The sequence below is a fragment of the Paenibacillus sp. PL91 genome, from assembly GCF_012935325.2.
Classification (GTDB): domain Bacteria; phylum Bacillota; class Bacilli; order Paenibacillales; family Paenibacillaceae; genus Pristimantibacillus.
In genome coordinates this window covers 57,672-148,740 of sequence record NZ_JABBYG020000015.1, presented here as the reverse complement: position 1 = coordinate 148,740, position 91,069 = coordinate 57,672, and the positions used below count along the sequence as shown (strand labels likewise).

The following is a 91,069-nucleotide window of genomic DNA, read 5'->3' as shown; positions in this document are numbered from 1 at the left end:
CCGCCAGCGTTCGTCCTGAGCCAGGATCAAACTCTCCAAATTGGTGTTTGAAATGCTCATTACTTTTTATCGCTTTTCTCACGATTCGTTAGAATCGTAAGGGCAGTTATTACTCGTTGTTCAGTTTTCAAAGAGCAATCTTTTCTTTCGTGTCGACCGCTTATTTCGTATCGGCGACTTTTATAATATATCACATTCGCCCATCTCTTTGCAAGTACTTTTTTTCGTTATTCGACATTTTTTTAAAAATGTCGTTTTCGCGTTTACGTAGCCTGCAAAAGCGGCGAGTACTAATATATCATCTGAGCTTTATTCAAGTCAAGCCTATTCACCAGATTATTTTACAAATAAAAAAAGCGCGTTTTTGCCCCAATACATACAGGCAAAGCTAGCGCTTTTCCACATATAACTCTCATTATTAGTTTGTTGTGTTATTGATCATATAACGCAGCTCAAGAGCACCTATATCTCCAAGCTCATTCATGACGGCAACCTCGCGTACATACTCACGCTTCACCAGCTTTTGAATAACTAGCGATAAATCGACATGCAATACATTAATGGAAGAATGCGATTGCAGCTCGGCTATGCTCCAAGGCTCCTCGCGGCTTCTGAGTATATCAAACAATAACGCACAGCTTGTTTTCATTTTGCTCATCACGGAGAACTCGCAGCCCAGCATAACTAGCTGAACTCTTTGCTCTAAGGTTTCCGGACTTACTGTAAGCTCCTCATAAAGCTTGTATATCCCCGGATGAACCCGTTTAAGCTGCTTCCATACCGTGAGCTCTGGGTGACGTCCTTCTTCTATTAGAACAATATGAGCCCAGTGATGCAGCGCGATAAGCACATGGCTGTATGCATCCAGCAAATTGCCATCGAGCAGGTCCTGCTTCGCTTGCAAATAAGTTCTTAAGAAGCCGGCAAACTCCGTAAACTGCTTTTGCTCCCGCATGGAATCAGGGAATTGAAGCAGACGTTCACGTACACCGCTTAAATAGCCGTCGCGATCCAACAAGATCTCCCCCCGAACTAGCCACTCAATAATATTGCGATTTTCTCCGCCAGCCAACCATGCATTCAAGCCTTTGGCATCAATGGTACGAATCAGTACGCGCTTGCCGTTGAGCTGGACATGCTCTGTTTCATTTCGAGCCTGAGCTTCCTCTACAACGACGAGCACTAACGAATCTAAGCCGTCGATTAATGGATTATAAGGATATGGGTTTTCAATAACAGCTAAACCGACCAGGTTAGGTTCATCTCGATAGCTGTCTGCGAAGTGTGCTTTTATATGTTCCACTGGTTCCTCCATATAGCTAATCACATTTTATTAAGCTATAATAATAATCTACAGTGCTATTCTTTTTCGACATGTTGGAGGCACATTCCTGCTTACTAACTCAGAAACAGTCTCAAATTCATAAGTCATTCGTCATAGGAAGGGTTTGAATGCATGAAGAAGTTCTTTTTTAAGTCCGCCAAAATCAATGAATTCCGTCTTTGGGGGCTCATTTTCACCTTAGTAGGGATGGGCGTAATGATACTCGGAACCGCCGGCATCGTATTTTGGGGACAAGCCGGTAAAATTATCGCTGCTATCTTCATGGTCATTGGCATGATCTCTCTGCTTATCAGCGTTGCCGTCTATTTCTGGGCCGGCATGATGTCGACAAGCGCCACGATGCTGCAATGTCCTGAATGCGGACGTCCAACGAAGATGCTAGGGAAAACCGATCGCTGCATGTATTGCAAAACGATGCTGACGCTGGACCCTGCACAAGCAACGCATAGTCCGACTGAACAGCAAGTGTAATGAGTCAGTCGCAAACGTTAATCCCCGCCTTATGGCGGCATTCAACATAAGAAAAGCCCTCTTCCATGATCATTCATGCGAAGAGGGCTTTTCTTATTTAACTATAAAAAAATGTATTATGGCTTCAGCTTAATGGCATCGTCGATCGTTTTCCAGATGGTTGGAGTTTGGAACGCCCGCTGCCACGTAGCGACACCCGCCAAATCGTACTTGCGCGCTAATGCGACCCGAGCCTTCAAGGATACTTCATCCTCAATCCAAATCCGTTTCAATGCTCCGTCTTCCTGATACTCCACATAATTTTGGCCAGCCGCTGCATCAAACACCGGCTTTAGCTTCTTCGTACTAATAATTTCTTTTATTCGTTCCATACCTACTGCTTTCGAGGAGACCGTTATTTTCCCGTCTTCCCCCTTCTTCTCCGTCCATATCCTTGTATAGAGCGGCATGCTGAGCATAAGCTTGCTGGCTGGTACGCCGTCCTCCTGCATTATACGAACGAGCGAGCTCTCCGTCCATGGCAAGGATGCGACTGAGCCGGATTTGGGACTGGATGCCCAATGCTCGTCATACGCCATAACCATCATATAATCGACGATTCCGCCTAAGGCCGCGCGATCCAGAAACAGCGACCACATCTCGCTATTCGATTTTGGAGTCACATCGACCGATACCACTAACCCTTGCTCATGCAAAAGCGGCGTTAACTCTCGAACAAACTGCACAAAGTTTGCTTTATCGGACGTATGCACATTTTCAAAATCAATGTTGATCCCTTGCAAGTCATAAACCTCGGCAAAAGCGATCAGCTGCTGGATCATCGAAAACCTGGTCTCTGCGCTTGCTAATGCCTTCGTCGTACGGTCCGGCTCAAAATCATTGCTGAACAGCGCCCAAATTTGCATGCCTTGCTGATGCGCCCATTTCACATAAGCGGGATCGGCCTTCCCTTTAATGGTCCCTTTGTCATCTGCAAGAGCAAACCAGGTTGGGCTTACTACATTTACCCCTGGCATTGGGCTAGTTTTCGTAGTATCAATTTTCCGTTCGTACACAGCTTCCCACGTCATATTGATTTTATTGCCAAGCACCTTCCAAGCTATGAATGCCGGTTCCTCCGCCGCTTCAGGCATTTGATCGATCGTCGTCAGCTTTACGTCTTTTTTGTTAATGAAGCCAGTCAGCCCATCGCTGCTTTGAACAAGAAGCCATCCAGCCTGTTCCTCCCAAATTCTAACCGATTGAGCTTGAGGCACCTTGTCAACATATGGAGCACGAATGGTCGGCTCGGTACGAATGGCAGCCCCCTTCTTCGGCATGACCTCCGCTAGTTGAACATTCTCCCCCGCTGAAAGAAGCGTTACGATACCTCTATTCTGATCAAATTCCACTTGCAGGCCGTACAGTTCCTTCAAAGGCTCTGCTGGTATATATACCGTTTCATTAGAAGTTTCTGCGGCAATCGTCAAATTGTAAGGCTTTTGGTTTATCGTTGCCGTTAGGGAATCTGTCTTGAGATGGAGCACTTTATTGGCTGTCGTCAAAATAATGGAGCCGGAATCAGGCTCATATCGGATAGGCTTGTCCTGTCCCAGCACCTGCTGAAGCGCAGCTAGCGGCAGCTTCACTTCATTATTTTCTATGATGGCGCCTTGCTCCGACTCTATCCCGCGAATAATGATCGGATGCTCTGTTCGATAGATCGGATCGACCTTTTCATCATTCGGAATAAAACGCATATATCCATACCAGCAGAAAACGGCTGCCATCGCTGCAATAAATAAAAGAATAATTCCCCGAACACCTCGGCCCCCTTTGCGGCGCGGCGCTCGGTTGTACATCGTTTCCAATTGTTCACTCTCCTGTTCCGTGCTTGTGAGTATTCTTTGTGGTAATAAAAAACGTGCTGATTAGCGCGTTAAGTCGCTTCCCGGCACGTTCTTATAGGCTTTATCGCCATTTATTTCGCTGATGTAGTATTGCATATAGAGCAAACGCCGTATATTTCCATCCGGTGACCTTCAACTACGAAGCCCGTCACACGTGATGCAACACGCTCTACTTCAAGCAGTGGCGGATAATCAAAGTCGACGATAGAACCGCAATTTTTGCAAATGGCATGGTAATGATCGGATAAATCTGAGTCAAAACGGCTAGAGTCATCGCCATAAGTCAGCTCACGCACTAATCCAGCTTCTACAAATAAACGCAGATTGTTATATATGGTAGCTACGCTCATGCTCGGATAAGAAGGAGAGAGCGCTTTATAAATTTCATCTGCAGTCGGATGAGACATGGAGTCCATCAAGTAGCTTAATATGGCGTGACGTTGCGGGGTCATTCGGACGCCATTCATCTTCAGTTGTTCCAATGCTAGGTTAACGCTGGCTCCCATTCCCCTCACGCCCTTCCTTAGTAGTTAAAACCATTGTACGTTCTATTTTAAGAGTTTGTCAATGAAAGCGCCTTTTTAGGAAAGCCCAAACTGTGAGATCATTATGCTGTTCGTTGCATTTATCTGGATCCGGAAAGTGCCCTCGCCTATTGAGCCTCTTATCGTTTTCTTGCTTACCTCTAGCGGCAGCTCAGTCGTAATATTACCGAATGTTACCGATCCGTAAACTGTAAAATGACCATCCTGAGGCATCGCAAGCTTGACCTCGCCAACCGAGCTGTCTAAATCCCAATCGCCGCCTACGGTTGCGCTGCTTAGCTCAATGCTGCCATTAAGCGTATCAGCTTTGACAGAAGCGCCGGCGCCATTCATTTTGATTTTACCGTTTTTAGTTTCGGCTTCGATGTCTCCCTCGATCTGGTTGATCTCCAAGCTGCCATTAAGCGTATTGGCAAAAAGCTTGCCTTGAATCGTCTCGGCTGCAATCGTGCCGTTCTTCGTTTCAATGCTGCTGTCTCCAGTTATTCCGCTGATATGGATGTCGCCATTATTTCCTTTGACGGAAACGGAGCCATTAATGTTGCTGATCTTAACAATTCCGCTGCTGCTTCGAATGTCCAGTCCCCCCGGCAGCGTCAATGCTTTCACTTCGACAGGGCCATTACCGGATTCCACCTTCATCTTCAAAGCCGGCTGCTGCTCTTCTACATCTTCGTCATCTTGCGGGTTTTGCTCAGGCTCATCGATCGGGTTATTATCCGAATTGCCCGGAGGCTCGGTTGCCAGTTGTTGAATCGCATCAAGTGCAGTTCCAAAAGTAAGCGGTGATTCCGATTTTGCTGCGTTGGTTGCGTCAATGGGTTGTTCAGATTCCAAATGTGTCGGCGTTTCGGAAGGGGTCTCCTCCACTTGAAGCTGATCCGACAGGGACATCGGCACCGTAATAATCATATTCATTCTAGGCTTCATGCTTCCGTTAGCCCCGTATGATTGTCCCTTTGCCTCAAGCGTCAGCTCCGCGCCTGGATTAATTTTTACGGTCGATTGCTCCGCTATGGCATCTGCCTCCGTTTTGTCCGTTAAATCAACCCATACTGCCGTTAAAAGCTCGATCTCCTGCACATCGCCCGAGCGAACCGTCACTTGTCCATTCGGATTTACGATTTGGATAAGCGAAGCAGCTTCATCTAGAGGCACTTTAATGATTGCTTTGTCATAGCGAAAGCCCTTTTCTTCTCCGTAATCCGCAGCGCCGTTCAAATCAACGTTGAATTGATCCAGCCAGCGAAAAGGGATATCGGCATATTGGGTAACTACATATGCAGTCATCGTTATGACTAACGCAATCATTCCACCCGCTACGTCAAGCCTAAGCTTCTTTTCCGCTCCCTTAAACTTTATGCTGAATAATATCACTTCAAGGCCTAATAATATAAATATGACCGGCCACCATTGTCCAAGTAGCGAAATATCATTTTTCCCTTGTATTTGATCCCACAGAAGAAGCACCCCGACAGCAAGGACAAGCACCGCTGCTGTAAAACGACCTAGCTTAAACATAGATACCGATCCTTTCCGCGAACGCAGCTGCAATGTGATCGCTGCAAGTATGATAATAGGACCTACGCAAAGCTCCGCCAGCTCATTCATCCAAGGTAAAATCGCTTGCGGGGGCTTTACTAAAACGAGCATGATAGCGCCAGCCGCCAAGATGATAAAGCCCAGCGCGCGATTGAGTGCAACAGGGCTATGATCCTCAGCTTCCGTGCTTTGCAAGGAATCGAAGACGCTAATAAAATAAAAAACGGGCAGCATTATGCCTAAATAAACAATTAACAGCAAATGGCTGCCGCCATCTGAATCAGCTAGCCTAACGATCGCTGTCAGATCCAGCAAAAAGGCTGTAATTAAGAGCAAGCCCTTCGGGTGCTGTCCCGTATACATATGTCCAGCGCCTGGCAATGCAAACGCGAGCAATACGGTGAGCAGTCTGTTTTTTGTCCGTTTTATTCTGAGCTGACCCAACGTACACCCTCCAAATGCTTTATTTTATCGAGCAGCATAAGCAGTTTTTCCGATTTAGGCAACGTAACGTAGACCTGAAGCATGATCTGCTCGCCATCTCCATCATCCACACACTCCTCCAAGAGCATTTTTCGAATGATAATTTTTTGTTCAGTCAGCAAACCATTGATATCGATTAAGGCTTGAGATAGATCGTTTGCTTTGATTTTGAGCAAATACTCCTTTTTCGCGCTAATGTACCTTTTCTCTAATTTATTAAACGCCCATAGCGTAACTAAAACCATAATCGTCACCGTCGCAGATGCAAAGTAGAAGCCCGCTCCGACAGCCAATCCAATTGCTGATACGACCCAAAGTGATGCGGCGGTCGTTAAGCCTGTTATGGATTTTCCGGTAAACAATATCGTACCTGCGCCAAGGAAGCCTATGCCGGTAATAACCGCCGCTGCAAGACGCGCGGGGTCAACCCTTACGTTCGGCTCGTCAACAAAAGCAGAAAATCCATACATGGAGAGCAGCATGAGCAAGCATGAGCCTAAACAAACCAAAATATTGGTCCTAAGCCCTGCTGCGTGATTCGACTGCTCGCGCTCAAATCCGACAAGTCCGCCAAGCAGCAATGCAAGGAGGAGTCTGAGCAAAATGTGCAGTTCACTGATGTACCAGGGATTATCAAGTGTATTCATCATTGGTGATCCCGACCTTTCTATACTAGCTATTGTAACATAATTGTATGCAGCATTTAGAGCATACAGGCCTTCTGTCCAACATGGCATGACAGCCAAAAAGAAAACGCGGCTCATCATAACGATGAACCGCGTCTATGCATGCAGCTGCACTTATTTCAAGCGCTCAACAAGGAGCTTATTCACGAGTGCAGGATTTGCTTTCCCTTTGGATTCCTTCATAATTTGTCCAACGAGGAAGCCAATCGCTTTTTCTTTGCCTGCTCTGTAATCTTCCACCGATTGCGGGTTCGCCTCTACGATTTGATTCACAATCGATTGAATCGCGCCTTCATCGCTAATTTGAACGAGCCCTTGCTCCTCAACGATTTGCTGAGGCAGCTTGCCCGATTCCAGCATCGCTTTGAATACGGTTTTGGCGATTTTACCGTTGATCGTGCATTTCTCAAGCAAGCCGATCATTTCGCCAAGACCTTGTCCGGTTATTTTTACATCGGAAATTTCCTGGCCGTTCGCATTAAGATAACCTAGGAGATCCCCCATGATCCAGTTCGAAACGGTTTTGGCATCCTTCGTATAGGAAAGGCTTTCCTCGAAGAAATCCGCAAGCTTCTTAGATGAAGTAATCACCTCAGCATCGTAAGAAGGCAAGCTGTAATCCGTCGTATACCTCGCTTTGCGGGCGTCCGGCAGCTCTGGAATCGTAGCGCGAATGCTTTGCTTCCACTCTTCGCTGATATGAAGCGAAACGAGATCCGGGTCTGGGAAGTAGCGATAATCATGAGCTTCTTCCTTGCCGCGCATAGAGAACGATTTGCCAAGCGCATCGTCGAAGCGACGAGTCTCTTGGATTACCTCGCCGCCGCCGTCGAGAATTTCCGCTTGGCGGAATTGCTCATACTCAAGGCCGCGCTGTACGCCGCGGAAGGAGTTCATGTTTTTGAGCTCGGCACGCGTTCCGAATTCCTTCTGTCCGTATGGACGCAGGCTTATGTTCGCATCGCAGCGCAAGCTTCCTTCTTCCATCTTCACATCAGACACATCGCAATATTGCATGATCGCTTTGATTTTCTCCAAGTAGGCTTTCGCTTCCTCGGGCGTGCGGATGTCCGGCTCGGATACGATCTCGATAAGAGGCGTGCCGACACGGTTGAAATCGACAAGCGAAGCAAAGCCTCCGTCAACGTGAGTGAGCTTGCCTGCATCCTCTTCCAAATGAAGCCTAGTGATGCCGATTCGCTTTACTTCGCCGTTCACTTCGATTTCGATCCAGCCATGCTCCCCGATCGGTTGATCGAACTGCGAAATTTGGTACGCCTTTGGCGAATCCGGGTAGAAGTAGTTTTTACGGTCAAACTTGCTGATATCAGCAATCTGGCAGTTGAGCGCCATTGCCGCCTTCATTGCATATTCAACCGCTTGGCGGTTCAGTACCGGCAAGACGCCGGGATGTCCAAGACATACTGGACAGGTATGGGTGTTCGGCGGCGCGCCGAAAGCCGTAGAGCAGCCGCAAAAGATTTTACTATTTGTATGCAGCTCTACATGGACTTCCAGCCCGACAACCGTCTCGTATTTGTTCGGTTCAGACATTCGTATCGATCCCTTCGTAAACGTATATATGACCGCTTATAGCTGCGGACGTTGTTTATGATGCTCCGTGTGCTGCTCGAACGCATGAGCGGCGCGCAGCACCGTCGATTCGTCGAACGCCTTCCCGATAATTTGCAGGCCAATCGGCAAGCCGTCAGCCGTACCGCACGGCACGCTTATAGCAGGAACGCCTGCCAAGCTAACCGGAATCGTACAAATATCGTTTAAATACATCGTTAGCGGATCGCCAACCTGCTCTCCGATGCGGAACGCTGGCGTCGGAGCCGTAGGTCCGATGATTAGATCATATTGGCTGAACACTTGGTCAAAATCTTGCTTGATTAGCGTCCGTACCTTCTGAGCCTTTAAGTAGTAAGCATCATAATACCCGGAGCTAAGCGCATACGTACCAAGCATAATCCGGCGCTTCACTTCGGGGCCAAAGCCCTCGCTGCGAGATTTCTTGTACAAATCGATCAAATTGGCTGGATTGTCCGCACGAACGCCGTAGCGTACGCCGTCAAAGCGGGCCAGGTTCGATGAAGCTTCCGAGGAAGCGAGCAGGTAGTAGGTAGCGATCGCATAATCCGTATGCGGCAGCGAAACCTCTTCCCATGTCGCGCCAAGCGATTCATATACCGACAATGCTTTGAGCACCGCTTCTTTGACGCGCGGGTCAATGCCCGCTCCAAGGTATTCCTTAGGCACGCCGATGCGGAGGCCTTTAACATCGCCGGTCAGTGCTGACGTGTAGTCCGGAATTTCCACATTCGCAGATGTAGAATCGCTTGAATCGTAGCCGGCAATAGCTTGCAGCACGTAAGCGGAGTCTTCTACATTTTTGGTGAGCGGGCCGATCTGGTCAAGCGATGATGCGAAAGCGACAAGTCCAAAGCGCGAAACAAGGCCGTACGTAGGCTTAAGGCCAACGATGCCGCAATATGCGGCCGGCTGACGAATCGAGCCGCCCGTGTCGGAGCCTAGCGAGAAGTATACTTGGCCCGCGGCAACTGATGCCGCCGAGCCGCCGCTTGAGCCGCCAGGCACATATTCCGTATTCCAAGGGTTGCGCGTTGGATAGTAGCTTGAGTTCTCATTCGAGCCGCCCATAGCGAATTCATCCATATTCAGCTTGCCGATTGTAACCGATTGAGCTGCTTTAAGCTTACGAACGACCGTAGCGTCATAAATCGGATTGTGATTGCTTAGGAATTGGCTCGCGCAAGTCGTAAGCAGCCCCTCCGTCACAATATTATCCTTCACACCCGCCGGCAATCCAAACAGCAAACCGCGTTCGCCGCCCTCTTGCAATTGCTTGTCCAGCTCTGAAGCCTGCAAGCGCGCATTTTCTTCATTTAATGTTATAAAAGCCTGGATAGCAGGCTCGGTCTCTGCAATTCTCGCATATGATGCGCTAACCAGCTCAGAAACAGACAGTTCCTTATTGTTCAGCTTGTTATGTACATCCTGCAGGCGCAAATCAAACAGTGCCAATAGTAGTTCCTCCCTTCATATAAAACCCATTCGTATTATTCAAGTACCGCAGGTACTTTAAATTGTCCATCCTCTTCATCAGGCGCATTAAGCAGCACCTTCTCGATCGGCAGCGACGGGCGTTTCTCATCCGCACGCATCACGTTCGTAATCGGCAGCACATGGCTGGTCGGCTCAACATTTTCCGTGTCCAGTCCATCAAGCTTTTCCGCATATTTCAAAATAGCATTGAGCTGCTCCGTAAACTGATCCTTCTCCGAATCGGAAAGCTCTAACCGCGCCAATCTGGCGACATGCTCTACATCCTTGGGCGTAATGCTCATCAGGTATTCTTCCTTTCCTATTCCTGTAATCATTCTTCCTATTATATCTCACAATTAGGGCGAACATCAATGTAAACGGCAAGTTCCTCTTTTCGCGAAAAAAAAGACCGTTCCCTATGTCAGCACGCTGACATACAGAACAGTCCGATTTGATCAACTGCAGCTAAATCCAAGCTTTTAGATTAACCTGACGAATAAAGTCCGCTGGGCTAAGCGGTTCCTTGCCCGTATTTTCCGGTTCCGGCTCGATTTCGTTCCCGCCATTCATAATGCGTTTAAACAATTCCTCATTATGAGTCGCAAGTGCAAAATCGATTAGCGCCTCCCGCTCGATGCGGTCAACCTCATCTTGAATAAGCACCTCTTCAAGCTCCACGTCTTCATCAGGAATAAGAAAGTTCCGATTGGCCGATGGGACTCTCAGCACATAATCAAATACATTATCCGCGTTGCGGTCGTAAGCTATTATATAACCATGCTCTCCGATGGGAAGGTTTTGTTCATATTGGTCAGCCACTATGACGACCTTTGTGCCTAATTGTAGCATCGTCTTCAACTCCTGTTTCTTCGCCGCTGATTCTTTCACTACTATCCTACTAAAAAATAATAGCGGTGTCCAATCGAAGAATGAGTTGATAGAGTTGTCTTTCTTTTATTCGACAGCCGAGCTTCTGCGAAGCACCCATGCGGATAAGGCGATAGCGGCTGCAATACCGATAATGGTCAGCGCAATCACTAAGCCGAATCGACTAGTATTTGCTATCCCCGTGGTAACCGATGCAGAAGCAAAGCCGCTTAACGTGCCCGGACTCCAGCCAAGCTGCTTCGGAAAAAGGCCAGCCAGCAGCGTAAGTCCAACAGCGCCGCCCAGCGCCGAGAAGGCAGCTGCTGCGGGACTGCGGAGCAGCGCGCTGAAGAGAATCGTGATCGTCACCAGAAAGGACAGCCATAAGCCAAATATGAGAAGGCTGCCAACCATTTTCGCAAAAGAAACCTCTTCAAATAGTAGCCCCGTGTAATACCAAGCAGCGAAATAACCAACGATCAGAGCGCCCCATGTAAGCAGAAGCATCGCTGTCCATTTAGAGCCGATAAAGGATAGCACCGACACCGGCTTCACTAGAATGAGGGATGCTGTGCCGCTGCTTCGCTCACCCGACACCGTGCCCATACAAACGAGTACAAGTACAAGAACACCGATTGTCCCGAATTGCTGAAGTGTTTGCGCAAGCACCTCGGAGCCAAGCGGAGTCGGGATTTCGATTACTGTTCCTTCAGGCAAGCTGCCTGCTTTCTCCAGTATGACGGGCATGAAATAAGTCGATACCGGCTGCATAATGCCGAGCAATATAAAAACAAGCGGCACCCAAAGCAGCTTATAGCTGCGAAGAAGCTCAAGAAGCTCCTTTTGAACCATGACCACAAAACGGGCAAAGCTTGATGTGTAGGCCGGCTTAGCCGCACCTAGCTGTGCATGTCCCCATACGTTGGTACTCATGCTGTCACCACCTTCATAAATAGATCTTCTAGCGATGTATGACCGACTTCCAGTCTGCTCACCTTAACCTGATCCTTGGTCAGCTCCTCCAGCAAGCTTCGCCTAGCTGCATCTACATCGTTTACGGTGAAACGCGCTACTCCGTTTTGCAGCTGGACAGCTTGAAATAAGCTATGCTTGTTTACAGCACCTGCGGAAGGCAGAATACGCGCCATATAAGAGGATAGCCATCGTTCAGATTGCGCTTCACGCTCAAGCTGAAGCTCAATGATTGGCTTGCGGTGCTCGCTGCGAATAGATTCAATCGCGCCTTGCAGCGCCACTTGCCCGTTTCGAATAATAATGACATCATCGCATAGCTCCTCCGCGTCATGCAGCACATGTGTAGAGAATAGCACCGTCGTTTCCTGCTTCAGCTCTCGAAGCAGCTCAAGCACCTCTCTGCGACCAAGCGGATCAAGCGCCGAAACCGGCTCATCCATAACAAGCAATCTAGGCTGATGCACGAGCGCTTGTGCAAGGCCAAGACGCTGCTTCATGCCTCCTGAGTAGGAGCCTATCCGCCTCTTGGCAGCGCTGGAAATGCCGACTCGCTCTAACAGCTCCTTCGCGCGTATTTTGGCCGCTGCCGCGGTTAGGCCGCATAATCTTCCCGCATAAACAACGTATTCGATTCCCGTCATCCATGGATAGAAGGATGGGGCTTGAGGCAAGTAGCCAATTAGCGCCCGATGATTGATGCCTTGGGCAGAGCCCTGAAATTCGAGCTGTCCCGCGGTTGGCTTAAGCAAACCGGTAATCATCCGAATAGTCGTCGTTTTGCCTGCTCCGTTAGGTCCAAGCAGCGCAACACAGTGGCCTTCAGTAATTGAAAAATCGATGCCTGCTACCGCTTTTACGTCGCCGAATGTTTGCGTTAATCCCTTTACTTGTAGCAATGTATTCATCATTCGCTCCTCCTTCCTGCTATAAAGAAGGCAATTGGCCCAACAATATTCACAAATAAAATAACCAGTACCCACATCCACTTAGGTCCGTTCGTTCGCTCGGCCTTCGCGCATAACACCAATGCAATCACTACCAAAATTAATTGAATAACAATTATCGGAGCAATAATAGGCAATATCTGCGACAATTCAAATTGATCGTTAACCATCAAAATGATCCCCCTTTTTTTATCCAAACCATAACGCGGCTACTCCTTGTTCTTATCGCTATTTCGAGAGAACCAGCCGCTTCGCACAAATATGAAATAAAAGATAAGCGGCATCGGCGTTTGGATTAAACCCCATATGCCCCAAAGCCAAGGCATGCTGTCCCTTTTGCGAGCGTCAATAAATAACCAAGTCGATTGAGCGATCAGCACAATGATGATCAGTATCCAAGTCCAGATGGGTATTAACTTTAGCTCCTCCATGTCCGTACCTTCCTTCGACCATACGTCATGATGACAAATCCAACTCCCCCCGCAGCAACAAGGGCTTGCAGGACAGCAAACCAAACCAAATTCCGGTCTATTACCCACATCATCACGCCAAAAATGAAACATGCCGTCAGCCAGAACAATAGGAGCTCCTTCCAAAGCCTCCTCTTCACCTCTTGCTTATGCCCCGCCACGAATGCCTCTAACTGCTGCAAATTGGGAACGTTCGGCGCATGAGTGGCGTCAAAACGGGTCACGGCTTCTTTAAATTGATTGTCAAACCACTGCTGATCGTGGTTAACCTCATTAGGCTTCTTCATGCTCCGTTAGCTCCTTCCGCAGCTGCTTTAAACCGTTATGCAGCCTTGATTTTACCGTTCCTACTGGAATGTCCAGCATCGAGGAGATCTCCTCCTGCGCATAGCCGTAATAATACTTAAGCAGCACCGGGATTCGAATACCGCTGTTCAGCTCCCCTAACGCTTGCAGCGCCTCGGGCCATTCCTCGCCACGCTGCAAGGTTTCATAGCGAATAGCGTGCAGCGACTTCTCCGATTGCAGCCAATGCTTCTCCAGCTCATTCCTGCGAATGCGATCGACGACAAGCCGAGAAGCGATTGTAATGAGCCAAGTCGAAAATTTGGCTTTGCTTTGAAAAGTTGCTATTTTCTCAATAGCTTTCAGCATCGTCTCCTGCGTAATATCCTCCGCACGCGTTTTGTTCATCGTTACCTTTAACACGTATTGATATAAAAAAGAATAATGCTGTTGCAGCAGCTCAGAGAGCGCTCGCGTATCGCCTCGTATCGCTTGTTTAATCAGCTTCGTCTCGTCTTGCACGAGCGCGCAACCTCCTTTAATGCATTCGATATAGCTTAGACGGCTAACGATCACATTTCGTTCACTGGGATAAAAAAGTTTTTTTGATAAAAAAACAACTGCGGAAGCGATAAGCTCTTCTGCAGCTGTAATAGGACAACATCTATTCTATTTTTTGCTCTGACTGCGGCTGTACCATTGCCATACCGGTTCAACATCCTTGCGATCAAGACACTTTACACTGTAATCAAATACGCTTCCCATTGTATGCACAGAGAGCGTCAGCAGCTTTTTGCGCTGCTGCCCTATCGTGCGATTCACCCGCATCACTAGAATCTGAGGACGTCGAATCAAATAGGTGGTTCTGGATACAAACCGGCTGCGAAGCGTAAGCTGGCCTTCGTGCAGCCTAACTCCCGCCGCGTTATAGCAGCTTTTCCTCCACAATAGGACAATCGGGAGGAGCAGCAGTGACCATAAACCGGCTGCTTTCAAAAAAATAATGAACGCGGCGCATATAACCAAAGTAAACAGAAGCTCTATTCTAACGTAATACAGCAGCGCGCGTTTCGGAGCGCCTGCCAGCTGCGTATTCGAAGGAAGCTTTACCTGCGGAACAAAGTCGTTCAGCACCTGCTGTATCGCAGTACGCTTGAGGAATGGATGAAGCATAAGCTGCTCCTTCTTATCCGATGATACGATCTGAAGCTGGATTTCCGCATAACCGTATGCTTGGCGAAGCAGTCCTTCCTTGATGACAACAGCCTGCACCTTTTTCGGATCGAACACAAAGGTTTTCTTCTCCAGCAAACCGTAGGACACTGAGATCTGTCTGCCATCCCTCTTTACCGAGAAGCCGCTGTATTTCAAAACATACAATACGATCGAGAGCAGCCATGCGAAGCCTATTCCAGCTACGATTATAGTGAAGATCAAGATAAAGTTCGTCATGATGTCTGCCGAATCTTTAACGACGTTTTCGAAAAAATGATCAGGCAAAAGCTGATTGAAGAGATCATCCGCCAAGGAGAACAAACCGACCATGAAAGCTGCTACAAGCCCAAAGTTCATTGAGGTCGCTGCTGCTTGAATCAATTGTTTTGCATTTAGCGTAAAAGCAGGCATGCTTGTGGATGGTTCAGTTGAGGACGCCTGCGTGAGGGGCTTGTCATTCATCTTAATTACCAGATGCTGTTCCGCAGCTATATTTTCGGCTTCAGCACTTCCAGCTACTCCTGCATCCGCAGCTTGGACATTCGATGTAGCTTGCCTTCTAAGCATTTGTTGGATGTCATTTGCTGCCTCAAGGGAGAGTGCCGGCAATATACCATCCGCTTTCTTGTTGCCCCCAGGAGTCTCGATCTTCACCTGTGCTACTCTAAGTATCCTTTGTATAAAAGGCTGCTCCACATTAACGGAATGAATGCGTCCATAATAAATCGTCTTCTCGTCTCGGAACAACCAGCCTTTGCGGATAATGATCCGGTCCTCTTCCAGCCAAAAGCCAAAACGCCTCCACTCTAAAAAGCTAAACAACAGGATCACAGCAGCAAGCGCGGAAGCACCTGCGTACCAATACCATGCCAGCCCCGCCCAATCCTTCCCTCGAACTAATCCAATCAATATTACAGGAATGAAGCCTTTAATTGTATTCAACAGCCCGAATAATATATAGATGGGATGAAGCGTACGGCGCTCATTCATCCTTATCATCCACCTTAGCCAAAATACCGATTTGCCTTTTCAACAGCTGCGCTTCGCTTTGTTTTAGGCCTTTAATTTGGTGCGTAGTCGCGGCCGTTACAATAGATACGCTGGCCAGATCGTATTTGCGCATAAGCGGCCCGCTTTCCAGCTCGACATGCTGTACCCGAACCATCGGAACAAGCACGTTTTTCAAGAAGATAAGGCCTGTTTGGATTTCGATCTCATCTTCAAACAGCTCGTATTGAAATCTTGTCGCCATCATTTTGGGGAACGTCCATGTAAACAGTATGGCTGTAATAATAAAAATGAACAGTGCGATCCAGCCGGGGATCAGTGTCCAATCCCAAATGATCGCCAAAGTGAAATATGCGATGATCAAAGCCAAAAATATGCCGTTTGTAATGAGCTCGGTAATGCGATAAACGGTTATATAATCACGATGAAGCCGCTTCGTTAACTCCCGATCCATATGATGAATCTCCTCCATTAGCTCTAAGGCAGAACGATAAGCTCCGCCTTAGAACGAGTCAGTGCTCTTGCACCTTGTTCCGTAATCAAATAGCTGTTCTCAATGCCTACGACGCCTTGCCCTGGAAAAGTGAATTTTGGTTCTACCGCAATGACCATGCCCGCTACTAGCGGCGTCTGAAAGCCTTTTGCAAGCACGGGCCATTCATCGATTTCCAGTCCGATTCCATGCCCTAGAAACTTTGCTTGATCTGCGCCAAAACCCATAAAATGATCCGACAGCTTCGCAGCCGCGCAGCGTGCAAGAGCATCCTCGTATAAACTCGAGCAAGGCGTTCCGGGTACCATCAGCTTCTCTGCGGCAGCGATAACCGATTCCGACACCTCATAGGCATGCTGCAGCGTATCCGATAGCTTGCCGATAACGGCCGTTCGAGTCTGATCGATGACATAGCCGTCCACGCAGCAGCCAATATCGATCAATATTGGTTCATTTCGTTTAATAATCGATCTGCTGACGCTCTGCGGAGACGACGCGCCAAGCCCAAGGCCGCCTGCTGGTCCGTCAAAATAAGAAGGAACCGCTGCCGCTGCCCCCGAGATGACCATGCCGGTCGTGATCTCTTGATTATAGCCGCGCATGCGCATTAAGCCGATATGTCCGCGTTTGCGAAGCCCATACTCCACACGCGCCATCCACTCAAGCTCGGATATGCCTTCCTTCAAATCGTTCAGTGCCTCGCTCAGCGCTTCCGCCACAACCTCTGCCGCAGCTTCAATCCGGCTTACTTCCCATGGCGCCTTAATCATTCGCAAATTGCGAATAATGGCTGAACCGTCTACGAGCTCGCAGCGCCCCGCCTTGCCGAGCAGCTCGGAGAGCTTTAAATAAAGCTGCGCCGGAAGCACATCCAGATCGGCTGCTATTCTAAGCTCAGCCCCGTTAACAAACAAATACGGGTAATGCTGCGCCAACCTTTCTCCAAACAGACGAAAAGCACCGAGCTCTGCTACCTGAACCGCTGTCTCCAGCCTGGCGCGTGAAACACTGCGCCGAACGTAAAAGGTAGCCTCGCCTGTGCTTGGCACAAACAAATATCCATTTTGCATAGACCCGCTTAAATAATATAGATCAACATTTTGAGTAAGGAGAAACGCATCAATCTGCGCCGCCTGCATCGCTTTCTGTAAAGAAACAATTCGCTCCTTTATGAGTTCAGCAGGAATGTCCTGTGTGATGTCCATCACTTTGATCATCAGCTCCTATATAAGTTCCCTCCTCTTATTACATCAATTTTCCAGTTCCCCGTCAACCTTCGACCAGCTCCGCAGCCCCCTTTATATCCCACTCAATGGCGTCCAGCACTTGAAAGGCTCGTGGATACACGATATGTACGATCATGACCACACCCGGCCGCTGCAGCGTAACCTCATAATCATAGGCATCGTTTCGATAGGTATAAGGAAAGTTCTGATCCGCATTCACGATTTCAAATACGACAACCTCCACACGCTGCTTCAAAAATGATTCCGGCAAAGGAGCGTCGCTGGCATCCAGCTTTAAATTTTGTTGCAAATATAAAGCGGCCGTTTCTATCGCTTCATCTGGCGCTAACCTAAGCAAGCCTTCGCCAAACGCCGCCGGATCAAGCTGCTGCGCTGCCGCATGTGCAGCTCGATTGACCGCGTGCTTGCCTAAAAACAAGGTGCGCATGGCAAGCTCTTCCTCCACTTGCAGCAGATGAATCGAAATCCATACCGTCATCATGACCACGATAAGCAGCAGCTTGTACATCGATTCACCCGCTTCCTTCGCTTATGGTACATATTCACTCATTTTCATTCCGGACGCTCGCATCCGCTCATTTGATGGCGGCGGCGTCAGGCCGATTAAGCGGTCAATTTCAAATAAGTTCTCATACGGATAGCTCATCGTTAACGAAATGCCGGTTCCTCGAAGTAAAGGAGCATTCGGATTGGACGCTGCAAGCCCGCTAGTGGCAGTGAGCTCAAATACAATATCGTCGGGCCGCATGCCGAAACGGGCTAATCGCTGCCTGGACTGTTCCTGCATTTGCTCGCTTATGTAGCCGAAGCTCCCGCTAGCGCCTATTTCCAGCAAATAATCGACCTCTTGCTGCAAAACCGCTTGCCTGACGATCAGAACATGCTTATAAATCGGTGAAAACATGAGCCAGCATAAAAGCCCTGCAAACAAGACGAATATCAGTATTTGCTTCATGGGCTTATTCCTCTGATATGGCTGCTGATCGAGCTTCCCGCTCCATCGATCTGCTGCTTCATCCCCTCATCGCCTTCTGCGACGGCTTGATAAAGAATGATCACCGTTACAAGCAGCAGCAGCGATACAAGTATTCCGCGCATACCGGACACCTCCGCATATTTGCAAACTTAGGCGCCTAGCCTACGGAACTAGCTGTCCGATTCGCGTATTAGCCGAAGTTCCTTGCGTTGTTATTTGGCTCTTTGTTCCTGTCGTGTCCTGGGCGATGATTGTATTGAACAGGACGATAACGACAACGAGCATCATGACCGTCATCAAAATGTTGCGCATGCTACCACCTCCTTTCATTAGCCGACTGCAATAGTTTAGCTAAGGGACTGAAACAGCTTTTGCCCCTCTCTCACCCATGGGTAAATAAACACCTGAAAGGTGTACAAAATCGGTATGCCTGCGATAATAAACAAAAAATAAGAGGTCGATTCCTTACGGCTTTCCTTAGCCAGCTCGATTTTCTCTTTATAATCCTCAATGCGTACACGCAGCAGCTCATAGTATTGCGGACTCTCATGCAGTCGCAATGCATCTAGCGTCTCTACAAAGCTTAAGCCCTCTTCCGTTCCAAGCCTTTGCTTGAACCGCTGCAGCGCGCCTCCTGCGTCGTGATACCATTCAGCTAGAAGCTGCTCTAAGTCATGGCGCATCGTTCTTGTAAATGGGATGCAGCGCAGCAGCTTCGAATGGACGTGCAGCGAGGAATCGGATAAATAAAGCAGCTGCTTGCTTACTGAAAATATTTCTTTGGTCACCTGAAGCGCGCGCAGCTTATGGATGGATCGCAGCCATATTAAGTCGACATACAAAAACAGCATAACCATTAGCAAGCCCGGTCCTAAGTAATTGAGGGGGACATAGGCATTTATTCGTTCATGCCACAACGAAGCAATAAGAATGAGCCCGCCAATAGCAAGCATCAGAGAACGCCTTGCGATCACATACCATGCAGCGTCCGCCGTTACCCCACAGCCCGCGAGCAGCAGCGCTCTCTCCATAAAAGAAGAACGCTGTCTCGAAATACGAAGCAGCCTCAGCCATTTATCCGGTGCTTCCTTCGTTCGCCAGCTTAATACGGCTAGATGCTTCCACCGAGCCGGCCGCTGCGGCAAAAGCTGCAGCAGCGCATAAATCGCCGCAGCTCCAAATACATACTGGCCTACCATCAAGACCAGGCGTATCAGCTGCTCGGTCCATATCGTCATTCACGTTCTCCTTTCACATTTTTTTGCGAGAGAGCCATAATCCCATCAGAAACGAAGCAAATATGAGCACCATCGCATTTAGCAGCATATCTCGCCCCTCTGCATCAACGATGTAGTAGTGATAGGAATTATCCTTGTTATACCGAAGGTTGATTCCGATAAACAAAGCGAGAAACAGAATAGGCGAGAAGTTGGCTACCCGTATTTCAAGCAATCGGTTCCGTTCCTGCTCATTGGCTCGTCTCGCCTTGCGCATATCGGTCAGAAGCTCCTTTAAGCTGTCTGTTACGGGAACTCCCTCTACAAGCGCCACTCGCAAAATATTAACGAAATAGTCCGCCCATACATGGCCTAACGATGCCGCAAGCAGTCGCAGACTCGCCTCATCGTCGCCGCGTACGGAAAGATTGCGATAGAGCTGCTCAAAAACCGATTGCATCGGTCCAAGCAATCTTCTCTCCTCCACCGTGCGCTGCAGCGCAATCCGAATCTGCCGCTCGCCCGTAACGAGATAGCACTGGTAAAAAAGTTCCACCGCTGGCAAAAAATCGATTTGCGTCTGCATCCGCCGATGGATGAGCATCGTCCTGAGAGCCGTGTAGGGCAACAAGCCCAGTACGCCACCGAACAATATCGTTCCTTTCACGCTTTGAAAAAACACGCCGCCAGATGCGATCCCCGCAAGCAGCAGCAAGCCCGACAGGCAAGCAAAGGCAGCCGGCGTTATCTTTAAATGGAGCGTTTCTAGCAGCTCAGCTAAATGCTGATGCAGCCATTCATAACGTTTAAACCGTTCAGTCAGCCGCTTGCGCCAGCCCCTATTCGCTCGATACGCCAGCTTGCTTCTGAGCTGCTGCTCCTTCGACCAAATGAGGAACAAGTTGTACGATGCAATAAAAAACAAACAAAACAACAAGCATGCCGTCGCTGCTATCGAAAGATTATTCATCCATTTCGCCCCCGGTAGTGGGTTCCAGCTTAGCCCGCGCAGAGGGAGGAAATGGATACAGCCAGTCATCCTTCTCCTCGTCGAACTTTACCCAATCTCTCACATAGGCTTGTCCGGCTTCCCAGCACAGCTCGCCAATACGGCTGATTACCCTTCGTCCGCCTAGATAGCTCATTTCAATGCCTATCTCTGTTACATACTGCGTAATCCGTTTCGTCAGGCGCTCGGCATTCATGCCTCTGCCATCAAGCATGCACATGTCCGTAATCGCCTCTGGCACATCCTCCAGCCTATTGGCATGGACAGTCGTCATGCTCCCGGAATGGCCTCGCGTACAGGCCCGAACATAAATATTCGCATCCACGTCGCGTATTTCGGCATGGATGATGCGCTGCGGCGATTGCCTGAGCGCGAGCTTAAAGGCTTGATCCGAGCGATGATAGGAATCCTCTTCGTCCGCCATATATTCCACAATATTTTTGCTTGGAAAATCACGCCCGAGCATCATCTCGAATCGGCCCTCGATCGTAATGATCCGCTCCTCATCCGGAAGCTCCGCGATTAACGCCTTCATCAGATTTGTTTTGCCGGAATTGGTCGGTCCAATGATTACAAGATTAAATCTTGCGGCTAGTATCGCTCTGAGTAGCTGCTGTACCCGCGTATTCAGGGTCCTGTAAGCAGGCCTGCAAAGCGTCTCCAGACTAAAGCTGCGTACGGTGTAGAAGCGAATCGTCAAGGTCGGGCTCGCTGTAAAGCCAAAGCCTGTCATCGTCACCCGAGAGCCGTCCTGCAGCATGACCTCCGCCCATCGCTTGCGCGGATTAATGCGGTCATTATTGTAGAGAACCAAATTTTGCTGAATGCGCTCTACCTCACGAATGCTGTCAAAGCGGTAGGGGGATGGAGTCGTTAAACCATTCTTAACGATGAAGATACGCTCGCCGACAACCTGTATTTCCTCAAGCTCCGCCTTATCGGCAAGTACAAGTTCAAGCACGCTCAGACCTATGACTTCTGCAAACAATGCTTCGGCTAGCGATTGATAGGGATGCTGTACGTTTACTGCCCCATGCATGCGCAGTCTGATCAAACGATCCGTAATGACCGCCAGAACCTGCTCGCGCTCTTGCGGATAGCCAAGCACGGCACGATTTAACGTCTCGCTGTATAGCCTGCGCTCTTCCTCGCCCAGTCCCTGGGGCGCGCTTAAATAGGTTCTGATATCATCAGCTAGCCTCGCAAACTCCCCTTGTGCGTCAGCTGTCAGGTAAGAAGGCTCCGACGCTGCCTCAAGGCTCTCTTTCTCCGATTGCATTTGTGCTGCAAATTCGGATGGCGAAAAACGATTTTGCTGCGCGCTCACGAGCTTGTACCGTTGCGATGCGCAAGCAGCTTCCGATACCACGGCTGAACGGAAATCGAATTCACCTTACCGCGAATCCCATGCCTCAGCATCATTAATTTGGCTGGCTCTCGCATCGTTTGCTTCCCTTCCGTATCTTCCTTCAGCCACTGCGCATAGGTGCCATTATCCAATTGGCTAAAAACCGGCTCGCTTAATTTAAGTTGACCAAGTGCCGAAGTACCGAGCTCTTTGCATATATGCTTCATCTGATAACCTCCATTTCTCCAAGGACCGTTGATGATGACTGATTCATAATGCTCGGGGGAAACCCCGAATAAAGGCGATACCTGACCAATCCATCGCTTGCCGTCCTCTTGAAAATGCGAAAGGGCAGGCGTTGTAACGAGAATTCGCGAGCTTGCTCTCCTGATGGAGCAAATCGTAGCTGCATTGTCCCAATATGCGCCTACGTCCAGAACAATAAGCGCGAAGGCCTGCTCTGCAATCGTCAGCAGATGCTCTGCCTCCTCTGGCGTGAAATACTCGGCCTGATCCCTCATGAGGTTGCCGAACAGCACCTGCAGATTAGGCTGGCCGGGTACCGGATAAGCAGCTCGACGCAGCTTCTCCGGCGTCAGCGTAAACGAGCGCAGCTCCGGACGAAGCTTGTCCAGCGTAATCGTCGGCTCGTCTACGCCTATATAGCGGTGGATCTTCGCGCTCTTGAGATTGAGGCATAAATATCCGATAGGCTTGCCGCTTTCTTCCGCAATTCGGTAAGCTGCAGCAAACGCCGCTGTCGTCGTTCCTATATTGGGCGTTGTTCCAATAAAAACGGCTAGTGGCGCCAAAGCTCCGTTCACGACCTATCAGCCTCCCCGCCTGCAAGCAGCTCAAGCGACAAAGGACTATAAGCGACAACGAGCTTCAATTCGCCGCTCTTGCATAAGCTATCCAGCCTAAGCCATTGCTCCTCCGTTAAGTTTACGTTTATGTAATCGATCATCCCGTTCGCTTCCCGCCTTGAAGCATACATTTGCTCCTTGTTACCCTCAGCCAGCGAAAATAAATTCGGATTGTCCATATTATCGATCTCCACGTTGCCAGATGTCTTCACCGAGGCTACCGTGACTGCTTCTGGGTAGAGGCGTATAGAGGGAGAAGACTCTCCCGATGCATACAGCAGCACCTTATCGCCCGCTCTAATTCCGTTCGAAATCGAGCGGATATACTCCTTCGGAATTTGAAAGGTCGATTCGAAGCGCTTGGGCTGCAAATAATAATCGTCGACCTTCCAAATCAATAACGGCTCCCCCTTGCCTAATGGGATCACCGCTTCCTTCCCTGCAGCATGCTCCAGCTTGACGACCATATCGGAGACAAAAGCGCCTTGAGGAACCATTTGATACTCCAGATCGCTTTCCTTAAGTCGCTCGCCCGCTCCAATAAACCGTTTCGGAACAAGTACGGCAACCGTCTCCTCCTTCTTGATTTGAATTCGCTGCAACTCATACATGCCATAAACCAGGCTTGCCGAGAGCACCGCTGCCGTTAAGCTGATGATCGCATTCCGTCTCCTTTTCATCTCCACTCCTCTCTGAGCATAAAAAAAAAAGAACGCACCGGCAGCCATCTAAGGCGTACCGCGTGCGTTCTTCGCATAATAAAGCTCATTTATAAGTTAGCAATAAGTAATTGAGTTCATAATAGCAAATTAAACTTTCATTTGTCTATCATTTTTTTCCTGAATTTATCAAAATCCAACTAAAGTCGACAAAAAAAGCCATTCAGCAAGAGGAATCCTCTTTTAGACGCTAAATAGCTCGCTTTTACTAAAAATCAATTAATCCAACGCTAATCAATAAAGCATCGTCAACCTTACGCATCGTTTCATCATCCAAATGTGTAATTTTGTCGGTGAGGCGCTGCTTGTCAATTGTTCGAATCTGCTCAAGGAGTACAACTGAATCACGATCAAAACCATGAGCAGCAGCATCCATCTCAACGTGAGTTGGCAGCTTTGCCTTCTGAATTTGAGCGGTGATTGCAGCTACGATGACCGTAGGGCTGAAGCGATTACCAATATCATTCTGAATGACCAGTACGGGGCGAACACCGCCCTGCTCCGATCCGACGACTGGCGATAAATCCGCAAAAAACACATCTCCGCGTTTTACAATCAACCTCTACACCCCGCTAACGAGACGGCCTAACGTATGATCTGCTTCTTCCTCCGCTTGAAAAGCTTCCGAGGCCATGTTCAGGTTTATTTTCGCCATTTCCATATACCCGCGCTGCATGGATTCTCGAATTTGACGTTTTTTGCGCTCCACCAAATACAGCTTCATGGCTTGCCGAATAAATTCGCTGCGGTTGGAGTTTTCCTTGGCAACAATCCCGTCAACCTCCTCCAGCAAATGATCTGGCAGGCTAATCATGATTCTTTTGGTATTTTGTACATTGGCCACCGAACTCGCACCCCCAAAACTTTTCCAAAACCATATTACTCATTATGACATTATATTGCCGTCGCTATACTTCAACATATCTATGATCGTCGTATATCAAATATGCTGTATGTTTTCATGTATAGTCCTTATAGATGATCTAACTTACTACATTCGTGAGATTTGGCGAAAATCCTCTTCTTTTACGAAAGAATGCAGATGAAGATTTTGCTAATTCGATTTAAGCTTGCAATAAAGGGTTATAAATTGCCATAATTTGGCGACCGCGTACATATACCCGAGGCAATCGTACAGCAAGCATGCAAATGACTTCATAGTTGATCGTGCCAAGCTGCTGTGCCACTTCTTCTACCGTTATAACCGCATCGCCTTGTCGACCAATAAGCACAACCTCCTCGCCCTGCCCAACCGGCAAAGGTACCGCTTGCGAAACAGCAGGATCAAGCGCAATCATGCATTGGTCCATACAAATGGTGCCAAGAACCGGTACTTTCACGCCGCGCACAAGCGCGTGCGCCTTGCCTGACAGCATGCGGCTGAAACCGTCTGCATATCCAATCGGAAGCGTACCGATACGCTCTTCGCCTTTAGTTACATAACGCGTGCCATAGCTGATTCCCCAGCCCGCAGGCGCTGTTTTTGCCATAACGACTTCCGTCTTCAGCGACATAACAGGCTCAAGCTCGATGCGCTGCTTATTAACCTCGTCTGAAGGCAATAGTCCGTACATGCTTATTCCGAGCCGCAGCATGCCTCCAGCAAAGTGCGGCGTATCTATACCCGCAGCACTATTGGCCGCATGAATAATAGGGATAGGCAAGCCTTGCTGCTCAACATATTCAGCCACTTCACGAAATCTGTCATATTGAAGCTTCGTATACTCCTTGTCAGCTTCGTCTGCGCGAGCGTAGTGCGTAAACATCCCTTCAACCTCAAGCTGCGGAACCTGCAGGGCCCTCTCAATAAAGGACACTGCGGCAGCCTTACCGATCACGCCAAGACGTCCCATGCCGGAATCGATCTTGATGTGTACCTTAAGCTTTCGTCCGCTGCTATCAGCGGGAAGCATAGCAGCAGCCTCTAAAACATCTTCTCTAAATAAACTGATCGTAACATTGTGATCTCTTGCAACAGACAAGGCATCCGCAGCCACGAAACCAAGCACAAGAATCGGGGTTTGGATGCCTGCCTTCCGTAATTGCAATGCTTCATCAAGAAAAGCAACTCCAAAATAATCTACGCCAAAGCGTTCCGCTTCACGCGCCACTTCGACCGCGCCATGCCCGTAAGCATTCGCCTTGACCGAAGCCATTAGCTTGCATCCCTCCGGGAGAGCATTGCGGAAAGCTTGTAAATTATGTCTTAAAGCATCTAATGATAGTTCAACCCTGGTCGGGCGATAAAACGATTCCAAGCCTTTCACCTTCTCCTCATCTGGCAGCCATAACAGTCCGAGCAGCAAACATCAATAGCAATAATGTTATACGTTGCTGCTGCGACTGTCAATGAAACGAACCCCGGAAATGGCTAGTACGTCTTGGAAATTCTGCTGTTTCCCAGCTTTATTTCCCGATTTCACCCTGAACCGACTGCGCGATCTTTATCATTTCGGTTTCAGGCAGATTGGCGCTTGTAAGCCGGAATTGATGACCCTCGTATGTCCAAATGAGCGTTTGCTGCTCATCGCCGCTCAGCTGCCCCATCGTAAATCCGAGATCAACCAGCAGTCCTGGCACGTACGATGTTGCCACATCTTTTGGCTCCGTTTGAATAAGCGTATAGCTGTAATCGCCTGTGTAACGGCTCATTAAGCCTGGATTGCCGCCAAATACGATATCGACTAATTCTGGTTCCGATACGCCATCAGGTGTGTACGAAGGAGTCATAGCAGTGAAATCTGCTTCCTCTTCCGGTTTTGCCCCGGTTGCTGCATCGTCTCCTTCATTTTCAGCCGCGTTGGCCGCGTTGCCGCTGTCGTTCGTTTGGTCATTTCCGTCTACTGCAGAGTCTTCTTCTGTCGCATTGCCGCTTTGATTCCCTTCGTTATCAGGTGCTGCTGCATCCTCATTTGCATCTACACTCGTATTGCCATTCGTAGTATCTGTTGCATTGCTATTGCCTGATGCAGCATTTCCATCTTCCTCAGGCGTCGTCATCGTCGGCTCTTCCGTCGTTTGGCTGGAAGGAGCAGCATTCATATTTGCCTCTGTTTCGAATACAGCCTTGTCAAATTTGGGGCCGAAGTCAAACTTGTCAAACTTCACCTCAACCATAACCGCTGCGTTTGTATCGCTGACTTCCACCTGAACCGGCTTGTAATCCGATTTATTCAGCCAAATTTTTTGGCGGGCCAGGGAGCCGTTATTATAATTTGCCATTACATCAAATACGTAAGCATCGTCATCAATAACAAACTGACGTGAATTATCCACTAGAATGCTCTGAATGAGCGTTTGGTATAAGTAGACTTGCCCTTGATTTTGCGGCCAGTCGCTTTGGAAGCGGAACACTTTATTCAGCTTCGGAGTGAGTACGAATACGCCGTCGTCATTGCGAAGCACAATTTGTGTAATATCCTTCTCTTCGTTCGTCAGCTTGATCCGATAGTATTGCGGCTTTTGATAGGAAACCTCCACTTTATACTCAAGTGGCTGCTGTCCTGTACGCAGCGTCATCGTACCGCTTCCTTGATAGCTCTCCATGCTGTTTACTACCTTGTCGAGCTCCTTAACCACGGACTCGGCGTCCTTCGTTCCGCAAGCAGCTAATACTAATGAAAAACATAATAATATTGCCGCGGTCCATGTCATGCGACGCATGTAATCATCCCCTCTGCACATTGTTTTTTACTGGCTGATAACATGTCTATGAGGGGACTTGACCAATTATGCGGACTGGCATGTGCTTGACCAAATTTTTAATTTTCACTCAAGCATACTTTAGAGCCGAGAGACTGCGTACGTCGCGGAATTTGTACATCGTACCATACGGGCCGGAGTGCATCTTGAAGGTAGTATTTAAAATAGAATGGGGCTGTCTAAAAAATAGATAAATCTACTTTTTAGACAGCCCCTTTAGTTTTAGATTAAGCTATTTTAAAAGATTGGATGATCTCGTCGCCTGTAGCCTTCCATTCGTCTAATTGCTCCTGCAAGCAGTTGAAGCTAACGATGATCAACTGGTCGTCAACGACGGTAAATACCATATAATTGTAAACACTAGCGTTATCTCCTTCAACTGTAACTACAAAAGAGAGATACCCTGCTTTCTTTCCATTAATGTCAGCAATGCCATCCTCCATCCACTCTGTTGCGATTGGTTGATACGTCGCGACCATCTGATCCTTAAACGCTTCAAGCTCTTCTTCTTTCAACGGACTGCCCGTCTCGCTCAAAGCAACGTTAATGTTGCCTTCTTCATTCGTAAAGACTTCTTTCGGAGCGTTTCCGGTAGGATATTTGATTTGCTTCATGTCGTCGGACATGATGACGAATTGTTCAGGAATGCGGATCGTAGCAAGGCCGGACATAACGCTTTGCTCTTTGAGCGCGATTGTTCCTTCTGGCGTCGCAGTTTCTTCCGCCGAGTTTTCCGGAGTAGGAGAAGCCTTTGTGTCAGCCGCAGCCTCAGGAGTAGCGGTAGTGTCGACAGCTTCAGTAGGTTCATTGGCTGAATCATTTTGGTTTTGGGAGCATCCTGTAACAATAACGGCAAATACGGTAAGAACGATAACAAACAGCTTTTTCAAAATAATTTCCTCCACGTCTCTATTTATTGTTGCTTTCATCCACCTGGGATCGGAGGATATAATTTTCAAACATGATATCGACACATTAAAGGTCATACTTAATACTTTTTCAGGAAAAAGTTTGGAAATAAGTACTTTTGCACTAATTTCTATAAGGATCATTTATGCGGACTAGTTTGACAAGCATGACAAGCTAGGTGCTTTTTTTCAGATCATGGTGATGAGAATTCATGCTATCCAGCAAAAAAAAGCCGCTTAGAAACGGCTCTTTTTAATAGATTGCTGTGAGGATATGTGGCAATTCAATTGCGATTTCTACTCGGCAGACGTTATCGTCTCGCCCTGTATAGGCTTGATTCCGTCCTTCCAGTTAATATTTATTGACCGGGACTCAAATAAATGCGCGCCATCGGACACCTGAAAATGAAGATGCGCCTCGCTCGAGTTGCCTGAATTGCCGAGCTTGCCCATCTCATCTCCGCGCTTGACCTGATCGCCTGCTTTTACTATGATGGAGCCTTTTTTCATATGAGCCAGATAGCTGTATTCGCCGTTGCCATGATCAATAACGACTACATTGCCGGCTGGCGCTTTCTCATTCATAACGCCGACGGGCTCGTTATCTGGAATATCGTTCACGACGGAGACAACTTTCCCATCTGCTGGCGCAAGCACAGGTTGACCGAAGGCATAATAGCTTTCATTTTTTAGCGGATCGCCTTTGTAGGAATATCCATCCTTGCTCTGTACGATGTCGTAGGCATACCGCTGGCTCTCATGATCATAGTGGTAGTTAATAAGAGCATTCTCTCCTCCCCAATAAACAAACCAATCGCCACGGAGCGGCCAATCGTAAACAACTTTTGTCTTTTTCTCATCCGTTTCCGGCCAATAGGCAAGCGCCTTGATTTGCAGCCCCATGATTACTCCTTCGTCACTAAATACAGCCGAAAGGCCCTTTTCTTTGGTATCGCTAACCCAATTTCGCATTTTGCCGCCATTATGCTGCAGGACAGATGCCTCGTTGAATGACTCGATCCCCTTCACAAATTCCTTCGCACTGGTCGAGAATTCCGCTTTAGTCAATTGTTTCTGGAATTCTGCGCTCATCCGGCTATAAATGGCGTCATATTTGCCGTCAAGCAGCGCTTGAGGCAGATCCTCCGGCTTCAACACATCTTCCACTCCCTCCGCTGTACCTGCAGGATCTGCCGTGGCTTCCGCATTCGCAGCAGCCGGACTGCCGGCCCTATCACTGTTGTTTGTCGCCGTGTTATTCCCACCTCCACAAGCTGTAAGGAGAACAGCCAGTACACCTGCTGCCATTGCCGTTTTGCCAAAGGTAGTGAGCCCGTTAAACGTTTTGCTCTGAGCTTTATTCATTGATACTTCCCCGCTTTCTTTCAAAATCAATTTGGTCTCCCTCATTTTAACAACGAAGTCTTATGCTTAACGAAACGCTCGATTACTTGATCCTTAACTTTCATCCGCCAAAGCAGCGAACGAATTAAGCTTCCGTTAAGACAACGTTTGGTTTATGTCAAAAAATTTCATGCTATGATGGATTAAATGACGATTTTGACGAAGGGAATGAAAGAATGAACGACGCGGCTATTTTGCTTGTCGACGATGAGCAATCCATTCTAGAGCTTCTGATGACAGTACTCCACAAGGAGGAGTATACGAATGTGGATACCGCCATCACGGGAGAAGCGGCTATTGCAGCCTGCGAAGCTAAAACCTATGATTTGATCGAATTGGATGTCCTTCTGCCTGGACGCAGCGGAATCGACATCTGTCCTTTTCTCCGACAAACGACGAATGCCCCTATCTTATTTCTAACCGCTCGAACGACCGATTTCGATAAGCTGACCGGCTTCGCTGTAGGCGGTGATGATTACATAACAAAACCATTCAACCCGCTTGAGGTCGTCGCACGCATCCGCTCTCATCTGCGCCGTTACCTTGCTTCCGCAAGCCTGCTAGCCAGTGAAGCAGAGCCAGAGAGACTCTCAGGCAGGGCATCTGCTGTATACGACTATGGACGGTTTCAGGTCGATGAAGCGGCAGGAGAGCTGACGGTCGAGCAAAAATCGGTATCCTGCCCTGCACTCGTATTTCAATTGCTGCTCTTCTTGTGCAAAAATCCAAATCGCATCTTCAGCAAAAGCGAGCTGTATGAATGCGTATGGGGCGAGGAATCGCTCCATGATGACAATACCGTTATGGTCCATATTCACCGCATTAGGGAACGGATCGAACCGGACCCATCGAATCCGCGCTATATCGTCAATGTGAGAGGACTTGGCTACAAGCTCATCCAAAACGAAGCAAGGAGAACCCATTCATCATGAACATAAAACGCCAGCTAACGATGCGGTTTGTCCTCCAGCTCGCAATCGCCGGCTTGGTTGTCCTTCTGATTGCAGCCATAACGGTCCTCTGGGTCGTTAAACGCTTTGCCGATATTAGCGTTTCCCATGATTTCGCCTCGGTTGGACTGGCTCGGCTCGTAGAATCGTCCGAGCTTGGCCAAAATGGCATACGATTCGATCCGCATCTGCTCGAGCAGGTAAAGAAAAACGATGGATGGCTGCAAAGCTTGGACGAAAATGGCCAAGTCGAGCAATCATACAATACACCCAAAGACGTTCCTCTGCGATATAATCCAGGCGAGCTGATTGCATACTGGAAAGGTGAAAAGCCATATCCTTATCATCTTTATTTGTGGATTCAAGACAAGGGCAGCAAGCGTTACACGCTGTTATACGGTGCCCCAAACCAAATCGACCCTTTATTAAACGAAGCCAGCATCAGCGGAAAATTATCCTCAGGCGGCAAGCTGCTGCTTTCAGGCGAAACAATGGCGCAAATCGAGCTGCTTGGCGGCTTCGTTCAATTGCTTGACTCAGCCGGCAATGAGCTTGCTTCCTATAACAGGCCTGAATCCATTCCGGCTAACTATACGCTTCAAGAGCTTTCACTCCGTACGTTATACAATGAGAGATACGGTTACCATTTCGCTTCCTCCTATGAGGATAAGACCGGCCATACATGGGTAGTCGGACTGCCTAATGCCAGAAGCAGCACTGGAGGAAATAACCTGCTTGTTCCAGAAGAAGCAAAAGTGGTGCTAATCGGCATAATCGCCATGTTCACAGCCATTCTAGTCTTATTCCTGCTGCTATCTCTATGGAATGCGCATCGTTTCGGCGTGCCGATGCTTCATATGCTGACTTGGCTCGATACGCTGGGCAAAGGCGAATACAAAGAGCCTGCTGATCACAAAGGCGTCCGCCACAGCCGAACGCACTTGGGCAAGTGGCGTCGCCGTTACCGCGTCTTTGCAGAGGTTATGCATTCGATCGATCAGCTATCAGACACCTTACAGCGCGACCAAGCCTTGCGGCATCAGACCGATAGTTTGCGTGAGGAGTGGATTGCCGGAATTACGCATGATTTGAAAACGCCGTTGTCATCTATTACAGGCTACGCGCATTTGTTAGCGGAGCCTAAATATGAATGGTCGGTGGAGGAGGTGCGCAAATTTTCCAGCAGCATGCTCGACAAATCAGCACATATGGATGTTCTGATCAGTGATCTTGCGATGACATATCGATTGAAAACCGGCGTCCGTCCGCCTGAGGCAGAGGAGGTTGACTTAAACAGCTGGCTGCGGGGAGCGCTTGAGAAAGCAGCAGCCAATCCCGAGTTTGGCGTAGATCGAATAGTGTTTTACGAATCGCAGAGAGCAGTGGTCGTTAACTTATACACCCCATGGCTAGAGCGGGTGGTCAACAACTTGACGGCCAACTCCTTGCTTCACAACCCATCGGATACGGTGCTCACCGTCAGTATTTTGGCAGATGAGGGATTAACGATACAATTTGCGGATAACGGTACTGGAATGGATGAGGATACATTAAATAAGCTTTTCGAGCGATACTATCGAGGTACGGATACTTCCTCAACGCCTAATGGGACTGGACTTGGCATGGCCGTATCCAAAGGGCTGATCGAGTCTATGGGCGGTCGAATCACTGTAGAGACAGCCTTGGGGAGAGGCACCATCATCCGATTAATTTGGCATTAAACAGAATAACGGAATGGACATTATCTATGAAAAAATGAGGGTTATCCCTGCAGGCCCCTTATGCGACAGCCTTAGGGATAACCGAATAAGCATGCTGCTTACACGCTTGCTTTTTGAAGCTGAGGCACCTCAAAGGTTATCGTTGTTCCCTCCTCGCTTTTGCTAGAAATGCTTAGCCCCGCACCGTACAAAGACAGCAAGCGCCTGTGGATATTGATAAGTCCGACCCCCGTTCGCTTTCTTTGGTCATGGCTCTGCAACAACGTACTTGTCTCGCTTTGCTTCATCCCTACCCCATCATCCGAAATGGAAATGATCAGCTTTGCTTTCTTATATCTAATGCTCAGCACAATCGTGCCTCCTGCTGCCTTTTTCATTACGCCGTGCCGTACTGCATTTTCGACTATCGGTTGTATGCTAAGCGGAGGAATAAACCCTTTTAACGGCTTATCTATTTCGAAAATGACTCGAAGCCGCTCCCCGAAGCGCGCTTGCTCAATCGCTGTATATGCTTGAACCAGCTCCAGCTCCTTCTCCAAGCTCACAACCTGCTCGCGATTTTGAAAATCAAAGTTGCTTCGCAAATAATAACTCAAATCCATAAGCAATTCCGAAGCTTTCTCGGGATCGGTATGACAGATCGATATGATCGTATTCATCGCATTATATAGAAAATGCGGCTTGATTTGGGCTTGTAAAAAAGCCATCTCCGAACGAATCGCCGCTTGCACCGATTGACGCAGCTCAAGCAGCGTCCGCACACGCACGCGCAGTACAGCGCTGTCGACAGGCTTAGTCAGAAAATCGTTCACTCCGGCGCTGAAGCCCACTCCAATATCGCCTTCGAAATTTCTCGCCGTGAGCATAAGTACAGGAAGCTCCGATAACGCAAAGCGTTTACGTATTAATCTGCAAAGCTCGAGTCCGGACATTTCCGGCATCGTCCAGTCCGTAATAACGAGATCGATACGCCGCATGCCAGCCAGTACCTCCAAAGCATCAGCTCCATTATCAACCGCGATGACCGAATAATGGTCTATCGAAAGCAGATTGATCAAAACCTGCAAATTGACCGGATCATCATCAATAATGAGTACCGTATATGGGGAAGCAACATTCCCATGAACGATCGCAGCAGCCGTTTCTTGTGCAGCCGTTTGAATGAGCTCCTCTCCTTGCTCTTCGATCAAAGCTGCTTTGTTAGCAGCGATGATGCTTGCCGATGGCAGAGTAAAATAAAATACGGAGCCTGTACCCGGCTCGGATTGCACGCCAATCTGCCCGCCATTCAGCTCGACGAGCTTTTTCGTGATGCTCAGCCCTATTCCCGTTCCGCTGTAACCCCCTTGCAGATCCATTGCAGCCGCGCTGTTGTAAGGTTCAAAAATATCGCTCAGACGATCCCAAGCCATTCCGATGCCCGTGTCCCTCACGCTGATTTCCACCATCTGGTCTCTCACTTTCGCAGATATGCCGATCTCGCCTTGATGGGTAAATTTCACCGCGTTGCCAAGCAGGTTAAATAGGATTTGCCGAAGCCTATCCTCATCCGTATCCAGCAGAGGGAGGTGTTCAGGCCACTCCTGCGTAAGGCTTATCCCTTTCTTGTCCGCTAAATGTCCAATGACCTCCAGCACTGACTGCGCGGTTGCCGGAAGGTCAATGGCTTGCCGATTTAAGACCAGCTCCCCGTTGCGCAAAGTCGAAAAGTCCAAAATATCATGAATAAGGTAGTTCAGCCTTCTTCCCGTCGAAACGATCATCGATAGCTGCCGCGATTGATCGGGGTTCGTCGCCCCCGCTACCCCCTCGAGCAAAGATTCTGCAATATTTACGATGGCGTGCAGCGGCGTACGAAGCTCATGCGAGGTATTCGCCATAAACTCGTCCTTAAGCCCATCCAGCGTCAATAGCCTTCGCGATAGCTCCTCCACTTTATAAAAGGAATGAGAAAACTGCCGAGACAGCATGACAACCTGAACGATAACGAATATAAGAAGCTCAAAAGAAAGGAAGAAGAAACTTCCTAGCAAACCAAATACATTCATTAAATTAACCATGGCGTACACCAGAATGCATATGGCGCTCAACAACAAAAAAAACGCATCGCGCGAGCGGTGAAGCACTCCCTTAACAAGCGAGTAAATCAGTACGGCATTTATAAAAAAAGAGGGTGCTAATGCGAGCGGAAACCACTCGGAGTATGGCAATGTTGGCAATAATATGGCAGCAATAATGGCGGCAACTGTAATCATGTTGCATCCTCGCCATAAAGCTTTGCCAACGGCATGCGGAACGGATACATTCACGTAATGCAAAAGAAAGTAATACGCGCATGTCGCGGATATACTTTGCAGCTTCAAGATCCATTCATAATTCAGCTCCGGCAACGCTATCGCTACCAATTTCTCACCATGCGTCAATACATAAACTAATATAGATAGGCAAAACAATGCCAAATAAAGCAATGAGCGCTCCTGCTTCCGCATAAAAAACAAAAGAAGAAAGAAGACAGCAAATAAGGAGAATCCGCCGACATTCAAAAAATCGCCAAACAACGCCAGCTCGCGGCTCTTCCGAATGTCATCCTCATGTCCAAACCAAATGGGATATATCATCCCGCCCGATTCATAAATGTAATTGGAAACTTGAACGATAACCTCAACCTGGTTGCCTTCTACCGATACAAAGCCTACATAAGGGATGTTATTGGGCCTTCCTGCTTCCTTAGATGCGCTCGGCCTTCCGCTTCCCCCTGCTTCCCTGCCATTAAGAAACACTTTATTAGCCATCCGAATGTTCGTTGTACGAATGCCGTATAAAGTCTCATTGTCCTTGCTGCTCAGCTCTACTCTGAGTCTATAGGTACCGAACCCTGCAGCCTCTGGATGGCCAGATTCCGAAATATAGCTATTCCACTCGCCAGGCACAGGAAAAAGACCTGTAAGCTCAGGCCTCTTGAGCGCTGAAGACGCCGTTTCAGCAAAATGCTCAGGCGTCAGCAGCTGATTGCGATAAAACTCCCATTCCCCATTTAGAGCCACATTGCCGTCAGATTCGAAATTCCAATTCCGCAAATCAAGGGCACCCGCACTGGACTGCGGCTCTCCTTGACTCGCTATATTATAAAAATAACCATAAATAGGAAAAGATGAAACTATAATGAAAAATAAAATGATCGCCCACCATTTCTTTGTCATCCGATTATTGCCTTTTTGCATAAAGCCCCCTACATCTTTTCATCCATATCCCGTATATTTCCACATTTATAATACCATGGAGTAGAGATATGGACTACTAGGGAGCATGTAATGGACTGCTAGAGAACATGTAAGGACTGCTAGAGAACATGGAGACAGCACTAGTCTTCCTCTTTCTTGAGATCCTCCAGCAGCAGCTGCAAGTCGGGATTCGCTGGCGGTTCCTTCAGCTCCAAGCTCCGCAAAGCTTCTACTGCGATTTGGAGCACCGCATAATTGCGATACCATCTATTATCAGAGGGCACCACATGCCATGGCGCTTCTTTGCTGCATTTCTCGAACAGCTCCTCGTAATACCCGCGATACTGCTTCCATGATTTGCGCTCCAATAAATCGGAAGGATCAAACTTCCAATTTTTGCTCGGGTCCTCGATTCGGCTTATAAGCTTCTCAAGCTGGAACTGCTTCGATATATGCAAAAAGATTTTGACCACCTTCACACCGCGATCGGACAGCAAGGCTTCGAAATGATTAATATGCTTAAACCGCTGCTTGGCCTCCTCGTCCTTCACCTTTCCATGCACTCTCGTTATGAGCACTTCCTCGTAATAGGAACGATTAAAGACAGCGATTTGGCCAAGGGCGGGAACTGCGTGATGCGCTCTCCACAAAAAATCATGACTCGCTTCCACCTCCGTAGGCGTCTTGAAGCTGTGGGCAGATATGCCATGCGGATGCAATCCAGCAAACACTTTCTTAATAACCCCATCTTTTCCGCTGCAATCCATGCCCTGAAAAATAAACAGCACCGCCTGTTCCTTGCCAGCGGCGAGCTTCTCCTGCAAATGCTGCAGCTCCTGCTCAAGCTCCGCAATCTTCTGAGCAGCCTCATCCTTGTTTAGAAAACGGCCTGTATCCTTCGGATCGATATCGGTCAAATCCACCTTTTTCCTGGCGGGCAGCCTATAGCTCTTGGACATTCACATCACAGCCTTCCCTATCATTATTTATTTATTAGTATCCCACTAGGCTTTCTTCTAAACAAATATCCGATCGCAATTTTGGCGCACCATAGCGCGAAGACGCAGAAGATAGCTGACCATACAAAGGCCGGTAAAAACGTTACTCCGCTTAGGCTAGCTGCATCTCCTGCAGAAGCAGGCTCGGTAACCGCAATATAAAATAAAATAAACGGACTAATGACTGACTCCACCAGACAAATGAATGCGAGCAGCAAATAATAACCGGTCCGCAGCCAGCTTGGTGCAGCAAAATAAATAAGTACCGTCAATGCCGTAAAACCCGCGCTCCAAGCCATCCCATACCCATTTCGAACAAATAGAGCAAGCGCGACTCCCGCTGCTGCCGCAATTAAGGCGAGTCCAAAGCGGTCCTTTCCTTTCGCATGCAAAAAGAAAAGCAGCAAGGAAAACAACGCCGAGCCGGTATAGCCCGCGAGCGCTATCGGAATGATCATCCAGCTGTTAGTATACGCCGTATAGGTCACACCGCTCTGGTCAGCGTACAAGTAAATGTGCATGACGCTCCCCTTAAGCAGAAGCGTCGCAACTGCATGGGCAAGCTCGTGGACCAATGTATTTACGTTTTGAAAAAATGCCGAAAAGGGAATGAATCGGGTCAAAAAAATCGTAACGATAAGGATAACCGCCATTCTAAGCCAAGAAAACATGCATCAGCCTCCAATCCTCTGCTTTTATTTTAACTCATCATACGGATGAGAAAGATTTATTTTTCAAACGATCCTTAAATGGGTAAGAATAAGAATAGAAGCGAGAGGAGAGATATTATGGGACGTTACATTGAGGTTGAAAAAAACGTAAGGCTTTACGTTGAGGATATCGGCTCCGGCACCCCCGTCATCTTCCTGCATGGCTGGCCGCTGAGCAGCCAGATGTTTGAATACCAGTTCACTCTGCTGTCCGAGCAGGGCTACCGCTGCATCGGAATTGACCAGCGCGGCTTCGGCAAATCTCACGCACCAGCAACGGGCTACGACTATGATCGGCTTGCAGATGACGTAAAAGCGGTTGTCGATTATTTGAAGCTGGATCAGGCTTATCTGGTCGGCTTCTCAGTAGGCGGAGCGATCGCTGTCCGTTATATGGCGCGCCATGGCGGCTATGGCATCCGCAAGCTTGCGCTGCTTGGCGCGGCTGCTCCTTCGTTCACGCAGCGGGATGATTTTCCGCATGGCATGAAGAGGGAAGATGCCGATGCCCAAATCGCCGCTGTCAAAAAGGACCGTCCTCAGCTCCTGCGCGATTTTGGGGAGAAGTTTATGGCTAAAGCATCGGATGCGGAAGCGATAAGCGTGCCCTTTAAGGATTGGCTGCAGCAGCTGGGTCTGGAAGCCTCCGCTTGGGGAACGGTTCGAACGTTCGAATCGCTTCGCGACGAGGACTTGCGCTCCGATATACTGCAAATCAAAACGGCTACCACGATTTTCCAAGGCTCGCTCGACACGATCTGTCCGCCTGAGTTTGCGAAGCAGCTGCTGGAAGGCATTGACGGCTCGACGCTCGTAACCTTTGAGGAAAGCGGCCATGGCATGCTTTATGATGAGCCTGCCAGATTCAATAAAGAGCTTATGGAGTTTTTAAAATAGACATAAAAAAGGCGGAGCAGGATAACACCTGTTCCGCCTTTTTTTGCGTTTTGGAAGGTTGAGCGATTCCGGCTTCGTTTAGTGGTTAGGGGCGGTCTCGTCCGCTTGCTGCTCATGATACTTAGCCAATAGGTAGTGGAAGCGCTGGAAGTCGCTCGTCAGTACTTTAATTTTTCTTTTTATTCTTACTTTCTTCTTAGGATCATTATCGCCGTTCATAAGCAGATCGATATTTTTATCCAGCTTCTCCCGCAGCGTGAGAATAAGGCCGATTGCAATATGTGATCTAGCCAGTTCCTGCAAATCCGCAGCGAGCGCTTCGCCAAGATGATCCATCGTTTGCTGCTGCCTGCGCAATTTTTTTTCTATCCGGATCTGCTCAGGTGTGAAGTCCTCACGAAAATCTTGGCCAGGCACCTGATTCCAAAATTCATTCCATTCCTCTAACTGACCAACCTCGAACAATAAATATTTATGAAAGCCGCATAACCATGCGGTACAGCTCGTGTTTCGCTTCTGGCAGCCCACGCCGTCAAGCAAATGCCGACAACCGTTGCAGCAGGAGCCGCTGTTTGCGATGCAAACCTTGCAAATATGATCCGCACCCAGCTCACTTAATGCCACTAAACCCATTTCTATAACAGCGGATTTACTCACTTTTGAGGATGAATGAATACCCGGGGCGGCGGCAGACTTGTCCATATATTTGGTATCGGGCATTCAAGCACGGCCTCCTTAAAATGAAGTAGCTATACGTCAAATATACTGCAATTAGGTACGGAAAACAATTTTGCCGAGCTAGCCTTCCCCGCATCAATTTCATAAGCAGCTGGAACCGTGGGCGCTTCAGTCACATGGCATTCATAGATGATGATACAACCACCGTGCTGCGATAAACGATCTATCTCCTCGCATGAACTCATTCACCAAGTATCCTTTAATCTTGGCAATTGAAAAGTAACAGGAAAATGTCCCGCTAATTTCTCATCGAGAAGGCAAAAAGACCAATTAGCTGGATATACTCCCGTTAAATGAAGCCTTTCTGTCGATATGGGCTAAAAATGAGAAATTAACTGGAGAAAATCCTTTTAATTCTAATTTGAGTCAGAAATCCCTTGAATTAACGGGAGCTTTTCCCGTTAATCTTTCTCCAGACCGATTGAGACGGTTGGAGAACAATCAGGAAGGCAGGGAGGACTGGTTTGGATGGACTGATCAGGTCTTGATGGACTGCTCAGATGGACTATTAGCGCTTCAGCCACGTGGCATTCATAGATGATGATACAACCAATGAGCTGCGATAGACGATCTCAAACCCCTCTCATGAACTCATTCACCAAGTATCCTTTAATCTTGACAATTGAACAGAAAGTAACAGGAATATGTCCCGTTGATTTCTCATCGAGAACGCAAAAAGACCAATTAGCTGGATATACTCCCGTTAAATGAAGCCCTTTCATTCGATATGGCCTAAAAAAATGAAAAATTAACTGGAGAAAATCCTTCTAATTCTAATTTCAGCCCGGAATTCGTTGAATTAACGGGAGCTTTTCCCGTTAATCCTCTCACCTTGGACGCTTAAGGTGGGTTGGAGAGTTGCTAGTTGATGGGGCTGGGGGCTGGGTTTGCTGGGTTTGCTGAATTAATCGGTTATTGAGGGCTAGGGGGCTGATTGCTCGATTGCGGATTGCTAGTTACTCGGATGCTGAGTTCGTCAGTTGATTGGGGTTGAGGGGTTAAGATGCTGGGGTGCTCGGTTTTTGGTTTTTGGTTTTTGGTTTTTGGTTTTTGGTTTTTGGTTTTTGGTTTTTGGTTGCTGGATTGCTAGGTGGCTGGGGACTAGAGGCTGAGTGCTGGGTTGGCAGTCACTTCATCCATTCTAAAACACCAGCGCTGCATGACGTTTTCTGAATGAATAACTACTGCAAAGGCAAAAGCTATTATGGCTTACGAGAAGGCTCTTTATTTCACTAATTTGTTGGGACAAAAATAAGAAAACGAGCAACTAGAATCGCTTCTAATGCTCATTTTCTTATTGGGAGTTATACGTTGCGAATGTTCCCTCATTGTTTTATATTCGCTGAACACACATCCATCTTCGCGTGCAAAGCTCAGCCTACCATGCGTTTACGCCAAGCTTCTCAATCGTCTCGCGGATGAAGGCGGGCTCATCCTCAGGCGTCCGCGATGTTACCCAGTTGCGGTCCACGACTACCTCTTTGTCGACAAAATTGCCTCCCGCTGCTTTAATCTCCGAAGAGATTCCAGGGTAAGAGGTCAGCGTACGGCCCTTGAGCAGGCCAGCCGCCTCCAATATTTGCGGACCGTGGCAAATAGCCGCAATCGTCGTGCCGGCTTGATCGGCTTCCTTGACGAACGCTTGCACATCCGCGTTATTCATGAGGTGGGATGGGGATTTTCCGCCGGGAATAATGATGGCAGCATAATCGCTCGCATTCGCCTCTGCAATACCCAAGTGCGAGGTATACGTAATCGATCCCTGCTTCCCTTTCAGCTCCTCATTGCTCTTCAAGCTAATAATAACGGCTTCATGCCCATTTTTCACCATTTCATCATAAGGGTTCTTCATCTCGGAATCTTCAAAGTCATTGGCTAGTAGAAAAGCAACCTTCTTCGTCTGCGTCATCATATGCACGCTCCTCTCAGTATTCAATCCATAAAGTAATTTACCCCAATTGGACGTTTTTGAAGCATGTTGGTCCAGCACACTAAAGCTTGCAGCCGCCGAACAAAGATTAGGCGTCGTTTTTGAAGCAAGCAGCCCAAGTCCTATCGCTCAAACACGAAAAGAGGGAGCCTCACGAGGCCCCCTCTTCCATTTGCTAGGCTTGCAGCTGCGCTAATATTTGCGGATCCTTCAGCTTGGAGTCCTGCGCCAGCAATACGATTTTGGACAAAATCTCCGCCGTCTTCGGATCCTCGTCCATGAAGGGCAGGAACAGCCTTCCCCTGTGCTGCGAATGGACGGGTACGATAGCGAGCGCTCCTTTCGCCTGCTTATGAACGGTGCCGCTTCCAAGATGCACGCTGTATTCGCCGAGCTTGCCCGCGATCAAAGCATGATTGCCCTCGAGCCGCACATTGTCGATCTTCAGCAGGCGCAGCGATTCGCGAACGATAGCTGCACGAATGCCGATTGTAGTCAGGCTTGCTTCCGGGTCAACGCCGCCGACATGAGCCACACTGACGACCAAATCGACGTCTCTCATTACCTCGGAGAAGATCAAGCTTGGCACCTGAGCGATATCCAGCCCTTTGAACGTATGGCGATCATAGAAGCGGACCGTCTCCAGCGTCGGACTCTCGATATCGGAGGGAGAGAACCAATCGGCTAGCGCATAAATGCTGGCGATGACATTTTCCTTGTAATATACCTTTTGCAAGCCTTCTTCATAGCTTACCGTCCATCTGCGGCCTTTGAGGAGGCTGACCGTTTTGCGCGGCTGCACTTGATGTCCTGCATATCGGCGAGACAACGAGCCGCCTGCCAACTCATCGCTATTTGGCAAATATAGCTCTCTAAATATTTGCTTGAAAGGCTGCTTCGCCTGTCGGTCGAACAAATCCCTTTGATAGAGGCTCCACTGTCCGCTTTCAAACAAATGAAGGGGATGCGCGATCACTAGCGGCTCGCCGTCCTTCACCTGATAACGATCTCCCTGCGGGCTGACGAGCGTCCCCTCTTCAAAATACCCAAGCGTCTCGCCAGCCTTGAATACGAGCACGCTGAACAAAGGAGATAGCACCGGGTTTTGAACAAGCTTGCTTACTTCCTGCAAGGTGAAGCCGCTTCCGGCTTCCATTGAGCGTTCGAGCTCCGCGCGGGCTCTTCTATATTGCTCCGTCAGCTCGGATTTAGTTTCTTTAAGCGCAGTGATATATTCGTGCTTCTTATAGGTGGCAGGAACCGACTTCAATTCCTTGCCATGCTTCAGTACGCGAATATCCGTCTTGCCATCCGCAGCGATGACCAGCTGCGCTGTCAAAATATCATCAAGCTGATGCGGCTCAAAATAATGGAGCAGCTCGTCGAGTTTTTTGCCTTCCATATCCCAGGTTAAGCGAATGACGTCTGCATAGCCGGCGTTGCGAGCCAAATTATCCAGCGCAATGCTGGCTGTCTTCGCTTCACTTGCCCGGCGCTGAGCGCCGAACGACTTGCTCTCCTTCAAAAACTGCTGAATAAACGTATAACGATCCAGCACATCCCGCGTTTGTTGCTTGCCCCCTACCCCGAGAGGAAGCAGGCTATAGCTGAGCAAGTGATCCTTATTCCGCTTCTCCGAGGCGGAGGCGTGCAGCTCCGCGAGCTTCAGCTTGCCGAGGACTGCATCAGCGAACAGCTGTGACCTCCGGTGATTCGCGCCTGCCGATATATACTTGGCGCAATTGTACAGCAGCTGGAACTTCTCTTCGCCAAGCTCCTCGTACGCTTGCCTGAACCAATCAATATCAAATGCGCCATCGTTAAAATCCTGCGGCGAAATTGGCGAATAATGAGCGACAATCGTCTCCTTCTCAGCCGAAAACGATTCATTGATGTGCGCGTGAAAATACCATGCCGCGCTTCGAAGCCCTCTCCACCCTAAGTAGAGCGACACGAGATCCACCCATTGCGGCGCATACATTGCCGCTTCCAGCAGCCTCGTCTCGGCGATGCTGCGGACCTGCAGCAGCTCTCGCATCAAAGCTTCGTCCTCATCCTTGCTCGGATGGCATACCTTGAGCAGGTGACTGAACGTTTCCTTCTTCGTCACATCTTTTCCGTAGCCATAAATATAGCCGCGCACAAACGATTCCTTATCGAGCCCTGCCAATATCGAAAGAAAACGTTCCATTCCCTCGATATGCTGAATGCTCGTCGCCAGATTCGTCACCTCAGTAGCCAAATCCCCGCGATTCAGCTCGATTTCTAAAATGCGCTGCACGACTTTTTCCTTGATCTCGAGCAACTGCGGATATTGCTCCAGCAGCTTATTTTGCGGATTCGTAAGCTGCCTGATATGATTGCTGCTTTGCGGTCTTACGATTAGCTCCCTAAGCAGCTCATGCTCATCAATAATGCCCAAGCTGTAAGCCCGCGCGAAATCGGATAATGTCAGCAGATGGTTATCATAACCGTTCATCTCATAGAGGTGATAATAGGAACGGAAGCAAGCGATAAACGATTCATCGTCATGTACATTTGCGCGAACCCATCTCCCCCAAAAGCTCGTGTACAAATCGAGAAGTTGACTCTCCTCGGCGACGCGTTCGGCAGGAAAGCATTGAATAATTAAATTTAACACGTCATTCGCTGGCTCAAATTGCTCTCGCTTGTCGCATTGCTCCGTGTAAGCGCCAATAAGCTTATTTACTTGCTGCGCATAGGGCAAATTTTCAAACAACCCTAATGCCTCACGCATCGTTTCCACCGGATACAGCTGCTCCAGCAGCTCTTTTCGCCAGCCCTCCGCTGGCTCGTAAGAAGACCATCTCCAATGCTCAAGCTCGCCATAATAATAGCCGCATAGCGTCTTCTGTGTCCGGTAAAAATCTAGCTGCAGCAGCTCGGCAGCGCCAAAGCCGCTCTCCTCCAAATATTCCGCCCAAACCTGCGAGAGTGGATACCGCTCCAGAGCTTGGGTTGAATCCTCCAAATCATAGCTCCAATTGAGCTCTGTCAACCGAGCGCCAATAAGAAACGACTGCTTCGCACCCGAATAATCGAGCGTCTCGTATTCATGCTCGCGATGAAGATGAACAAGGTCCGCTAGACCCGTCACAAAATCCCGGATTTGCTCGATTGTCAGCTCAAAATAATTTCGAGCCTCCTGCAGCGCAGAGAATGGTAGCTGCTCTCTGCTCGTAAGCTCCCCGTCTACCGCGGCCGGATCAAACAACCCAAGGCCGTTGCTCAGCGTATACGAGTCCTGCTGCTTCAGCTTCGCGATCAGCAGCCGCTCTTTATCGGTAGGCTCCGCAATCGAATCCACCTCATCCTTCAGCGCATTCGAAAGCTCGACATGCACCGGCTCATCCTTCATCTCCGTCAGCAGCTCAAGCGCCGCAAGCCGCTGCAGCTCATTGCGGCTTTGCAGCAGAAGGGCCAGCACCGCTTCAAGCTGCTTTGCAGGCTGCTTCAGCAGCAAGCCGATAGCCCCCTGACGCAGCGATCCTGTCTTCAGCTTCAGCAGCGCTGCCACAGCTTCGATTTCACCGTCATTCAGCTCCAAATGGGCGGCCTTCAAAATAGCCAGCTCGCGATTGCTCATGCTTTTGTCCGACAAGCTTGCGATTAGAAAGGAACGCTGCTCGCTATTCGACGGATCGTTCATAAAAAACTTAAGCAGCTCGCCTCTACTATCCGGGCTTAGCGTATCCTTTAGCGCAACAAGCTCTGCAATCCAATCCAAATCCATATCGTATGCCGTCAAATAGAACAGCTTTCGAACGAGCATATCAGAGGTAAAGGTATAGCTGATCCAATCAAAAACTTGCGATTTAGCAGAAAGCTCTTTCGATGGCATCGCGCTGAGCATCAGCTTGAATTGCTCATACTGCTGCCTTCTTGCTGCTTTATCCGATAAATGAGGAGACTGCTTCAGCTCCAGGCGCGACTTATTCTCGCCGTCCTCTCTCTCCCACCTGTAGGAGTAGTCGAGAGAATAATTGGATACGAGCCAGTATTGGAGCTCTTTATTCGTTTCGCCCAGCCAATCCTTGGCAATCGCGAAGCGGATATCTTCATTTTGGCTTTGCGCCAGCATATACTGGGCCACAATTTTACGGTAGTCGTCCTTGCTCGCCATGAGGAAGCGGATCTTGTCATAAAGCTGCTGCTCCTCTCGAACGGCAATAGCCCATAAGCTCATATACAGCTCGTTCACATTGCTGCTCGCCAGTCCTTCCTCGCATGCCGAGGCGTCGCCGAGGCATCTAGCGGCCAATTCAATATTTTGCTTCGCCACTCTCGAATTGGCGGCTTCGAGCCCTAATCCCGTCCATACATCAAGCGCTCTGACAACCGAGCTGTAGCGAATCAAATCATGCTCGATGACGACCTCCAGCATATACCGCATCGCTTCGATCGTTCCCTCGTCCATCGCTTCAACGATGCTTTGGCGCAAGCCCTCCTGCAATCTGGCAGCAACGAGCAGCTCGCCCATCATATGATAGGCATCGAGGCTGTGGCTAAGAAAAATACCAGAAATCATGCTGCGCGACAAAAGAGCCGTATTGTTATCGCCATATATGATATCCTTTAACGCGGTCATCACCGCTACATTGTTATCATCAATGCCATACGCAATAATGTCGGCAATGGCTGTTTTGGGAAATTGGTATTCATTTTCTGCTATGTAATTGGCCTTCGTCAAATATTCGAGCACGGAGAACTGACGGCCGTTCAAGTAGAATAAGGAAATCATTTTGGTCAGCAATCGATCCAAATGCAGCCGCTGCTCCCTCGTTCGGAATGGCCTTCGCGCGTAGCCGGTGCTGTAGGGATATTCCGTCGCATGCGCCGCCATATAGCGAAATAAGTGAGCATACGAATCATCCAGCAGCTCTGCGATAATCTCTACGATCGGCTCGAACAGCTGCTGCTCCTCTCCCGATGCCAAGACGGCAAGCTGCTCTTTTATTTGGTCGCTGATCTCATAATCGTTATAGCCGCGCTCACTAATTTGTACAAGCAGCAGTGCCAAACGCTTATGCGAATCGGAAAGCGCCAGCTCCTCCACCTTATCCTTCATATTTTGAAAATAAAGCTTTTGTTCTCCTCTTTCCATCCTCATTGCCTCCCTCGCTTCGTTCTACCACATGCTGCCAGCCAGCATCGTAAATCGAACGAATGCAATTTCATCGCCATCATGCAGCGCAAGCGGATCATCCAAACGCTCTATCTCATTTCCGTTAATAAACACCCGGTATATGCCGTCCTCAAAAGCGAGTATCGCCGATGAGACTGCTTCATCCTCGCCAGCCTTCTTCTCGTTATAGATCGCGCCGAAGCCGACCTTTCCCATTCTGCTCTGCAGCTCGATATCGTCCTTCGTCAGAAAAGGTACAAGCGGCATCTCGATTTGCCGTTCATTGAACTGCCGGACATTCGTTGTCACTATGTCGATGATTAACGACTTCAGCGTCAGAGGCGCTTCGGCGAGCGGCCAAGCAAGACGATCAAGATGGTTTTTTTTCTTTCCTATGCTTTTAACCGTTATGAACACATTTAACACAGCTGTACCTCCAGCTTCTTAAATATTGTATTACGCTCACTGTATCATAATAAGGAATTTGGTTGCCAAATCAGAAAAATAATTGAAATCGATGATTGATGCTTTTACATAAAAAAGCCGCCGCGAGGCACATTCGCATGACCTTCCGCGGCAGCTTTATTAACTATTGCCGAAATGACAACTCGCAGCATCCCTTCTAGTATGCGAGCCGCGCATACCCTACAGGTATTCGCTCCAGCAGGCTATCCCCATAAACCCGCTCCAGTTCTAGCTCCGGCATATGAATGTAGCCGATGTAACAGCCGCATTTCTTCATCCTGCAGGAGCGCTCGCCAGCGAGGCCTGTAAGTCCGTCAAGGTAGAGATGCCCAATAACCTTCCGATCGCTGTAGCAGCGCTTGACGATGCCGGCACCCTGCACGTAAAACACATTTGCCCCTGCGCCGCACGGCTTGCCAAGGCTGTCGTAATCGGGCACATTCAGCCCGAAGTAAGGATCGATTTGCGTTAAATAAGCAACCTCATCCTCCGTATAGTAAGCTTTGCGATCCTTGAAGGCGTTCACCCACAGGTATACATCCTCCGGGAGCAGCTTTCGCAGCTGCGCAATGGCGTCAAACGCGCTTCGAATGCCAACCGAGCCTACGCTGAATGGAATTCCCTGCTCATACAGGTTCATGCACTGGCCGAGAAAATGAGCTTGGCTCGTTTGTCCGGGATGATAGGTGACCCAGAACGCTGCTTTGTCCTTCGCAAGCTGCTGCGTCCAATCAAGCTTAACGGATAAATTGGTCTGCACTGCCACCTTTTCTACATGCGCCAAATGGGAGAGCTCGATCATCGCATCGCGATACCAGCGGTGAACAAGCGCTTCTCCGTACGGATTAAAGAAAATCGACAGCTGATGACCCGCTGCTCCTTGCTCCCGAACCCATTCCATGAAGGCATGAAGCTGCTGCTTATCCTTCGCAAGCGTCTCCTTGCTATCCTTCGTTTTGCTGAAGGGACAGTACGGACAGTCATAATTGCAGGATGACAATGCACCTCGGTAATAGAGAATCGCCTTCATCGGAGGATATACCCGTTCATCAGCTCTCTTACCTCGCCCGAAATAAGCTCATCCCCGATGGCGTCCGAATAAGCCAAGCCATCCGTCGTCAGCCGCAATATTCCTGCATCAAGCTCGGCTAGCCCGGTGCCAAGCAGCTCCACCAAATCGGGCTGCTCCCCTAGAAGATCAGTCCCGAAACGCCCTTCGTATGCGGACAGCTCAAGTCCCTCCCGGTGCAGCAGCGCCTTTAGAATATACCTGCGCTTTTGCTCCGCTTCGCTCAAAATAAAGCCGTAATCTGCCGTATCGTGGCGCTCGGCTGTTACGTAATCCTCAATGATGCTTCTTGTAGCAGCCGTGCTCACGCCGTATCGTGAAGCATAATGTACCTCGCGCGTGTAGGAACGGGCTCCGCAGCCGAGGCCGACCATGCCTTCCTCTTGGCAGCTGAAGGGCAGCACGTTCTTATGATCAAAAGGATTATCCTTAGCAAAGCGTCTCATTGAATATTGCCTGTAGCCCGCAGACTCCAGACGCTGACGGGCGATATGATAGAGCGAGAGCCTAATATCGTCACCTGCGCTGCGTATTTGCTCCGGCTTCAATATCGTATTTTCGCGCGTATAAAGCGGGTAAATAAATATTTCGCCCGGTCCGTAGCTGATCGCCTTCTCGAGGGAGTACAGCCATGTATCCGCATTTTGCCCAGGCAAGCCATAGATGAGATCTACATTAACGAGCGGAAATTGATAGCTCATCAGCGCTTCCAGCGATTCCTCCGCAAGCCGCGGCTTCTGCGGACGGTAGATAGCTGCGGCTTCCTCTTCTACAAAGCTTTGGATACCCATGCTGACGCGGTCAACGAGCCTATCCTTCAGCACGCGCATCCGATCTGCGGTTACCGTTTCCGGTGACGTTTCTACCGATATCGATGCCAGCATGGGATCAAGCCCCATCGTATGCTCAGCAATGTCGAACAACCTATTCAATTGGCTCGCTTCCAGCAGCGTTGGCGTTCCCCCGCCAATCGCGAATCTGGAGAACGATCGATTTTGGAACCAAGGCGCCCATTGCTCCGCTTGACGCTGAAGCGCATCAACATATTGCTCATGGACATCCACGCGCCGATCCGGCAGCGTAAATAAATTGCAAAAGCCGCAGCGCACTCCGCAAAAAGGAATGTGCATATACAAAAAGTGATAGTCCGTTTGATCCCGCTCCCACAGCTCCTTCAGCGATTGCGCGGGGTGCAAATCCCGATAAGCCGTTTTGTGCGGGTAGGAATACAGGTACGATCGGTATGGGGCCTGCGTAAAGCGCTGCTCCCGCTCCCGCTGCTCGGGAGAAGATTGTTGCGATGATGTGTGCAGCAAGCTGCTTCCCCTCCTTATTCCAATATAAACTCGCGATAAGGCACGTTCCAAACGACCTCATGCGCCAAACGATGTCCCTCGTAGCCGTCCTCGCCGTATGCCGTCCCATGATCGGAGAACGCTAGGCAAAGCGTTTTGCCCCGGCGCCGCATCGCTTCGAACAATACGCCAAGCTGGCTGTCCACATACCGCAGCGCCGCACGCTGCGTCTCTACAGAATCCTTTTTCGCGCCAGGAACGAAGTAGTGATTAGGACCGTGCATGGCGGATATATTCATGAACAAAAACAGTCTTTCAGCAGGGTCTGCCTTCTCCAGCAGCTTCAGCGCATGGTTCACCTGATGCTCGGTCGAGCGGGGATTGGTCACCCCAAAGGCCATTCTCCAATAGCTTTCTTGAAAATAACTTGGAAGCACCTTGGCAAGCTTATTTTTCTTCGTAAAAAAAATGACGCCTCCGATGCAGATCGTCCGGTAGCCAGCCTCCTGCAAGCCGGATACGAGATCCGGAGCGTCAAATAACCATGTATGAGGGTGCGTCTTGAGCCCTGTATTTTTGGTATGGAACAGCCTAACATGAGAAGCTTTATCCGTGTTCGCGGGCGTCGGGAGAAAGCCGCCGAAAAAAGCATGATGGGCCGCGTAAGTAAAGCTGCCCGGCGAATGCCGCTTCTCCCAGCCTCCGCCAGCGCAAAGATTCGGACAGTTCGGTTCCTCAAGCTTCGCCGCATCATAGCGCAGCGTATCGAGCGTGATCATCAAAATATCGTGGGCGCCCACGATTTGGTTCATATCCAGCATTCGTCGCTATTCCTTTCTGAGAAGCTCTCGCATTTGCCATTCATAGGTGTTCATCCCCTCATACTCCGCGCCATAAAGCAGATCGCCAAATGGATTGATGTCTATCGCATAGGTAAGTCCGCTGCCTCGTTGAACGAGCACGTCCACGCCCGCCGCAGTGCTGCCCGGAAATGCCCGGAGCGCGGCTTCTGACGTTAGCTTCACCGCTTGCTTCACCTCAGCGGATAGAATCCCGTCGATATCCATCCTTCGCTCGTTGCGAAGATGCAGATTGGTAATAGGCGTGCTGCTCAGCCTCAGCACCGTATGGCAAGCCTCGCCGTTCACGACGAGCTGGCGAACGTCAAACGACTTGCTCTCGAAGCTGTCCTTCTCGATCCAGCGCTCGATATGCGCGCCTTCCCTGCATACCCAGTCAATGATTTGCCGAATATCGGAATGCTCTCGGTAATGCCTCAGCAGGCCGGCATTGTAAAAGCTGCTGCTTCCCGCATGCTCCTCAATGCCGATGGTCGTTATGGCAAGCTCATCGCCTGTGCGCGGATTGATCTGGTAAGCGATAACGCCGGAAGCGCCGGAGCCGCAGGCGAGCTTGATGAATAGCCGCCTCATTCCGCTGCTAGAGATGGCCGTTTGCAGCTCATCGTAGCTTCTGACCGCTCCAACAGGCGCCGGCAATGCCGGTACGCGCAGGCCGTGGCGGGACAACAGCTGCCAGCAGCTTCTTTTGTCGAACATGCTCGCGATGCTGCCTGGCGAATTGACCCAGCGGACGGCTATTTTCGAAGCCCTTACCTCGCGCTGCATAGCGGCAAGAAACCGGCAATAACCACGGTACCACTGCGCCGGATAATAGATTCGTCCATGCTGGAGAGGAAGCGCAAGCGCGTCCGTCGCCGATATCGATATGCGCTCAGGCAGCGAGCTTGCAGACCAGAAGACATCGTCACCGCTGCGGTCGGGTGCTCCCCAAGCGATCAGCTCCCGTTCAACCGCCTGGTCCTCTCCGGGCGCATCAAGCCGTATGATGATCTCTCCGCCGCCTGTCATTTGTTGCAGTACGTCTTGTATGTACACGTTCCGCTTAAGCAGCTGCTCATAAGAGAGCACAACAGCCGGAGCCAGCCCCAGCTTGCTTCTTGCCGCCTGCAGACCCTTTGTCCTTTTGTTTGCCGGATTCCCTATTAATAGAAAGGGAGTCTCTCTGCCTCCGTTTGAGGAATAGCTGCCCATCACTCGGTTAGAAATGGGTAACGCCAATCGTCTTCATCCGCTTCCTGCTGATCGGTCACGTCGACCGACAAGCCCGATTGCTTCCAGCGCTCCAGCAGCTCGCCCGACATATAGTGATAGCTTAGGTTAAGATGCTTCAGCTTCTTAATGCGCTCGCTCGCAAGCAGCGCTGCCCCGCCTTCATCGGATAACGTGCCGTAAGAGAGATCAAGCGTATCCAATTGGTCCAAAATTGGCGCATCCGCGATCGCAATCGCGATTTCGTCCTGAATCTCGCTGTCTTTTAAACCCAAATATTTAAGGTTCGGGAATAGATCCCCCTTCATCAGCGGCAGCACATCCTCGATTCCGCCGTCAAAGCCGTAATCCTCTACGCCCAAATAAAGCTCCAGCCTCTTCAGCTCAGGCAGCCTCGCGCTCGTGATTTCCTCAAGCACCGACTTCGGCAGCCCTCCGCAAATAATGACCAGCTCCTGAAGCTTATCGTGAACGAGCGGCTGCAAGCTTAATTCTTGGCTGCCCTTTATCGATAACGACTGCAAATTCGGAAATGCCGCAAGCAGCGGAGAGAGATTCGTCTGGTTAATCCAGGAAACCTCGCATTCCTCAAAGCCCATATCTCCAATAAATAGTTTCGTTAAGTTAGGAAAAGCATCCTTATGGCTGATCAACGTTTCCATGAAGCTGTCCGGAGAATTCTCATACGCCTGACCCCAATCGCCAATCGTTAGTATAGACAGCTGCTTGCCATCCTCGCTCGATGCCAATTTTTCGATCAAGCTAGACATTCTAATACCTTCTTCATACTCGTCATAGCCAACCGATAAGCGAATTTCAATCAAGAGTATCCCTCCAATTGTTTCCATATGGAATTAGGTTACCATGGTATTTTTAAGCACGTCAATGGTCCCTTAGTCATATGTGCCTACCCGCAGACGACAAAAACCGAGAACCCCAGCAAAGGAGTCTCTCGGCTTTTAAGCAGGGTAATGACATGCTACAAAGTGCCCTTGTTCAAGCTCATGCAGCTCCGGCTGCTCATTCTTGCACAGCGCGGTCGCTGCGGGGCAGCGGGTATGAAAACGACAGCCTGAAGGGGGATTTGCGGGGGACGGAATTTCGCCGTTAATGCTTTGAAGCCCTCTCTTGCGGGACGGGTCCGGCCAAGGAATCGAGGCAATCAGCGCTTTCGTATAATGATGCGCCGGGTGCATAAACAGTTCCTCGCTATCGGCAATCTCTACAAGCTTGCCTAAATACATGACCCCGATCCGGTTCGAGATATGTCTAACTACGTGAAGGCCATGGGCAATGAATAAATACGTCAGCCCAAGGCTTTGCTGCAAATCCTGCATCAAATTGACGATTTGCGCTTGCACCGATACATCAAGCGCCGATACCGCTTCATCGGCTAACACAAAGGATGGACGCAGCGCGATCGCTCTTGCGATGCCGATACGCTGCCGCTGGCCGCCGGAAAACTCATGCGGATAACGCGAATGCCAGGATGGATTAAGGCCAACAACATGCAGCAGCTCTTCAATTCGCAATTGTCTCTCCGCTGCGCTGAGCAAAGTGTGGATCGATAGCGGTTCTCCTATGATATCACCCACTCGCCAGCGAGGATTCATCGAGCCGTAGGGATCTTGAAAGATCATCTGCATGTCCTTGCGCACATCATGCAGCTGCGATGGCTTCAGCTCCGTTAGCTGCTGCCCTGCAAAGCTCACTTTGCCCGCCGTTGCCCTCTCTAGCTGCATAATAACGCGGCCGAGCGTCGATTTGCCGCTGCCCGATTCGCCAACTAGGCCAAACGTTTCCCCCTTGCGAATCTGGAAGGATACGTCATCGACAGCGCGAATGGCAGCTGATTGGCGCGACAGCAAGCTTTTTCCAAGCGGGTAATATTTTCGCAAGCCTTCGATTTCAAATAGATTTTCGGCAAAAGCCGCTTCCGGCGCTTCATGGCTGCCTTGCCTTATATCTGTTGCCGATAAAGAAACGCTTGCCTTAGCTGCATGCTTCCAAGCCTGCGCCTCCGCCAGCTCCTCTGCATGCCAGCACGCCGCTTGGCGTTCATTAACATCAAAGAGAGGCGGGCTTTCCTTCATGCATTTCTCTGTTGCATGCGGGCATCTTGGGTGGAAGCGGCAGCCTGTCGGCAGCTCGAATAAATTCGGAATGCTTCCATCAATCGAGAACAGCTTGGAGCCTCTATCGCTGTCCAGCGTCGTAACGGATCGCAGCAAGCCTTGCGTGTAAGGATGATGAGGTTGCTCAAACAATTGCTCAGCTGTCGCTTGCTCAACGACTTGACCCGCATACATTACAATGATGCGGTCAGCCATTTCGGCAGCTATGCCCATGTCATGCGTAATAAGAAGAATCGACATATTAAATTCTGTCTTAAGCTCCTGCAGCAGCTGCAAAATTTGCGCTTGGATCGTCATATCGAGCGCTGTTGTAGGCTCGTCAGCGATAAGCAGCTCCGGTCCGCAGGCGAGTGCCATCGCTATCATTGCCCGCTGCAGCATTCCGCCGGACAGCTCGCCCGGATACTGCTTCATCCGCAGCTCCGGCTCGGGAATGCCGACGCGGCCGAGCAAATGAATGGCACGCTCCCGCGCCTTCTCGCGGTTTCCTAGCTTATGGGCAACAATGACCTCCACAATTTGGCTGCCGATTGTGAAGACCGGATCAAAGGCCGACATCGGCTCCTGAAACACCATCGCCATTTTTTTGCCGCGCAGCGTGTGCATGCCTTTTTGAGGCGTGCGTACAAGATCGATGCCGTCCAGCTTCATCTCGCCGCTTGCGATAACGCCGTTCTCATAGTCGATCAAACGCATAACCGATTTGGAAGTAATCGTCTTGCCGCTGCCGGATTCTCCGACTAGACATACCGTCTCGCCCGGCTTCATGCTAAGCGACACGTCCGAGATCGCGGTTAACCAGCCTTTGGGAGTAGCAAACTTGACGGTCAGATGCTCAATTTCAAGCAATGTTTTCAAATGAATGCCTCCTCTTAAACCCTGCTTTTCTTCGGATCGATTTGGTCTCTAAGCTTGTCGCCCATTAGATTGACCGACAAGACAAGCAAGGTAATCGCAAGGCCAGGGAAGGTGGACATCCACCAAGCAACGGTTAAATAGCCTCGTCCTTGCGACAGCAGCGTACCCCAATCGGGAATTTCCTTAATTACTCCCAGCCCAAGGAAGCTAAGCCCCGATCCAACGAGAATCGAGGTTCCTAAGCCGATCGTTGCCATCACGAGCAGCGGCGACCAAGCATTCGGCAGGACATGGCGGAAAAAGATGCGCAAATGGCCGGCGCCGACCGAGCGAGCCGCCGTAATGAACGGGCGCCCCTTGACGCTTATAATTTGCCCTCGGAAAACTCTGGCATAGCCGGGAACGGCCGATAGAGCAACCGCCAGCACAACATTGAACAAGCTCGGACCCATCGCAGCCGCAATAGCGAGCGCGAATAATATGCCGGGAATCGTCATTAACACCTCGATAAAGCCCATAATGACCGTATCGAAAATGCCGCCAAGAAAACCTGAAAGCGCGCCAATCGAAGCACCCAGAACTCCGCCGACGATAACCGATGCCAAGCCGATCATCAGCGAGTCGCGGCTGCCGTAGACGACTACGCTAAAGACATCGCGCCCATAATAATCCGTGCCGAACAAATGCGTAAAGCTTGGCGGCAGCATAATATCGGTCATGATCATTTCAGTTGGCGAATAAGGAGCGATATGATCCGGAATAAGCGCGCATAATACGATGAAGATCACGATAAAACCGGCTATATAGACAAGCAAGTTGGATGCATTAAGTTTAGCCCCTCTAGGCGCCAAGCGGCGCGCTGCCCTTACTCGCGGCCAAGCCGGCTTGACGACGGCGGTCTCCTTCATGTTAAGCTCCCCTTTGCCTATTGCGAACGTCTTACTCTCGGATCGATGATCCGGTAGGAGAGGTCCACAATTAAATTGATGATGACGTACATAATGGCCGAGAAAAAGACGACGCCCTGCACGACAGGCAAATCCTTGGACATTAGCGCATCCGATATGACTCTCCCGATTCCTTGCCGGGAGAATACCGTTTCGATGACGACGGTTCCCGCGAGAAGCTCGCCGCTAAGCACGCCAATCATCGTGAGTGCTGGAATAAGCGCGTTGCGAAGCGCATGCCGGTACATGACAAGCTTCTCCGAGACGCCCTTCGCTCTCAGCGTTACGATAAAGGGCTCGTTGATCACTTCAAGCATGCTGTTGCGAACGAGCCGAACGACGAAGCCCGCTCCAACAATGCCAAGCCCGACAGCCGGAAGCACAAGCGTCTTCCAGCCCTCCGAGCCCATTGCCGGAAACCAGTCGAGCGTTATCGAGAAAATAAGAATGAGCAAAATGCCCGACCAAAAGGTTGGCATCGAGATGCCGAATAACCCGACTATTCTTGCTGTTATGTCGATCCAGCGGTCGCGGTGGATCGCGGACAGCACCCCGAGCCAAATGCCGACAACGGCTGCTATTAAGCAGCTTGCAGCCGTCAAAGCAAGCGTCGCCGGCAAATGCGCAATGATTTTGGGCAGCACCGGCTCGTCATTCACGATTGAATTGCCAAAATCCCCATGCAAAACCTTCCCTACATAAGTGCCAAACTGTTCATAGAGCGGCCGATCAACGCCAAGTTGCGCGCGCAGGCTCGCAATCACCTCGGGCGACACCGTGCTTGGGTCGACCATAGACATGACCGGATCTCCCGGCAGCAGATAAACGATGACAAATACGAGCACGAGCGAGCCTAGAATGACGAGCAAGGAGGTAAACAACCGAATACTAATCGCTTTAAGCATCACTTACCTCCTAATGGAAGGAAGACTTCCACTGCTTATTTTTGAATAAATACATCATTGAACAACGGATAAGCAAGCGAATCGAACTTGATGCCGCTGACTGTCTTAGAAGCAGCGATGGTATAAGGGAAAACATAGATTGGAATGATGACCACTTGCTCGATAATTGCCTTCTGAACGTTTGCGTACAGCTCTTGCCGCTTGGCAGAGTCCTTCTCGATCAGTCCTTGATCGATCCAGCTGTCTACCTCGGCGTTTTTGTACGCAGAAAGGTTCTGCTTACCGCCTACGCTGACCGAATCGGAGTGATAGAAAGCGCGTAAGGCTTCCGGGTCGGAGTTGACCTGGCTATTTCCGTAAATATCGTAATCGCCATTCTCGTACACAATCGTGCGAACATCCTTCGTTATTTCGACTTCTACGGCAACGCCGATTTGCTTTAATTGCTGCTGAATGATGGCGGCTATGTCGTTTCTTTTCTCGCGGTTCGGCGAGCCGTCGACGTAATGAAGCGTCAGCTTCTTGCCGTCTTTTTCGCGGAAGCCATCTGAGCCCTTCACGTAGCCCAGCTCATCAAGCAGTGCATTTGCCTTGTCTAAATCAGGCTTCACACCGCCCTCGAGCGACTTGTCATAGCCGAAGGTTCCAGGTGTAAGCGGTGACCAGGCACGGTCATATGTGCCTAAATATAAGGTTTTGACGATGGCATCAACATCAATGGCCGACTGAAGCGCCTGTCTTGCTTTGAGCTCGTTCCATGGCGCTTTATCTTGGTTGATGAATAACGTATAAGGCAAGCCTTGCGTATTCGATTTGAACAATTGAAGCTTCTCGTCCTTCTCCAGCGCGAGAATATTTTGCGGCGGAATCGTCTCGCCAGCCAGCACTTGGCCGCTCTGCACACTTCCGATGCGGGTTGCCTCCTCGGGCGCAATTTTAAAGGTGACTTTATCCAGGTACGGCGCTTCCTTGTTCTCTACGAGAGGCGGCGCCCATTTGTAATCGGGATTGCGTTCCACCGTTATTTGCGAATTTTCTTCCCAGCTCACAAATTTAAAAGGACCCGTGCCTACCGGATTTTTGCCAAGCTGATCGCCATACTTTTGCGCGGCGGTTGGCGATACGATGCTGACCAGCGCTTGGCTAAGATTGCCTAGAAACGCATTGGAAGGCGTCTCCAAATTCAACCTAACCGTATATTCATCGATCACCTCGGCTGATTTGTAAGGTCTGATCAATGCGGCCGAATTGGCGGCCTTCGTCTCCGGATTCAAAATCCGATCATAGTTATACTTCACAGCCTCGGCGTTAAACGGGGTGCCGTCATGAAACTTAACGTCTTGGCGCAGCTTGAACGTATAGCTCTTGCCATCCTCTGAGATCTCCCATTCCGTTGCCAGCCATGGCTGGATCGTACCGTCTGGGAGCTGGGCGACAAGGCTATCATGAATCGTCCGAATGGCGCGAACCGCTACCGCTAGGCCGCTGCGATGCGGATCAAGCGTATCCGGCGACGTTGCAAGCGCATAGCTCAGCTCCCCGCCCTTAAGCGGCTCAGCGGCGGCCGCTGCGTTCGTGCTAGAGCCAGCTTGTGCCTCTTCGTTCGTGCTGCCGGTTTTGTTCGTCCCAGCGCAGCCGCTCAGCACCAGTATTAATGCTGTCGTAAGCGCAATAACGGTTTTCCATTTTTTTCGTTTTTGTAACATCTCAAAATCTCCCCCGTTCCTTCTATTTAAATTACACTGCTCCGTTTGCCTGCGCCGCCGCAGCTTCAGAGGCCGCTTGATCCTCCGTGGCTTTCAACTGCTGATGACGCTGCTCCGTATAGCGATTAACAGGAATAGCAAGGCCAAGGTTGCCGCGCAGCGTATCCGCCTCATAATTAGTGCGGAATAATCCGCGCTGCTGCAGTACCGGAATGACTAGCTCCACAAATTCGTCCAGCCCCGTCGGTACGCCCGCTCCGATAATAAAACCATCGATAGCTCCCTGCTCAAACCACGCTTGAATCAGATCGGCCACCTTCTCCGGCGTTCCGATGAACGGCGTTCTTGGCGTTGCCGCGCGCAGCGCAACTTGACGCAGCGTTAAGTTCTGCTCCTTCGCCTCCCGCTTGATTTTGTCCGTTGTGCTTTGGAAGCTGTTTTTGCCGAGCTCGCCAAGCTCAGGGAACGGTCCGTCCAGCGGATACTGCTTGAAATCATGATGCTCGAAAAATCGTCCCAAATTATCGAGCGCATTATCGACGCTGATCAATTGAGCGACTTCTTCGTATTTGCGCTCTGCTTCTTCATCCGTCGTCCCTACAATAACGCCAATCCCCGGAAATATAAGAATCTCTTCGGACGAGCGTCCGAGCTCCGCCGCTCTGCGCTTCACATCCTGGTAGAATGCTCTAGCCTCCTCAAGCGTCTCGTGATTCGTAAATACAGCGTCGGCTGAGGCGGCTGCCAGATTCCTTCCGCTCTCTGAGGAGCCGGCTTGGAATACGACAGGCTGGCCCTGCTTCGATCTCGCGATATTGAGCGGCCCTTTGACAGAGAAAAACTCTCCCTCGTGGTTTAGCGTGTGAAGCTTGCTTTTATCAAAAAACTCGCCGGTCTCCTTATTCCGTACAAACGCATCATCCTCCCATGAATCCCATAGGCCGCGAGCCACCTTCAAATACTCGGCAGCAATGCGGTAACGCTTGCTATGGTCGGGATGCTGCTCAAGAGGGATGCTGTAGTTGAGCGCTGAGCCTTCGAGAGGGGACGTAACGACATTCCAGCCCGCTCGCCCGCCGCTGATATGATCTAGGGAGGAAAACTGTCTGGATACGGTAAACGGCTGACTGTAGGAGGTAGACAAGGTGCCGACCAGCCCGATCTTGGAAGTGACAGCGCCAAGCGCGGACAAAATCGTAATCGGCTCGAAGCGGTTCAAGAAATGGGGATTGGACTTCTCGTTTATATACAAGCCGTCGGCTATGAACAGAAAGTCGAATTTCCCTTCCTCCGCCTTAATCGCCTGCTGCTTATAAAATTCAAAATTAACGCTCGCATCCGCTACGGCATCTGGATGTCTCCAGCCTGCGAAGTTACCTCCTGCACCATGCAATATGGCACCCAATCTTAATTTCTTTTGCTTCGCCATAGCTCTCTCTCCACCTCTCAAATTTCATCGAAATAGGCTTTATCAGCCTTAACAAAGCTTTTCGCTTGAATATTGTATAATTCAAATAGGTTTTGTTGGATTTATTGACATGAGTCTATCACCTTCGTTCAAACGCAGTCAATCACTCCCATAATAGATAAATTCTATTTCGATATACAATATTTCAATGTGCTCGCTTACTTACAGTGAGAGAGGGAGAAAGCAAGGGAACGACAAGTCCCCTTCGGAATTTTATTGAAGCGCTTTGCGGAGAACCCATTCGATCGTCCGCCATGGGAGCATTTTTTTCATGAGGAAAATCATCTTTGCGTCACTGCCGCAAGTATAACGGAACTTTGGAGAGCGGGCATGGCATATTTTCACAATCGTATTCGCAACATGAATCGGATCAGGAGCGTTTTGCTCCGACTTTTTATTGAATTGATTAAAGCGCTCGATCATACGGCTATAAGGAGAATCGAGATTGCTGCGATACACATGCTTCGCTGCTATGCCAGTATCGTAGGTGCCCGGCTGAACGAGGACAACCGATATGGAGAATGGCAGCAGCTCCAGACGCAAGCACTTTTGGTTCATATTAAGCGCTGCGAAATGGCCTTAAGCCTTTATTCTTCTTCTTTTTCCCACTCCATCGTCCGGCTTACTGCTTTCTTCCAGCCTTTATACAGCTTGCTGCGGACCGCTTCCTCCATTTTCGGCTCAAAGGTTGCTATACCGTTTGCCCGTCCTGCGATGTCTTCTTTCTTCCAAAAGCCTGCCGCAATTCCTGCCATATATGCTGCCCCAAGCGCGGTAGATTCCGTGACCGCAGGTCTTTGTACAGGTACGCCCAGTATGTCTGCTTGGAATTGCATCAATAAATGGTTTGCCGTCGCTCCTCCATCCACCCGCAAGGACTGCAGCTTAAGGCCCGAGTCGCTTTCCATCGCGCCAAGCACATCTTTGGTCTGATAAGCCATAGAGTCGAGGGTAGCCCGAACGATATGCTCCTTCTTGGTCCCGCGCGTCAGGCCGAACATCGCTCCTCTAGCATACATATCCCAATATGGCGCTCCCAGACCCGCAAATGCCGGTACCACATAAACGCCATCCGTATCCTTTACTTTGCCTGCGTAGTATTCGGAATCCGATGCCGAATCAAACAGCTTCAGACCGTCGCGAAGCCACTGGATCGCTGCTCCCGCGATGAAAATGCTTCCTTCCAGCGCATACTCCACTTTTCCGTCCATGCCCCAAGCGATCGTTGTCAATAAGCCGGATTTGGAAGCAACCGCATTTGTACCGGTGTTCATCAGCATAAAGCAGCCGGTGCCGTATGTGTTTTTGGCCATGCCGGACTCGAAGCAGGTTTGACCAAATAGCGCCGCTTGCTGATCCCCCGCAACTCCGGCAATCGGGATTTCTGCTCCGCCGAACGTTTGCGGATCCGTGACGCCGTAAAGCCCTACGGAAGGTTTGGCTTCAGGAAGCATGGATTGCGGAATGTTCAACTCCTCCAGCAGCTTTTCGTCCCAGCTCAAATTCATAATATTATAAAGCATCGTACGGGACGCATTCGTATAGTCAGTCGCGTGGACTTGTCCTCTCGTCAATTTCCAGATCAGCCATGTATCCACCGTACCGAATAATAGCTCTCCACTCTCCGCTTTCTCCCTAGCACCCTCAACGTTGTCCAAAATCCATTTCACTTTCGTCCCCGAGAAATAGGCATCCACGACGAGACCCGTACTTTCACGGATATATGTCTCCAGTCCTTTTTCCTTCAAGCCATCGCAAATTTCAGCCGTTCTGCGGTCCTGCCATACGATTGCATTATACACAGGCTTACCGGTGTTTTTATCCCAAACGATCGTCGTTTCCCTTTGGTTCGTAATACCGATGGATACGATTTCCTGCGGGCTGACGCCTGCGGTTTCAAGCACTTCACGGGCTACGCCGCTCTGCGTTCCCCAAATTTCCATGGCGTCATGCTCAACCCAGCCCGCTTTTGGATAAATTTGCGTAAATTCTTTTTGAGCGGTTCCTACATTGTGGCCCTCACGGTCGAACAAGATCGCACGAGAGCTGGTTGTTCCTTGATCAAGAGCAAGCACATATTTTTTTTCCATGATAAAAACCTCCACATTTTATTGTTGTATTGACCGGCAAATTTAGAGGTATAGAAAATGGCAGCAAGCACACCGCCAATAATCGGGCCAACGACAGGAATGAACGCGTAACGCCAATCGGATGAGCCTTTGCCGGCAATCGGCAGAATAAAGTGCGCTATTTATTGTAAGTAATAAATAGAAGAACATACTCTTTTTAGCCAGGTATGAACGATTCAAATCTCCAAAGCGATTACATCACCTCCAAAAAAAATAAACAGCCATCCTTTAGCACCTGCGCTTGTTCCCCCTAAAGGACAATTGCAGTTGCTTCAAAATGGCTGTTCTCCGTTTCTCCCAGCAGATCTTATTAACTTGTTTCGTATTATACATAGCATACATTGCCTTGTAAACCCTTTCATTCACAGAAAATTACAAATGGCCTACCAAACTAGGAAAAAGGCTGCTTCAATGCTGGACACTGAACTGCTGCTGAACAAGCTTGGCATATAAAGGGTGGCTGCCGAGCAGCTCCGCGTGTGAGCCTTGACCCGAAATCCCGCCTTTCTCCAGCACAATAATTTGGTTAGCGCCACGTATCGTCGAGAGGCGATGAGCGATAACTAATGTCGTTCTTCCCTTCATCAGCCCGTGAAGAGCCTCCTGCACCTGCTGTTCGGAATCACTGTCTAAGTGCGCCGTCGCTTCGTCCAGCAGCAAAATATCGGGATTTCGCAAAATAGCCCGCGCTATTGCCAGCCGCTGACGCTGGCCGCCAGATAACATAACGCCTCTTTCTCCGACCTCCGTCTCATAGCCGTTTGGCAGCGAATGAATAAACGACGTCAAATTCGCCTGCTTCACCGCCTCATTTATACGCTCCTCTTCCACTTGCTCCAGCCCATAAGTGAGATTATGCCGAATCGTGCCCTGCATCATGGGACTATCCTGCGATACATATGCGATTCGTTTGCGCCAATCCTCCAGGCGCATCGACGCAATCGGCTCCCCTGCGTAAGTAATTTCTCCCTGTGTCGGATTGTAGAACCTCTCAAGCAGAGAGAATAGCGTCGTCTTGCCCGTACCGCTCGGACCTACAAACGCGGTGACTTGCCCCTGCCTGGCATGAAAGGAGACTGCATGCAGCAGCGGCCGGTCCTCCGAATACCCAAAGCTTACCCGATCAAACTGGATCAAAGATGTTTGGACTGTCGCTTGCTCGTTAGCTGTGAGCACCGCCTCGCCATGCTGCTCGTCCTTCTCGCCCAGCAGCTCTAAAATCCTCTCCGAAGCCCCCATCGCTTTCTGAAATTGTGTGAAAAAAGACGCCATCTGCGTAAACGGCATTACAATTTGAAACATATATAAAATAATGGCAACTAGTTCGCCGCCTGTTAAGGTGCCTTGCGCGACTCGCACTCCGCCGTATCCAATTAAGATTACGAGAATCAACAGCATTACAGTCATCATTAATGGCGTTACAACGGACATAATTCTCGCTTCCTGCAGCCCAAATGTAAACAACCGCGATATTCGCAAGCTGCCCTGGCGCAGTTCAACCGGCTCCGCCAGCGATGCCTTCACAAGGCGGATGTCGGACAGCACCCTGCCTAGATCCCCTTGAAACAACGCCGTTTCATCCTGCATCGATTTGGAGACTGTGAACATTTTGGTCCCAAGCGGCCATAGAACAAGCAGAGCAGCCGGAACGGCAATCAGCATAAGCAGCGTCAGCTTCCAATCGATCATCAGCAATAAAGTCACGCCGCCGATAATCGAAATAATGCCGCCCAGAAACGAAATGACATGCCCGATAATAAAATCTTTTATTACATTCGTATCGTTTGTCACGCGGCTCATCGTCTCGCCCGAGCTGTTGCGATCAAAGAATGGAACAGGCAGCCTCAGCACCCGCTCCCATACCTCGCGCCGCAAGCCGGCAATAACATGCTGGCCTACATAGGACATGGTGTAGACCGTGAATCCTGACATAATCGTCTGAGCCAGAAAGACGGCTCCCAGCACTACAAAAGTAGCCTTCTGAATCGTAGACTGCGACAGCTCATCCACTAGATTTTTGGTTAATAACGGAATAAGCAGCGAAAGCAGCGTCTCTCCGAGCCCTAATACAATGGCAGCAGCTATCAAAATAGAAGCCGGCTTGTGCTTTGCAATCAGCTTAAAAAATTGCGATACGCTGGCAGTTGCCTGCGATTTCTCAGCTTCAGCGCTAATCTTCATTTGATTTCCCCTCTTTCATCGTTTTCAAAGCTTCAAGATGCTCGAATACGACAGTCAAAAAGGTCTCTTCTTCCTTCGTGAACACATTTGGAAATAAAATAGGATCAATCGAGAGCGAAGGATCGTCGAGCCCTTCTATTTGCGCAAGCTCTTCTTCATTTAATCCCCTAATAATAGGACCAAGCATCTCCTCAAGAAGGGAAACCATTTTCCTTCCGCTTGCGAGCACCTCTTCATCCAGAGGCTGTTTTCCTTGCTTATAATGCTCCTTCAGCTCTATGACAATTGCTGTTATTTTGCGCTCCATGTCCAGTCTATTCTCCGGGTCCATGCCTTCCATAAAGATCGCATCTACAAAAGAAGGCGGCATTTGCTTAGACAGCCACTGCTTCTGATGCTCCTCATGCTGAATATTATGAATAAACACAAGCAGCAAATCACTATCAACCTTGCCCGCTCCCTGGATAATCCTTTGCATGCGTCCAATCGTTTCGATCACGCGCTCCAAATGCTGCTGTTTTGTTTGAAGCATCTCATATTGCGAAGCGAGCGAATGCTGCAAGTCCTCCTCCGGCCTAGCCAAATAAGCTGCAATGTCCTCAAGCGAGAAGTCCAAATATTTAAGCGTCAATATTTTTTGCAGCTGAATCAAGTCCCGATCGGTATAGAAACGGTGTCCATGCGCATTTCGGCTGGACGGCTTTAGCAGCCCCTTGCGGTCATAATAGCGGAGCGTTCGTTCGGTTACCGCTGTAAGCTTGGCGAAAACGCCTATCGCATAAAGAGAATCTTTTTCCACCATTTTATTCCTCCTCCCGGAATAGAGTATAACCCTTGACGCTGCGTCAAGGGCAAGAGGTATGCACCAAATATAATGGCTACTTGACTACCTAAAATGTAAAAATTATGTTTAATAGAATAGTAGTCTTCCTTACATTCGACAAAATCCCTTTATTTATTTAACTATAATATTGGACAATCTAAATAATATTTTTGTATATGCTTCTTTTTTTTACAAAAATAAGGGTTGTAAACAGTTAGAATTTATATATAATAAATTTGTGTACAAAATGTTACAAAAACAACAAATCAAAGGAGAGAAATAAATGGATCCATATCAACAGCAGCCCCCAATAAATACGGGTGTGCCTGGATACGACTACCATCCGCAGCAGCCTGTTTCACCAGTTATTACAGTAAAAGAATGGATGCTCACTACCCTTATTATGATCATTCCCATCGTAAACATTATCATGATGTTCGTATGGGCATTTGGCGAAGGCAATCCAACCAAAAAGAACTACTTTAAAGCGTCCCTGCTATGGGCTGCAATCATTCTTGTCATTTATGCCATCATTTTCATCATCATTATCGCTGCAGCAGCAACAACGGCTTCAAACATGTATTAGTCGAACCCTATACATAGCAAAAGAAGGCGTCCCGGAAGTTGGATCAACTTCTGAGACGCCCTTATTGTTTATCCGATGCAACCGATGTAATGCTTTACTCCACTGCGCGGAAACGATACACTTTGCTCGCGTAGTCGCCAAAAAATTGCGGTGTAGCTAGGCCAGCATAAAGCAGCTGATCGCCGCCGTATACCGTTTCTTCGCCATGCAGCTTGTAATCGCGATTCGGATCAAGCCCTTTCAGGCGGAAGCGATTGAGCTTCGGATTCGGCTCTTGCAGCACCGAAACGAAGACAACAAATGCTTCGCTTTGGTCCTTGGATACGAACATCCAAGCCGTTTCATTGCCGTCGAACGGACTAAGCAGACGGTAAAAATCTCCGAATTGCACCAGATGGCGCACGTCCTTGTACAGTGCAACCTGCTCCTTAACTTCGCTCTTCTCTTCCTCCGTAAACTGAGTCAAATCAAGCTCGTACCCGAAGTTGCCCGACAGCGCGACATTTCCTCTCGTCGCAAGCGAGGTGATACGTCCAACCTGATGATTAGGCACTGCCGATACGTGAGCGCCCATTGAGCTTACAGGGTAAACGATGCTTGTGCCGTATTGAATTTTCAGGCGGGATACCGCATCCGAGTTGTCGCTTGTCCACGTTTGCGGCATGTAATACAGCATGCCCGCATCGAAGCGGCCTCCGCCGCCAGAGCAGCTCTCGAACAATATATTCGGGAACGAAGACGTAATTTCCTCAAGCACAGCATAAAGGCCAAGCATATACCTATGAGCCGTTTCGCGCTGGCGCTCTGCTGGCAGCAGTGCCGAGCCGATTTCCGTCATGTTGCGGTTCATATCCCATTTCACGTACGTAATCGGCGCGCTTGAAAGAATATCCGAAATCGACTTCACGATGTATTGCTGCACATCCGTGCGCGACATATCGAGAATGAGCTGTTGTCTCGCTTGAGTACGCCTGCGCCCCTCAACATGCAAGCACCAGTCGGGATGCGCTTTGTACAGCTCGCTCTCCGGCGAGATCATTTCCGGCTCAAACCATAGGCCGAACTGCATGTCGAGTCGCTTCACGCGGCTGACCAAATCCTCCAGGCCGTTTGGCAGCTTGTTGCGGTCTACGAACCAATCGCCAAGCGAAGTGGTATCGTTATCGCGCTTCCCGAACCAACCATCATCCAATACGAACAGCTCGATGCCGAGCTCTTGGCCCGCGCGGGCGATATCTTCGATTTTATCCGCGTTAAAGTTGAAATACGTCGCTTCCCAGTTATTGACGAGAATCGGACGCGTTTGGTCACGGAACGTTCCGCGAATGAGGCGTGCGCGGTAGAAGTCGTGGAAGCTGCGCGACATGCCCCCGAGCCCGTGCTCGGAATGTACCATTACTGCCTCAGGCGTCTGGAATTGCTCGCCCGGCTCCAGCTGCCAATTAAAATCAAATGGATTAATGCCAATGAATAGACGCGCGGCATGGAATTGGTCCACCTCTACGCCGGCAGTGAAGTTGCCGCTATATACAAGGTTTACGCCGTACACGTCACCATGATCCTCCGTTGAGCCTTCCGACAGCAAAGCGACAAAAGGATTTTGCATATGGCTGCTTGAGCCGCGGCGGCTCTCGATTGACTGTAAGCCAGGCACGAGTGTGCGTTTATGAATATGACGTTCGCGAATCCATGCGCCGGAGAGCTGCAGCATTTCAAACCGGTCATGCGCAAAATCAAGACTCATGCTGAATGCGCGCTGCAGCTGCAGCGTGTCATTTCCGTTGTTGATGATTTTAGCCGAACGGGTAATCGCATCGTAATGTTCAAATACTGTATAAGACAAAATGACAGACAAGCCGGTCAGATCATCCTTGAGCGTGATCTCCAGCGTCTGCGCTTCGGAGTCGCTTTCCACATACGTCGCCGGCAATCCGGCAAGCGCGGGTTTTCCATTGATGATCTGATACGAATCATAACGCAAATCCGTTACGGTTGTGCCGTTAGGCAGCTTGACTTGAAAAGCCGGCATCCGGAAGTCGGAGTTGCCATAAGCCGGATACTCATGCGGAAGCGTATCGAGCGACAATTCCATTTGGTCAAGCTCCGTGCTAGGCGTAAAGGATGCGCGGCCTGTTAGTTCGAACAAACGCTCCAGCTGTACGCCGCGAACCTTTTTCCCCCAATAGATATGGGCGGGATAGCCTGTTTTCGTGATGTGAATGACATAACTCGTATCCTTCGATTGCAAATGAAATAATGAACGCTGCTGATCATATTGAATAGTCAAAATAATAACCCTCCTAAACGTTTTAAAAAAACTTGCTACGAAAGCCTACTTCAGCATTGCTTTGACTGATCTTGATGAAATTCTTCCTTTGCAAAGCTCGCATGCCGCTTCTATGACACTGTAGCGTTTTTGATATTTTCGAAATAAGTTAATCTGAACTAATCTAAGCACCCGCAAGCGACTTAGCCAGATGAAGCGATGACACCACTTCTTCACACTCCGCTCTAAAGGAGGTTAACTGGAAAAACTCCTGCTATTGAGGTTACTCCGAAGCCTTCAACGAGCTGCCGCAGCTCTCCCGAACGACGAGCGTCGTGTTGATCGTCATATGAATAGCCGCCTCTCGGCCCTCAATACGCTCAAGCAGCAGCTGTACCGCCGATCTGCCCATATGCTCCGTATGCGCGCGAACGGTCGTCAGCGGCGGATTCAGATAGGCGGAAATTTCGATATCGTCAAAGCCGACAATCGCCATATCCTCCGGCACTTTAATGCCATGCTCATGCAGCGCCCGAAGCGCGCCGACTGCCATGGGATCACTCCCTATAAAGCAAGCAGTAGGCAGCGAGCTTTGCAGCAGCAGGCGGTTCATCGCTTCATATCCGCTGTTGGAGGACCAATAGGCCTTCAACACATAGCTTTCTTCATATAGCCCCAGCTCGCGCATCGCCTTCTCGAAAAATACGCGGCGCGGCTCGTCGTTTTCCGTTCCTTCATAGAGACTGTTCAGCCGGTTCACATAATCATTGCCGCCGATGTAGCCTATTTTTTCATGCCCCAGCCCTCTAAGATGAGAGACAACCGCTCTAGTTGCCTGCTCAAAATGAAGCTTCACCGTATCGTATTCGTTCAGCTCGTTCGAATGGTTGACGAAAACGATTCGATTGCCGTTATTGTACAGCTGTCGCACATCGTTTTCTTCGATCGAGCCAACAACGATTAAACCGTCCAGCTCATGCACAGGCTGCATCTCTACGCGGCTATTGCCTCTCAGCACTTTAATAATGCTGATACCCAGCTCCTCGCAGCGCGTCTCAATTCCTTTGCGAATAGAAGTAAAGTAAGGGTCCTCATGCTCATCCTCAAGCGTCGACCACATGAGAAGGCCAATTTGCTGACGAGAGAGCTGCTCTTCTTTTTTCATTCTGCGCAGCCTGGAAGGCTTATATTGCAGCTGCTCGGCAATACTAAAAATGCGTGTCCGCGTTTCCTCGCTTACTGCCAAAGTCATATCGTTGTTCAAAACTCTTGACACAGTGGCAGCCGAAACGCCCGCCTCCTGCGCAATATCTTTTATCGTCGCCATCCCACGCTCCGTGTTTAGTTAATAAATTTACTAAATAACATTTACAGTTTAGCAGACAACAATAAATACCACAAGTACCCATGCAACTTTTATGTACGATTAACGTCAGACTTGAAGAAGACACTAAAACTTACAATAATGGGGGAATCGCTTATGAAAAAGTTGATAGCTGTTTTCGTGCTATTTTTGCTTCTATCCGCTTGCAGCACGAATGCAGGCCAGACGAACACTACTCCGGGTAATGGAGGTACAACTACGAATACGGGTCAAAATCAAAGCACCGATGCTGCTAAGCCGACACCAACTGCCAGCGACAAAGTTAATGATGGCGGGCCTGAGCAGGCAGCAACTCCTCAAGATGCGGCAGCTGCTGTTATTTTGGCATTAAAGGAAGATGATATGGCTACACTTGCAGCTTATATTCATCCCAATAAAGGTCTATTATTCTCTCCCTATGCGCATATTGATACTGCGACTGCCAAAGTATTTCCAGCCACAGGATTGCCGGCATTAACGGACACGACTGTTTATCAATGGGGCTCCTATGACGGCTCAGGCGAGCCGATTGCGCTTACCTTCCAGCAGTATTACGACAAGTTTGTGTATGATCGAGATTTTATTAATCCGGAGACCGTAGGCGAAGACCAAATCATAGGTACGGGCAATACGATAGTCAATATTAAGGATGTTTATCCGGAGAGCTATGTAATGGATTATTATTTCAGCGGCTTTGACCCCCAGTATGAGGGCATGGATTGGGAGAGCCTAATTCTAGTGCTTGAGGAATTAAACGGAGCTTGGTATGTGAGTGCAATTGTTCATTCGCAGTGGACGATCTAAATAACACATGCTGCCTCCCTTGCACTCCGGGGGCAGCATGCTTTAGAAATCTTTTCGTTTGATAACAAGCAAGCCTACAGCAAGCATAGCTGCCGTATAAATGACACAATAGACTAAAAAGGAGTTTGAAGGCGCACCGCTAATTGAAAATGTACTAAGCTCATTGTTGAGGTTAATCAAACCACTGAGCTCTTTAATAGAGAACAGCTCGCTTAACATCCGCTGCTGCAAAGCATCGGCCGGCATCACCAGCTTAATTAAGCCGGTTATCGTCTCAATCGTCTGCATCCCTTCCATTTCTGGTCTTCTGACTCCCATAAGACGTCCGATCGTGCTGCCTAGCCAACCCATTCCGAATAGCATCGTCATGCCGATGCCATTTCCTAATGGGCTAAGATAACAAGAGCCAACCATCGTTAAGGTGACAAGAAGCGGTACAACAGAAGCAAATAGTACGTACGACTTTAACAGCACAGGCAATTCAAACAATACACCCGTCTCTACCCAGCAAATCCCAATAACCGAAGCAAATAATAGAATAGCGTACATCGCCCCATACGAAACGAAGCCAAGCCATCTCCCCATATACCATCTCCAGCGCTGAATCGGCCTTGCTAGTACGGATTGCAGAACCCCTTGCTCCGCCTCCCCAGTTACAGCGGCAACCGAGCTGAATATCGCCAGAAAAGAAACCGCAAAAGCCCCAAAGAAAAACCCGAGTGTCAGCATCATAGCACTGCTTGTAAACTTGTTTATGATATCTAGCGAAGACTCTACGGCTTGATCCTGAATCTCGCCTGCGATTGCATCTGCAACAAACCAATAGGCGACCCAAAATATGACCGTCATAATGATCGTCATCAGCGTCACGCGCTTGCGAATAAGCTCCTTCCACGTTAAGCCCCAAACCGCGATCATCTGCGTTCCCCCCTATGCTCAAGACCCGTTACGGCCTGCAAAAACCACTCATCGAGACGGGATTGGGTTTTGCCAACCTCATATATCGTTAACCCTAACTCGATAAGAATATAATTGACCAAGCCGATCTGCTCGTCATCCTCAAGCGCTAGCTCAAGCCAAACGGAACCGTCTCCAGCCGCTTTTTCGGATACAACAACATTTTCCCCAAGCATTTGCCGTATACGTTCAGGCGCTAACGGTGTATAACCGCTGACTCGCAGTCGAAAATTCGATTGCGTGCGAAGCACCTCTGATACCTTGCCCTCTGCCAGCACTTGACCATTATTAAGCAGTGCGACCGTATCGCATAAATGCTCCACATCCTCAAGCAAATGGGAATTAAGAAAGATCGTCTTCCCTTGGCTTCTAAGCCTTGCAAGCAATTGTCGCACCTCATGCCGGCCAACCGGATCAAGTGCCGAAGCCGGCTCGTCGAGGAAGACAATATCGGGATCACCCAGCAATGCGCATGCAAGCCCAAGCCGCTGCTGCATGCCCTTGGAATAACCTTTAAGCCGGTCTCGTCCTCGGCTGCCGATGCCGACTTCGTCAAGAAGCTGATGGATGCGCCGTTTGGCACTAATACGGTCCAGCTCGCATAGCTTCGCATGAAAAGCAAGCACCTCCTCGCCGGTCAACCAGTCCGGATAACGAAACAACTCAGGCAAATAGCCCAATCTTCGCCTCGCTTCGATAGTGCCGGAAGCATGGCCGAATAGTTGAGCTTTACCTGAGGTAGGCTGGATTAAACCGGTGAGCATTTTGACGACCGTGCTTTTGCCCGCTCCATTAGGACCGAGGAAGCCAAAGGCTTCCCCCTGTCTAATGGTTAACGTGACGTCATGGCAGCCGCGCCCGTCACCATAATCCTTGCTTAAGAGGGTCGTTTCAATCGCGTATGTGGTCATGAGCGGATCAGCTCCGCAATTACGGATTCTACTTTTTTGACATCGCCATAGTTCTCGAAGCCTGCTGTCACCATATAGCCCTTCTCCAGCCACGCCGCAGTAGTAGAATTATGGTTTTCACTGCTCTCCACGTAAACATCGACGCCTTTTATGCTGATCTTCTTCGGATCGCCTCTTGTTAAAAGCGGCAATGGAATTTGCCCATCCTCCAAGCTGGAGGCTTGCATAAGCGAGTCACGCAAATGATCAGGCAGCGCCGGGAATCGAATGACAGCCTCGAAAGCATCTTTGACATCAACAGAATTATCGACTTTAATCGTCGGCACCTCCAAATAGTTAATCCATGCGCGCGGCTCGGAGGAGCCTTCTATCTGAGACGTATAGGAGATTTGCGTGCCCCTGCCCGTGTAAAAAGTAATTTCTTTGCCGTCTACAGATTGTGGAAGCAGCTTATCCGCACCTAGCTTGCTCATCGCTCGGTTGATTTCATCCACCTTCAAGCTGAATTTAAACGTTTGCGAGGAGGTCGACGAAATATCGATTTCCTGTTTATCCGCAACGGTTATTGCCGGAATTGCAAAGCCTAGCTGCTCAGCAGCCTTCTCAGGCGTCAGCTTCTGCCAGCTTCCATGCGAAGTTTGTTCAAATTCACCGAAGCGGTTAGACATTTCGAGCGTTTCGCCTTCATTCATGAAGCTGTTCATAAGCGTTACCAAATCATCCTTCTGCACCACCATCACGTTATCCATACGGAACGTATTGAGCCATGCCGCCAGCGCTTCATTCGTTGAAGGAGTGGCGATCACAACAGTGATGATAGCGGCTGCGCATGCCGCCACAGTCTTGCCTATATTTCTTTTGATCCAGCGACGGGCTGCTCCGCCTTTGCTTGGCTTGTTTGCAGCCTCTCCTGATTGAGCGCGCGCTCTCCCTAGCGGTACGGAGTTCATCTGCTCCTGTAGCGGGTTCAAGCTTCCTTGCGGCTCTGCTTGCAAGCTTCCTGGAGCCGCTGATGTCCCCTGCACATGATGATCACCCTGAGCAAGATGACCCTGCTTCTCCCACTGTTCCCAGAGGGACGAACGCTCAGTAGTTAACAGCTGCTTCTCGAGGCGTGCCCATGCATCTGCCGTCTGTTCTTGTTCTTTTTTATTATTTTCATCGTTGGTTGTCATTTTGAACTCCTCCTAAAAGGTTTTGAGCAATCTAACCAAGCTTCATAGAGATGAACCCTCTACTCGTTTGACATGGCACCCTCTGCTTTGAGCGCATGCCGTTTCAGTCTCTCACCGGCTCTGCGCAGCATCGTGCCGACCTGAGGCTGGCGTACTTGCATCTGCTCCGCAATTTCCGCGTAGCTATAGCCCTCATATCGCAGCAGCAGCATCTGCTTGTCACGCTCGGGCAACGAATCGAGCCACACCCGAACCTGCTCCTGCTCATCCTTATCGATAATCTGCTCCTCGCCCGATGCTATCGTTTGCGGCTGTACCAGCATACTTTGCTCCTGCTTCTGCGTCAGTGCGCGCTCGCGCGCTTTCTTATCCATATAGTCATAGGCCAGCCTCGTCAGTACCCGTTGAAGCCAGCCTCCGATTGCTTCGGGCTGATCCGGGGGAGTCCGGTAGAGCCTTAGAAATGTTTCCTGGGCGAGATCCTCAGCGGCTGCTTCATCGCGAATAAGTGCAATCAGCTTGCGTCTTACCGACGGATAATGCTGATTAAATTGTTGACGAAACAAATCCGGCGCCGAATGTTCCATTCCGTTGTCCTCCTTGCATTTTTTGCTCAAGCTATAAGGAAGACGTCGTCTCCCTTCATTTTGTAACAGCTTCTGTAAAAAATATATTTCACCAAACTATAAAGGCCATTTTCCTCATACGGTTATAAAAAAAAACCGCCTCCACGATAGTTGGGAGACGGAAAGTCTGTTACGCTTCTTTCTTATTATGCTCCATAAAAAACTGAACGAATCTAGGCGCAGGAACGGGAGGACTAAAAATAAAGCCCTGAACACCATCGCAATTATGGTTGGAAATAATATCCATCTCTTCCTGCGTCTCGACGCCTTCGGTTACGACCTGCAAATTCAAATTATGCGCGATGACGACGACGGATTTGAATATCATCTGCTTTTTAAAATCGCCTACAATGCCGTTAATAAACGATTTATCGAGCTTCAGCGTATGAAGCGGAATGTTCTGCAAATAACTTAGCGACGAATAGCCAGTGCCGAAATCATCAAGCGACAGCTTAACGCCAAGCTGCCGCAGCTCATGTAATATTTTGAGCGTGTGCGCGGGGTTGTCCATAAAAATCGACTCTGTAATTTCCAGCTCGATCTGGTCTGGACGAATGCCCGCATCCGAAATAATGCGTTCAATCGTATGGACAATCTGCTTCTGCTGGAATTGGATCATCGACATATTCACGCTCACCGAAAGCAGCGATATGCCCATCCGCTCCCATTCACTAATTTGCTGGCAAGCTGAGTACAGCACCCATTCGCCCAGCGGAATGATAAAGCCTGTCTTCTCCGCGATTGGAATAAAATCAAGCGGCGAAACCATGCCTAGCTCTGGATGCCTCCAGCGTATCAATGCTTCCGCTCCATAGATGGCTCCTGAAGCTACATCAACCTTCGGCTGGTAATATAGCATAAATTGGCCCAGTTCCAGCGCCTTGAACATGCTGTTCTCAAGAATCAGCTCCTTCTTTGGCACATCATTCATGGAAGAAGCATAAATTTTGCATGTGTTGCGTTCTTTCTTGGCGACATACATCGCAATATCCGCTTCCTTAACGAGCTGGTCCGCCGTGCTGGCGCTTAACTCATAATGAATGCTGATTCCGATGCTTGCCGTTATATAGAACATCCGATCCTTGAGCTTGATGGGCTCAGAAATAATAGACAAAATTTCTTCCGCGATGTGTGTGATTTGGTGGAGGTGAGTCATTTTTTCCAGCAGCGCAATATACTCGTCGCCCCCGAACCAGAATACGCTCCCCCCGCCGTCAATTGCACGCACGATGCGTTCTGCTACTTGCTTGAGCAATTGGTCGCCCATCGCGTGGTCAAGCGTATCATTAATCACTTTGAACCGGTCAAGGTCGATGAAAAGCAAGGCGACTGGCCCGTGTGTTCGGGTATTCTCCGCAACTTTCCCTTCCATATAAAGGCGGTAAGCATATCGATTGGGCAAGCCGGTTATTAAATCATGCGTCGATTGGTACTCGATCAAACGCGCTGCTTCCTTCTTCTGGGCAAGCATATTATTGAAATGATTCGCCATAAATTCAAATTCATCATTCGTATGAATGATGAGCTGATGCTCTTCTTTTCCTATAGCGACAGCATAGGTTGCCTGCACGACTTTATGTATATTAACCAAGATGATTTTTCGAACGAGAATTGCCATCACTAATGTCATTAAAAGCAGGGCAAATGTTATGATGAGAATCGATTCTTTCAAACTTTTATAATAGTCTGTGAGCATATTTTTTTTTGGAATGACTGTTTCGATATGCCAAAGGACATTATTAATCAGAATCGGATAAAACATCCGTAGAACAGTCCCGCTATGACCAGGTTCGGCTGTATAGCTAAGCCGCAGCTTCGTCCCTTTCATGGCCTCCAGCTCATCGATCCCCGCCCAAAGAAGATATGGCGTATTCACAAGCTCTGGATTGCTGCCGTTAGCCAAGTATTTATTATTGGTCGTAATTATACTCGCATAACCGCCAAGCGGCCGGAAACCTTCAATTTTCTTCTGAACCGAGTCCAGTGAAAAGTCCGCCCCTACTATTCCTAAAAATTTGCCTTGTTCATCGAACATGGGCAGCACAAGCGATGTCATCAAGATCGATTTGCCATCTATTTCGTAAGAATACGGCTCTATTAATGAGAAGGACTTGGTTAATTTCGGAATCTGATAAAAGGACCCTTTCATCTTATCCTCATAATTCTTTATTGCAATAACTTGAATGGAATTATCCTTGCGCACGACATAGGGAATAAATCGACCCGTTGCATCATCGTAGCTGTTCTTGTTTCGGTAGTGCTCATCTTCCCCATCAAAAGCATTAGGCTCCCATAACGTAAAGATACCTAGCAATTCCGGATGCTTCTCCAGCACCTGCTGCAGCAAATTGACGGTGTATTCACGATTTTGCATACCATGTTTGTTCCTCTGACGCATTGTTGCTTCAAGCGTGCTGAGCATCGCCATCGTTTGATCCATTGAATTGGAGAAAGGATTTATGTAATCCATCGATTGCGTCTGTGCGATAAGCTCGCTTTCACGCAGGTTCGAATGATATAGTTTAATGAGGTGGGCGGCTACTAAAATTCCAAATGAAAAAATGACAAGCAGGCCTAGAGATAAAATCAACTTTTGAGCAATGTTTAAATTAAACTTTCTCATCTCATCTATCAGCCCCTTGTTGTCGGAGAAAGCAAAAAAACAACGTCATTTGTCATATAATAATTTAGCTTTAGTATACTTGACAGTTTGCACCAAGCACAATGAAAAAATAGGATAATAACACTATATAATTCGACAAAAAACTACTTTTCGACACTTGGAATCTTCTTGGCAAGAGTCAATTTACCCTATTATTAATTTGGGCAATTTACAGTATCCACCAATCTTTCTTTTTCTTTGTTTCAAAATAAAAAAGCCGCCTAGTCAAAGACTTGGCGGCACTTTTTCATTCTCCCTACACTTGGTTTTTCTTTTCCTTTTGCTTATCGTCATTATCTTCGATCGCGCGGTCATGATCCTCCAAACGATGAGGACGTTTGCCCTTCCCGCCATGAAGGTTGTAAAGCTCCTCACGCAGCTGCTCCGACGATTTGCCCTCTGTCTTAATGCCATGCTCCTCGGCTATTTTGCGCAAGTGCTCCAGCCGCTTCGCTTGATGCTCCGCTTTGAACGCTTCCCACTTGTCTTTATTCGCAAGCTTCGCTGCTTCTACTTCTTTCTTCAACTGATCAGCGTTCTTGCCGTCGGTTTGGATGCCGAAATAGGTCGCCAATTCCTTCAGCTTCTCTAATCGATAAGCTTCAAAATCTTTACGCGTCATTTTTCCCTTGTGATGCTTATGCTCGCTGTCCAAATCGGACTCTTTAGGGTGCTGAACGACTAATGAAGCTTCAGGCAAAGCTGCTACCGATTTTGCCGCCCATACAGGAGCGACCGAAAACAGCACGGCAAGCGCCACGGCGGGGATAAACCATTTTTTAATCATTTTCTGCCACACCTTTCCATTCGTGATGCAGAGGCGATAAGGTTACGCCTCATCTGGCTTATTTTGCCCAAGCATTCACTTGAATAGACATGATAATGGCAATTTTCGACAAGTTATGATGGTGATAAACCAGATAGTCGGCATTAATCTGCTGTATGTGCAGCTTGCTCCAAAAGCTCCAGCTCGCGCAGCAGCCAAGCCTTTGAGAAATGTTCACCAATAAATACTGCCACATCATTGACTTGACCCTGCGGGTCAATTCTTAAAAAATCAGATTCCTTGTACGCGTATTGAAAAAGAAAGCGGCTTGGCGCATCCGTAAACGTCACGATTCCCTTCGCACGGTAAATGTTGTCCGGCAGCCGCTGAAGGAGCGACTCAAATGCCTCGCTGCTTACCGGGCTGCGCCAATAATGCGTTACAACCATGACATGCTCGTGCGAATGATGATGGGCTGCATGGTCATGGTCATGAGTGCAGCCTGCAATTGAGCATTCCTCGCCTTCAATATGTGTATGATTAGCGATATGCCCCGCTTCCATAGCTGTGCGCTGATGCTCCTGCAAGTGCGATTCCACTTCTGCATCCAGCCAGCTCCAATCGTCAATCGCGCAGCGGACAGTCGCGATGATCTGAGCATGGCCATTTAGCTCGCGCAGCTGCTGCTGCGCCTCTACGAGCTGATCAGGCTCAAGCTTGTCCGCTTTATTCAATAACAAAATCGTTGCGCAGCGGATTTGCTCCTGCATCAGCTTGAATGTCCGACCTTTGCCATCGCGGCTGCGCGCGAGCAGCTCCGGCCCATCGACTACCGTTATGACGCTGCGTAGATCAATCGACTTGTACATAGCCGCCTCGGTTACCCCGTCCAGCGTTTCCATCGGATTGGCGGCACCCGTTGACTCTATAAAGATGACATCCGGCTGATGCTCATTGATCAGCGAGCTGATCTCCATGCCCAAATCACCGCGCATCGTACAGCAGATGCAGCCGCTCAGCATTTCCGCCATCGGCACCTCGTCGCCTACCAGTTGGCCATCCAGGTTGATATCCCCAAGCTCGTTCATAATAACGGCTGGCTTCTTCCCTTGCGCCGTATAATAGTCCAGCATTCTTCTTAGCAGCGTCGTCTTCCCGCTCCCTAGAAAGCCCGAAAGTAAATGTACAGGTATATTTTGTTCATTATTTGTTTTCATCGTGTGATATCTCCCGTATGCCATATTTTAAACCGAGCATGAATGGTTCCATTATATCGTAATTGTTACGCTCTTACATCTATTTGAGACGTACAAAATTGTAACTGTCGACTATTACAATGGAAATTTATTATTTTCTAAATCAAAAGCCTCTACTGACATTATAGACATTTAAGGAGATGCCTGCCTAATCGGTCATATTTAAAAGAATATAAATGAGTTTTATAGAGTAAACAAACAGATTTTGATGATGATGGTGGTGGTGGGGTGTTCGTGCTGCTGAAGATGCTAGTGGCTGGTGGTGATGCTGCTAATGTTGGCCGTCTCACTTGTCCGCACTCTACAGCGCAATTTCTGTTGCAGTTTCTGCAACAGAAACCTTACATGAAGCCAAATCTAACCATCTACACTGCATATTTGCAACAGAATGGCTGGCACAAATCGTTAATTCAACCATTTCAGGAAATTCCATTGCACAAAATACACTGTACGTCCGCAGTTTCGCCAATCGGAAACATTCTATTGCACAAACTGCAACGTAGCCAGCTTTACTTAAATAATTTAACGTCTTAGGTGCGGGTGCGGGTGTCTGCTTGAGTGCTAGAATGTGCGCAGGTGAAGGGCCACAACTTCAAACAAAGAAAAAACGGTATCGCCCACGTATGGATACAATACCGTCTTTTTGCGTTTTAGCCCTTAACAGCTCCCGCTGTCATCCCCTTCATGACCTGCTCCTGAAATACAAGGTACACGATGATAGTTGGAACTACTGCTAGCGCCATCGCTGCCATCGTAAGCTTGTAGTCCGTCGAGTAGCCGGTTGCAAAGATCGATAGGCTAAGCGGCAGCGTCTTTAAGCCTGGATCACTAATAAATACAAGTGCAAAGGAGAAATCATTCCAATATCTCAAGAAGGCGAGAATACCGACAGTTGCCAGCGCCGGCAAGGACAACGGAAGCATCATGCGAAGAAAAATCCCCCAATAGCCTGATCCGTCTATCATCGCAGCCTCTTCAATTTCTTTCGGAAAGTTGTTCATATAAGCCACGCAGACGAAGATCGCGATCGGCAGCTCAAACGCCGTATATGGCAGGATCAGTGCAGCATACGTATTCAAAATATCAATTTTGTTCATCAATATAAACAAGGGAACGAGCGTACTATGGATAGGAATGAGCATGCCCAGCATAAATGTTCCGAGAACGAGCAGCTTGCCTCTGAATTGAAAGCGTGAGATCACATAAGCGCATAATGCGCCCATTACTAGCGTGATAACAAGGGCGATTACCGTAACGATGACCGAGTTCATGAACGCTGTACCCATATCTGCTACTTCCCAAGCGCGGGCGTAATTGCTCCAATTCCAAACATCCGGCAAGCCGAATGGGCGCGAATAAAATTCCTCGTTCGTTTTAAATGCGCTAATAAACAACCAAATGAGCGGATAGAGCGTTACCACTGCGTATATCGTCAAACCTACGGATAACAAGCTCCCTCTCAGCTTGCGCAGTCCGGCTCCCAATCCTCCGGAGGAGGCTGATTGAACGGCGCTTATCGATGGCGTAGTCATTAACATGATCCCCTCCGTTATTTTTTGGATTTCATTAGGTACTGGCTTCCTGCTACAAGAATTAAGCTGATGATAATAATCATCGTGGATACCGCGCTTCCGTAACCAAATCGATAAATCGAAAACGTATTATTGTACATATATGAGGCAAGCAGCTCAGTCGAGTTCGCAGGTCCCCCGCCGGTCATTACATAAATGAGATCAAATGCTTTTAGACTGCCCGATATGCAAAGCACCACCGCAACCTTAATCGTGTCCCAAATCATAGGCAGCTTGATGGAGAACAGCTTGCGAGAGCCGTGCGCGCCGTCGATTTGAGCGGCATCGTCGATTTCGCTCGGAATATTTTGCAAAGCGGCAATGAACATAATGAGATAAGGGCCTACGTTAAGCCAAATAATCGGTACCATAATGGCATACATCGAAATAGATGGATCGGACAGCCATTGCTGCTTCCAACTGCTTAATCCGAGGCTGTCGAGCAAAAAGTTCAGCACACCGATTTGCGGATGATAAATGTAGCCCCAGATGATGCCGACTACGACGGATGAGAGCACCATCGGCATAAAGATAGACGCGCGGATAAACTTCTGGAACCAGCCATTTTTGAGCAGCACTAACGATAGCAGCAGCGCAATCGGAACTTGGCCGAAAACAGAGGCGGCAACGATGAGCAGGTTGTTTTTGAACGAATGCCAAAACAGCCGATCTTGCAAAACCTCCTTATAGTTATCCAAGCCGATAAAGCGCATCGCACCAATGCCCTTCCAATCGAAAAAGCCGTAATAGGCCGACCATATTATCGGTACGATAACGAAAAAGACAAACAGCGCAAGCGCCGGAAGAAGTCCGATAGCGATAAAGCCTCTGATGCGTAAAGATGATGACATATTCGTCTCCTCCTAAAGGTTTGCGCAGCAAACCTACTTCGTAAGCATTAGCCAAGGTTTGCGCAGCAAACCTACTTCGTAAGCATTAGCCAAGGTTTGCGCAGCAAACCTACTTCGTAAGCATTAGCCTAAGGTTTGCTGCGCTAGTGCACCAAACCCGCTTCGCAAGTACAAGCTAAGGGACAGGTTATTTCCATTTTGCCTAGCTCCAAAAGTCACTGGATCTTCTTCCGGGCTTTGCTAGAAAATAACCGCTGTCCTATTTTTAGCCGCTTGTTTACTTGCCTAATGCCTTCGCTTGCGCCTCTTGGATTTTTTTGGCTATGTCTTCCGGCTTGCCGCCCATCAATAGCTCTTGCAGACCGTTGTTTACTGCATCTGCTCCTGCGGAGGTTAGTATGCCATCATAGACCGGAGTCATCTTCACTTTGTTCACCAGATCATATACTTCGCTAAAAATCGGAGATACTTTGCTCTTATCAAGCTCTGCTTTGTAGCTTACAAGCTGATTGCTCTCAAGCGTACGCTTCTGCGCATCAGGGCCGGACATCGCATAGATGAGCTCGAATGCCGCTTCCTTCTTCTTGCCGGTTGCATCCTTGCCAAGGCCCATCCCTACGCCGACTACGCCCGACAGTGAATTAGGGTCGCCCTTGCCACCTGGGATAGATGGAAGAACCGTCGCACCCATCGCCTTAAGCGCATCCTCTGAAGCGTTAGATGCTAGATTGGATAATGCCCAGCCGCCGTCGATCATCATTGCCGCTTGCCCTTGCGCAAACATTTGCTCCATTTGTGTGTTGTCGATCGAATTGAAGCCATCTTGGAAGGCGCCAGCTTCGCCAAGCTGCTGCATGTAAGTAAGAGCCTGTACGAACTCAGGATCTGTAAATGCCGCTCCATCTTGGCTAGCAGCCTTTAGGAACCATTCTGTTCCCGTTACGCGATCAGCCAGCGAGCTGAAAATACTAGATTGAGCCAGCCACGCCGCTTTGTTGCCTAGTGCGATTGGCGTAATTTTCTTTGCTTTCAACACGCTGATCGCGTTAAGCAGCTCATCCCATGTTTTAGGAACCGTTAGGCCGTTTTGCTCAAGAATCGTTTTGTTGTAGTACAGAATCGAGGTTGGAGACAAGCCCATCGGAGCGCTGTAAATGTTGCCGTCAACCGTAAATGCGTCGAAGGAGTTCGGCATGAAGCCTTCCTTCCAATCCGGGTGGCTGTCAATCAGCTCATTCACCGGTTGAATAAGTCCGCCTGCGGAAAACTCCTGTGTCATGGAGCCATTCGATAAAATGAATACATCCGGCATTTCATCAGCTGCCGCGACTGTTTTAAGACGCGTTTTGTAGCCGTCCGGCGGAATTGCCTGAATATCGAGCGAAATGTTCGGGTGATCAGTCTGGAACTGCTCGATGATCGAGCGCATCGTTTGCGCTCTTAGATCCTCGCCCGTAAAGTTATGCCATAAGCTAAGCTTCACTTTTTCCGCTGCAGCCTCTTCGCCGCTTTCGTTTGTCTTGCCATTATTATTCGTCCCGCCGCATGCTGCCAAAACTGAAATCATAAGAGTGACCATAATCGCGATTGTTAATGTCTTCTTCATGTCATGTTTCCTCCTTGATATTTGTCTTATCTCCGAGTATAGGGAAACGAAGAAGACATGGGCAGGGGACAGAACTCGGGAGTAGGGTAGATAAACTTCAGCTTCTGGACCTGTACTCTGACGGGGTATAGCCTGTACTGCGCTTGAATAGTTGGCTAAAATATTTCATATCCACGTAGCCTACACGGCCTGCTACCTCACTTACTTTAATCGGCGATTCCTCCAGCAGCCGCTTGGCAAGGTCCATTCTCAAACGAGTCACGAACTCGATATACGTCAGACCCGTCTCCCGTTTGAACACCTCGCTGAAATGATTGGGATTAAGGTGAACATGCCTGGCAACCTGCTGCAATGTCAGCTCCTTGTCCAAGTGGTCATGAATATAAGCAATGGAACGTTTGATGTAAGGTATCCCTTCCTGCTCTACCGATTCGCGGTACATTCCCATTAGCTCATTCAGCTGTTCAAATAGCGTTTCTGCTCGGGTAGCTGTTTGGGAAGAGGTCATGCTGTGCGCGAGCTTCACGCCCGACAACATAGACGCATCGCCGTAGGCAGTCACGACTCGCTCCACCCAGCGATAGGCAGAAATTTGGACCGAATGAAGAAATCTTCGTAGCGATTCCGGCGTCGTGCTCGGGTCCAAGAGCTGAAGCTCAATAAGCTGTTCGATCCATTGACCCAGCTTTGCGGAATCTCCCTCTTGAAATAATGCGGTAAGCTGCCCTTCCTCCTCCTGCGAGCAGATCGTACGCCCGCCTCGCCGTCCTCTTATATCCTCATAGGTAAGCAATCCTTCTTCTGCTGTTATCCCTTTGTACAAAAACGTATAGGTCGCCTCCGCATAGGAGGCTTTCAGCGTACGCCAATTCGGGACGACGGAGCCTGCTGCGGCAAAAAGCTTGCATTTGAGCTTGCGTGCAATTCGATCAAGCACTCTAGCAAGCTGAGAGTTATCCCCTCGAGGGCTCTCATACCTAAGCAGAACGACTAAGCTGTCGTTGCGCAGCAGCGCTTCCCCTTCAATCAGCTCGCTAATCATATTGTGAACGGCAAACAATAATAAATAGCTGTGTCCAGCCGCATCGCCCCAGCCTTCAGCCGAAATAATGGCAGCTTGGTAAAAGGAAGCCTCGTTCATCCTCAACTGCGGCAGCAGCTTTGCAGCCTTATCCTCCGATCTGCTGTCCAGCTCCGTGCCTTCAACAAGGCGCTCCATAAGCCTATCGCGAAGCTGGTCTCGTTTTAACGATTCCCACTTTTGCAATATTCGCTGCTTCGCCCCGTTTACTGCTCGAATAATCTCGTCAGGCCGACTCGTTTTAAGCAAATAATCGCCTGCTCCTTCACGAATCGCCTGCTGCGCATACGAGAATTGATCGTAGCCTGTCAAAATAATGACTTCACTGTCTGGCAGAAGCCGCCTGACCTCGCCAGCAAGCTCCAGCCCGCTGCGTCCGGTCATTTGAATGTCTGTCAGGACAATTTCCGGCCGCTCCGCCTCTAGGCGTGACAATGCTTCCTCGGCTGATTCTGCCGGCTCCAAAAGCTCATAGCCAAGCTCCGCCCACTTAATAACAGTGCTAAGCCCCGTTCGAATAATAACCTCGTCATCCACGATCAACAGCTTCATTCGGCTTTTCCTCCCTCGATTAGCATGGGGATCAAGAAGGACACGCGAGTGCCGATTCTTTCCGTGCTTTCAATACGAAGCCCCGCTTCCGTACCGTAGTGCAGCTGCAGCCGCTTATGAACGTTGCGCAGCCCGTAGCTGCCGCGCTCCAAGCGCTCGCGTTCCCTTTTTCGATCATCTGGCCCGTGAAGCTCCTTATAAATAGCAGCCAGCTTGCCGGCATCGATGCCTGCTCCCGTATCCTCGACCGCGAAAGCCATGGATGAGCCCTGCTTATGCGCGGCAACCCTGATTTCACCGGGCTCCGCTTGCTTTTGTATGCCATGAATAAGTGCATTTTCGATCAAAGGCTGCAGCAGCAGCTTCAGCATCGTTTGGTCAAGCAGCGCTGGATCGATATCTACAGTAAGCTTAAATTTATTCGGAAAACGAATCGACTGGATGTTGGCATAATGTCCGGCATGCGCAGCCTCCTGCTCCACCGAGCAATATTCCTCTCCCTTATTCAAGCTGAATCGCATAAAATCGCTCAAGCTGCCCACCATATCGGCAGTTTTCGCATCTTGGTTCATAAGCGCCATCCAATGAATAGACGAAAGCGTATTGTATAGAAAATGGGGATTGATTTGCGCCTGCAGCGCATGCATATCGGCTTCTTTTTTATAGGATTCCTCCAGCTTAACCTGCTCGGTCAAACCTTCGATCCGCTCGCTCAGCTTATTGTAGCTGCGCACGAGCTGGCCCACCTCATCCATCGATTCCACGGGATACGTCTGCATCGGCTCCTCTGGATTGGAATGCTTTAGAAACTGAGTCAGCATGATAAGCGGATTGGTCACCCTTTGAACAAAGTAAAGGACAAGCGCTGCGACGAGCAGCACCGAAAAAATGATTACGATCGCCATCAGCTGGAGGACGTAATTGTTTTGCGCTTTGTATTCCGCGAACGGCATGACGCCTGTCAGCCGCCAACCGACGTCGCCTACCGTATCGTAAAGGATCGTCTGCTTGTTTTCACCTTCGCCATAATTAAGCGTACCCGAGCTTCCCCGTACCGTAAGCCCTGGCAGCAGCTTGTCCATCGATGTTATGGATTCATTCTTTTCGCTGCCGGACAAGACAAACCCGTCTTCATTCGACAACACGACATAGCCGCCTGCCGGGATTCCCGCTTGCATAAGCAGCAGGGACACCGCTTCTTCGTTGAGGCTTATGACAAGCGTTCCTATCTGTTTAAAGCTATTAAGGCTGCGGATCGGCCTCACCAGCGAGATGACCTGCTTTACTCCCGCAGCTGTGTTCGTCTCGTAGCGGCTGGTCCACCATTTTACGCTGGATTGATAATGCCGCACATCCTGCCCCGTCAGCTCGGCGAGTTCCGTTTCGAATATCGTCGTATTGGATACGGGATGAGATTGATTCAAAGGGTAAATCGTAATGTCTGATATATAGCCTTTGGAGAAGACAAGGTTAGATAAAAATTCAATCATCTGCGTCTGCTTGACCGCATTTTCGCTTGAGCTGCTCAAATATTGCTGAACATCCTTTTGCCCGATCAGAAATAGCGACATATTCTCGATGTCCTGCACAATGAACTCCAGGTTCGTGCCCGTTTGCCGCAAAATGCTCGTGCCTGACTGCTTCGCCTTCTCCTCCGTAGCCGTCGCCGCCATGTTGTAGGCGAATAAGCCCAGCGCAAGCAGAGGAATTAAAACCGATAGCAGCAGCAAAAAGGACAGCTTCCGCTTTAATGAACTGCTGATCCAGCGCATGCCTCATCACCTCTTCTGATGTCGTGTCGTGAAGCATAAAAGAATAAAAACATCCTATCATACTTTTTTTTAGGTTAACAGATTTTTTGTTTGATTTTTTGCGCAAGTCATAGTACCATGTGGGCAACGAGGCTGTAAGGAAACGGGAGAGTGAACGCAGAATGGAATCAATATCGCAGGAATTTCTCTTTTTGACAGAGATGGCCAAGGGCATTACGGCGCAATTCGGAGAGCGCTGCGAGGTCGTCGTGCACGACTGGTCGAAGCCGGTTGACAGCACGATCGTTATTATCGAGAACGGCCACGTAACAGGACGAGAGGTCGGAGACCCCGGCACGAATCTAGGCCTCGAAATTATGCGGGGTACGTCAGAGGGCGACAACCGACATAACTATGTCACGCAAACGAAGGACGGGCGAATCCTTCGCTCTACTTCCATGTATGTCAAAAACAACGCCGGCACCATTATCGGAGCGCTATGCATCAACTTCGACATCACTGATCTGATGGTGGCGGAGAAAACGCTCCAATCGCTAACGGCAAGCGGCTTTACGCCCGTTCGAGAATCCTTCGTCAGCAATGTGAGCGACCTGCTCGATACGCTTTTGCAAGAAGCGCAAGAAACGATTGGCAAGCCGCCGGCGACAATGGCCAAGGAAGACAAAATCAAATTCATTCAGCTGCTCGATCAAAAGGGCGCTTTTCTCATTAAAAAATCAGGCGAGAAGGTTTGCAGCTACCTGAGCATTTCTAAATTTACGCTATACAGCTATTTGGAGGAATCCAAGGGCGCTGACAGCGAAGGAGGAGCAGTAGAATGAGTGGCAAATCGACTGAAGCTTTGTATGAAGGCCGCGAGCTGGAAACCCCTTGCCTTGTCATCGACAGCAATCTTGTAAATGCCAATATCGCCGCTATGGCGGAAAAGGTGAAGCCCTTTGGCGTTAAGCTTCGTCCCCATGCGAAAACGCATAAGCTGCCGGAGATGGCCGCAAGGCAGCTCGCTGCTGGCGCTATCGGCATTACCGTTGCAAAAATTTCCGAGGCTGAAGTTATGGCGGGCAGCGGGATAAGCGACATATTTGTCGCTTATCCGATTATCGCGAAATCCAAAATTGAACGTGCCGCGCGACTAAGTCTATCGGGCATTCGGCTAATCATCGGCGTTGACAGCTTAGAAGGCGCAAAGCGTATTTCTGAGGTAGCCGTTCGCGAAGGCGCTGAGCTTGAGGTGCGCCTCGAGCTCGATACCGGGCTGAAGCGTACGGGAGCAGCGATCGATACAGCGGTGCAGCTCGCCAAACAAATCACCGAGCTTGAGGGGATTAAGCTGAGCGGCATCTTCACCTATCGCGGCACGATGGTTGCCGGAGCATCGACGCTCGATGTGAGAGCGGCAGGTCTCGAAGAAGGCCGCCTTATGGCAGATGCAGCGGCAGTCTTAAGAAGCGCCGGCATCGCGATTCATGATGTGAGCGTTGGCTCCTCGCCGACGTCTGCTGCCGCTGCCGAGGTAGAGGGCGTGACGGAGGTACGTCCCGGCACTTACATTTATCAGGACCGGATGCAGACTGTCTTTGGCATCACCACTCTTGATCATTGCGCTGGCGCCGTGCATGCCACAGTCGTAAGCCGTCCATTGCCAGACTTAATCATCATTGACGGCGGCAGCAAAACATTCGCGACAGACGTGCAGCCGGGCCATGCGCCGCTGTTCCTCAAGGGCTTCGGCAATATCGTCGGTGATCCAGATGCGGTGCTTGAGCGAATGAATGAAGAGCATGGCATGATTCACGTGAACCCGGATTCTGCTTATCAAGTTGGGGATGTCATTCGCATCATCCCTAATCACATTTGCAGCACGGTCAATTTACACAACTTCGTATACATCAAGGAAGCGACAGGCGTACTGCGCAAAACTTCCGTTGCGGCACGAGGAATGCTCGAATAGCGAGAAAAGGAGGATCATAGCATGCTCGATCTTATACTGAAAAACGGCAAAATCGTTGATGGAAGCGGCAATCCTTGGTATAACGGCGATGTAGGCGTAAAGGATGGCCTGATCGTTGCCATCGGGCGCATTGATCAAGAGGCTGAAAGGGTTATTGATGTTGAACGCAAGGTCATCTCTCCCGGCTTCATCGACGGACACTGCCACTCTGACCTGATGATTATCGACCATCCCCATAGCGAAATTAAGCTGCAGCAAGGCGTGACGACTGAGGTTGTCGGCAACTGCGGGCTTGCACCCGCTCCATTTGTTCGGGAAAAAGCCAACCTGCTGCAAACGTACGTGCAGCCGGTACTCGGCAGTACGACTTGGGAATGGCCGTGGGAAACGGTCGGTCAATATATGGATTTTGTTGGCCGCTCGAATCCTTCCGAGCATATCGCAACCTATGTCGCGCACGGAGCGCTGCGCATCGCGGTAATGGGCTTCGAGAACCGTCCTGCGTCTAAGGACGAGATCGAACGCATGAAATCGCTGCTTGAAGAAGGGCTGCGCGCTGGTGCCATCGGCTTGTCAATCGGCCTGCTCTATGCGCCGGGCAGCTACACCTCCCGCGAAGAGCTTGCTGAGCTTTGCAGCGTGCTGCCGAAGTACAACGGCCTGCTCTCCACCCATATTCGCGGAGAGGGCAACAACTTGCTGCCTTCCGTTGCCGAGGTTATTTGGATCGCGGAACAGGCAGGCATCTCGCTTCATATCAGCCATCTGAAGGCGGCCGGCCGCGCCAACTGGGGCAAAGCGCTTGACGCGCTAGAGCTTGTGGAAGCGGCAAGAGCACGCGGCATGGACGTCACGGTTGATGTGTATCCTTACGCTGCAGGCTCGACGACGCTAACGACCGTCCTCCCGCCTTGGGTGCTTGAGGGCGGCATTGAAGCAACGCTTGAAGCGTTTCGCAATAAGGCGCTTCGCACGCGCATCAAAGAGGAGCTCAGCCATGAGCAAGAGACGTGGGACAACCTCGTATGCTCCACCGGCTGGTCCAGCATCATCATCTCGTCGATGCAGACCGAAGCGAACAAGAGCTATGAAGGAAAATCGATTGCCGAGGTTGCCGAGCTTCGCAGCCAGCATCCGATCGACTGCATGATGGATCTTCTGCTCGAGGAAAACGGCCAAATCGCCATCGTCTACTTCCATATGTCGGATGACGACGTGAAGCAGGTCATTGGCTACGAGAAATCGCTAATCGCATCCGACAGCCTGAACTGCGAGATCGGCAAGCCGCATCCGCGGACATACGGCACTTTCCCGCGCGTCTTCGCCAAATATGTACGCGAGGACAAGGTGCTGTCGTTAGAGCAAGCGGTTCGCAAGCTGACATCCTTCCCTGTTCAGCGCTTTAAGCTTGGCAAGCGAGGCCTGCTTGTACCGGGCTACATCGCCGACATAACTGTTTTTGACCCGGCTGTCATCCAAGATACAGCCACCTTCGAGGAGCCGCGTCAATACCCGTCAGGCATCTCGAAGGTTATCGTCGCAGGGAAGCTTACGCTAGAAAATGGCACACATACGCATAAACGTGAAGGACAGCTTATTCGCGCGCAGCATTGCTGTACGCACTAGCTGACCATTACTATACAATTCATTTATGAGGAGCTGTTATCATCATGTCCATTATTGAAAAACGTCTTGCCGAGCTTGGCATTACTTTGCCAGAAACAACAAAACCAAAATTTTCCTACATTCCGGTGAACCAAACAGGCAACCTGATCTACACTTCGGGCTTTGACTGCCGCATCGATGGCGTTCTCATGTACGAAGGTAAAGTCGGCTCCGATCTGACGATCGAGCAAGGACAAGAAGCAGCGCGCCAAATCGTAATCAACCTGCTTGCAGCAATGAAAGCTCACCTAGGAGATCTTGACCGCGTTGTGAAAATCGTCAAAATTCTCGGCTTTATCAACAGCGCTCCGGGCTTCGGCGATCAGCCGTACGTGCTTAACGGGGCATCCGATTTGCTAATTGAAGTGTTCGGCGAAAATGGCCGCCATGCCCGCTCCGCTATCGGTACAAGCGACCTTCCCTTCCATACGCCAGTTGAAATTGAGCTTATCGCAGAAGTTCGCGAGTAGCCTGCCATGCAAAACCCCCAAGGCTCAGGCACTTGGGGGTTTTGAATGCTATTTCAATTAGTGGAAACGCAATTTAACCGATTTACAAGTAAGCTTAGTCTACTAGCACCACCAAGAACGGGAAATAATAACAAGCAGAATGAAAAGTACCAATATAATGCCAAGTCCAGTACCTAATCCGCCAACTGCCCCGCAGCTTCCGACGCCTGCAACTGGATAAGCTGGACCGCAGTGACCTGCGCCAACTCCCCCTACTCCATAGCTCATTTGTTCATCTCCTTTTTATTAAGGTACAGTATCCTATGATTTATGGCGAAATGTGTATAGGCTATTGCGATAAATGTGCTCCTGTACATTTTTCTAGAAGCCCGCACGTTTGCCGCTTATGATTTCGGCTCGCTCTTGCTGTCGTAACGAGTGCTCCACTCGCCAAGCACGTTTTCGCGCTGCTTCGCCGCTTCCTGGAGATCGTATTTAATCAATTGCTCAATTGGATTTTTTGTATAGCCGTCCGGAATGACGGATGCATCGCCCTTTACGGCAACGATTGGATAGTTTTTGCTATATTCCGCCATTGCATCATCCGTAATCGCCCAGTCCAGAAACTGCTGCGCCGCTTTTTTGATTTTCGGTTTTTTCATCAACGCATTCGCCTCTACATCCCAGCCTGAGCCTTCAGATGGGAATACCACTTCAACCGGTGAGCCGTCGTTTTTCTCTTTAATGCCGCGGTAGCCAAATGAGATTCCAATAGGATATTCGCCTGTGCCTGCCATTTTCGCCGGTTTCGAGCCCGAATGGGTGTAAATGCCGATATTTTCATGAAGCTTGTCTAGGTATTCCCATCCTTTATCCGCTCCAAGCAGCTGCTGCAGGCCCGATACCGTTAGAAAGCCCGTTCCGGAGGAAGCTGGGTTAGGCATCGTGATTAGTCCTTTATATTCAGGCTTTAGCAAATCCTCATAGGATTGCGGTACGGCCAGCCCTTTTTTATCCAGCTCAACCGTATTCGCGATAATCGCCGTTTCCCACGCATCGATGCCTACCCAGTGCTCTGGGCTTGCACTATCTTTGAACTCGGCCTGAATGCGGTCAACGCCAACCGGCGAATAAGGCTCAAGCATGCTGTTTTGGTCAAGGACAAGGAGGCTCGTTGCCGCAACGCCCCATACGACGTCTGCCTGCGGATTATCCTTCTCGGCAAGCAGCTTAGCTGTAATAATGCCCGTTGAATCGCGAACGATGTTTAATTTGATGTCAGGGTGCTTTTCTTTATACGTTTTCAAATATTCCTTGATCAGGTCATCCTCAAGCGCAGTATAGACGGTAAGCTCCTTGCTCTCCGTATCAAATGCTGATTCTGATCCTTTTGGGGAATTGCCTGATACGTCGCTCCCTGCGCTGCCCGCTCCCCCATTGCCTCCGCATGCAGATAAAATCGTTGTTACGATAACCATCATACTTATTAGCAAAAACCAGCTCTTTTTCATTTTTCTCTCTCCCTTTTGGTTGTTCTTCTCTAGCTCTACTATATGCTTGTTTGTTTAACACACTGTAAAATACAAGTAAATAAATTGTTTTGTTTTTTGTTTTATCGTTAAAATTGTGTTTTTACTTGCGACTTCATCCGCAATAAAAAGAGCCTTTAAGTCGGTGGTAGACTTAAAGGCTCCGTATATCCATTCCCTAATCCGCTACGATCCAGTGCACATCCTGGTCATCCAGCTTGGAACGCCAAGCCGGCGGAGGCGCCACATCGCTAATAATCATATCGATCTCTTTGAAGTCGGCTATTTTATAATAATGGCTTGTGCCAATCTTCGTATGGTCCGCTAACACAATCGTTTGCTTCGCCTGTTTCATAAAAGTTCTTGCCAGCACGCCGCGATCATCCTCGTAGCTCGTTATGCCGCTATCGATCTGCAAGCCATCCGCGACGATAAATGCCTTGTCCACGTTGAAATTAGACATAAACTCCATCGCAAGCGTTCCCGAGGTCCGGTAATGCTTCGGATTGATCCGGCCCCCGATCAGAACAATTTCGCCGTCGAAAATGTTCCTGTTTTTGTAGCCGATCAGCAAATTCAAGGTATAGACGGACGACACGAGCACCGTAAGCTGTTTTTTGTAA

Annotated in this window: 81 protein-coding genes and 1 pseudogene (1 of these 82 running past the window's edge); 10 read left to right on the top strand and 72 right to left on the bottom strand. The window is 49.3% G+C overall.

The annotated features are described in order from the left end of the window. Window positions 1–418 precede the first annotated feature (418 nt). On the bottom strand, window positions 419–1,303 hold the full coding sequence (locus tag HI950_RS26805; RefSeq protein WP_317618452.1) for a nucleotidyltransferase-like protein: 885 nt from the start codon (window positions 1,301–1,303) through the stop codon (window positions 419–421). 153 nt (window positions 1,304–1,456) lie between these two features. Between HI950_RS26805 and HI950_RS26800 the strand changes: the two genes are divergently transcribed. Continuing rightward, window positions 1,457–1,816, top strand: a complete 360-nt coding sequence (locus tag HI950_RS26800) for a YgzB family protein (RefSeq protein ID WP_169089531.1) — start codon at window positions 1,457–1,459, stop codon at window positions 1,814–1,816. A 116-nt stretch (window positions 1,817–1,932) separates the two neighbouring features. Here HI950_RS26800 and HI950_RS26795 read toward each other — a convergent pair whose 3' ends face one another. The 32 genes from HI950_RS26795 to HI950_RS26640 form a co-directional block, all read right to left on the bottom strand. Next, window positions 1,933–3,657, bottom strand: coding sequence for a glycosyl hydrolase family 18 protein (locus HI950_RS26795; protein WP_223285521.1), 1,725 nt, complete (start codon window positions 3,655–3,657; stop codon window positions 1,933–1,935). Window positions 3,658–3,776: 119 nt separating this feature from the next. Then, window positions 3,777–4,211, bottom strand: coding sequence for a peroxide-responsive transcriptional repressor PerR (perR, locus tag HI950_RS26790; protein WP_169089527.1), 435 nt, complete (start codon window positions 4,209–4,211; stop codon window positions 3,777–3,779). A 75-nt stretch (window positions 4,212–4,286) separates the two neighbouring features. Further along, entirely contained in the window at window positions 4,287–6,236 is a 1,950-nt protein-coding gene (locus HI950_RS26785) for a DUF4097 family beta strand repeat-containing protein (protein ID WP_169089516.1), read from the bottom strand. Beyond that, window positions 6,218–6,925 (bottom strand): MgtC/SapB family protein, encoded by a 708-nt coding sequence (locus HI950_RS26780; protein ID WP_169089514.1) that lies wholly within the window; start codon window positions 6,923–6,925, stop codon window positions 6,218–6,220. Before HI950_RS26780 ends, HI950_RS26785 begins: the two co-directional genes overlap by 19 nt. Window positions 6,926–7,075: 150 nt before the next feature. Beyond that, window positions 7,076–8,515, bottom strand: coding sequence for an Asp-tRNA(Asn)/Glu-tRNA(Gln) amidotransferase subunit GatB (gatB, locus tag HI950_RS26775; RefSeq protein WP_169089511.1), 1,440 nt, complete (start codon window positions 8,513–8,515; stop codon window positions 7,076–7,078). A 36-nt stretch (window positions 8,516–8,551) separates the two neighbouring features. Next, window positions 8,552–10,009 (bottom strand): Asp-tRNA(Asn)/Glu-tRNA(Gln) amidotransferase subunit GatA, encoded by a 1,458-nt coding sequence (gatA, locus tag HI950_RS26770; RefSeq protein ID WP_169089509.1) that lies wholly within the window; start codon window positions 10,007–10,009, stop codon window positions 8,552–8,554. Window positions 10,010–10,044: 35 nt separating this feature from the next. Next, window positions 10,045–10,332: an Asp-tRNA(Asn)/Glu-tRNA(Gln) amidotransferase subunit GatC gene (gatC, locus tag HI950_RS26765; protein ID WP_053374333.1), complete on the bottom strand. Its 288-nt coding sequence runs from the start codon at window positions 10,330–10,332 to the stop codon at window positions 10,045–10,047. Between the two features lie 163 nt (window positions 10,333–10,495). Beyond that, a complete protein-coding gene (locus HI950_RS26760) occupies window positions 10,496–10,879 on the bottom strand; it encodes an ATPase (protein WP_169089507.1) in 384 nt (127 codons plus the stop codon). A 105-nt stretch (window positions 10,880–10,984) separates the two neighbouring features. Next, the gene (locus tag HI950_RS26755) at window positions 10,985–11,830 is read right to left on the bottom strand and encodes an ABC transporter permease (protein WP_169089505.1); all 846 of its coding nucleotides are present in this window, start codon (window positions 11,828–11,830) and stop codon (window positions 10,985–10,987) included. After that, a complete protein-coding gene (locus HI950_RS26750; protein ID WP_317618451.1) occupies window positions 11,827–12,780 on the bottom strand; it encodes an ABC transporter ATP-binding protein in 954 nt (317 codons plus the stop codon). Before HI950_RS26750 ends, HI950_RS26755 begins: the two co-directional genes overlap by 4 nt. Then, window positions 12,777–12,986, bottom strand: coding sequence for a PLD nuclease N-terminal domain-containing protein (locus tag HI950_RS26745; protein WP_169089503.1), 210 nt, complete (start codon window positions 12,984–12,986; stop codon window positions 12,777–12,779). Before HI950_RS26745 ends, HI950_RS26750 begins: the two co-directional genes overlap by 4 nt. Window positions 12,987–13,025: 39 nt before the next feature. Then, complete coding sequence (locus tag HI950_RS26740; protein WP_169089501.1) at window positions 13,026–13,247, bottom strand: sigmaY antisigma factor component; 222 nt, start codon at window positions 13,245–13,247, stop codon at window positions 13,026–13,028. Further along, window positions 13,235–13,573: a YxlC family protein gene (locus tag HI950_RS26735; RefSeq protein ID WP_169089499.1), complete on the bottom strand. Its 339-nt coding sequence runs from the start codon at window positions 13,571–13,573 to the stop codon at window positions 13,235–13,237. The genes HI950_RS26740 and HI950_RS26735 overlap by 13 nt, the downstream gene beginning before the upstream one ends. After that, on the bottom strand, window positions 13,560–14,093 hold the full coding sequence (sigY, locus tag HI950_RS26730) for an RNA polymerase sigma factor SigY (RefSeq protein ID WP_169089497.1): 534 nt from the start codon (window positions 14,091–14,093) through the stop codon (window positions 13,560–13,562). The genes HI950_RS26735 and sigY overlap by 14 nt, the downstream gene beginning before the upstream one ends. A gap of 147 nt (window positions 14,094–14,240) precedes the next feature. Next, on the bottom strand, window positions 14,241–15,776 hold the full coding sequence (locus tag HI950_RS26725; protein WP_169089494.1) for a PH domain-containing protein: 1,536 nt from the start codon (window positions 15,774–15,776) through the stop codon (window positions 14,241–14,243). Beyond that, complete coding sequence (locus HI950_RS26720; protein ID WP_169089492.1) at window positions 15,769–16,248, bottom strand: PH domain-containing protein; 480 nt, start codon at window positions 16,246–16,248, stop codon at window positions 15,769–15,771. The genes HI950_RS26725 and HI950_RS26720 overlap by 8 nt, the downstream gene beginning before the upstream one ends. A 23-nt stretch (window positions 16,249–16,271) precedes the next feature. Next, entirely contained in the window at window positions 16,272–17,504 is a 1,233-nt protein-coding gene (locus tag HI950_RS26715; RefSeq protein WP_223285516.1) for a M24 family metallopeptidase, read from the bottom strand. Between the two features lie 52 nt (window positions 17,505–17,556). Next, window positions 17,557–18,042: a hypothetical protein gene (locus HI950_RS26710; protein ID WP_169089490.1), complete on the bottom strand. Its 486-nt coding sequence runs from the start codon at window positions 18,040–18,042 to the stop codon at window positions 17,557–17,559. A gap of 21 nt (window positions 18,043–18,063) precedes the next feature. Next, a complete protein-coding gene (locus tag HI950_RS26705) occupies window positions 18,064–18,489 on the bottom strand; it encodes a hypothetical protein (protein WP_169089488.1) in 426 nt (141 codons plus the stop codon). Next, on the bottom strand, window positions 18,486–18,632 hold the full coding sequence (locus tag HI950_RS26700) for a hypothetical protein (protein WP_169089486.1): 147 nt from the start codon (window positions 18,630–18,632) through the stop codon (window positions 18,486–18,488). The genes HI950_RS26705 and HI950_RS26700 overlap by 4 nt, the downstream gene beginning before the upstream one ends. A gap of 40 nt (window positions 18,633–18,672) precedes the next feature. Then, a complete protein-coding gene (locus HI950_RS26695) occupies window positions 18,673–18,822 on the bottom strand; it encodes a hypothetical protein (protein WP_169089484.1) in 150 nt (49 codons plus the stop codon). Window positions 18,823–18,857: 35 nt separating this feature from the next. Further along, the gene (locus HI950_RS26690; RefSeq protein WP_169089482.1) at window positions 18,858–19,748 is read right to left on the bottom strand and encodes a hypothetical protein; all 891 of its coding nucleotides are present in this window, start codon (window positions 19,746–19,748) and stop codon (window positions 18,858–18,860) included. Window positions 19,749–19,761: 13 nt separating this feature from the next. Beyond that, window positions 19,762–20,697: a type II secretion system F family protein gene (locus HI950_RS26685; protein ID WP_169089480.1), complete on the bottom strand. Its 936-nt coding sequence runs from the start codon at window positions 20,695–20,697 to the stop codon at window positions 19,762–19,764. Continuing rightward, the gene (locus tag HI950_RS26680) at window positions 20,690–22,063 is read right to left on the bottom strand and encodes an ATPase, T2SS/T4P/T4SS family (RefSeq protein ID WP_317618450.1); all 1,374 of its coding nucleotides are present in this window, start codon (window positions 22,061–22,063) and stop codon (window positions 20,690–20,692) included. The genes HI950_RS26685 and HI950_RS26680 overlap by 8 nt, the downstream gene beginning before the upstream one ends. Next, window positions 22,060–22,908, bottom strand: coding sequence for a CpaE/TadZ family protein (locus HI950_RS26675; RefSeq protein WP_169089478.1), 849 nt, complete (start codon window positions 22,906–22,908; stop codon window positions 22,060–22,062). Before HI950_RS26675 ends, HI950_RS26680 begins: the two co-directional genes overlap by 4 nt. Further along, window positions 22,905–23,630, bottom strand: a complete 726-nt coding sequence (locus tag HI950_RS26670) for an SAF domain-containing protein (RefSeq protein WP_169089476.1) — start codon at window positions 23,628–23,630, stop codon at window positions 22,905–22,907. Before HI950_RS26670 ends, HI950_RS26675 begins: the two co-directional genes overlap by 4 nt. Window positions 23,631–23,877: 247 nt before the next feature. Further along, window positions 23,878–24,228 (bottom strand): type II toxin-antitoxin system PemK/MazF family toxin, encoded by a 351-nt coding sequence (locus HI950_RS26665; RefSeq protein WP_028609438.1) that lies wholly within the window; start codon window positions 24,226–24,228, stop codon window positions 23,878–23,880. Between the two features lie 3 nt (window positions 24,229–24,231). Beyond that, complete coding sequence (locus tag HI950_RS26660; RefSeq protein ID WP_028609437.1) at window positions 24,232–24,513, bottom strand: CopG family ribbon-helix-helix protein; 282 nt, start codon at window positions 24,511–24,513, stop codon at window positions 24,232–24,234. Window positions 24,514–24,733: 220 nt separating this feature from the next. After that, window positions 24,734–25,927 (bottom strand): alanine racemase, encoded by a 1,194-nt coding sequence (alr, locus tag HI950_RS26655; protein WP_169089474.1) that lies wholly within the window; start codon window positions 25,925–25,927, stop codon window positions 24,734–24,736. Window positions 25,928–26,075: 148 nt separating this feature from the next. Then, window positions 26,076–27,332 (bottom strand): outer membrane lipoprotein-sorting protein, encoded by a 1,257-nt coding sequence (locus HI950_RS26650; RefSeq protein ID WP_169089472.1) that lies wholly within the window; start codon window positions 27,330–27,332, stop codon window positions 26,076–26,078. A 266-nt stretch (window positions 27,333–27,598) separates the two neighbouring features. Further along, on the bottom strand, window positions 27,599–28,300 hold the full coding sequence (locus HI950_RS26645) for a hypothetical protein (protein WP_187768170.1): 702 nt from the start codon (window positions 28,298–28,300) through the stop codon (window positions 27,599–27,601). A 276-nt stretch (window positions 28,301–28,576) separates the two neighbouring features. After that, complete coding sequence (locus HI950_RS26640) at window positions 28,577–29,644, bottom strand: peptidoglycan DD-metalloendopeptidase family protein (RefSeq protein WP_223285515.1); 1,068 nt, start codon at window positions 29,642–29,644, stop codon at window positions 28,577–28,579. Between the two features lie 215 nt (window positions 29,645–29,859). On the opposite strand from HI950_RS26640, the gene HI950_RS26635 reads away from it, so the two are divergent. Beyond that, window positions 29,860–30,615: a response regulator transcription factor gene (locus HI950_RS26635; protein ID WP_169089468.1), complete on the top strand. Its 756-nt coding sequence runs from the start codon at window positions 29,860–29,862 to the stop codon at window positions 30,613–30,615. Beyond that, window positions 30,612–32,354 carry a sensor histidine kinase gene (locus HI950_RS26630; RefSeq protein WP_169089466.1) on the top strand — a complete coding sequence of 581 codons (1,743 nt, stop codon included), beginning with the start codon at window positions 30,612–30,614 and terminating at the stop codon, window positions 32,352–32,354. Before HI950_RS26635 ends, HI950_RS26630 begins: the two co-directional genes overlap by 4 nt. A 98-nt stretch (window positions 32,355–32,452) precedes the next feature. On the opposite strand, the gene HI950_RS26625 is transcribed toward HI950_RS26630, so the two are convergent. From HI950_RS26625 to HI950_RS26615, 3 genes are all read right to left on the bottom strand, one after another. Further along, a complete protein-coding gene (locus HI950_RS26625; RefSeq protein ID WP_169089464.1) occupies window positions 32,453–35,575 on the bottom strand; it encodes a hybrid sensor histidine kinase/response regulator in 3,123 nt (1,040 codons plus the stop codon). Window positions 35,576–35,715: 140 nt separating this feature from the next. Beyond that, complete coding sequence (locus tag HI950_RS26620; protein WP_169089462.1) at window positions 35,716–36,534, bottom strand: PPK2 family polyphosphate kinase; 819 nt, start codon at window positions 36,532–36,534, stop codon at window positions 35,716–35,718. 23 nt (window positions 36,535–36,557) lie between these two features. Continuing rightward, complete coding sequence (locus HI950_RS26615; protein WP_169089460.1) at window positions 36,558–37,244, bottom strand: M50 family metallopeptidase; 687 nt, start codon at window positions 37,242–37,244, stop codon at window positions 36,558–36,560. Window positions 37,245–37,361: 117 nt separating this feature from the next. On the opposite strand from HI950_RS26615, the gene HI950_RS26610 reads away from it, so the two are divergent. After that, a complete protein-coding gene (locus HI950_RS26610; RefSeq protein ID WP_169089459.1) occupies window positions 37,362–38,180 on the top strand; it encodes an alpha/beta fold hydrolase in 819 nt (272 codons plus the stop codon). A 78-nt stretch (window positions 38,181–38,258) separates the two neighbouring features. On the opposite strand, the gene HI950_RS26605 is transcribed toward HI950_RS26610, so the two are convergent. The 19 genes and pseudogenes from HI950_RS26605 to HI950_RS26515 all read right to left on the bottom strand — a co-directional run bounded on the left by HI950_RS26605 (window position 38,259) and on the right by HI950_RS26515 (window position 64,026). Then, window positions 38,259–38,900: a hypothetical protein gene (locus HI950_RS26605; RefSeq protein ID WP_169089457.1), complete on the bottom strand. Its 642-nt coding sequence runs from the start codon at window positions 38,898–38,900 to the stop codon at window positions 38,259–38,261. Between the two features lie 1,396 nt (window positions 38,901–40,296). Next, the gene (locus HI950_RS26600) at window positions 40,297–40,830 is read right to left on the bottom strand and encodes a type 1 glutamine amidotransferase domain-containing protein (RefSeq protein ID WP_169089455.1); all 534 of its coding nucleotides are present in this window, start codon (window positions 40,828–40,830) and stop codon (window positions 40,297–40,299) included. Between the two features lie 193 nt (window positions 40,831–41,023). Continuing rightward, window positions 41,024–45,973: a DUF4132 domain-containing protein gene (locus tag HI950_RS26595; protein ID WP_223285514.1), complete on the bottom strand. Its 4,950-nt coding sequence runs from the start codon at window positions 45,971–45,973 to the stop codon at window positions 41,024–41,026. A gap of 24 nt (window positions 45,974–45,997) precedes the next feature. Next, window positions 45,998–46,420, bottom strand: a complete 423-nt coding sequence (locus tag HI950_RS26590; protein ID WP_169089450.1) for a MoaD/ThiS family protein — start codon at window positions 46,418–46,420, stop codon at window positions 45,998–46,000. Window positions 46,421–46,616: 196 nt separating this feature from the next. Next, a complete protein-coding gene (locus HI950_RS26585) occupies window positions 46,617–47,489 on the bottom strand; it encodes an STM4011 family radical SAM protein (protein WP_169089448.1) in 873 nt (290 codons plus the stop codon). After that, complete coding sequence (locus tag HI950_RS26580; protein ID WP_223285520.1) at window positions 47,486–48,841, bottom strand: STM4012 family radical SAM protein; 1,356 nt, start codon at window positions 48,839–48,841, stop codon at window positions 47,486–47,488. The genes HI950_RS26585 and HI950_RS26580 overlap by 4 nt, the downstream gene beginning before the upstream one ends. A 17-nt stretch (window positions 48,842–48,858) precedes the next feature. After that, the gene (locus HI950_RS26575; protein ID WP_169089446.1) at window positions 48,859–49,644 is read right to left on the bottom strand and encodes an STM4013/SEN3800 family hydrolase; all 786 of its coding nucleotides are present in this window, start codon (window positions 49,642–49,644) and stop codon (window positions 48,859–48,861) included. A 6-nt stretch (window positions 49,645–49,650) separates the two neighbouring features. Next, entirely contained in the window at window positions 49,651–50,904 is a 1,254-nt protein-coding gene (locus HI950_RS26570; protein WP_223285513.1) for an STM4014 family protein, read from the bottom strand. Next, window positions 50,877–51,716 (bottom strand): STM4015 family protein, encoded by an 840-nt coding sequence (locus HI950_RS26565; protein ID WP_187768173.1) that lies wholly within the window; start codon window positions 51,714–51,716, stop codon window positions 50,877–50,879. Before HI950_RS26565 ends, HI950_RS26570 begins: the two co-directional genes overlap by 28 nt. Before the next feature lie 138 nt (window positions 51,717–51,854). Further along, window positions 51,855–53,888, bottom strand: a complete 2,034-nt coding sequence (locus tag HI950_RS36475; RefSeq protein WP_169089442.1) for an ABC transporter ATP-binding protein — start codon at window positions 53,886–53,888, stop codon at window positions 51,855–51,857. Between the two features lie 14 nt (window positions 53,889–53,902). Beyond that, on the bottom strand, window positions 53,903–54,796 hold the full coding sequence (locus tag HI950_RS26555) for an ABC transporter permease (protein ID WP_169089440.1): 894 nt from the start codon (window positions 54,794–54,796) through the stop codon (window positions 53,903–53,905). A gap of 17 nt (window positions 54,797–54,813) precedes the next feature. Beyond that, complete coding sequence (locus tag HI950_RS26550) at window positions 54,814–55,740, bottom strand: ABC transporter permease (protein ID WP_169089438.1); 927 nt, start codon at window positions 55,738–55,740, stop codon at window positions 54,814–54,816. 35 nt (window positions 55,741–55,775) lie between these two features. Then, complete coding sequence (locus HI950_RS26545; protein ID WP_169089436.1) at window positions 55,776–57,446, bottom strand: ABC transporter substrate-binding protein; 1,671 nt, start codon at window positions 57,444–57,446, stop codon at window positions 55,776–55,778. A gap of 31 nt (window positions 57,447–57,477) precedes the next feature. Next, entirely contained in the window at window positions 57,478–58,875 is a 1,398-nt protein-coding gene (locus tag HI950_RS26540; RefSeq protein ID WP_169089435.1) for an LLM class flavin-dependent oxidoreductase, read from the bottom strand. Window positions 58,876–59,127: 252 nt separating this feature from the next. Further along, the gene (locus tag HI950_RS26535) at window positions 59,128–59,472 is read right to left on the bottom strand and encodes a Rossmann-fold NAD(P)-binding domain-containing protein (protein ID WP_169089433.1); all 345 of its coding nucleotides are present in this window, start codon (window positions 59,470–59,472) and stop codon (window positions 59,128–59,130) included. A 29-nt stretch (window positions 59,473–59,501) separates the two neighbouring features. Beyond that, window positions 59,502–61,004 carry a glycerol kinase GlpK gene (glpK, locus tag HI950_RS26530; RefSeq protein ID WP_169089431.1) on the bottom strand — a complete coding sequence of 501 codons (1,503 nt, stop codon included), beginning with the start codon at window positions 61,002–61,004 and terminating at the stop codon, window positions 59,502–59,504. Between the two features lie 11 nt (window positions 61,005–61,015). Next, window positions 61,016–61,165 (bottom strand): annotated as a pseudogene (locus tag HI950_RS26525) (aquaporin); the annotation flags it as partial. 286 nt (window positions 61,166–61,451) lie between these two features. Next, on the bottom strand, window positions 61,452–63,224 hold the full coding sequence (locus HI950_RS26520) for an ABC transporter ATP-binding protein (RefSeq protein ID WP_169089429.1): 1,773 nt from the start codon (window positions 63,222–63,224) through the stop codon (window positions 61,452–61,454). Further along, entirely contained in the window at window positions 63,214–64,026 is an 813-nt protein-coding gene (locus tag HI950_RS26515; protein WP_169089427.1) for a MerR family transcriptional regulator, read from the bottom strand. The genes HI950_RS26520 and HI950_RS26515 overlap by 11 nt, the downstream gene beginning before the upstream one ends. A 304-nt stretch (window positions 64,027–64,330) precedes the next feature. Here HI950_RS26515 and HI950_RS26510 point away from each other — a divergent pair, with 304 nt between their 5' ends. Further along, window positions 64,331–64,633, top strand: coding sequence for a hypothetical protein (locus tag HI950_RS26510; protein ID WP_223285512.1), 303 nt, complete (start codon window positions 64,331–64,333; stop codon window positions 64,631–64,633). Window positions 64,634–64,727: 94 nt separating this feature from the next. On the opposite strand, the gene HI950_RS26505 is transcribed toward HI950_RS26510, so the two are convergent. Together HI950_RS26505 and HI950_RS26500 are read right to left on the bottom strand one after the other, a co-directional pair. Continuing rightward, entirely contained in the window at window positions 64,728–66,920 is a 2,193-nt protein-coding gene (locus HI950_RS26505; protein ID WP_169089425.1) for an alpha-galactosidase, read from the bottom strand. A gap of 262 nt (window positions 66,921–67,182) precedes the next feature. Beyond that, a complete protein-coding gene (locus HI950_RS26500) occupies window positions 67,183–68,226 on the bottom strand; it encodes a LacI family DNA-binding transcriptional regulator (protein ID WP_169089423.1) in 1,044 nt (347 codons plus the stop codon). Window positions 68,227–68,379: 153 nt separating this feature from the next. Between HI950_RS26500 and HI950_RS26495 the strand changes: the two genes are divergently transcribed. Continuing rightward, window positions 68,380–69,066 (top strand): hypothetical protein, encoded by a 687-nt coding sequence (locus tag HI950_RS26495; RefSeq protein WP_169089420.1) that lies wholly within the window; start codon window positions 68,380–68,382, stop codon window positions 69,064–69,066. A 42-nt stretch (window positions 69,067–69,108) separates the two neighbouring features. Here HI950_RS26495 and HI950_RS26490 read toward each other — a convergent pair whose 3' ends face one another. The 12 genes from HI950_RS26490 to HI950_RS26435 form a co-directional block, all read right to left on the bottom strand. Continuing rightward, window positions 69,109–69,984 carry an ABC transporter permease subunit gene (locus HI950_RS26490; protein WP_169089418.1) on the bottom strand — a complete coding sequence of 292 codons (876 nt, stop codon included), beginning with the start codon at window positions 69,982–69,984 and terminating at the stop codon, window positions 69,109–69,111. Further along, window positions 69,981–70,934, bottom strand: a complete 954-nt coding sequence (locus HI950_RS26485; RefSeq protein WP_169089416.1) for an ABC transporter ATP-binding protein — start codon at window positions 70,932–70,934, stop codon at window positions 69,981–69,983. Before HI950_RS26485 ends, HI950_RS26490 begins: the two co-directional genes overlap by 4 nt. Next, entirely contained in the window at window positions 70,931–72,109 is a 1,179-nt protein-coding gene (locus tag HI950_RS26480; RefSeq protein ID WP_169089414.1) for a hypothetical protein, read from the bottom strand. The genes HI950_RS26485 and HI950_RS26480 overlap by 4 nt, the downstream gene beginning before the upstream one ends. Before the next feature lie 59 nt (window positions 72,110–72,168). Next, window positions 72,169–72,696, bottom strand: a complete 528-nt coding sequence (locus HI950_RS26475) for a sigma-70 family RNA polymerase sigma factor (protein ID WP_169089412.1) — start codon at window positions 72,694–72,696, stop codon at window positions 72,169–72,171. 169 nt (window positions 72,697–72,865) lie between these two features. Then, the gene (locus HI950_RS26470) at window positions 72,866–75,358 is read right to left on the bottom strand and encodes an EAL domain-containing protein (protein ID WP_169089410.1); all 2,493 of its coding nucleotides are present in this window, start codon (window positions 75,356–75,358) and stop codon (window positions 72,866–72,868) included. A 295-nt stretch (window positions 75,359–75,653) separates the two neighbouring features. Further along, a complete protein-coding gene (locus HI950_RS26465; protein WP_169089408.1) occupies window positions 75,654–76,184 on the bottom strand; it encodes a hypothetical protein in 531 nt (176 codons plus the stop codon). Window positions 76,185–76,327: 143 nt separating this feature from the next. Next, window positions 76,328–77,380 carry a CobW family GTP-binding protein gene (locus HI950_RS26460; protein ID WP_169089406.1) on the bottom strand — a complete coding sequence of 351 codons (1,053 nt, stop codon included), beginning with the start codon at window positions 77,378–77,380 and terminating at the stop codon, window positions 76,328–76,330. Window positions 77,381–78,069: 689 nt separating this feature from the next. Beyond that, entirely contained in the window at window positions 78,070–78,951 is an 882-nt protein-coding gene (locus HI950_RS26455; RefSeq protein ID WP_223285511.1) for a carbohydrate ABC transporter permease, read from the bottom strand. Window positions 78,952–78,968: 17 nt separating this feature from the next. After that, window positions 78,969–79,841, bottom strand: coding sequence for a carbohydrate ABC transporter permease (locus HI950_RS26450; RefSeq protein WP_169089402.1), 873 nt, complete (start codon window positions 79,839–79,841; stop codon window positions 78,969–78,971). Between the two features lie 277 nt (window positions 79,842–80,118). Then, on the bottom strand, window positions 80,119–81,447 hold the full coding sequence (locus HI950_RS26445) for an extracellular solute-binding protein (protein ID WP_169089400.1): 1,329 nt from the start codon (window positions 81,445–81,447) through the stop codon (window positions 80,119–80,121). A 97-nt stretch (window positions 81,448–81,544) separates the two neighbouring features. Further along, window positions 81,545–83,080 (bottom strand): helix-turn-helix domain-containing protein, encoded by a 1,536-nt coding sequence (locus tag HI950_RS26440; RefSeq protein ID WP_169089398.1) that lies wholly within the window; start codon window positions 83,078–83,080, stop codon window positions 81,545–81,547. Continuing rightward, entirely contained in the window at window positions 83,077–84,852 is a 1,776-nt protein-coding gene (locus HI950_RS26435; protein ID WP_169089396.1) for a cache domain-containing sensor histidine kinase, read from the bottom strand. Before HI950_RS26435 ends, HI950_RS26440 begins: the two co-directional genes overlap by 4 nt. A gap of 161 nt (window positions 84,853–85,013) precedes the next feature. Between HI950_RS26435 and HI950_RS26430 the strand changes: the two genes are divergently transcribed. From HI950_RS26430 to HI950_RS26415, 4 genes are read left to right on the top strand one after another with little or no spacing between them, the layout of a single operon-like run. Then, on the top strand, window positions 85,014–85,673 hold the full coding sequence (locus tag HI950_RS26430) for a helix-turn-helix transcriptional regulator (RefSeq protein WP_169089394.1): 660 nt from the start codon (window positions 85,014–85,016) through the stop codon (window positions 85,671–85,673). After that, window positions 85,670–86,803: an alanine racemase gene (locus tag HI950_RS26425; protein WP_169089392.1), complete on the top strand. Its 1,134-nt coding sequence runs from the start codon at window positions 85,670–85,672 to the stop codon at window positions 86,801–86,803. The genes HI950_RS26430 and HI950_RS26425 overlap by 4 nt, the downstream gene beginning before the upstream one ends. Before the next feature lie 21 nt (window positions 86,804–86,824). Then, window positions 86,825–88,429 (top strand): N-acyl-D-amino-acid deacylase family protein, encoded by a 1,605-nt coding sequence (locus HI950_RS26420; RefSeq protein WP_169089390.1) that lies wholly within the window; start codon window positions 86,825–86,827, stop codon window positions 88,427–88,429. A 44-nt stretch (window positions 88,430–88,473) separates the two neighbouring features. Next, the gene (locus tag HI950_RS26415; protein ID WP_053374277.1) at window positions 88,474–88,938 is read left to right on the top strand and encodes a RidA family protein; all 465 of its coding nucleotides are present in this window, start codon (window positions 88,474–88,476) and stop codon (window positions 88,936–88,938) included. A gap of 102 nt (window positions 88,939–89,040) precedes the next feature. Here the strand turns inward: HI950_RS26415 and HI950_RS26410 are convergent, their stop codons facing one another. The 3 genes from HI950_RS26410 to HI950_RS26400 all read right to left on the bottom strand — a co-directional run. Next, window positions 89,041–89,205, bottom strand: coding sequence for a hypothetical protein (locus HI950_RS26410; protein ID WP_169089388.1), 165 nt, complete (start codon window positions 89,203–89,205; stop codon window positions 89,041–89,043). Window positions 89,206–89,321: 116 nt separating this feature from the next. Continuing rightward, window positions 89,322–90,428: a putative 2-aminoethylphosphonate ABC transporter substrate-binding protein gene (locus HI950_RS26405; protein WP_169089386.1), complete on the bottom strand. Its 1,107-nt coding sequence runs from the start codon at window positions 90,426–90,428 to the stop codon at window positions 89,322–89,324. A gap of 196 nt (window positions 90,429–90,624) precedes the next feature. Further along, window positions 90,625–91,069 carry the 3' portion of a DeoR/GlpR family DNA-binding transcription regulator gene (locus HI950_RS26400; protein WP_169089384.1) on the bottom strand. 341 nt of this gene lie beyond the right edge of the window, so 445 of the gene's 786 nt are visible here — the last part of the coding sequence; its start codon lies beyond the right edge, outside the window; it ends in the stop codon at window positions 90,625–90,627.

Coding starts and splice junctions, on each gene's coding strand:
- HI950_RS26800 (WP_169089531.1), top strand. CDS start 1,457: ATGAAGAAGTTCTTTTTTAAGTCCGCCAAAATCAATGAATTCCGTCTT.
- HI950_RS26795 (WP_223285521.1), bottom strand. CDS start 3,657: ATGTACAACCGAGCGCCGCGCCGCAAAGGGGGCCGAGGTGTTCGGGGA.
- perR (WP_169089527.1), bottom strand. CDS start 4,211: ATGGGAGCCAGCGTTAACCTAGCATTGGAACAACTGAAGATGAATGGC.
- HI950_RS26780 (WP_169089514.1), bottom strand. CDS start 6,925: ATGATGAATACACTTGATAATCCCTGGTACATCAGTGAACTGCACATT.
- gatB (WP_169089511.1), bottom strand. CDS start 8,515: ATGTCTGAACCGAACAAATACGAGACGGTTGTCGGGCTGGAAGTCCAT.
- gatC (WP_053374333.1), bottom strand. CDS start 10,332: ATGAGCATTACGCCCAAGGATGTAGAGCATGTCGCCAGATTGGCGCGG.
- HI950_RS26760 (WP_169089507.1), bottom strand. CDS start 10,879: ATGCTACAATTAGGCACAAAGGTCGTCATAGTGGCTGACCAATATGAA.
- HI950_RS26755 (WP_169089505.1), bottom strand. CDS start 11,830: ATGAGTACCAACGTATGGGGACATGCACAGCTAGGTGCGGCTAAGCCG.
- HI950_RS26750 (WP_317618451.1), bottom strand. CDS start 12,780: ATGATGAATACATTGCTACAAGTAAAGGGATTAACGCAAACATTCGGC.
- HI950_RS26745 (WP_169089503.1), bottom strand. CDS start 12,986: ATGGTTAACGATCAATTTGAATTGTCGCAGATATTGCCTATTATTGCT.
- HI950_RS26740 (WP_169089501.1), bottom strand. CDS start 13,247: ATGGAGGAGCTAAAGTTAATACCCATCTGGACTTGGATACTGATCATC.
- HI950_RS26735 (WP_169089499.1), bottom strand. CDS start 13,573: ATGAAGAAGCCTAATGAGGTTAACCACGATCAGCAGTGGTTTGACAAT.
- HI950_RS26725 (WP_169089494.1), bottom strand. CDS start 15,776: ATGAATGAGCGCCGTACGCTTCATCCCATCTATATATTATTCGGGCTG.
- HI950_RS26720 (WP_169089492.1), bottom strand. CDS start 16,248: ATGGATCGGGAGTTAACGAAGCGGCTTCATCGTGATTATATAACCGTT.
- HI950_RS26715 (WP_223285516.1), bottom strand. CDS start 17,504: ATGATCAAAGTGATGGACATCACACAGGACATTCCTGCTGAACTCATA.
- HI950_RS26710 (WP_169089490.1), bottom strand. CDS start 18,042: ATGTACAAGCTGCTGCTTATCGTGGTCATGATGACGGTATGGATTTCG.
- HI950_RS26705 (WP_169089488.1), bottom strand. CDS start 18,489: ATGAAGCAAATACTGATATTCGTCTTGTTTGCAGGGCTTTTATGCTGG.
- HI950_RS26700 (WP_169089486.1), bottom strand. CDS start 18,632: ATGCGCGGAATACTTGTATCGCTGCTGCTGCTTGTAACGGTGATCATT.
- HI950_RS26695 (WP_169089484.1), bottom strand. CDS start 18,822: ATGCGCAACATTTTGATGACGGTCATGATGCTCGTTGTCGTTATCGTC.
- HI950_RS26690 (WP_169089482.1), bottom strand. CDS start 19,748: ATGACGATATGGACCGAGCAGCTGATACGCCTGGTCTTGATGGTAGGC.
- HI950_RS26685 (WP_169089480.1), bottom strand. CDS start 20,697: ATGAATAATCTTTCGATAGCAGCGACGGCATGCTTGTTGTTTTGTTTG.
- HI950_RS26670 (WP_169089476.1), bottom strand. CDS start 23,630: ATGAAAAGGAGACGGAATGCGATCATCAGCTTAACGGCAGCGGTGCTC.
- HI950_RS26650 (WP_169089472.1), bottom strand. CDS start 27,332: ATGCGTCGCATGACATGGACCGCGGCAATATTATTATGTTTTTCATTA.
- HI950_RS26645 (WP_187768170.1), bottom strand. CDS start 28,300: ATGAAAGCAACAATAAATAGAGACGTGGAGGAAATTATTTTGAAAAAG.
- HI950_RS26640 (WP_223285515.1), bottom strand. CDS start 29,644: ATGAATAAAGCTCAGAGCAAAACGTTTAACGGGCTCACTACCTTTGGC.
- HI950_RS26635 (WP_169089468.1), top strand. CDS start 29,860: ATGAACGACGCGGCTATTTTGCTTGTCGACGATGAGCAATCCATTCTA.
- HI950_RS26630 (WP_169089466.1), top strand. CDS start 30,612: ATGAACATAAAACGCCAGCTAACGATGCGGTTTGTCCTCCAGCTCGCA.
- HI950_RS26625 (WP_169089464.1), bottom strand. CDS start 35,575: ATGCAAAAAGGCAATAATCGGATGACAAAGAAATGGTGGGCGATCATT.
- HI950_RS26620 (WP_169089462.1), bottom strand. CDS start 36,534: ATGTCCAAGAGCTATAGGCTGCCCGCCAGGAAAAAGGTGGATTTGACC.
- HI950_RS26615 (WP_169089460.1), bottom strand. CDS start 37,244: ATGTTTTCTTGGCTTAGAATGGCGGTTATCCTTATCGTTACGATTTTT.
- HI950_RS26610 (WP_169089459.1), top strand. CDS start 37,362: ATGGGACGTTACATTGAGGTTGAAAAAAACGTAAGGCTTTACGTTGAG.
- HI950_RS26605 (WP_169089457.1), bottom strand. CDS start 38,900: ATGCCCGATACCAAATATATGGACAAGTCTGCCGCCGCCCCGGGTATT.
- HI950_RS26600 (WP_169089455.1), bottom strand. CDS start 40,830: ATGATGACGCAGACGAAGAAGGTTGCTTTTCTACTAGCCAATGACTTT.
- HI950_RS26595 (WP_223285514.1), bottom strand. CDS start 45,973: ATGGAAAGAGGAGAACAAAAGCTTTATTTTCAAAATATGAAGGATAAG.
- HI950_RS26585 (WP_169089448.1), bottom strand. CDS start 47,489: ATGAAGGCGATTCTCTATTACCGAGGTGCATTGTCATCCTGCAATTAT.
- HI950_RS26575 (WP_169089446.1), bottom strand. CDS start 49,644: ATGCTGGATATGAACCAAATCGTGGGCGCCCACGATATTTTGATGATC.
- HI950_RS26555 (WP_169089440.1), bottom strand. CDS start 54,796: ATGAAGGAGACCGCCGTCGTCAAGCCGGCTTGGCCGCGAGTAAGGGCA.
- HI950_RS26550 (WP_169089438.1), bottom strand. CDS start 55,740: ATGCTTAAAGCGATTAGTATTCGGTTGTTTACCTCCTTGCTCGTCATT.
- HI950_RS26545 (WP_169089436.1), bottom strand. CDS start 57,446: ATGTTACAAAAACGAAAAAAATGGAAAACCGTTATTGCGCTTACGACA.
- HI950_RS26540 (WP_169089435.1), bottom strand. CDS start 58,875: ATGGCGAAGCAAAAGAAATTAAGATTGGGTGCCATATTGCATGGTGCA.
- HI950_RS26535 (WP_169089433.1), bottom strand. CDS start 59,472: ATGAACCAAAAGTGCTTGCGTCTGGAGCTGCTGCCATTCTCCATATCG.
- glpK (WP_169089431.1), bottom strand. CDS start 61,004: ATGGAAAAAAAATATGTGCTTGCTCTTGATCAAGGAACAACCAGCTCT.
- HI950_RS26520 (WP_169089429.1), bottom strand. CDS start 63,224: ATGAAGATTAGCGCTGAAGCTGAGAAATCGCAGGCAACTGCCAGCGTA.
- HI950_RS26515 (WP_169089427.1), bottom strand. CDS start 64,026: ATGGTGGAAAAAGATTCTCTTTATGCGATAGGCGTTTTCGCCAAGCTT.
- HI950_RS26510 (WP_223285512.1), top strand. CDS start 64,331: ATGGATCCATATCAACAGCAGCCCCCAATAAATACGGGTGTGCCTGGA.
- HI950_RS26500 (WP_169089423.1), bottom strand. CDS start 68,226: ATGGCGACGATAAAAGATATTGCGCAGGAGGCGGGCGTTTCGGCTGCC.
- HI950_RS26495 (WP_169089420.1), top strand. CDS start 68,380: ATGAAAAAGTTGATAGCTGTTTTCGTGCTATTTTTGCTTCTATCCGCT.
- HI950_RS26490 (WP_169089418.1), bottom strand. CDS start 69,984: ATGATCGCGGTTTGGGGCTTAACGTGGAAGGAGCTTATTCGCAAGCGC.
- HI950_RS26485 (WP_169089416.1), bottom strand. CDS start 70,934: ATGACCACATACGCGATTGAAACGACCCTCTTAAGCAAGGATTATGGT.
- HI950_RS26480 (WP_169089414.1), bottom strand. CDS start 72,109: ATGACAACCAACGATGAAAATAATAAAAAAGAACAAGAACAGACGGCA.
- HI950_RS26475 (WP_169089412.1), bottom strand. CDS start 72,696: ATGGAACATTCGGCGCCGGATTTGTTTCGTCAACAATTTAATCAGCAT.
- HI950_RS26470 (WP_169089410.1), bottom strand. CDS start 75,358: ATGAGAAAGTTTAATTTAAACATTGCTCAAAAGTTGATTTTATCTCTA.
- HI950_RS26465 (WP_169089408.1), bottom strand. CDS start 76,184: ATGATTAAAAAATGGTTTATCCCCGCCGTGGCGCTTGCCGTGCTGTTT.
- HI950_RS26460 (WP_169089406.1), bottom strand. CDS start 77,380: ATGAAAACAAATAATGAACAAAATATACCTGTACATTTACTTTCGGGC.
- HI950_RS26455 (WP_223285511.1), bottom strand. CDS start 78,951: ATGACTACGCCATCGATAAGCGCCGTTCAATCAGCCTCCTCCGGAGGA.
- HI950_RS26450 (WP_169089402.1), bottom strand. CDS start 79,841: ATGTCATCATCTTTACGCATCAGAGGCTTTATCGCTATCGGACTTCTT.
- HI950_RS26445 (WP_169089400.1), bottom strand. CDS start 81,447: ATGAAGAAGACATTAACAATCGCGATTATGGTCACTCTTATGATTTCA.
- HI950_RS26440 (WP_169089398.1), bottom strand. CDS start 83,080: ATGAAGCTGTTGATCGTGGATGACGAGGTTATTATTCGAACGGGGCTT.
- HI950_RS26435 (WP_169089396.1), bottom strand. CDS start 84,852: ATGCGCTGGATCAGCAGTTCATTAAAGCGGAAGCTGTCCTTTTTGCTG.
- HI950_RS26430 (WP_169089394.1), top strand. CDS start 85,014: ATGGAATCAATATCGCAGGAATTTCTCTTTTTGACAGAGATGGCCAAG.
- HI950_RS26425 (WP_169089392.1), top strand. CDS start 85,670: ATGAGTGGCAAATCGACTGAAGCTTTGTATGAAGGCCGCGAGCTGGAA.
- HI950_RS26420 (WP_169089390.1), top strand. CDS start 86,825: ATGCTCGATCTTATACTGAAAAACGGCAAAATCGTTGATGGAAGCGGC.
- HI950_RS26415 (WP_053374277.1), top strand. CDS start 88,474: ATGTCCATTATTGAAAAACGTCTTGCCGAGCTTGGCATTACTTTGCCA.
- HI950_RS26410 (WP_169089388.1), bottom strand. CDS start 89,205: ATGAGCTATGGAGTAGGGGGAGTTGGCGCAGGTCACTGCGGTCCAGCT.
- HI950_RS26405 (WP_169089386.1), bottom strand. CDS start 90,428: ATGAAAAAGAGCTGGTTTTTGCTAATAAGTATGATGGTTATCGTAACA.